Genomic DNA, 113,693 nt, shown 5'->3' with positions numbered 1-113,693 from the left:
GCGAGCGGGGCTTGGCGCTAAGCCAGCTGGCGGCTTCGAATTCCGTATCCGTGCCGCAGTAGGGCGACTTCAGGCTGTCGGCAAAGGTGCGGACGTCCTCGGAAACGGGTTCCCCGTAGCCGCTTTCCGGCAGGTCGGGCAGGCGCCACAGGCGCAGGCCGACTTCGTTCAGGTCGAACTCGCGCGCCAGGCCCAGCGCGATCTCCCCGGGTATGCGGTCCGTTTGCGTTTCCGCGAGCAGGCGCGCGCACCATTGCGTCAGGCGCGTGCTGATGCCTTCGTTGGCGTTGGCGTTGTGGATCAGTTCGTTCAGGCGCCATTCCTGTTCGCGATTGCGTTCCCGCAGCATCAGGATCTGCCGCTCGCCCAGCGATATCGCGCCGGCGCCGTGGGGATGCGGCACGTGCATCGTCGCGAATACATCGGCGTGCGCGGTGAAGAAATCCGGATGGTCCCGCAGGAAGTCGGCGACCTGTTGCGGGCTGAGAGCGGTGTCGGTCATGGGGTCGGTGGGATGCGCTTAGCGGTTCAGAGCCATGGAGAAGACCAGCTTGTCGATATCGACCGTGCCGGTGTAGACGGAGGTTGCCGGACCCGTCATGCGCAGCGCCTGGCCGTCCCAGTCCACCGTCAGCACGCCGCCGCGCGCCTGTACCCGGACCGGCGTATCCAGCAGGCCGCGGCGGATGCCGGCCGCCACGGCGGCGCAGGCGCCGGTACCGCAGGCCAGGGTTTCGCCCGCGCCGCGCTCATAGACGCGCAGGCGGATGTCATGGCGATCGACGATCTGCATGAAGCCGGCATTGACCCGGCGGGGGAAGCGCGGATGCGCTTCGACGGCGGGCCCGACCAGGTGTACCGGCGCGCGGTCGACGTCGGCCACCACCTGTACGGCATGGGGGTTGGAGATCGCCACCAGGGAGATCTCCACGCTGGCCGGCATGCCGGCGGCCCCGTCGGCCGGCGCCGGCAGGGGCAGGGTATAGAGGGTGTCCTGGCCTTCCTTGCGCGTGGCCAGCCCGGCGGCATCGAAGGGCAGGTCGATGGGCGAGAACCGCGTGCGGCCCATGTCCACCGTGACCTGTTCATCGTCGCCTTCGTCCAGGATCAGGATGCCGGTGGCGATCTGCGCGCGCAGCGGGTTGCGGTCGGACAGGCCGGTTTCGTGCACGAAGCGCACGAAGCAACGCGCGCCGTTGCCGCAGTGTTCGACCTCGCTGCCGTCGGAATTGAAGATGCGGTAGCGGAAGTCCGCGTCGGGCACCGTGGCGGGCTCGACCAGCAGGATCTGGTCGGCGCCGATGCCGAAATGGCGATCGCCCAGCGCCCGGGCGCGCTCGGGCGTCATGTCGATGGACTGCCGCACGCCGTCAAGAACGACGAAGTCATTGCCGGCGCCGTGCATTTTCGTGAAGTGCCAGATCATCGCGCCATTATCGCCGAAACGCGTACCGGGCGGGGCCGTGGCGGCCGGGGACGTCCGCGCGAGCGCCGCGGGCCGCCGCCGATCGCGGCATGGCCTTGCGGCACCGGGACGCGGCCGCGCCGTGCGCGCCGGCTTCAATACAGTTTGGGTTCGCCCGGCGGCCGCGTCTTGAAGCGGCGATGCACCCAGTAGTACTGGCTGGGGCAGCGCCGCACCCAGGATTCGAGTTCGCGGTTCAGGCGCTCGGTGGCCTGTTCCAGCGTGTCTTCGCCGGGGAAGTCCTTCAGCGCGGGCAGCACTTCCACGTGATAGCGGCCGGTCGCGGGATCCCAGAACTCGATCACCGGGAAGACCGGCGTATGCCATTTGCGCGCGATCTGCGCGGTGGCCGGGATGGTCGCCGCCTGCACGCCGAAGAAGGGCACAAAGATGGCGCCCTCGCGGCCGAAATCCATGTCGGGCAGATAGTAGACGGGGCGTGCCTCGCGCAGATGGCGGATCAGGCCGCGCACGCCTTCCTTGCGGCTGACCAGGTGGACCTCGTTGAACCGCTTGCGGCCGGCGCGGACGATGGCGTCGACGTCCGGATCCCGCTGCGGCGTATACATCGTGGCGCCGGTGGGCGATTCCATGGTCAGCCGGGTGGCCGCCACGTCCAGCCCGACGAAATGCGGGGCCAGCAGGATCAGGGGCTGCTTCTCCCGCCCGAGCCGCAGGAATTCCTCGTGGCCCGACACGGTGGCCATGTCGCGGATGGCCTGCGGCGTGCCGTACCACAGCACGCCCCGGTCGACGAGCGACTGGCACAGGGCCCGGAAATGCTGCCGCAGCCAGCGCTGGCGGGTTTCCGCGCTTTCGTCGGGAAAGCACAGATCCAGGTTGATGCGCACGATGCGCCGCCGCCGGCGGGCGAATACCAACGTGAACCAGGTCAGGATGGCGCCGGCCCGCAGGCGGGTCGCCGGGCTGACCCGGCCGAACCAGGAAAACAGGGCGACCAGCGCCCGATGCTTGAGGCTGCTCATCGGCCGCGTCCGTCCTCCGCGCCGCTCGCGCCGGCGCTATTGGTGCCCGCGGCCACGGCGGGCGGGTCGCCGTGCGCACCCGCGCCGGGCGGCCCTGCGTCGGGCGCCGTTGCGTGGGGCGCCGCCGGCGTGGCGTCCGGCGCGGGCGGCGCGCCCCGCGGCGTCTTGTAGCGGTTGTAGCTCCACAGGTATTGCTGCGGGAAGCGGCGGATCAGCGTTTCCATGGCGGCATTGAACAGCGCGGCTTGCGCCTCCGCCGAGTCGGGCAGGGGGCCGGGCACGCGGACATAGTGGATGCGCCAGCCACGGCCGCGCGGCAGGCGTTCGGCGGCCGTCAGGAGGACCGGCACATCGTTGGGAAAGGCCAGCCTGCCCGGCAGCGTGACGGTATAGGCCATGCGGCCGAAGAACGGCGCCCAGACGCCCTCGCCTTCCTTGGGAGCCTGGTCGGGCAGCATGCCCACGGCTTCGCCGCGGCGCAGGGCGCGCACGAACTCGCGCACGCCCTTTGTTGTGGCCGGCACGGCGCGGATGGCGGAAGTATTGCGGGCGGCCTCCAGCAGGGGTGCGAGGGCCGACTGCCGCGGCGGGCGGAACATCACCGTCAGCGGCAGCCACCGCGCCACGTGGCGCGCCGTGATCTCGAAGCAGCCCAGGTGCGGCGTCATGACGATGACGCCGCGCTTTTCCGCCACGGCGGCCTCCACGACGGCGTCGTCGTCGGAGTACAGGCGCGCCAGGCAGCGATCCGTCTGGAACCATACCTTGGGCATCTCCAGGATCATGGCGCCGGCCTGGGCCGCCGCTTCGCGGGCGAAACCGCTGTCGCGGTAGCCGGCTTGCGCGGCGTTGGCGCGCAGGCGCTGGCGGTATTTGCCCGGCCAGCAATAGGCCAGCGTGCCGAGGAAACGCCCCATGCCATGCAGCATGGATAGCGGCAGGCGGGCCAGCAGGTGGAACAGGGCGACGAGCAACATGCGACGGGGACGGATGAAAGCCGCCATTTTCGCTTAAAATGCCGGAGGTCGCCGAGTTAACCGACAACTTGCGGGGCGACGCGTGCCGGTTCCAGGGCTTTCCGTGCCCGGGCGCCGTGCCCGCAAAATCCGCTAAAGCGTCGCGCCATGGTCAATATCTTGCCGATTGAGAGCCCAGGTGCAACGCACCTTCGTCAATCCGGCCGAGTGCGGTGTACGCGCCCAGCCCAGCAAGGAAAGCAAACCGTGGCACACAGCGATTTCCTCTTTACTTCCGAATCCGTTTCCGAAGGCCATCCCGACAAGGTCGCGGACCAGATCTCCGACGCTGTCCTGGACGCCATCTTCACCCAGGATCCCAATGCCCGCGTAGCGGCCGAAACGCTGTGCAATACCGGCCTGGTCGTGCTTGCCGGCGAAATCAGCACGTCGGCTTCCGTGGACTACATCCAGGTGGCCCGCGACACCATCCGGCGCATCGGCTACGACAACACCGAATACGGCATCGACTACAAGGGCTGCGCGGTGCTGGTCGCATACGACAAGCAATCGCCCGATATCGCCCAGGGCGTGGACCGTACCTCGGAAGACTATCTGAACCAGGGCGCCGGCGACCAGGGCCTGATGTTCGGCTATGCCTGCGACGAAACCCCCGACCTGATGCCCGCGCCGATCTGGTATTCGCACCGCCTGGTGCAGCGCCAGAGCGAACTGCGCAAGGACGGCCGCCTGCCGTGGCTGCGTCCCGACGCCAAGTCGCAGGTCACCTTCCGCTATGTGGATGGCCGTCCGGTGGAAGTCGACACGGTGGTGCTGTCCACCCAGCACGCTCCGGAGGTCTCGCAGGAAACCATCCGCGAAGCGGTCATCGAAGACATCATCAAGCCCTGCTTCCCGGCCGGCCTGATCACGCCCAAGACGCGCTTCCTGGTCAACCCCACGGGCCGCTTCGTCATCGGCGGTCCGCAGGGCGATTGCGGCCTGACCGGCCGCAAGATCATCGTCGACACCTATGGCGGCGCCTGCCGCCACGGCGGCGGTGCGTTCTCCGGCAAGGATCCGTCCAAGGTGGACCGCTCGGCCGCCTACGGCGCCCGTTATGTGGCCAAGAACATCGTCGCGGCCGGCCTGGCGCGCAAGTGCGAAGTGCAGGTCAGCTACGCCATCGGCGTGGCCGAGCCCATCAACATCACGGTCTACACGGCCGGCACGGGCGTCATTCCCGACGAACAGCTGTCCAAGCTGGTGCGCGAACATTTCGACCTGCGTCCCAAGGGCATCGTGAACATGCTGGACCTGCTGCGCCCGATCTATTCCAAGACGGCCGCCTACGGCCACTTCGGCCGCTCGGAGCCGGAATTCACCTGGGAAGCCACCGACAAGGTCGCGGCGCTGAAAAAAGCCGCCTGACGATGCCGGCGCCGGCGCGACGATACGCGCGCCGGCAGCGTCATCCGATCGAAGGCCGCAACGGCAACGTTGCGGCCTTTTTCTTCCTGCATGGTTCCGCTAGGGGCTGAGCGGCCGTATCGTTCCGGCCTACCAGACCAGTTCGTTTCTTGCCGGCCGCCGCCGCTGGCCGGCGTAGCGATCGAGCAGGAAATCCACGAAGGCCGATACCTTGGCGGGCAGGTTCGCGCGCTCGGCGTACAAGGCGTGGATATCCGCCGGCGGCGCGGCCCAGCCCGGCAGCAGCGCCCGCAGGGTGCCGGCGCGCAGGCAGGCGGCGACTTCCCATTCCGAGCGCAGGACGATGCCGTGCCCGTCCAGCGCCCATTGCAGCACGCTTTCGCCGTCGTTGGAGCTGAGCGGGCCGCGCACCTTGACTGCTTCCGTGCGTCGCCCCGATTGCAGGTGCCAGGTGCCGTAGGCGGCATCGTTCTCCCGCACGACCAGGCAGGCATGCCCCTGCAGCTCGCGCGGCGACTGCGGCGTGCCGTGCGCCTTAAGGTATGCGGGCGCCGCGCATAGCAGCCGCCGGTTGGCGGCGATGCGGCGGGCGGTCAGGCGGGTGTCGGGAATATCGCCGAAGCGTATCCCGACATCGAATCCTTCGTCGCGCAGCGGCAGTGGGCGGTCCGTCAGGCGCATCTGCACTTCGACTTCGGGATACCGGCGCACGAAATCGGCCACGGCGGGCACGATGTGCCGGCGGCCGAAGCCGAAGGTGGCGTTCACCCGCAGCAGGCCGCGCGGCTGCGCGCGATTGCCGGCGATGCGGCGTTCCAGCGCGCCCAGGTCGCCCAGGATGCGGGCGCCCTCGGCCAGATAGAGTTCGCCTTCTTCGGTGACGGTGACGCGCCGGGTGGTCCGGTGCAGCAGGCGGGCGCCCAAGCGGCGCTCGAGCTTGGCCAGCCGGGCGCTGACCGCCGCCGGCGTCAAGCCGAGTTCCCGCGCGGTGGCCGCCAGGCTGCCGTGGCGCGCCAGCATGGCGAAGAAAGCGAGTTCGGATAAGGCGTCCATGGGCGGCGGCGCGGGGAAGTCGATGGATTATCAAATGCAATTTGATAAAGCTTCCAATCGAAGTTGATTATAGATGGCGCGCCCGCCCCTAAACTCGGACGTCGTACGCGAGCTGGATCGCCGCTGCCAGGCGCGGTAAGCTCGCCTGCCGCTTCGGCGGATACACACGCGTGCAGCATCGAGGGATACACACATGACATCGTTATTGGACTTGCCGGTGCGCCGGTTCGACGTCAATGGCACGCAGATCGCCGCCCGCGTGGCCGGCGACGGGCCGCCCTTGCTGATGCTGCATGGCCATCCGCAAAGCAGCGCGATGTGGCACCGGGTATGGCCCGCGCTGACCGCGCGCCACACCTGCATCGCGGCGGACTTGCGCGGCTACGGCGATAGCGGCAAGCCGGCCGCCGCGCCGGACCACTCGGCGCATTCCAAGCGGGCCATGGCCGCCGACATGGCGGCGCTGATGCGGCAACTGGGGCACGAGGAATTCAGCGTCCTGGCGCACGACCGCGGCGCGCGCGTCGCCCACCGCCTCGCGCTGGACCACGCCGACCGCGTGCGCCGCATGATGCTGCTGGATATCGCCCCCACGCTGGACATGTACGAGAACACGACGCGCGCGTTCGCGCAGGCTTACTACCATTGGTTCTGGCTGATCCAGCCGGCGCCCATGCCGGAAACCATGATAGGGCGTGATCCCGTTTTCTATGTGCGCTCGATCATGGGCGGCCGCCCCGGCGGCCTGGCGATCTTCGATCCGCGCGCCCTGGCGGAATACGAGCGCTGCGCGGCGTTGCCGGGCCTGCCCACCGGCATCTGCGAGGACTACCGCGCCTCCGCCACCATAGACCTGGAACACGACCGCCAGGACCGCGCCGCCGGGCGCCATGTGCGTTGCCCCTTGCTGGTGCTGTGGGGCGCGCGCGGCGCCGTGGGCCGCAACTTCGATGTCCTGGCCTTGTGGCGCAACGTCGCCCGCGACGTCCAGGGTCATTCCGTGGACGGCGCCCACTACCTGGCCGAAGAATTGCCCACGCAGATCGGTGAGGAAGCGCTGCGCTTCTTTGCCTGACATTGTTGGAAGGCCGGCCCAGGCTTACCCCGGCGGCCCGGCAGGGGTTCCTTGCCGGTGTATCCTTTCCGCATGTCCGACCCGATTCCCGATCTTTGCCCGCCGTCCGCCAAGGACGCCGACCGTGTGTTTTCCGCCACGGATTCCCCCTGCGTGGCGGTGTGCTCTACCTTGTTCGACGAAGTCTGCCGCGGCTGCGGCCGCACCGCCACGGAGGTCTCGAACTGGGTTTTCCTGAGCGACGAGGAAAAACAGATCGTGTGGCAACGCATCAAGGCGCAGGGATATCCGCGGCGCTGAACCGGGGCCGGCGCATCCCGGCGCCGCGCGCTTGCGGCATTGCATCGCGATTGCCACCGCCGCTCGCGGCTCCGCCCATCGCGGCTCCACCATCCCGGCTTACACGATTCATCGCGACAGCGGCCGCGCATCATGACTGTCGCCACGGTGTCATAAACCCGGTGCCAAATAGGGGCTTTCCTGGCCATCCCATGAAAACCCCATGCTCATCGCGCTGGTTACGGATGCCTGGCATCCGCAAGTGAACGGGGTTGTCCGTACCTGGACGACCATGCTGAAAATCCTCCGCGGCTGGGGCCACGAGGTCATTGTCGTCAGCCCGGAAGGCAGCCGTACGGTGCCGGCGCCGTCGGAGCCCGACCTGCGCTTGTGCATACAGCCGCGCAAGCAGCTGAAGCGGATCTTGGGCGATGTGGTGCCGGATGCCCTGCATATCGCCACGGAAGGCCCGCTGGGCCTGGCCGCGCGGCGCATGGCGCTGCGGCGCGGCTGGCGGTTCACCACTTCTTTCCACACCATGTTCCCCGATTACCTGCAGGCGCGGATGGGCATCCCGGCGTGGCTGCCCTGGCGCTACATGCAGTGGTTCCACAAGCCGTCGCAGCGGGTGCTGGTGCCCACGCCCACGGTGCGCGACACGGTGGCGCGCCATGGCTTGAAGAATCTGCAGGTGTGGTCGCGCGGCGTGGACGCGGAACGTTTCCAGCCGGGGCCGCGCGACGTGTTCGCCGACCTGCCGCGGCCGATATTCCTGAGCGTGGGGCGCGTCGCGCGCGAAAAAAACCTGGACGCCTTCCTGTCGCTGGATCTGCCGGGCAGCAAGGTAGTGGTGGGGGGCGGTCCGGATGAGGAACGGCTGCGCCGCAAGTATCCGGGGGTGCGCTTCACGGGCATGCAGGCCGACGATATGTTGCCCCGGTACTACGCGGCGGCGGATGTTTTTGTCTTCCCCAGCCTGACCGACACCTTCGGCCTGGTCATGCTGGAGGCACTGGCCTGCGGTACGCCGGTCGCGGCGTTCCGCACGGATGCGCCGCTGGCCGTGATCGAGGATGGTGTCACCGGTTTCCTGCGCGACGACCTGCGCCAGGCCTGCCTGGATGCCCGCGCGCTGGACCGGAACGCGGTGCGCCAGCATGCATTGACGCGCACCTGGGACGCCATCGCCATGGATTTGCTGGACGCCCTGGTTCCGCTGACTCCGGCGACCCGCTACAATATTGCCCACGCCTGAGGAGCGCTGCGACGGGGCAAGGCAACAGGCCAGGGCGGATGCCCGGCAGAATGTCCCCCGCCAGGCTCAGGCAACCAGCTGTCGCGCATCGCGTGGCGGCATGCAACGGCGCTCACCTTTGTCGCATGCGTGGCAGAGGCGGGCGCGCCAACCATCGGTGGGGTCCCGGCGGAATCGCCAGCCGGGTATTGCGCACGTTTCGGGCCGCGGTGTGGCGCCGTCCGTTTACACGTGGAGCCAAACCCATGAACACCGTTTCCGAAAAATCCGTTTCCGACTACATCGTTGCCGATATCGGCCTGGCCGGCTGGGGCCGCCGCGAAATCGCCATCGCGGAAACCGAAATGCCCGGCCTAATGGCCACGCGTGAAGAGTATGCCGCCGCGCAGCCGCTGAAGGGCGCGCGCATCGCCGGCAGCCTGCACATGACCATCCAGACCGCGGTGCTGATCGAAACCCTGAAGGCCCTGGGCGCGGAAGTGCGCTGGGCCTCCTGCAATATCTTCTCGACGCAGGACCATGCCGCCGCCGCCATCGCCGAAGGCGGCACGCCGGTGTTCGCCGTCAAGGGCGAGACGCTGACCGAGTACTGGGAATACACCCACAAGATCTTCGAATGGCCCAACGGCCAGCACGCCAACATGATCCTGGACGACGGCGGCGATGCCACGCTGTTGCTGCACCTGGGCGCCAAGGCGGAAAGCGATGCCTCCGTGCTGGCCAAGCCGGGCAGCGAGGAAGAGCGCGTGCTGTTCGCCGCCATCAAGGCCACCCTGGCCCGCGATCCCAAGTGGTATTCCACGCGCCTGGCCCAGATCCGCGGCGTCACGGAAGAAACCACCACCGGCGTGCATCGCCTGTACCAGATGTCCCAGCGCGGCGAACTGGCCTTTGCCGCCATCAATGTCAACGACTCGGTCACCAAGTCCAAGTTCGACAACCTGTACGGCTGCCGCGAATCGCTGGTGGACGGCATCAAGCGCGCCACCGACGTGATGGTCGCGGGCAAGATCGCCGTGGTGGCCGGCTACGGCGACGTGGGCAAGGGCTGCGCCCAGGCACTGCAGGCGCTGCGCGCACAGGTCTGGGTCACGGAAATCGATCCGATCTGCGCCCTGCAGGCGGCGATGGAAGGCTACAAGGTCGTGACCATGGAAGAAGCCGTGGACAAGGCCGATATCTTCGTCACCGCGACCGGCAACTACAACGTCATCACGCGCGACCACATGGATCGCATGAAGGACCAGGCCATCGTCTGCAACATCGGCCACTTCGACAACGAAATCGATGTCGCGTCGCTCGAAGACTGCAAGTGGGAAGAAATCAAGCCGCAGGTCGACCACGTGATCTTCCCCAACGGCAAGCGCATCATCCTGCTGGCCAAGGGCCGCCTGGTCAACCTGGGCTGCGCCACGGGCCATCCCTCTTTCGTGATGTCGTCGTCGTTCACCAACCAGACGATCGCGCAGATCGAGCTGTTCACGCGCAACGATGCCTACGAAAAAGGCCAGGTCTACGTGCTGCCCAAGCAACTGGACGAAAAGGTCGCCCGCCTGCACCTGAAGAAGCTGGGTGCCAACCTGACCACGCTGCGGCCCGACCAGGCGGCCTACATCGGCGTGTCGGTGGACGGCCCGTTCAAGAGCAATCACTACCGCTATTGATGGTGTAGTCTTTGGGGGACGGCGACGTCGCCGTCCCTTTTACACCCTTATGCGGGAGATTCGAACATGACCCTGATCCTTGTCTGGATCCTGAACGCGGTGGCCTTGCTGGTGGTGGCGTATCTGCTGCCCGGGATCTCGGTGGCCAGCTTCGGTTCGGCGCTGATCGCCGCCCTGGTGCTGGGACTGCTGAACATGCTGGTCAAGCCGGTGCTGGTGCTGTTGACGCTGCCCATCACCATCGTCACGCTCGGTCTCTTCCTGATCATCCTGAATGCATTGTTGTTCTGGTTCGCCGGCTCCATCCTCAAGGGCTTCCAGGTCAACGGCTTCTGGTGGGCGGTGATCGGTGCCATTCTGTACAGCATCATCTCCGGCCTGCTGTCCACGCTGCTCGTCTCATGACCGATACCAATACGCCGGCATATAGCCTGGAATTCTTTCCGCCGCGCGACATCGCCGCGCAGGAGCGCCTGTTGCGTGCGGCCAAGCAGATGCTGGCCATCCACCCGCGCTATGTCAGCGTGACATTTGGCGCGGGCGGCTCCACCCGCGAAGGCACGGCCGGTACGGTGCGCATGCTGCGCAACCTGGGCGTGGACGCCGCGCCGCACCTGTCCTGCGTGGGCGCCACGCGGGCGGACCTGCGCGCCATCCTGGCGTCGTACCGCGAAGAAGGCGTGCGCCAGGTCGTCGCCCTGCGCGGCGACCTGCCTTCGGGCATGGGCGGCGATGCCGGCGAACTGAAATACGCGCGCGACCTGGTCGCCTTCATCCGCGAGGAAACCGGCGACTGGTTCCACATCGAAGTGGCCGCCTATCCCGAAATGCATCCGCAGGCGGACAACCCCACCAGCGACCTGGACCATTTCGTGGAAAAGGTGCGCGCGGGCGCCAATAGCGCGATCACGCAGTATTTCTTCAATCCCGACGCGTACTTCGATTTCCTGGAGCGCGTCGCGGCCAAGGGCGTGTCCGTGCCTATCGTGCCGGGCATCATGCCCATCACCAACCACACGCAGCTGGCGCGGTTCTCCCAGATGTGCGGGGCCGAGATCCCGCGCTGGATCCGCCTGCGCCTGGCCGAATTCGGCGACGACAAGGCATCGATCCGCGCCTTCGGCGTGGACGTGGTCACGGACCTGTGCCGCAAGCTGCTGGACGGCGGCGCGCCGGGGCTGCACTTCTATACGCTGAACAGCGCCGAGGCGCCGATGGCGATCTGGAAGAATCTGACCGCCGTGTGACACGCGCGGCGCCCGGCGCCGTGCTGTTGCGGGCGTTGAACGGACGCGCGGACATCGCGCGCCGCATCGACGCAAGTGCTTGCCGGGCCGCTACGATATCCGCCGCCTCCATGGACCCATGGATGGCTGACCGATACCGAAAAGGCCCGCGGTGCAAGCGCGTAATCTTCCCATCGTTGCGATGTTCCTGCTGGCGGCCATGCTGCCCGCGCTGCCGGCCGGCGCCGCGCCCCAGGCTGCGGTAAGACCCGTTCCCGGCCCGGGCTGGACCGTGCAGGAGAGCCGCGGCGTATTGTGGCGGGTGGTCCGGCAATGCGTGCGGACCGCGCAACACCGTGGCGTACCCGCGCAGGACAAGGACGACGGCGCGCGGCCGGCAGGGGCCGCGGACGGCACGGAGGCACCGCCGGGCCCGTACGCCGCGCCAGACGTCTCCCGGCCCAACGCCTGCGCCAGGGTCGATGTCCCGGGCGGATACATGGTCTTGAAGGACCATAGCCCCGGCAAGCCCTATGCGTTCCTGCTCCTGCCCACGGACCCTGTCACCGGCATCGAGGACTCGCGCCTTTGGGTGACCGGCGGACCCAATTACTGGCGGGCGGCTTACGAGAACCGCGGCTACGTGGAAAAAGTCCTGAAGCGTCCGCTGCATCGCACGCAGTTCGGCTTCGCCGCCAATTCCATCTATGGCCGCAGCCAGGACCAGCTGCATATCCACATCACCTGCCTGCGTCTGGACGTCGCGGCCACCCTGGCGCGCAGCGTCGGCCGCCTGAGCGGCACGCACTGGACCCTGCTGCCGCCGATGGCAGGACGTGGGCATCGATATCGTGCCCTGTTGTCGGATGACGCCACGCTGGCGCGCACGGACCCGGCGCGCCTGCTGGCCAGCGACGTCTATCCCGATGGCTCCATGCTGCCCCACACCTTGTTCATGGCGCCCGTCACGCTGGCCGATGGCCGGCCGGGCTTCGTCTTCCTGGATGGCGAAGCGGACCAGGATGCGCGGCATGGGCGCGCCAGCGCCGCCAGCAACCGCGGCGCGTCAGAGGAACTGCTTGACAACAGCTGCGCCATCGCCAAGCCGGATTGATATGGATCGCGGCGGCCCGCTGTCGACAGGCACAGGACGGGCGCGGCAGGCTGTGGGGTGAGACAGGCCGCGGCGCAGGCCGCCTCCAGGCATCGGCGGCGCTTGCCGCCGTGGCGGGCGGGCAGCGCGGCTACGCGCCGTGGGCATCCATACTGCCGCTCAGCCGCATAGCCGCATAGCCGCTCAGCCGGGCTGCGAGGGCTCCCGGCCTTCGGCCAGCGCCTGGACCGGGGCGACTTCGGTGGGTTCGGCGCTGCCCGGCAGGACGCGTACCGGCTGATGGATGCGGCCGGGGGGTACCAGGCTGTCGGGCGAGCACGGATTGGTCCAGGCCGGGTCTTCGATTTCCGCGAAAACCTGGCGCAGTCTTTCGCCCCAGCTGTTGCGTATCATCTGGAAGTAGGCGTTGTGCTCGTCGATATTGGCGAAACGCGTGACGCGCAGCGAATTGGCCTCGTACACGAGCAGGTCCAGCGGCAGCCCTACCGAGATATTCGAACGCAGGGTGGAATCCATGGAGATCAGCGCGCACTTGGCGGCCTCGTCCAGCGTGGTGCCGGGTTCCAGCACGCGGTCCAGGATGGGCTTGCCGTATTTGGACTCGCCGATCTGGAAGTAGGGGCATTCCGCGTGGGCCTCGATGAAGTTGCCCGCCGAATAGATCTGGAACAGGCGGCAGCGCTCGCGCCCGATCTGCCCGCCGAAGATCAGCGTGATATTGAATTCCACGCCTTGCTCGTGCAGCGCTTCGGCGTCGCGGCGATGTACCTCTCGGATGGCATCGCCCACGATGCGCGTGGCCTCGAACATATTGGGGGCGTTCCAGATGGAACCGGGGTCGGCGCTGTCGTGCATGGCCAGCATATTGACGACCGACTGGCTGATGGCCAGGTTGCCGGACGTCATCAGCACCATGACGCGCTCGCCGGGACGCTCGAACACGTTCAGCTTGCGGAATACGCTGATCTGGTCCACGCCCGCGTTGGTGCGTGAATCCGCCAGGAAAACCAATCCCGCATGCAGGCGGGCCGCGACACAGTAAGTCATGGATGCTGGAGAAGAGGCAATCCAGGCATTTTATTAAACCCGGCGGAAAACGACAGCCGGGCGTCGGTGCCCCGCAACAGCGCGGCTACTGTTGCGCAGCCTGCACCTGCACGCTGACCATCATGGATTCGTTGCCGCCGCCATGGCGCACGCCCCGCACCGGGCTGGCCGAGTCGTAATCGCGCGCCACCGCCAGCCGGCAATGGCAGTCCGAGGCGAACTGACGATTGGTGATGTCGACGCTGCACCAGGCGCCGCCCGGCAGCCAGACGTCGGCCCAGGCATGGCTGGCGGCATGTTCGGCCACCGTGTACAGATAGCCGCTGACGTAGCGCGCCGGCACGCCCAGGGCGCGTGCGCAGGCCAGGAACAGGTGCGCATGGTCCTGGCAGACGCCGTGGCCCAATTCCAGGACCTGGGACGCCACCGTGGTGACGTCGGTGGTTCCGGGCTCGTAGGCGACGCGATCCGAGATGGCCTGGGCCAGCTTCAGGGCGTCGCCCGGTTCCTGCAGGCCGCGCGGCAATACCCGCGCGCAGAAGTCCGCGATGGTGGCGTCGGCCAGCGTCAGTGGCGTGGGCACGCGGAAGGCGTCCACCGGCAGGCGGGTTTCCTCGCTGGTCAGAAGGCCTTCCGTCAGCGGGTCGATCTCCACCTGGCCGGTGACCAGCAGCTCGATTTCGTTGTGCTGGCGGTTCAGTGTAAGGGTGTGGGTGGTGTTGCCGTAGGCGTCGACCTGTTCGGCCAGGTCGCCGGGCGCATGGATGTGCCAGCGCAGCGAGCGCTGGTGGTCCTCGCCGCGCGGGGTCAGCCTGAGGGTCTGGATGCTGTAGGCCACCGGCGCGGTATAGCGGTACTGGGTGACGTGTCGGATGGAGTGTCTCATGCCCGTTTTCCTGTGGCGGCGATGCGCGCCACGTCTATGCCGAAAGCTGCAGCAGAAAGTCCTGGCTGATGCGGTTGCCCAGGTCGTTGACGCGTGCCAGGAAGCGTTCGAGGAAGCCATGCAGGCCGCCCGCGATGATGTCCTCCACCTTGCCGTAGCGCAGTTCGGAACACAGCATGCCGGCGCGGCGTTCGGTTTCCGCGGACCGCTCGTTGGACACCAGCGCCAGGTTGTCGGTGACGGCCTGCATGGAGCTGAGCAGGGAACGCGGCATGTCGCCGTGCAGGATGAGCAGTTCGGCCACGCGGTCGGGCGTCACGACGTCGCGGTACACCTTGCGATAGACCTCCAGCCCCGACACGGAGCCCAGGATGGCGGCCCAGCGGTAGAACTCGTCGCGCACCGCCATGCCGCGCTGCATGTCCTGGCGGCCCGCGTCGACCGTGTCGTCATACTCGTGGAATTTGACGTCCAGCATGCGCGCGGTATTGTCCGCGCGTTCCAGGTGCATGCCCAGCCGCATGAAATACAGGGCCTCGTCTTCCAGCATGGTGCCCAGCGCGACGCCGCGCGCCACATGGGAGCGGAACTTGACCCACTCGAAGAACTCGCCGGGATTGCGTTCCGGCAGTTCCGAGCGCAGGTGCCGCAGCAGCTCCAGCCAGGTGCTGTTGTACGTCTCCCAGACTTCGGTGGTCAGGCTGCCGCGCACGGCGCGGGCGTTCTCGCGGGCCGCCCGCAGGCAGGCATAGATCGAAGACGGATTGTCGGGCTCGCGCACCATGAAGCGCAGCACGTCGCGCGCCGTGCCTTCGGGATGGCGCTGGTCGAACAGGGTTTGCAGCTCGGAGATGCGCATCAGCGCGCGCCAGGACCGTTCGCGCGAAGCGGGGTCCTGCGGCAGCAGGGACATCTGCAGGCTGACGTCCAGCATGCGCGCCATGTTTTCCGCGCGCTCCATGTAACGGCACATCCAGAACAGGCTGTCGGCGGTGCGGCTGAGCATGGTCATTCCTCCAGCACCCAGGTGTCCTTGGTGCCGCCGCCCTGGCTGCTGTTGACCACCAGCGAGCCCTCGGTCAGCGCGACGCGGCACAGCCCGCCGGGCACCGTGTGTATCTCCTTGCCGCACAGGACGTAGGGGCGCAGATCGACGTGGCGCGGCGCGACGCCGCTTTCCACGTAGGTGGGTACCGTGGACAGCGCCAGGGTGGGCTGGGCGATATAGGCCCCCGGGTTGGCGCGCACCCGGTCGCGAAAGGCATCCACCTGCGCCCGTGTCGACGAGGGCCCCACCAGCATGCCGTAGCCGCCGGCGCCGTGCACTTCCTTCACCACCAGTTCGTGCATATTGGCCAGCACGTGCGACAGCTCGTCCGGCCGCGCGCAACGCCAGGTGGGCACGTTCTGCAGGATGGGCTCCTCGCCCAGATAGAAGCGGATCATGTCCGGAACGTAGAGGTAGGTCGATTTGTCGTCGGCGATGCCGGTGCCGATGGCGTTGGCCAGCGTGATGCGGCCGGCGCGGTAGACCGACAGCAGGCCCGGCACGCCCAGCGCGGAATCGGCGCGGAAGGACAACGGGTCCAGGAAGTCGTCGTCCACGCGGCGGTAGATCACGTCCACGCGCCGCGGGCCGCGGGTGGTGCGCATATAGACGGTGTTGTGGTCGACGAACAGGTCGCGGCCCTCCACCAGTTCCACGCCCATCTGCTGCGCCAGGAAGGCATGCTCGAAGTAGGCCGAGTTGTACATGCCCGGGGTGAGCACCACCACGGTGGGATCGTCGTTGCCGCGCGGCGCGACCTCGCGCAGATTGTCCAGCAGCAGGTCGGGGTAGTGGGCGACCGGGCCGACCTTCAGGCGGCTGAAGGCGTCGGGCAGCAGCCGCATGGACATCTTGCGGTTTTCCAGCATGTAGGAGACGCCGGACGGCACGCGCAGGTTGTCCTCCAGGACGTAGAAGGTACCCGCGCCCGCGCGCACCACGTCCACGCCGGCGATGTGGCAGTAGATGTTCTCCGCCACGTCGATGTCCTGCATCTCCGGCCGGTACTGGGCATTCAGGAACACCTGCTCGGCCGGCACGATACCGGCGCGCACGATGTCGTGTCCGTGGTAGATGTCGTGCAGGAACATGTTCAGGGCGCGCACGCGCTGCTTCAGCCCCGCTTCCAGCTGGCGCCATTCATCCGCGGGGATGATGCGCGGGATGAGGTCGAAGGGAATCAGGCGTTCCGTGCCGGCGTCATCGCCCGCCACGGAAAACGTGATCCCCACGCGGCGGAAATTGAAGTCGGCTTCCAGCCGCCGTGCCGCCATGACCTCGTCGGTCTGCGTGGCGAGCCATTGCCCCAGGGCGCTGTAGTGCGGGCGCACGTCGCCCGTACCGTCGTACATCTCGTCATAGGCGCGGACGGGGCCGGACGGCTGGTCCATGGTGCGCTCCTCCCGGTCGGGGGCGGCCGGCTTCGCCCCTGTAGGTGGGCGATAGACGGGGGCGCCCGTTTACGACTGGAAAGAAAGCAACACCTGTGCCAATTTTGCGGCGCGGGAAAGCGTTGGCGATGCACGGGCCCGGTGCCTGGACGGCGCCCGATCGCGGGCGGTGGACGCACCATTGTGGTGCGAAAGCCAGCGTCTCCGGGAAGCGTGCGGCGCCGGCAGGCCGGCGGAGTCTCCCACCGGCGGGCGCCCGGCGGTTCAGGGCGCCTTGGGGACCCAGCCGTCGGGGGTCAGGATGGCGTCGAGGCGGACGTCGTGCGGTTCAGGCACGTGCGTATCGTCCAGGCGCCCGACGGTCCAGGCGATGCCGATGGCGGTGTAGCGATGGCCGGCGTCCTTCAGCGCGGACAGGGTGCGATCGTAGTAGCCGCCGCCGTAGCCGACGCGATCGGCCTGTCCCGTATAGCCCAGCGTCGGCACCAGGATGAGCTCGGGCGTGACCGTGGCGCCCGGCAGCGGCTGCGGGATGCCATAGGCGCCTTCCTGCATGGGGGCGTCGGGCGACCAGGGCCGGAACTCCAGCGGCTGGCCGGCGCCGGTCACGGCGGGCAGTGCCACGGTGATGCCCGCTTCCACCCATTGGTTCAGCAGCGGCCGCAAATCCGGTTCGTCCGCCAGCGGCCAGTAGGCGGCGATGACAGACAGTTCCGGCCGCCCGGCCTGGCGCGCGGCTTCGCGCGCCAGCGCGACCCACGTGAACAAGCGGCCCCGCATGAGCAGCCCGCCCCGTTGGCGCTGCGCATCGTTCAACGATGCACGGGCCTCCCGCAATCGCTTGCGCACCGGTACTGCGTTATCCTTCAGCGTATTTTTGGTAGTCATTCGGTCCAGGGGGGAACTGATGCGTAGGGGGGAATCGGGACGTTATCAGAAATCGCCAGGGGCCGACGCCGCGCGCTTGCTGCGCCGCGCGTTGCCGCTGCTGGGTTTGCTGGCGTCCGCTTGCGCGCCCGTGGATGCGCAGCAGCACGCTGTCCAGGCGCGCGAGGCCTCGGCCGTATCGGCCCCCGCCTCGAGCCAGGCTGGCGCCGCGCCCGCCACGGACGCCGCCACGGTGCCCGTTACCACCCTGGCCAACGATCCTTCCGCCGCCGCGCAGCCGGAAGCGGTTTCGCTGTTGTCCACCGAACCTCCCACCCCTGCCCGCCAGGCCGTCATCACGGCGCGCGACGCCATGACGCGCAAGCAATGGTCGGCCCTGGCCGTCGTGGTCCCCCAGGCGCGCGAGGACATCCTGGGCATGTATCCGGAATACTGGCTGCTGCGCTACCAGGTGTGGAACATGCCGCGCGCGCAATGGCCGGTGGACCAGCTGCGGCGCTTCATCGAGCGCAATCCCGACGCCTATCTGGCCGACAAGCTGCGCGCGGACTGGCTGCTGGCCGCCGCGCGTTCGGGCGACTACGACACCGTCAACCGGCTGGCGCCCGTCAAGAACGGCAATGCGCAGACCGAGTGCGCCGCCCTGGAAGCCCGCTACATGACCGGCAGGAAAGTCAGCGGCGCGGAGGCCATGCGGGCGTTCGCGCCGGGGGCATGGTGCTGGTCGCTGTACGACGATCTGGTCGCCAACCATGTGCTGGGCTGGAATGACCTGCAGCCCCGGCTGCGCGACGCGATAGAGGACAACAAGCTCGCCGATGCGCGCCGGTACGCCGGTTATCTGTTCGAGCCGCCGCAGCAGAAGGCCTATGACGCGATGATCAAAGACCCGATGAAGTGGCTGGTGCGCCAGCCGCGGGGTCCGCGCAGCCAGGCCGAGACCGAGCTCGTCACCATCGCCTTGGCGCGCCTGGCGCGCGGCAACCTGGATGTGGCCGACTCCTACATCCGGCGCGAGTGGGCCAAGGGCCTGCCGCGCCAGGACCTGGCATGGGTCAGGGCGCAACTGGCGCTGGTGGCGGTGTTGAACCAGGACCCCCGCGCCCACGACTGGTACGTAGAGGCCGGCCATATCCGGCTGACCCAGTACAACGAGGAATGGAAAGTCCGCGCCGCCTTGCGGCAGCCCCGCATCGACTGGAAATGGGTGATCGCGTCCATCGAGGCCATGTCGCCCGAAGCCCGCGAAGAGCCCGCCTGGATCTACTGGCACGCGCGCGGCCTGGCCGCGACGGGCCGCGGCGAGCAGGCGCGGCAGGAATACGAGCAGATCGCCGGCAAGTTCAATTTCTACGGGCAGCTGGCGGCGGAGGAACTCGGCCGCGCGATCACCGTGCCGCCGCGCGCCGCCCCGTTGACCGCCCAGGAGATGGCGCAGGCCCGCGCCAATCCCGGCTTGCAGCGGGCGATCGCGCTGTTTCGCCTGGGCTGGCGCGGCGACGCCGTGCCGGAATGGAACTTCGCGCTGCGTGGCATGGACGACCGCCAACTGCTGGCCGCGGCCGAGCTGGCGCGCCGCGAGAACATCTACGACCGGGTGGTGAACACCTCGGAGCGCACCGAAAAGCAGTTCGACTTTTCGCAGCGCTACATCGCGCCCTTCGAAGGCCGGGTGGCCGCCAAGGCCAGCCAGGTGGCGCTGGACCCGGCGTGGGTCTACGGGCTTATCCGCCAGGAGTCGCGCTTCATCATGGATGCGCGCTCTTCCGTCGGGGCCTCCGGGCTGATGCAGCTGATGCCGGGCACGGCCAAGTGGGTGGCCAGCAAGATCGGCCTGAGCAATTTCACGCCGGGCCAGGTCAACGACTTCGACACGAACACCTTGCTGGGGACCTCGTACCTGAGCATGGTGCTGCAGGACCTGGACGGTTCGCAGGTCCTGGCCAGCGCCGGCTATAACGCGGGTCCGCGCCGTCCCATCCGCTGGCGCGCGACGCTGACCCACCCCGTGGAAGGCGCCATCTTCGCGGAGACCATCCCCTTCACGGAAACGCGCACCTACGTGAAGAACGTCATGGCCAACGCCACGTATTACGCGGCGATGTTCACCGGCCAGCCGCAATCGCTCAAGCAGCGCCTGGGCCGCATCGCGCCCGAGCCGCCGGAACGGACGGACCTGCCGTGACCGCGCCGGCCGCCATGCAAGCCCGGGTGGCGCGATGACGGATCCGGCGCTGGAAGGCCTGCGGGCCTACATCGTGGGCGGCGCCGTGCGCGACGAACTGCTGGGCTTGCCGGCGGGCGACCGCGACTGGGTGGTGGTGGGCGCCACGCCCGAGGCCATGACACGCCGCGGCTTCGTGCCGGTGGGCGGCGATTTCCCGGTCTTCCTGCATCCGGAAACCCACGAGGAATACGCCCTGGCACGCACGGAGCGCAAGTCCGGACGCGGCTACAAGGGCTTTACCTTCTACACCGGCAGCGACGTCACGCTGGAAGACGACCTGGCGCGGCGCGACCTGACGGTCAACGCGATCGCCCGCGACGCCGACGGCACGTTGATCGATCCCCTGGGTGGCGTCCGCGACCTGCGCGACCGCGTCCTGCGCCACATCGGCGAGGCCTTCGCCGAAGACCCCGTGCGTATCCTGCGGCTGGCCCGCTTCGCCGCCCGCTTCGGCGACTTCAGCGTGGCGCCCGAAACGCTGGCGCTGTGCCGCGCCATGGTGGATGCGGGCGAGGCGGACGCCCTGGTGCCGGAACGCGTATGGAAGGAGCTGTCGCGCGGACTGATGGCGGCCCGGCCGTCCCGCATGCTGGATGTGCTGGACCAGGCGCAGGCCTTGCCGCGCGTGCTGCCCGGCTTGCGCGTGGACGATCAGGTCAAGGCCGATCTGGACGAGGCCGCGCGGCGCGATCTGCCGCTGGCCGGCCGCTATGCCTTGCTATGCCTGGCCTCTCCGCGGCGCGACGATGTGTCGGCCCGCCTGCGCGTGCCGACCGAATGCGCGGATCACGCGCGCCTGCTGCCCATCGTGCTGGACGGGCTCGAAGGGCGTGTAGAGCGGGCGGGCGCCGCGACCGCCGCCTGCGACGATGCCACCGCGCGGCTGGCGTTGATGGAGCGCTGCGATGCCTTGCGCAAGCCGCGGCGTTTCCTCGATTTGCTGCGCACGGCGGCGGTGCGCGTCACGGTCGACGAGGCGATGTGGCAGGCCGTGCTGCAGGCCATGCGCGCCGTCGATGCCGGCGCCATCGCGCGCCAGCATCCCGGGCAACCCGACCGCATAAAACAGGCCGTGCGCGAGGCCCGCGTCCGCGCGGTGCATGAAGTTCTGGATTCCATCGGTGCGGCGCGCGGCCCGGAACCGGCCGGCCGGCAAGCGTGACGTATCCGCGCGCCGCCATTCGGGCGGCGCGATTCAACGGAGTACGTCAATGACGATGCAAGTGACTTCACCCTCGTTGCCCGCCGGCATCGCTGCCTTGGATGCAAGCGTCCTTCAGGATCATCGCGGCCAGGAAGCGGACAAGGCTGCCAGCACCGACGCGGCGGTAAGCTTTACCGCGGTGCTTTCCACCTATGATGCCGGCGCCAGCGAGGAAACCCGCTAGGCTGTCCATCCTGTCGGCGCGCTACAGCATCGCGCGCCGATCGCCCCGCCGGAAACCTGTCAACGGCGGATCGACCCCGCGGCCGACGGCCAGCACCTTGAACAGTTCACCCATCTCCGCTTCGGAAAGCAGCTTCTGCACCGGCGCGATCGTGCGCGCGTAATTCGCGCTGTCGGCGGCGTCCAGCCGCCCGATGTGTTCCATCAGGCCCGCGTTCACCAGGAAGCGCGCCTGCGACAGATACCCCAGGACATCCAGTCCGCCGGCCAGCGCGGCGTCGGCCATCGCGGTGAAATCCACGTGCGCGGTAATGTCCTGCAGACCGGGAGCCAGGAAGGGATCGGCATGCGAATGATGGCGCAGGTGGCACATCAGCGTGCCGCCGGCGCGTTGCGGATGATAGTACTCGTGGCGGGGAAAGCCGTAATCGATCAATAGCGCGGCACCGCGCCGCAGCCACTGGCCCATGCCGCGCACCCAGGCTTCTCCCTGAAGGTTGACTTCGGACACGTAGCCTTCCAGCGGCGGCATGCGCTCGGCCATGACCTGTGCCAGGCGCGGCGGCGCGGGGCGATCCGACCACGCGAAGCCGCCTTCGGGATTCACGACCACGCCGCGCTCCAGCAAGGTGCCGGCGTCGTCCCAGCGGAAGACCTGCACCGGCATGGCGTCCAGTACTTCATTGGCCAGCACGCAGCCTTCGAAGGCATCGGGCAGGCGGTCCAGCCAGCTTACCCGCCGGCCATGCGCCGCCAGGCGGGCCTGCTGGCGCGCGCGCAGGTCCGCGGAGACCTCGACGATGTGGTAGCGCGCGTCCAGGCCCTGGGCATCCAGCGCCGCCAGGACGTGTCCGGCCAGCGCGCCGGTCCCCGCGCCGAACTCCAGGACGTCGCGTGTGCCGGTCTGGCGCAGCACCTGCGCGGCCTGCGCGGCCAGCGTCGCGCCGAACAGGGGCGTCAATTCGGGCGCGGTGACGAAATCGCCGGCGGCCTGGGCGGTACCGCCCTCGGCCAGTTTGACGCTGCCGGCCGCGTAATAGCCCAGGCCCGGGGCGTACAGGGCCTCGGCCATCCAGTGCTCGAAGGATAGCCATCCCCCGGCCTGGGCGATGGCCGCCCGCAAATGGGCGGCCATGCGTTCCGCATGGTCACGGGACGCGTCATCGAGGGGCGGGGGGAAAGTCTCTGGCATCGGTACGGCGGACAGCGAAGCGGCGCGAAACCGCCATTGTTTCAGGAAAACGGCCCGGCCGGAAATCCGTGCCCGGCATCGCCCATGCAACAGGGGTCCGTCCGACGCCGCCCGCAATCGGCCGGCGTCCATCGCGCATTCAGCCCGGCATCCGCCGCGCGCAACGCTACGGCGCCTTGGCGGGCTCCGCGCGAAAAACCACGGGCTGCTGTCCCGACGTGAATGCCGCCACCGACCTGCCCGGTATCGTCGTGTCGCGCCACGCGTAAGGGGTGTCGCGGAAGTTGGCCACCAGGCTGGTGCCGTCCTCGAACGCCGTGCGCTGCACGCGGCGATCGGGCGCCAGCCACTCGAACGCGGTCAGCGCCTGCGTCGCCAGGCGCTCGTGCAGGGGCCGGAAGAAGGCGTCGTGGCGGACGATCTCCGGCAGCCGCCGGGCCAGCGTGGCGCTGCTCAGGTGGAACAACGGCGGCACGTTGTAGAGCAGCTGGAGCAGGGCGTTCTCCGCGCGGACGTTGGCCAGTTTGAGGTTGTCGAAGAGCCAGTGATGAGTGGTGATGACCGAGCCGTGATAGACGGCCTGGTACAGCGGCAGCCGGGTGGCGGGATCGAAATGGATGGCCGCGTAAGGCGGCTTGAGCGGCGTGGCCTGGAAGAACTTCGCCGGCTCGTCGTCGGGGTACCAGGCGCCCAGGAACCAGGGGGAACGCCGGTCGCGATGCAGGTCCGGATCGGTCCAGCCGATCACGGGCGTCTGCATGCCGTGCGCGAACACGATGTCCTCGACGGCGGCATTGCCGCCCTCCGAGCCCACCGGCAGGCCCGGCACGTCGGCCATCCAGCGCAGGCTGGCCGCGCTTTCCGCGACATAGCGGCGCTGGGGCGTCGGCGCCTGGGCCGCGTGGTTGTCGAAGGCCATGCCGGTGGCGTACACGTCGATGAACCAGCTGTTGAACGGCACGGCCTGGCGCACGGCCTGCACGCGCGCCTGCAGCAAGGGCCGGACACAGGCCGGATCGGTGTAATGGCCGGCGCCCTGGAAGCCGGGCTGCAGGCGGCCGTCGGCGCGCCGGATGCCGCAGTCGCGATACGCCGCCAGGCCCAGCTGCGCGGACGCCCAGCCGGGCTGCTGGCCGGGCGGCAGCGCCGTCTCATAGGAATCATAGGGGGCCACCAGGTATCCGGCGCGCACGCCGTCCGCGATCGCCTCCGGGTGCCACAGGCCGCCTTCCCAGCCTTGGCCCAGGCCTATCCACAGGCGCGGCAGGCCGGCACCGGCCAGGGCCGCGATGGTGGCGACGGACACGCCCGCGCCCCAGCGCGCCGGGTCGGCGGACAGCGTGGCGCCGAAGGTCCGCGCCGCTTCGCGCCGCAGCTCGCCATAGCGGGTCGCCAGGGCGTGCATATCGGGCGTGGCCGTCTGCCAGGCGGCGCGGGCCACGGCGTCGAATGCCTCGTTGACGCCGCGGATCGTCCAGGCCCGGCGTGCGGCGTCGGGCGCGGCGCCGGCATCGGTGAGCGTGCGGAGCAGGTCCTTGTCCATATGGGCGCGCAGCGTCGTGGGCAGGGGATCGCCGCCGCGCAAGCGCGCCAGGAAACCCGGCCAGTCCCGCACGTCCCGGGGGGCCAGCAAGCCATTGCCCCACAGGTAGACATGGCTGGCGCCCAGCAGGCGCGATGCCGAGGGCATGCGGCGGATCTTGTCGGCCAGTCGGGCGTGGCCGTCCCGTGCCGCCAGGCCCGCGCGATAGCGCCGCGCGCCGGCCAGCGGATCCGGCCCGCCCAGGTGCAGCGTCAGGGCCATGGGCGAGTCCAGGTCCAGCGCCGTGTAGTCATGGTCCAGCGTCATCGACAGCCCGGCGCCGTCCCGCGCGAAGGCGGCCGTGTTGTTGTAGCGGTTCCCCAGGATCCAGGACAGCGTGTGGGTACCCTGGTCCAGGGTCCACAACGGCAGGCTGATGGATTCGGAGGTATCGAACTCCGCCATCTCCCGTAGCAGGAACTCGCGCCATCGCGCATCGCCCGCGGGTATGTAATGGCCCTCGGCCAAGGGCAGCGCCAGGCCGCGCCCCATGGCGGCGGCCGGCTGGCGCAACAGCGCGATGCGGCCGGGCTGCATGGCCACGATCGACAAGCTCAGGTCCGCGCCGTCCAGGCGGGCCGCCAGGCGGTAGCGAGGGCCCGCCGGTCCCGGGTCCCAGTGCCAGGCGGCTTCCGTGGGCGTCGCGCGCAGGTCGTGGACCGTATGGCCGGGGCCGCCGCGCGAGACCTCTATGGTTGGCGATGGTGGCGCCTCGCCTGGCGTAAGGCCGGTGTGGGGCGTTACCGCGATTGCCAGCGTGCCGGGCTGCAGCTCGATGGTCCAGAGTGCATTGCGCAGGACGACGGTGGCATGGACGGAGGTCGCGGCCAGCGCGATGGGCAGCAGTAAAGCCAGTGTGGAAAGACGTGAAAGGCGCAACAGGGTCTCCATGGTGGAGCCCCCGGGCGCCTGGCAGTGCCGCTGGCGATCAGTCCCGGCGGCCCGCGTACGCAGGCTTGAAGGGCTTGCCCGGACGGCCATCGCGTTTCTCGAAGGCCGGCCTGCCGGTGGGGCGGGCGTAGCCCTCAGTGGAACGGCCACTACCGCCGTTCCCTTCGCGGGCAGCCTTGTCGGCGCGCATCCCGCCTTCGGAACGGGCGGGCCGGAAGCCTGCGTCCTGGCGCTGCGGACGGAAACCGCCTTCCGGACGCGGGGCCCGGAAGCCGCCTTCCGCGCGTTGCGGGCGGTCGCCGTCACGCGGCGCGCGGTCGCCGCGGAAGCCGCGGTCGGCGGCCGGGCCACGATCGCCGCGGAAGCCCGCGGCGGGATCGAAGCCGCGCTCGGCCGGACGCGAGGCGCCTTCGCCGGCGTAGGGCCGGCCACCCTGGAAGCCGCGGTCGCCGTCGCGCCATCCGCGCTGCGGGCGATCGCCGGAGAATTCGCGTTGCTGCGGGGCCGCGCCATCGCGGCCGTCACGGCGCGGGCGATCTTCGAAACCCCGGGCGCCGAAGCCGCCGCGGCTGTCGCGGTTGAACGGCCGCTTGCCGAAGCCCGGCTTGCTGCCGCGCTCGAAGGGACGCGGCGTGCGCTTCGGCTCCAGGCCGGCGATGACCTGCGGGGTCAGCGTCTGGCCGATGAAGTGCTCGATGCGGCGGATCTTGTGGCGTTCGGCATGCGTGGCCAGCGTGAACGCCAGGCCGTCGCGGCCCGCGCGTCCGGTGCGGCCGATGCGGTGCACGTAGTCTTCGGCCTGCATGGGCAGATCGAAATTGACCGCGTGGCTGATGCCCTGCACGTCGATGCCGCGCGCGGCCACGTCGGTGGCCACCAGCACTTTGAGCTGGCGCCGCTGCAGCATGCTCAGGGTGCGGGTGCGCTGGCGCTGGTTCATGTCGCCATGCAGTGCCGCCGCCGCGAAGCCCTGGTCGGCCAGGCGGTCTGCCAGGTCGTCGGCGCCGCGCTTGGTGGCGGTGAAGACGATGGCCTGGTCCAGCGCCGCGTCGCGCAGCACGTGGTCCAGCAGCTGCATCTTGTGCGCGGCGTCGTCGGCGTAGAGCAGGCTTTGCGTGATGTTGGAATGCTTGTCCTTCTGGCCGGCGATCTCGATGCGCTGCGGTTCGCGCATCATCTTGGCGGCCAGCTTCGCCACCGTGCCGTCCAGCGTGGCCGAGAACAGCAGGGTCTGCCGTTCCTCGGGCAGGCGGCCGACGATGGTTTCGATGTCCTCGATGAAGCCCATGTCGAGCATGCGGTCGGCTTCATCCAGCACCAGCGTATGGACGGTGTTCAGCTTGACGCGGCCGGACTGCAGGTGGTCGATCAGGCGGCCGGGCGTGGCGACCAGCACGTCGACACGGCGCGACAGCGCCTTGAGCTGCACGCCATAGGGCATGCCGCCGACGACGGTGGCCGTGCGCAGGTCGCGCAGGTTCTTGCCGTACTGGCGCGTGGCGTCGTTGACCTGCAGGGCCAGTTCGCGGGTGGGCGTCAGCACCAGCACCTGCACGCCGGTGCCCTTGTTGGCCGGCATCTGCGCGACGCGGTGCAGGGCCGGCAGCATGAAGGCCGCGGTCTTGCCGCTGCCCGTCTGGGACGACACCATCAGGTCGTGGCCTGCCATGGCTTGCGGGATGGCGGCCGCCTGGACGGAAGTAGGCGTATCGAAGCCCGCTTCTTGCAACGCGGACAATAGAGTGGGCGCGAGTCCCAGGGATTCGAAAGACATGACTTACCCTTGCCGCTTTTGGCGGCGCGTATCAAGGCCGGGCCGGGGTGTGTGTGCCGGATCCAGCGCTGGTTGATGGAGCATCGACGCCGACCGGATCAACCATGCGCATGTCGCGTCACGAATTGGACGCTGGCGAAAGGAAAGGGGTCAGGAAGCGATGAAGACCGGCATGGGCCGGGGCTTGTTTACCCGGCAAAGCTGCGCACACCGTGACTTGTTTAGAGGCCGTCAGCGGGGCTGGCGGCGGACTAGCAATGCGGAAAAATGCCGTTCTTTTTGTGCAGCGCGAAAATCATAACCTGAATTCCTGCTGCGACGCCAGCGTTTTTTGGGGCAAACCCCAATCGACAATTTCCTGCCCATGCGTAAGAAGCCAGTCGTTGGCCAGACGGAAGTGGCCGCAGCCCAGGAAGGGCTGGGGCGGCCGCGAGGCCGACAGGGGCGAGGGATGGTTGGCCATCAGCACCAGGGTATTGCCGTCGTCCGGCAACAAGGGCCGCTTGGATTGCGCATGGGCGCCCCAGAGCATGAAGACCTTGGGCTGTGGCTGGCGCGCCACCAGGGCGATGAGCGCATCGGTGATCGCTTCCCAGCCGCGCCGCGCGTGCGAGCCGGGCTGGCCGTCCTCCACGGTAAGGGAGGTATTCAGCAGCAGCACGCCCTGCCGTACCCAGGGCGTCAGGTCGTTGCCGGCCGGTATGCCCTTGTCGGGGTATTCGGCGGCGATTTCCTTGAAGATATTGCGCAGGCTGGGCGGCCGCTTGCAGCTGTCGGGCACCGAGAACGCCAGGCCCTGCGCCTGGCCCGGGCCGTGGTAGGGGTCCTGGCCCAGGATCACCACCTTGACGTCGCGAGGCCGCAGCATTTCCAGGGCGCGAAAGGGCGTGCAGGGGTAGACCGTGGCGCCGGCATCCACGCGGCCGTCGACGTGCCCGCATAGTTCGGGCAGCGCGCGGGCCGCGGCCGGCGCGGCCAGGGCCGGAGCCCAGTCCTCCGGCAGTTGGGACACCAGGACGGAAAGCGGCGTGCGCAGGCGGTTTTGGTTTTCCATTCAGTAGCAGACCACTTCCACCGCGCCGCCGGGCCGGCGGCGGTCGGCCAGGTATTGCATCATGTCGCACTGGCTGATGTTGTCCGCCAGCTTGCGCACGGCCAGCAGATTCGTATCCGTATAGCTGCAGCCTATCCAGTAGCCCTGGTCGTCCGGCCGGAAATGCCAGCTGGAGGCATAACCGCGCGTGGACCGCTTCTCGGTATCCGGGGCCAGCGCCACCATATTCCGGGGGTCGCCGGAAAAGAAGGTGATGCCCTGCAGCCGGTGGTCGGGGTCGCGGCGGGGATCGGGCATGACGGACCAGCCGCCGGGCGTGTTGGTCGACGTCTGGGTGATCTGCAGCGTGCTGGGGCAGGGGGTGTTGACGGGCCGCGCGGCCAGGCAGGCCGGCGCCGCCGCCACCAGTCCCAGCGCGGCGGCCAGCCGCGGGAAAGAAATGGCCGGAAGGCGAGTGTTCATGGCAGTTGCGCGATCATGAAGACAAGTGGCGCGGGGTTCAATGGCGCGGCAAGGCGTTCAGGGTTTCGAGCAGGCGGTTGCGGTAGCGCTGCATGAGCTGCCGGACGGCCGCCATGCGCGGCGCCCAGTCGGGCGGCTCCTGGCCGGGCGGCACGCGCGGCGCCGCCCAGATGGCGTCGGGGAAATGGCGGTCGCCGCGCCAGCGCGGGATGATGTGCCAGTGCAGGTGGGGCACCATATTGCCCAGCGAGGCGACATTGATCTTGTCGGGGTGCAGGACTTCGCGCTGGGTTTCCTCGATGCGCCAGACCGCTTCCATCATCAGCTCGCGGCCGTGGCGCGACAGGCTGGTCATTTCCGGGATGTGGGAGTTCCAGATGACGCGGGTGTAGCCCGGGTAGTCGGCATCGTCGACTTCCACGACCCGCATGTGCGTGCCTTGCCACAACAGGGCCCCGCCAGGCTGCTGGCAGAGCGGACAGTCGGGAAGCAAAGTAGTCATGGGGGGTTCGCTCTTGTCGGCGCGATGGACGGAGGACCATGATAGTAGGCCGTTTTGGCGACTCTTTGTAGGGGTGGCGGCGCCCGCGGCATGGGGCCGGCCCTGCCCGGTGCTATGCTTTCCCGGCTTTCCTGGAGACCCTCATGACCCAAGACGCAAGCGCGGGCGCGGCGCCGCGCCTGACTTCGCTTTCGCACGGCGGCGGCTGCGGCTGCAAGATCGCCCCGGGAGTCCTGGCCGATCTGCTGGCCCGCTTCGCGCCGTCGCAGGCCTTTCCCGGCCTGATGGTGGGCACCGAGACCGCGGACGACGCGGCGGTGTACCGCCTGAACGACGAGCAGGCGCTGATCGCCACCACCGACTTCTTCATGCCCATCGTCGACGATCCCTACGATTTCGGCCGGATCGCCGCCACCAATGCGCTCTCGGACGTCTATGCCATGGGCGGCACGCCCATCATGGCGCTGGCCATCGTCGGCATGCCCATCAATGTGCTGCCACGCGAAACCATCGCCGAGATCCTGCGCGGCGGCCAGGAAGTCTGCGCGCAGGCCGGCATCCCGGTGGCCGGCGGCCACACCATCGATTCGGTCGAGCCCATCTACGGGCTGGCTGCCATGGGGCTGGTGCATCCGGCGCGCGTCAAGCGCAATGCCGATGCGCGCCCTGGCGACGCGCTGATCCTGAGCAAGCCGCTGGGCGTGGGCATCCTGTCGGCCGCGCTCAAGAAGAACCAGCTGGATGCCGCCGGCTACCAGGCCATGATCGCCAGCACCACGCGCCTGAACACGCCGGGACCGGCCCTGGCGGCCCTGCCCGGCGTACATGCCCTGACCGACGTCACCGGCTTCGGCCTGCTGGGTCACGCGCTGGAGATGAGCCGCGGCGCTGGCCTGCGCGCCCGCATCGATCTCGCCGCGCTGCCGTGGCTGCCCGGCGTGCGGCAGATGGCGCAAGCCGGCATGATCACCGGCGCCTCCGGCCGCAACTGGGCTTCCTATGGCGATGCCATCGCGCTGGCGCCCGGCGTGGACGAGGTCTCGCGTGCGCTGCTCACGGATCCGCAGACCTCCGGCGGCCTGCTGGTGGCCTGCGACCGCGATACCGCGCCGCGCGTGCTGGACGTCCTGCGCGAACAGGGATTCACGCAGGCGGCCGTGGTGGGCGAAATGGCCCTGGGCGAACCGGGGGTGGAGGTAGCCGGCTGAGCCGTGCGCGGCGATGCACGTATATAGGCGTGAAGGCGTGCCGCCGGCCTGGACGGCGGCACGGCCGCTCCGCGGGCGGCATCAAGTCTCTGCGGGGGCGGCGCGAGTCCTTATAAGAAGTGAACCGGCGCGTACGCTTCGGGCGGAACGCGCATTTGCATCGGAAAAGGAGACGACATGACGCAGGCGGACAGCAAGGCGGCGCCGGCAGCAACCCATGCGGCGGACGGCGCCGGGCAACTGCAGATCTGGTTCGATTTCGCCAGCCCCTACAGTTTTCTGGCGATGGAGCGTATCGAGCCCATCGCGGCATCGCATGGCGTCACCGTGGATTACCGGCCCTTCCTGTTGGGGCCGGTGTTCAAGGCGCGCGGCTGGGACGATTCCCCGTTCCGCCTGTTCCCGGACAAGGGCGAATACATGATGCGGGAGGTCGCGCGGCTGGCGGCCAAGTACGGCATCCGCTATCGCCGGCCCACCGTTTTCCCGCGCGTGGGGGTATTGCCCTCGCGCGTCGCCTACATCGGGCTGCAAGAGGCATGGGGCAGGGATTTCTGCATCGCCATGTTTCGCGCCAACTTCGTCGACGACCTGGACATCCAGCAGCAGGATGTGGTGCGCGAGCGCCTGCGGGCGCTGGGCGTGGACGCCGACGCCGTGCTGGCCCGCGCGGCCAGCGATGAAATCAAGCAGGCGTTCCGGGCGCAGGTCGACCGCGCCCAGGCCCTGGGCGTTTTCGGCGCCCCCATGATGTTCGCCGGCACGGAAATGTTCTGGGGCAACGACAGGGTGGAAGACGCGGTGCGCTGGGCGCGCGACGGCGGCGGGCCCGTGGCCTGAGCGGCCGGACGGGCGCGGGCCGCGCGCGCCGCTACATTGCGCTTTTGCGGCGTCGCTGTCCCGGCCGCCGTTCCAGCATCAGCGCCTGCAGCCGCTCGGCCGCGGGCGGCAGGCTCAGCCCGCGGCGCGTGACGAGATAGATGCGCCGGACCAGGCCCGGGATCTTCAGTGGGCGGCTGACCAGGTCCGGCCTTTCGAATTCATACAGCGTCAACGCCGGCACCACCGTGATGCCGATCCCGGCGGCGATCATGCCGGTCACCGTGGCCAGCTGTTCGACTTCCATCGCCGTCTTCATGGGATACGGGTGAAACGCCCGTTCCAGCTGCAGGCGCACGCTGTGCGAGCGGGCCAGGTGGATGAAGGGCGCCGCCGAGAGATCGGGCAGCCCGACTTCGCGCTGCCGGGCCAGCGGATGATCGGCGCGGCAGACCAGGTGGAAGCGGTCGTTGCACAGCAGCCGCGCGTCCAGGTCCTGCGCCGGCAGTCCCGACGACGCCAGCGCCAGGTCGGCGCGGCCGGCGCGCACGCGTTCCAGGCAGGGCGCGGAGAGCACGTCCGCCAGCTCCAGTTCGATGCCGGGATGTCGCTGGCGGAACTCGGCGAATACGCCCGGCAGCCAGCCCGAGGCGATGGAGGGCAGCGCGGCCACCGATACCCTGCCCTTGTCCAGCAGGGCGTGGCCGCGGAAGTCGTCGATCATGCCGTCGAAATCGTCCAGCACGCGGCGCGCGGAGGTCTCCAGCAGACGGCCCTGCGGCGTCAATTCCACATTGCGCGTGTCGCGGTCGAACAGCCGGTAGCCCAGCGTCTCTTCCATGCTGCGGATCAGCGAACTGAAGGCCGATTGCGACAAGTGGCACTGGCGCGCGGCGCGCGTAAAGCTGCGCTGTTCCACCAGGGCCAGGAAGGCACGCAGATCGCGCGTGGAGAGATTAATCTCTTTCATCGCTTAATCGATCCAAATTTTCGACTTCTCCGATTCTAGTCGCCACGGTACATTCCTGCTCCGTGGAAGCCCGCCCGTTCACGCGCATGCGCCGGCGCGGCGCCGCGCCCCGCCGTTCTCCCGACGCCGCATGAACGATGGCGGGGCCTGCGCCACACACACGACCGCCGCGCCATGCCGGGCGGCGAACACAATACGTACCGGCACACAGGATGTACCGGCGCCAAGGAGACAAGACCATGACAATGACCCGACGCAGCTTGTTGCGCGCCATGGCGGCCAGCCCGGCAATGGCCCTGGGTGTGCCCCGTTTGGCGCGCGCCGCCGAGTTTTCCTACAAGTACGCGCACAACCTGCCGATGACGCATCCGCTGCACCTGCGCGCGCAGGAAGCCGTCGAGCGCATCCGCAAGGAGTCCAACGGCCGGCTGGAGATCGCCATCTTCCCCAACAACCAACTGGGGGGCGACACCGACATGCTGTCCCAGGTGCGCAGCGGCGGCATCGAGTTGTTCACGCCCTCGGCCCTGGTCATCGCCACCGTGGTGCCGGTAGCGGCCATCAACGCCGTGGGTTTCGCGTTTTCCGATTACGGCCAGGTCTGGAAGGCCATGGACGGCGCGCTGGGCGCGCACGTGCGCGAAAAGATCGCCAAGGCCAATCTGTATGCCTTCGAGAAAATGTGGGACAACGGATTCCGGCAGGTCACCACCAGCAGCAAGCCCATCGACGGCGCGCGGGACCTGGACGGCACCAAGATCCGCGTGCCGGTCAGCCCCTTGTCCATCTCCATGTTCAAGGCGCTGTCGGCCGCGCCGGCCAGCCTGCAGTTCAGCGAGGTGTATTCGGCACTGCAGACGCGCATCGTGGACGCGCAGGAAAATCCCCTGCCCATCATCCAGGCGGCCAAGCTGTACGAAGTGCAGAAGTACTGCTCGCTGACCAACCATATCTGGGACGGCTATTGGTTCATCGCCAATGGCCGCGCGTATCGCCGCCTGCCGCCGGACCTGCAGAAGCTGTGGGAAACCGCCTTCAACGATGCCGGCATGCAGCAGCGCGAGGACCTGAAAAAAATGAACCAGTCCATCCGCAGCGACCTGGAATCCAAGGGCCTGAAATTCAACCAACCCTCGCCCGACAGTTTCCAGGCGCAATTGCGCAAGGCGGGCTTCTACGAGGAATGGCGCGGCAAGTTCGGGCCGGATGCCTGGGCACTGCTGGAAGCCGCGGTCGGCAAGCTGGCCTGAGTCCGCCGGCCGGCCCGCGCGGGGCAGCGCGCGAACGGGCGGCAACACACCAGGATCGACGGCCCCGGCCGGCGCGCATGCGGCGCGGCCGCGGCGGCCCACGGAGACCACTATGCATACACAGGCTGGTTACTACCCGAAAGACGCGCGGGCGACCGCGGCGTCCGGCGGCGCGGCCGCGCGTTTCCTGGACGGGCTGGAGCGCGCGCTGGGACTGGCCGTCGAAATTCCCGCCGCGCTGCTGGTGCTGGCGGAAATCGTCGTCCTGCTGGCCGGCGTGATCGCGCGCTATGTATTCCATGCACCGCTGGTATGGGGCGACGAGCTGGCGTCCATCCTGTTCCTCTGGCTGTCCATGCTGGGCGCGGCGGTGGCGCTGCGGCGCGGCGAACACATGCGCATGACGGCGCTGGTATCGCGTGCTTCGCCCGCCCGGCGCGCCTGGCTGGACGTGGTCGCCATCGCGGCATCGCTGTGCTTCATGCTGATGGTGCTGCCGCACGCCTGGGAATACGCCAGCGAGGAGGCCATCGTCACCACGCCCGCGCTGGAAATCTCCAATGCCTGGCGCGCCGCGGCCCTGCCGTCCGGCTTCATCCTGATGACGGTGTTCGCCCTGCTGCGCCTGGCCCGCGCGGGCTCCTGGCGCCATGTGGCCGGCGCGCTGGCCGCCGTCGCCGTCGTGGCGGGGTTGTTCATGCTGGCCCAGCCGCTGCTGGCGCCGCTGGGCAAGGGTAATCTGCTGGTCTTCTTCGTCGGCCTGGTGGCGGTCAATGTGTTCCTGGGCGTGCCCATCGCATTTTCCTTCGCCCTGGCCACCTTCGGCTATCTGGCGCTGACCACGCACACGCCGCTGATGGTCATGGTGGGCCGCATGGACGAAGGCATGTCGCACCTGATTCTGCTGGCGGTGCCCATGTTCATCCTGCTGGGCCTGCTGATAGAAATGACCGGCATGGCGCGCGCCATGATCGGCTTCCTGGCCAGCCTGCTGGGCCACGTGCGCGGCGGCTTGTCCTATGTGCTGATCGGCGCGATGTACCTGGTGTCCGGCATCTCCGGGTCCAAGGTGGCGGACATGGCCGCCGTCGCGCCGGCCCTGTTTCCGGAAATGAAGCAGCGCGGCGCGCGGCCGGGCAACCTGGCGGCGCTGCTGTCCTGCACCGGCGCGCAAACGGAAACCATACCGCCCAGCATCGTGCTGATCACCATCGGCTCCGTCACGGGGGTCTCCATCGCGGCGCTGTTCACTGGCGGCATGCTGCCCGGCGTAGCGCTGGGCCTGGCGCTGGCGGTCATTGTCTGGCGGCGCAGCCGGGCGGAGAACCTGTCCGGCGTGCGCCGCGTGCCGGCCCGCGAAATCGCCCGGCTGTTCTGCGTGGCGGTGCCGGCGCTGCTGCTGCCCTTCCTGATCCGCGCCGCGGTGGTGGAAGGCGTGGCCACCGCCACAGAGGTCTCCACCATCGGCATCGCCTACTCCGTGCTGGCCGGCCTGCTGCTGTACCGGCGTTTCGACTGGCGGCGCATACCGGGCATGCTGCTGGACACGGCGGCCCTGTCCGGCGCCATCATTTTCATCGTGGGCGCCGCCACGGCGATGGCGTGGGGCCTGACGCAATCCGGTTTCTCGCAGGACCTGGCGGAATTCATGCGCCGCATGCCCGGCGGCCCGGCCGGATTCCTGCTGGTCTCCATCGTCGCCTTCGTCATCCTGGGCAGCGTGCTGGAAGGCATTCCCGCCATCGTGCTGTTCGGCCCCTTGCTGTTTCCCATCGCCCGCGCCGTCGGCGTCAACGAAGTGCACTACGCCATGGTGGTCATCCTTTCCATGGGCCTGGGCCTGTTCGCACCGCCCTTCGGCGTGGGCTACTACGGCGCCTGCGCCATCGGCAAGGTCAGTCCGGACGAGGCCATGCCCTATATGTGGGGCTACCTGGCGGCGCTGGCGGTGGGCGTATTGGTGGTGGCATTCGTTCCGTGGATCTCCACGGGCTTTCTCTGATCGAGGTGTAGACCATGAGTCGTTTGTTCGGCGAGGTCCGGCAGGCAGGGTATGTCGTGCGCGACATCCATAAGGAAATGCGGCATTGGAGCGAGACACTGGGCATCGGCCCGTGGTTCTATGCCGACCGCGTGCCGGTCAGGAATTTCATGTATCGCGGCCAGCCCTCGCCCATCGAGGTGTCCGTGGCGCTGGCCAATTCCGGCCCGCTGCAGATCGAGCTGATCCAGCAGCGCAACGACGCGCCGTCCATGTACAAGGCCTTCCTGGATGCCGGCCATACCGGCCTGCAGCACCTGGCCTACTGGACGGAGAACTTCGACGAAGACGTGCGCCGCCTGGCGGAACAGGGCCTTAAGGTCGGCATGAGCGGCGAGGTCGGGGAACGCGGCCGCTACGTTTACTACGAAACCGAAACCCATCCCGGCACGGTGATCGAACTCTCCGAAATCGCGGGCCCCAAGGGCAAGCTGTTCCGCCTGATACGCGAGGCATCGCTAGGCTGGGATGGCCGCGATCCCGTGCGTCCTTTCCCCGATCTTTCCACGCTGTAGACCCGCCATGACGGACACCCAGCGGCGCGACTTCCGCGCCACGTATTTCATCGAGACTCCCTTCCCGCTGGAGCAGGCCGCCGAGGTCCTGGCCGGCGAACAGTCCAGCGGCACCTTCGTGCGGGTGGCCGGCGAAACCGACGACCTGCGCCGGCGATCGCGCGCCATCGTGCGATCGATCCGCCAGACCGGCGTGTCGGCTGTGCCCAGCCTGCCCAATGCCTTCCTGGAACGGCGCGGCGTGCCGGGCCCCTACCGGCAGGCCGTGATCACGGTGTCCTTTCCGGTCGACAATGTCGGCGCCAACCTGCCCACCCTGGCGGCCACGGTGGGCGGCAATATCTACGACCTGGGCGAAATGACCGGCGTCAAGCTCCTGTCGCTGGACCTGCCGCCCGAGTACGTCAGGCTGTTCGACGCGCCGCGCCACGGCGTGGCCGGCACGCGCGCCCTGGCCGGCCGCCGCGATGGCCCCATCCTGGGCACCATCATCAAGCCCAACGTCGGCATGACGCCGGAGCAGACCGCCGGCGTGGTGGCCGGCCTGTGCGACGCCGGCGTGGACTTCATCAAGGACGACGAATGCATGGCGAATCCGCCGCATTCGCCGCTGGCCCGGCGGGTCGAGGCCGTCATGCGCGTCATCAACGACCATGCGCAGCGTACCGGCCGCAAAGTCATGTACGCCTTCAATATTTCCGACGACCTGGACGCCATGCGCGGCCACGCCGCGCGGGTGGAAGCGGCCGGCGGCACCTGTGTCATGGCCAGCCTGAACTGGTGCGGCTTCAGCGCCATCCAGGCCCTGCGGCGCAGCACGCCCCTGGCCATACACGGCCACCGCAACGGCATGGCGGCCATGTCGCGCCATCCCGGGCTGGGCATCGCCTTTCCGGCCTACCAGGCGCTGTGGCGCCTGGCGGGCGTGGACCAGCTGCACGTCAACGGGCTGGGCGGCAAGTTCTACGAAAGCGACGAAAGCGTCATCGAATCCGCGCGGGCCTGCCTGGCGCCGCTGGCGGGCGACGATGCGGTGATGCCGGTGTTTTCCTCGGGGCAATGGGCCGGGACCGTGCCGTCCACCTTCGCGGGCCTGGGCACGGACGACCTGATTTTCCTGTCCGGGGGCGGTATCCTCGGGCACCCCGACGGCGCCGCCGCCGGGGTGCAGAGCATACGCGACGCCTGGGACGCCGCGCGGGCCGGCGTGCCGCTGCCGGACTTCGCGCGCGACCGGCCCGCGCTGGCGCATGCCCTGGCTTTCTATGGTTGATCGGCGGTCCGGAGACGCGGCCGGGCCGCGATGCGCGAAGGGGCGGCGCGTATGTCCATGAACACCACTACGCAAGCGGTGCCCTATGCCGGCACGCCGGCGCCGCGGCCGCGCCTGGCCTACTACGGCGACGACTTCACCGGTTCCACCGACACCCTGGCCACCGTGGTGTCGGCCGGCTGGCGCGCGGCGTTGTTCCTGGATGTTCCGACCGACGAAGACATGGCCTGCTTCGGCCCGCTCGATTGCGTCGGCGTGGCCGGGACGGCACGCGCCATGTCGCCGGCGGAAATGGACCGGGCGCTGCCGCGCGTTTTTCGCGGGCTGGCGGCAACGGGCGCGGATGTCCTGCACTACAAGACCTGCTCGACCTTCGACAGCGCGCCGCACATCGGCAGCATCGGCCACGCCGTCGCGCTGGCCTGGCGCGCGCTCGGGCAGCGGCCCGCCTATATCGTGGGCGGGCAGCCCAACCTGGGCCGCTACTGCGCCTTCGGCCACCTGTATGCGCGGGCGGGCCAGGGCGGTGCGGTGTACCGCCTGGACCGCCACCCCACCATGAGCCGGCATCCGGTCACGCCCATGGACGAGGCCGATCTGCGCGTGCACCTGGCGCGCCAGGGGCTGGCGGACATCGCCCTGTTCGACACGGCGATGCTGGAAGAAGACGAGCCTGCGCGCGTGGCGCGGCTGGATGCGATGATCCGCGCCGGCGTCCCGGCCGTGCTGTTCGACGTGATGCGACCGGCGGACCTGGCTCGCATCGGCGCATTGCTGCGGGACCGGCGCGATCCGGTGCACGGGCCGCTGCTGGCCGTGGGACCCACCGGCGCGGTGCAGGCCTTGCTGGCGGCGGACGGCGCGGGGGCTTCGGCGCCTGCCAGGGTGCCGCCATCCGCGATGCCGGCGCCGCCGCGCCGCGTCGCGCAGACGTTCATCATCGCCGGCAGCCGATCGCCCATTACGGCGGCCCAGATCGCCGCCGCCGAACACGCGGGATTCCTTTCCATGCCCCTGGACGCCGCCGCCATGGCGGAGGGCGGCCCGTCCACCATCCATGCGGTGGCGGGGCGCATCGCCCAGGCACTGGGGCAGGGCCGCAGCGTGGTCGCGCATAGCACGCTGGGCGACGACAGCGGCACCTCGCGCCCGGGCTTCACGCGGGCACTGGCCCAGGCCTGCGGCGGCTTGATGGCCGAGGTGCTCCGCCTTCATCCCCTGGCGCGCGCCGGGTTCGCGGGCGGCGATACTTCCAGCGTGGCGGTGCAGTCCTGGGGCGCACGCGCGCTGACCTTCGCCTATGCGCCCAGTCCCGGGGTGGCGGTGTGCCGCGTCCATGCGCCGGGGCATAGCGCCGATGGGCTGGAGCTGATGCTGAAGGGCGGCCAGATGGGCCCCACGACGCTGTTCCAGGACCTGCTGGCCGGACAGGATTGAGGACGGCCCGGGACGCTGGGCCCGCGGTGCTTCTTCTCTCCCTCCTTCCTCGTTCTCTCTCGTCCCTCGGGCATCGTCCGCGCGCTGGCACCGTAGGAAAACCCTGAAATCCACGGTCGGCCGCGCGCACGCGCGGGATGCTGGCCGGACAAGGCGCACTACACGGCTTTCGTTTCTTGCCGGTGTCGCCTCATGAGCCATTGCGTCGCTGCCTTGTCCCGCCACGATGTTTCCGCGCCGGTCGCGGTCGCCGCGGCCGATCCTGCCATCGCCGTCCCGCCGCCCGCGGCGCGGGACACAACGCAGGCCTTCGAGAACGTGCCCGGCAGGCCCTTGCCGGAACCGCCATCGCCACCCGCGCCGCGGCCGGGGCAGGATTCCGCGCCCGCTTCTCCACCGGCGCCAGGACCGGACTCCTTGCCCCGTCCTGCACCCCCGGCGGCGCAGGGCCAGGACCCCTTGTACCGGTACCAATGGCATCTGCGAAACACCGGCCGGCATCCGCTGGCCAAGGGCAAGCTTGTGCCTGGCGTGGACCTGAACATCGACGATCTGCACCGCATCGGCGTGACCGGGAAAGGCGTGGTGGTGCGCATCATCGAGAACGGTCCCGTCGATGCCTCGCACCCGGATCTGCAGGGGAGTATCGTGGGCGCGGCATCGTATCCACGCGGCGGCACGGCGCATGCCACGGCGATGGCCGGCATCATCGCGGCCCGCGGCTGGAACGGCGAAGGCGGCCGCGGCGTCGCGCCGGACGCCATGATCGTGGACCGCTACACGCCAGCGACCGCCGGCGTTGCGCGCGCTCGGGTCCTGAACCAGAGCGTGGGCGAGGAACCGCTCTCCCTGGACCCCTACAGCACGGCCGGGGTGCCGCACGATTTCAGCGGCGCGGCCTCGTTCACGCTCGCGGTGGTGGCGGCCGGCAACAGCTTCAGCGGCGATGACGACGACCCCCGGCTGACCAAGGCGCGCTGCCGGCAGGCCACCCGCGGGACCGGCCTCGCCTGCTATTCGGCCAATCTGTTGCCGGAAAGCGCGCGTCTGAACGCGATGCTGGTCGGCGCGGTGAATGCGATGGGCGTCAAGTCTTCCTATTCCAACACCGGTTCATCGCTGTGGGTGTCGGGCCCGGGCGGGGAAGTGGGCCCCGCCTCGCCCGCCCTGGTCGCTCCCGTGCCGCACGATTGCGCGGCGAACAAGATCGACCTTGCCCAGGCACTGCCGGCGGATGCACCGGCGTCCAATGCGACCTGCCACTACACCGCCGCCGCCAACGGTACATCGTCGGCCGCGGCGACCGTTACCGGCGTGGTTGCCTTGATGCTGCAGGTCAACCCGGGCCTGACCTGGCGCGACATCAAATACGTGCTGGCCATCACGGCGCGCAAAGTCGACCCCGGCCGCGCGACGATCGCCTGGGACGATGGCGGCAAGCGCGTCGTGCTGGAGGACGGCTGGGTGACGAACGCGGCGCGACGCTCCTTCAGCAACTGGTACGGCTTCGGCCTGGTGGATGCCAAGCGCGCCGTGGATGCCGCCCGCGCATTCCGCGGGCTGCCGCCGGCCGTCGATACCGGCTGGCTGGCCTATCGCGGGCAGCCGGTGCCCATTCCTTTTCGCGACGAAGCCGCTGGCCATGCCGGCATAGGCGTGGCGCGGGACATCGAGGTCGAAGCCGTGCGGATACGCCTGCGTACGACGCATCCCAAGCCGGAAAACCTGCGCGTGGCGCTGACATCTCCATCGGGTACGCGCAGCATCCTGCTTGCCGCGCCGAGCCGCATAGAAAGCACGGAACCCGGTTTCTCGGCGGACGTCATGGTCTCCAACGCCTTCCTGGACGAAAGCGCCAGGGGGCAATGGAAGTTGCAGGTGATGGACGTCGTGGATCCGCCGTCCGGCCGGCACACGCTGACTGCATGGGAGCTGTCCATCTTTGGCCATGCGCCGGCTTAGGCGATCGTCGCGCATCCCGGCGACGTATCGCCTTCACGTATCGCCTGCGTATATCCCTGCTCTGTCTGTCGGTCCGATATCGACGGCCGATATCCTGGCCGATGGGATGCTTGCGGTGGATCCTGTACCAACGCGGCTTTTGGCAGGTGGCTCCGATGCAAGCATCCCTACATTCGTCTCCTCATCCTGGCGGCCCATTGCTGGACCGGCCCGTGGGCACTACGCCCGGAAATGCACAGGGATCGGCGATGTCCACGGCTTCCGCCATTGAACGGGCGGCGCGCGAACTCGAAAACGTCCCGCACGCGAAGCCGGTCGACGCGGCCCCCATGCCCGCGCGGCGGCGGTCCGCCGTGCGTCGGACGGACGACGATCCCATCGCGTTCTTCAACAAGATCCGCGATCCGCTATATCGTTATCAATGGCATTTGAAGAATCGCGGCCAGTACGCGGTCGCCCGTGACCGGCCCACGCCCGGGGTGGACCTGCATATCGGCGACCTGCACCGCAACGGGATTACCGGGAAGGGCGTCGTTGTCGGGGTTCGCGAGCTGCCCGGCAAACTGATCGATGCGGCGCATGAAGACCTGGCCGACAACATGGTCCTGCCCGCGCACCCGGGCCTGCACGGGGACGGGGCGAAGGCCGGCGCCCACGCGACCCGAACGGCCGGGATCATCGCCGCCCGTCGCAACGGGCTGGGCGGCATCGGTGTCGCTCCGGACGCCAAAATCCTGGATCTTGGCCGGCCGGAAGCCCGGAACCAGCCGCGTCCCCCGGTGGTCAATGAAAGCCTGGGACGGAACCGCAACGCGTTCGAACCCTATCGCAAGGGCAAGGTGTTCCGCGATGGCCGCCAGGATGCGCAGTTGGTCGTGAAGGCGGCGGGCAACGAGTTTATCGGCGACGCCCGGAAGAAAGCCGCCGAGCTGGGAAAGTACCCGGACATCGATACGGGCGCCCAGGTGGGCCGGCTTTCCGCCAACCTGGATACCAAGGGCTCGCGCTGGAATGTCCTGAACGTCGGCGCGGTGAACGCGCAGGGGATAAAGGCTTCGTATTCCCGCGCCGGCTCCTCGATTTGGGTGTCCGGCCTGGGCGGCGAATCCGGGCTGGAGGAGGGCGGGTTCATCTCATGGGCAGACGAGAAAACTCCCCGCGAGGCGCTCTACGCGCCGGCGCTCATCACGACCGACGTGACGGATTGCAGCGCCGGCAAGTACTCCAACAACCCCGGCCCGGATACCTACTTCAATGCGCTGGAGACGGGAGGCAAGTCCGTGCTGGATCCGAACTGCCGCTATATGGCTCGCTTCAACGGCACATCGGCCGCCGCGCCGACCGTCAGCGGCGTGGCGGCGCTGATGCTGCAAGCCAACCCGGCCTTGACCTGGCGCGACATCAAATACCTGCTTGCCGTCACCGCGCGCAAGGTCGACGCGGATCGGGCGCCCATACGGTGGAACGGGATCACGCTGGACGACGGCTGGGTCGCCAATGCTGCCAGGCGCTCCTTCAGCAACTGGTACGGGTTCGGGCTGGTGGACGCAAAGCGCGCCGTGACGGCGGCACGGGGCTTCCGCGGGCTTCCACCGCCCGTCGATTCCGGCTGGCACCGTTCCATTGACCGGCCTGTGGCGATTCCCTACCGCGATGAAAATGCAGGTTATGCGCCGCTGCGTTTCGCTCGCGACATGCGCGTGGAGTCGGTGCAGATCCGTCTGCGTACCTCGCATCGCCAGCCGCACAATCTGCGTATCGCCCTGATCTCCCCGTCCGGGACCCGCAGCATCGTCATGCCCGCCTTGACCGAGATCGAGCCATGGGAAGGCAAGGACGGCGGGCAGCGGCCTTTCTCCATCAACCGCGTTGCGACCAATGCCTTCCTGGACGAAAACGCCAAGGGCGTGTGGAAGCTGCAGGTCCTCGATGTGCTGGACCCTAGCGCCGATGCAGGCAAGCTGCTGTCGTGGGAGATCCGCGTGCTCGGACACTGACGGCCGCCGCGAGCCGGTCAGGCCGGCAAAGTCACGGCCGTCGGCCTGCCTTCCGCGCATGCCTGCAGGGCTTGTCGCAAGCGCACGATGCCGGTACGGATCTGGGCCTCGTTCATCGTGGCGAAGGACAGCCGCATGGCCTGCATGTCGGCCTGGGCCGGATCGATATAAAAAGCCTTGCCGGGCACATAGACGACCTCGTGCTCGATGGCATGGGGCAGCAGCCGCGTGCTGTCGATATCGCCGTTCAGCCGCGCCCAGCAGAACATGCCGCCGCGCGGCTTGCGGAAACTGACGCGGTCGCCCATTTCCTCGGTCAGCGCGCGGGCCAGCGCGTCCGCGCGGGCGGCATAGGCGGCGCGTATGCGCGGCACGTGTTCGTGGTAGCGCCCGTCCTCGATGTACTGCGCCACGATCTCCTGGATCCAGGCCGACGACGCCATATCGTCGGCCGCCTTGGCGCTGACGCAGCGCCGGCGGATTTCCGCGGGCGCGATCAGCCAGCCGATGCGCAGCGCGGGCGCCATGGTCTTGGACATGCTGGCGATGTAGGCCACCCAGGCGCGTTGCTCGCCTTCGGCCAGCGCCAGCAGGGGTGGCAGGGCCTCGCCCTCGAAGCGCAGTTCGCCGTAAGGGTCGTCTTCCACCAGCAGGAAGCGGTGGCGCGCGGCCAGTTCCACCAGGCGACGGCGCCGCGCCAGGCTCAGGGTCGCGCCGCAGGGGTTGGAGAAGGTCGCCACCACGCTGACCAGCTTGGGCTTGAGCCGCTCCGCCAGTGCCGCCAGGGCTTCCACGTCCACGCCGTCGGGTCCGGAGGGCACCGTGTGCAGCGTGGCGCCGGTGTAGTGCAGGGCCTGGCGCGAATTGGGAAAACAGGGGCTCTCGATGATGGCCACATCGCCCGGCTGCAGCATGACGCGCCCCAGCAGCGCCAGCGACTGCTGCGACCCGCCCGTGACGGCCAGCTCGGTATCCGGATCGCAGTGCACGCCGCGCTCGGCGGACAGCCGCGCCAGCTGGGCCCGCAGCGCGGCCTGGCCGTCGATGTTGGAATACTGCAGGCAGTCCGCCAGCCGCTTGCCGACCTTGGCGGCGGCGGCGGTCAGGCCCTCGATGTCGAAAAGCTCGGTGGCCGGATAGCCGCCCGACATGCTGATGGTGCCCGGCCGGTTGGCGTAGGGAGCAAGCGAACGGATGGGAGAAACGGCGGGAATCTGGAAGGGTGCCGCGAAGGTATAGCCGGGCACGGGCTGGGAGGACATAGTAGGCGCCTGATGCAGGGACGATAGGCCGCGAAGAGGGCGGGGCCGGAACGCGCCGAAAATTCTAAACTACCCGTTTAACGAACATCAAAACCGGTTTGGCCGGACAATGCCGCCATGTCAGCCCCCGATTCCTTCGCCACCCGCCTCGCCGTCCTGCAAACCCGCCTCGCCGCGGCCTGCCTGCGGGCGGGCCGGGACCCGGCGGAAGTCGCCCTTTTGCCCGTCAGCAAGACCTTCGGCGCCGACCGCATCCGCGAAGCCGCGGCGCTGGGCCTGCGCCGCTTCGGCGAAAGCAAGATGCAGGAAGTCCGCGACAAGGCGGCCGTACTGGCGGACTGCCCCGTTGAATGGGTGGTCATCGGCCATTTGCAGACCAACAAGGCCAAGGATGCCGCCCGCCTGGCGTCGGAGGTCCAGTCCCTGGACCGGCTGGACCTGGCGCAGGCGCTGGACCGGCGCCTGCAGCAGGAAGGCCGCACGCTGGACGTGCTGGTGCAGGTCAAGACCTCCGATGAACCCGGCAAGTACGGCCTGGACCCGGCCGCGCTGCCGGCGTTCGTGCGCACCGTGGCGCGCGACTATCCCAGCCTGCGGGTGCGCGGCCTGATGACGCTGGCCGTCAATTCCGACGACACGGAAGCCGTGCGGGCATGCTTTCGCGCGCTGCGCGGCATGCGCGACCGCCTGCGGGACGAGGCGATCGAAGGGGTGGACATGCGCCGCCTGTCCATGGGCATGAGCGGCGATTTCGAGCTGGCCATCCAGGAAGGCTCGACCGAGGTGCGCATCGGCAGCGCGCTGTTCGGTGCCCGGGACTACGGCGCGCCGGACGGCTGAGATCTCCCGCCGGGCGAGCCAGGGGGTGGCCCGCGCCGTGCCGGCCGATCGCATCCAGGCGCCGCCCGCATCGGTGGCGTCCCCGCCTGCCTTGTCGGCATAATAGGCGCCAACCCGCGCGCTTCGACGCGGACGCCACGGAGACATCCCCCATGCACGCAATCCTCAGGCGCACGGCCATGATGGCCGCGCTGGGCGCCGCCGCCATCGCCGCTGCCCACGCGCAGACCTGGCCGTCGCAACCGATACGCTGGATCGTGCCCTATCCCGCCGGCGGCGGTTCCGACGTGGTGGCGCGCACCGTCGCCAGTTCGCTGGAAAAATCGCTGGGACAGACCATCGTCGTGGAAAACCGCCCCGGCGCCGCCACCATCATCGGCGCCACGGCCATCGCCCAGGCGGCCCCCAACGGCGATATGGTGGGCACGGCCGATTCCGGCACGCTGGCCTACAACCCCTCTCTGTACGCCAAGCTTTCCTACGATCCCGAAAAATTCACCTACATCGGCGGCCTGGCCAAACTGCCCTTGCTGCTGGCGGTGAACACGAATTCCCCGTACAAGACCGTCGCCGACGTGCTGGCCGCCGCCCGCGCCACGCCCGGCAAGCTGACCGTCGCGTCGGCCGGCTCGGGATCGCCGCATCACCTGGCGCTGGAGCTTTTCAAGCAGCGCGCCGGCGTCGATATGCTGCACGTCCCCTACAAGGGCGCGGCGCCGGCCATCCAGGACCTGCTGGGCGGGCAGGTGGACATGATGTTCATCGACCTGGCCGCCGGACTGCCCAATGTCAAGGCCGGCAAGCTGCGTGTGCTGGCGGCCGCCACCCCGCAGCGCTTGCCGGTGCTGCCCGACGTGCCCACCATGGCGGAGCAGGGCGTGGCGGACTTCACCGCCTACGCCTGGCAAGGCGTGGTGGGTCCGGCCGGCCTGCCCGACGCGGTGGTGAAGAAATTCAGCGCCGACCTGCAGACAACCCTGGCCCGGCCCGAGGTCGCCGGCAAGCTGCAGGACATGGGCGTGATCCCCATGCCCATGCCGCCCGCGGAATTCAAGGCCTACGCCGAGCAGGAGCGCGCCATGTGGGCCACCGTCATCAAGAAGGCCAATATCCGGCTCGAATAGGGGTGACGCGGCGCCCGCGCTACGCCATGATGTGCACGCCTCCGTCCACATAGACCGTTTCGCCGGTAAGCCGTCGGGCGTAGGGGGTGGCCAGGAAGGCGCAGGTATAGCCCACGTCCATGATGTCCACCAGTTCCCCCAGCGGCGCGCGCCGCTGGGCTTCGTTCAGCATGACATCGAAGTCCTTCAGGCCGGAGGCCGCCCGCGTCTTCAAGGGCCCCGGCGACACGGGATGCACTCGGATACCCTTGGGGCCCAGCTCGTAGGCCAGATAGCGCGCGCAGGCCTCCAGCGCCGCCTTGACCGGCCCCATGACGTTGTAGTTGGGCACGACCCGGTTGGCGCCGTAGTAGCTCATGGTGAACATCGTCCCGCCGTTCTCCATCAAGGGCGCCGCCAGGCGCGCCATCCGGATGAAGGAGTGGCAGGAAATGTCCATGGCCTGGGCGAAACCGTCGGCCGAGCAGGCCAGCAGCCCGCCTTGCAGGTCGGCCTTGGGCGCCCAGGCCGCCGAATGCACCAGCACGTCCAGGCGGCCCCATTCCTGGTGCACGCGGTCGAACAAGTCCTGCAGCTGCCGTGGCTGCGTGAAGTCCAGCGGCATGAAAATGTGCGCCTGCATCGCGCGGGCCAGCGGCTCCACGTGGGGCCTGGCCTTCTCGCCGGCGTAGGTAATGGCGAGCTCGGCGCCCAGCTCGTGGAAGGCCTTGGCGCAGCCATAGGCGATGGAATGTTCGTTGGCGATGCCGCACACCAGCGCCTTGGCGTCCTTCAGCACGGGGCGGAAAGCTTGTTCGGTCATGATGGCGCTCCTGCGATGTCCGGGCCGGCCCATTCGATTGCCTGCTCGCCGCAGGCTACCCGCAAGGTATGGCGCGCGATCATCGATTCCTCATTGGTGGGAATCACCCACACGGAGACCGGGCTGGACGACGCGCTGATGCGCGGGCCGTGCGCCGCATTCGCCGCATCGTCCAGCGTCACGCCCAGCCAGGCGGCCTCGCGGCAGACACGCTCGCGTATGGCGGGCGCGTGCTCGCCGATGCCGGCGGTAAAAACCAGGGTGTCGATGCCCTGCGCCGCCGCGGTCAGGGATCCGAGCTCCCTGCCGATGCGATACACATAGAGCGCGATCGCGAACTTCGCGCGCGGGTCGTCGCTGGCCAGCAGGGCCCGCATGTCGCTGGATATGCCGGATACGCCCAGCAAGCCGGAGCGCTTGTAGATCAGGTCTTCGATGGCACGCGGGTCCATGTGCAGCTCGTCCATCAGGTAGAGGATGACGCCGGGATCCAGATTGCCGCAACGCGTTCCCATGGGTAGCCCGTCCACCGCCGTGAAGCCCATGGTGCTGGCAACGCTGCGGCGGTTCACCATGGCGCACATGCTGCTGCCGTTGCCCAGGTGCGCGACGACGGTGCGCCCCCACGCGCCGCGTGCGTCGTATTGTTCCAGCGCGCCTGCGATGTATTCGTAGGACAAGCCATGGAAGCCGTAGCGGCGCACGCCGCGCCGTGTGATCGAGGACGGTAGCGCGAAGGCCTGGGCGACCTCGGGCTGGGCGCGGTGAAACGCCGTGTCGAAGCAGGCCACCTGGGGCAGATCCGGGCGTAGCCGGGAGATCGCCTCGATGGGTTTCAGGTTATGGGGCTGGTGCAACGGCGCCAGCGGGGTCAACTTGTCCAGGGCCGCGACGATCGCCGGCGTTACCTGCACCGCGTCCGTGAACCGCTCGCCGCCATGGACGACGCGATGGCCGACCGCCACGAGCCGGTGGCTGCCCTTGTGTTCGCGCAGGAAATCCACCAGCCAGGCGACGGCGCCGTCGTGCCCGATCGGGGCGTCCGTGCCCCATTCCCTGGTGGCGACCGGTTCGCCGTCGGCCGACTGCGCACTGAAGCGGGGGGATACGTACAGGCCCGCGATCTGTCCCCCCAGCAGCACCGGCAGGGTAGGGGCGGCGGCGTCGAAGGCGCAGAACTTCAGGCTGGACGAGCCGGCATTGAGCACGAGTATGACGTCGGCCATGGCTCAGCCCTCGACCTTGGCGCTTTCGCGGCGCGCCTGGGCGACCAGTACGGCCACCGCGCAGGAGGCAAGCCGCGTCATCACTTTATCGGCCCGGCTGGTCAGTATGACCGGTACGCGCGCGCCCAGGACGATACCGGCGGCGTCGGCGCCCGCCAGGAAGGAAAGGCTCTTGGCCAGCATGTTGCCGGCCTCCAGGTCGGGCGCCATGAGCACGTTGGCGCGCCCCGCCACGGCCGACTGGATTTTCTTGATGCGGGCCGCCTCCGGATCTATGGCGTTGTCCAGGGCGAGGGGGCCGTCGACCAGGGCGCCGGTGATCTGTCCGCGATCCACCATTTTGCACAGCGCCGCTGCCTCGACGGTGGAAGGTACCTTGGCGCTGACGGTTTCCATCGCGGAGAGCACCGCCACGCGGACTTCGCGTATCCGCAGCGCATGCGCGAAGTCGATGGCGTTTTGCAGGATATCGGCTTTTTCTTCCAGCGTCGGCGCGATGTTGACGGCCGCGTCGGTGATGATCAGGGCATCTTCGCGGCCCGGCACGTCCATCACGAAGCAGTGGCTGATGCGCCGCGCCGTGCGCAGGCCGGCGTCCCGGCTGACCACGGCGGCCATCAGTTCGTCGGTGTGCAGGCTGCCTTTCATCAAGGCTTCGGCCCTGCCTTCCTTGACCAGCGCCACCGCGGCGGCGGCGGCCGCCGCGCTGTGCGGTGCGTCGACGATCTCCACGCCGGAGATGTCTATCGCGTGCGTTTCCGCGATCTGCCGCAGGCGCTCGCGCGGCCCGACCAGGATGGGCGCGATCAGCCCCATCCTGGCGGCCTGCATCGCGCCCTCCAGCGACGACTCGTCGCAGGGGTGCGCCACGGCCGTGGGCGTGGGCGGGATGGTCTTGCAGTAGTCGATCAGGCGCTGGTACTTCTCGTGTTCGGCTTGCATATCGCCTCCACGGCGCGCGGCACGCGCCTTATCTGGGCCCGAGCGCGGCCTGGCGGGAGCGCGGCTTTGCCGCGCGGCCCGCTGCCGCCTTCCTTCCTGCCGGCCTGCGGTGCTCCGTTTTGTTGTCCAAGGTACGGCCATTGGCCGCCTTGCCATTTGCCGCCTTGCCGTTGGCGGCCTTGACGTTGGACAGCGCTTGGCGGATCCGTCCCAGCATCGCCCGCTGCTCCTCGCTGGATACCAGCCCGCGTACCCGCTCGTCGGCGGACAGTTTTGCGACCAGCGCCAGGAAGCGTTCCCGGTCGGTGGCGTCGCGCAACAGTTGCGGCAGCGTCTGGATGGCCCGTTCGGTCTCGTACCGCACGGCTATCTCCTGCTCGCCGCGGATGCGGCGCCAGTCGTGCAGGCTGATGCGCGGCAGGTATTCGGCGTATTCGGTGGCCAGCTCGTGGCGCAATTCCAGGCGCGACAAGGGCAGGGGCTGGTCCTGCCGCCTGAGCAAGGCGGATACACGCGCCAGCGCTTCCACGTAGCCGCCTTCCGCGATCGCGTCCAGGACGGCGCGCACGAAAGGCAGGCTGCGGGGATCCGGCTGGATTTTCTCCTTCAGGGCGCCATCCTTGCCTTCGGCCAGGTAGCGGGAATAGACATTGCCGTACACGGTGAAGAACGCCGCCTCGGTCAGGGCGTCGCGCGTATCCCGGAAATAGTCGAGGGCGGCGCTGACCAGCGATGCGCCGGCATGCTCGGCCCGCCGCAGGGGATGGTCGTCCGCCACGGTCTGGCGGTTGGTCCTGGCAACCTGCGCCGCCGGGCCCAGCCACGCCAGCCAGGGATTCAGGTCCGAGATCGCCCAGTTCTGTACCCGCAGCGGATGCAGTTCGCGCATGCGGCGGGCCGTGTACGCGTTGGACATGGCCTGTACCCAGGGCTGGGCGAACAGGGAATAGCCGTGCTGCAGGTAGTCCGACACCAGCGCGACCGCCTCGAAGGCTTTCTCGTCCACGCGCTGGAAGCGGTTCAGGCGCGCCGCGACGTCCTCCAGGCGGTACTCCTGGAACTCGACCTCGTACCGCGCGTCGCCGTTCTTGTCGCGGCCTTCGTCGATCGTCATGCCATACAGGCCCGGCGGCAGCGACTCGATGGTCTCCAGCACGGAGACGATCTGCGCGTGCTCTTTCTTCGCCACCTTGCCGGAGACGAATATTCCCAGGTGCCCGACGCTTTCGTGCAGCAGCCCCACGATGACCTGGCCGCGGGATTTGACTTCCTCCGTGCTGCCGTACACATCGACCACCCAATTGAACGCCTGCTGCGGCGGCGTGATGTTGTCGCCCATGGAGGCGAACAGCACGATGGGCGTCTTGATGGCGCGCAGGTCCAGCCGCTGGCTGTCCTGCGCCCCCACGTTGCCGCTCCAGAGCTTGTTGCCGACGAAAAGATTGCGGGTGATCCACTCGATTTCTTCGCGGTTCATCAGGTAGAAGCCGCCCCACCAGCGCTCGAACTCCAGGAAGCGGGGCGGCTCCGTGTCCACTTTGTCGTAGACGTGGTAGTACTTGTCCCACAGGCTATTGGCGGGATTCAGGTACTCGAAGTTCTGCACCAGCCAGGCGCCATCGAACTTGCCGTCGCCCAGATCGGCCAGCAGGGAAGCGGTCCAGGTCCCGCCCAGTATGCCGCCGGCATAGCGCATCGGGTTGTTGCCTTCGCCCTCGGTCCAGGCGCCGCCCCAGTAGGACATTGGCGCACCGTTGATGACGATGGGCCCGGTCTCGTCCGGTCCCGAGGCCGCCAGCATCATCGCCGCCCAGCCACCCTGGCAATTGCCCACAACGGCCGGCTTGGGCGCGTCGGGATGGAGTTCACGTACCTTCTTGACGAACAGGCGTTCGGCATCGCAGACGTCGAACAGTGTCTGGCCCGGCTCCGGGTCGCGATAGAAGACGACGAAGTACACCGGATGCCCCGCGCGCAGCGCCACGCCCACCTGGGAATCGTCCTTGAACCCCCCGATGCCCGGCCCGTGCCCGGCGCGGGGGTCGATGATGACGTAGGGACGCCGGTTGTCGTGGACGACCACGCCCGCCGGCGGCGCGATGCGCAGCAGGGCGTAGTTCACCGGACGATCGAAGGTCCGCCCGTCCGCCACGGTTTCGTAATCGAAATGCAGGACCGGCTTCAATCCCTGCGAGGCGTTCTCGACGAAGTTGTTGCCCCGCTGCCGCATGGCGTCCCAGAACAGAACGGACCGCTGCATCGCGTCGACCGCATAGCCGTACCAGTTCAGCGGATTGAGCGCCGCGGCGATGCCGGCGGCGTCCGGGCCGGCGCCATCGGCGCCATTGCCTGCGCTCGTGGCGACCTCCCGTGCCCGCGCGGTGTACTGTTCATTGGCCGCCTGCAGCCGCTTCTGCAGGATCAAGGCGACCTTGACGCCGATCTCGTGGCTGCGGGCGAACTGGTTTCCTGCGTCCATGGCCAGAACTCCTGTGCGGTTCGGCCCGGCCGCGTCGTGTCCGCGCAAAGCGCTGAGAGACAAGGGCGGGAAGGCGTCGGGTATACGTAATGGATGTTAGAGAGGCGGTTCTCGCGCCGCAAGACGCCGCCCCCGCGCGCCCCCGGGATTAAATAAAAACGGCCTATTGAAAGGGATGATGGGCCGGCGCCGGCCAGGCCCGTTTGGCGCCCCGCCTGTTCAAAACGGCGAGACGCGCCAACAATACCCGCGTGGCCGGGCCGCGTCCGGCGCGCCCGCCGCGAATGCCAGGGAGGTACCCGCCATGGCTGCTCTGCTGATCAACCATGTACAGGACACGACGTCGGACGAGGACGTGCGCAAATTCCTGATGAAGTACGGTTTCCCGTCGTACGACCGCATCCAGCGCGTCGCCGGGGACGGCTCGCGCCCGGCGGTCCTGCTTACCTTCGACGACTGCAGCGCGGCGGCCTTGCGCACTCTGCTGCCGCGGATCCACCAGATATTCTGGAACAACCACACGATTACCGCGCTGGTGCTGAGCGAGCCGCGCGAATGAAGCCTGGGGAGCGTGGCGCGCGGCTTCCCGGTTATTGCTTTTCTACTTCGATTGGCCATGCATCGTGTGCCCGCCCATGCCGCCCGTATTGCCCATGGCGCCATGGTCCATGTGGCCGCTCATGGCCGGCGCCTTGTAGGTCAGCGGCTTGACCTTGAACTTGATTTCCACCTCGCCCGCCTGGCGGAAGGTCAGGGTGGCGGGAATCTCCATGCCTTCCTTGAAGGGCGCTTTCAGCTTTTCGAACATGACGTGATAGCCGCCGGGGGTGAACTTCACTTCGCCCTTGGCGGGGACGGTGACGCCGCCCTCGACTTCCCGCATCGTCGACACGCCGTTGCTGGTGACCGTCTGGTGGATGCTGACGTTCGCCGCGGCGTCGGAGCGGATGCCGATCAGCTGGTCCGGCGCGTTGCCGTCGTTCTCGATTTCCATATAGCCGCCGCCCGCGCTCTGGCCGGGCGCCGTGGCACGTACCCACGCGTCGTCGATCTCGATGTCGCGGATCTTGTAGTCGTGCGCCAGCGCGGCGCCATGGAAGGCCATGGCGGCGACGGCGGCGGCAAGGCTCAGGCGTGAAAACGGCATAGGGGGTCTCCAGGAAACGTTGGGGGCCGGCAGGCCCCGTGCGCCTAGTTTACCGAGCCGCGCGGGGCCGCCGTTCCACGCCTGGCGGCCGCCCGCCGGCCTACCGGCGTTCGGCCCGCTGCACGCGCAGGCCCGCGCCGCGGGCGGCCGCCAGGACCGCTTCCGTGAGCGCGGACATGGCGTCGGACGCCACCCGCCAATGCTGCCAGTACAGCGGCGTGTCCTCGAAGGCCCGGGCCCGCAGCAGCACCAGCCGCCCGGCGTCCAGGTCGGCCTGGACCAGCTGCAGCGGATTCATGGTCCACCCCAGGCCGGCCAGCGAGGCCCGCACGAAAGCGCGTGTCGAGGGCAGCCACCACACCGGCGGCTGCCACGGCGCGCCGCGCAGAATGCGGCGCGCGAAGCGGCCCTGCAATGCGTCCTTGCGGTTGTAGACCAGTACGGGGGCCTGGCCCAGCGAGCGCGCATCCACGCCATGGGCGAAATAGCGGCGATGGAAATCCGGGCTGCAGGTCGCGGCGTAGCGCATGCTGCCCAGCGCATGCAAGCGGCAGCCCTGCACCGGTTCGGCCAGCGTGGTGACCGCGCCCATCACGGCGCCGCCACGCAGCAGTTCGGCGGTGTGGTCCTGGTCCTCCGCGCGCAGGTCCAGCGTTGCGTTGGTGCGCGCGGCGAAGTCCACGGCGGCATCCATGAACCAGGTTTCCAGGCTGTCGTGATTGACCGCGATCGGCAGGGTGGCATGCGGGGCGTCCTCCGCCACGCCCAGGCGATTTAGCGCGTCGTGCTCCAGCAGCGCCGCCTGTTCCGCCAATTGCACGAGTACCCGGCCGTCCGGGGTGGCCGCGGCCGGTGTGGTGCGCTGTACCAGCAGGCGTCCCACGCGGTCCTCCAGCGCCTTGATCCGTTGGGATACGGCCGAGGGCGTGACGTGCAGGGCGGCCGCGGCGCGCTCGAAGCTGCCTTCCCGCACGACGGCGGCCAGCGCGCGCAGCTGGGCATGGTCGAGATTCATTGGATTAGCCACGCTAAATATGGGTTAGCAACATTAGCTGTTCTTTACGTGGCCGGCAAGCCAGAATACCCGCCATCATGAATGCCGCTTTTGCCTTGTCCTCTGTTCTGCTGCCCTGGGCCTCGGGCCTGGGCACCGGCCTGGGCCTGTTCGCCGCGGTGGGCGCGCAAAGCGCGTTCATCCTGCGCCAGGGCCTGCAGCGTGCGCACGTCGGCAGCGTGATCGCCGTATGCGCCGCCGCCGACGCCGTCTGCATCGTGGCCAGCGTGCTGGCGTGGCGCACGCTGTCGGCGCGTGCGGCCTGGATCGTGCCCGCCATGGCCTGGGCCGGCGCCGTCTTCCTGGCGGTCTATGCCCTGCGTGCCGCCCGCCGCGCGTGGTCGCCCGGCGGTGCGCTCGCGCCGGCGGGGCAGGCCATGGCAAGCCGCGGCGCCGCCATGCTGGCGGCGCTGGGCTTCACCGTGCTCAATCCGCACTTCTGGCTGGACATCGTCCTGGTGGGCTCGCTCGCGCAGGCCTTCGACCGCAACGCCGCGGCCTATGCGGCCGGCGCCATCACCGCCAGCGTGCTGTGGCTGCTGGTACTGGGCGGCGGCGCGCGGCTGCTGCGGCCCGTGTTCCGCGATCCGCGCGCATGGCGGGTCCTGGACGGCGGCATCGCCCTGGTCATGGCCTTGCTGGCCTGCCGGCTGCTGGCGCGGGTGCTCTAGGTCGCATCGCGCGATGCGGACGGCGCTCATCGCCGCAACGATGCGATGGCGAGACATGCCCGCGATCCGGCTGTCCTTGTCGACATTTTTTTCTCGCCCCACGACATAAGCCAGCGCGCATTCCATGACGTGTATCGCCTTGCATGCATGGAACTTACGCGAAACTTGCGGCTCGCGGGCAATCCCTAATGCGTGCGGCATTGACGCATGGCGCGCGCTCACTATCATTGGACCCGGAGGGATCGCGCGCCGCACCGGCGCACCGAAAACAATACGCACGGCCCGCAGGGAGCCGCGCGATTACAAGAAGACCAAGGGAGAAGGCATGCTCTCGGGCAGAGCGCGAAACGAGCACACGGGCATCGCGGTCATCGCGATGCCGGCGCCGCATGGCTGCATGGCGTCCTTCATCTCCCATCGCCCCGGTAATTCCTTTCATCGCCTACACGCCTCGCATGCCGGCGGCGGTCGCGCGCGTCCTTGCCGGGAGCATTGTCCCCGCATCTGATCGCCCCGCCGGTATTCCAACGCAGCATCGATATTCGATAACGGAGACAACGATGACGCATCGCCTGAAACTGCTGGTAGGAACCCTTGCTTTCGCATTGGCCGGCGGCGCCCACGCCGCGGACCCCATCAAGATCGGTGTATCGGGCCCGTATACCGGCGGCTCTTCGTCCATGGGCGTCAGCATGCGCGACGGCGTGCGGCTGGCGGCGGAGGAAATCAACAAGAATGGCGGAGTGCTGGGACGGCAGCTGGTGCTGATCGAGCGGGACGACGAAGCCAAGAACGAACGCGGCGTGCAGATCGCCCAGGAGCTGATCAACAAGGAACAGGTCGTCGCCACGGTGGGGTTCATCAATACCGGCGTGGCGCTGGCGTCCCAGCGCTTCTACCAGGATGCCAAGATCCCGGTCTTCAATAACGTCGCCACGGGCAGCGTCATCACGCACCAGTTCAATGCGCCGGAATACCCGGACAACTACGTGTTCCGCAATGCCGCCCACGACAGCATCCAGGCGCCCATGATCGTCGAGGAAGCCGTGGTGCGCGACGGCTACAAGAAGGTGGCCATTCTGGCGGACTCCACCAATTACGGGCAGCTGGGCCGCGAAGACCTGGAGAAGGCGCTGGCCGCCAAGGGCGTCAAGGCCGTCGCGGTGGAGAAGTTCAATATCAAGGATGTCGACATGACGGCGCAGCTGCTGAAATCCAAGCAGGCGGGCGCCGAGGCCATCCTGACCTACGGCATCGGCCCCGAGCTGGCGCAGATCGCCAACGGCATGGCCAAGCTGGGCTGGAAAGTGCCCATGGTAGGCAGCTGGACCTTGTCCATGGCGAACTACATCGACAACGCGGGGGCCAACGGCGCGGGCGCGCGCATGCCGCAAACCTTCATCCAGGAGCCCAACACCCCCAAGCGCAAGGCCTTCATCGATGCCTACCTGGCAAAGTTCAAGCCCAAGAACAACCGCATCGATTCGCCGGTATCGGCGGCGCAGGGCTACGACTCCATCTATCTGCTCGCGGCGGCGATCAAGCAGGCCAACTCGACGGAGGGACCCAAGATCCGGGAGGCCCTGGAAAACCTGCAGTCGCCGGTGGAGGGCGTGGTCATGACCTACGACCATCCCTTCACGCATGACGACCATGACGCCATCACCCCGAACCTGGTGGTGTTCGGCGAGGTCAAGGATGGCCGCGTGGTCTACGCCTATCCCGACGACATCAAGGCTACCGCGCAGCCGCGCAAGAAGGACGCCAGCGCCAAGGTCGCCTCGCTGCCGGCCAAATAAGCCGTCGCCCACGTGGAAGCCCCCCGAATGATTCTTCTGCAACTCGTCTACAGCGGCATCGCGCTGGGCATGATCTACGCCGTGATCGCCTTCGGCTACCAGCTGACCTTCGCCACGTCCGGCACGCTGAACTTCGGGCAGGGCGAAGCGCTGATGCTGGGGGCGCTGGTCGGCCTGTCCCTGGTGGGACTGGGCGTGAACTACTGGGTCATGATTCCCCTGGTATGCCTGTTCGGCTTCGTGCAGGGGGCACTGGTCGAACGGGTGGGGGTGCGGCCCGCCATCAAGACCCGGTCGGAGTTCGGCTGGATCATGGCGACCATCGCGCTGGGCATTATTTTCCGCAACGTCGCGGAAAACGTCTGGGGCCGCGATGACCTGCCGTTCCCGGCGCCGCTGCCGATGTCGCCGATCCAGCTGGCCGGTGCCAACGTGCTGCCCATGGAGCTGCTGGTGGTGATCGGCGCCTTGGCGATGATGTTCGTGGTGGAAGTCTTCAACCGCCGCTCCATCTACGGCAAGGCCTTCGTCGCCACCTCGGCCGACCGCGACGCCGCGGGGCTGATGGGCATCAACACCAACCTGGTCATCACGCTGTCCTATGCCCTGTCGTCCCTGACCGCGGCCTTCGCCGGCGTGCTGATCGCGCCGTTGACCCTGACCGGCGCCACCATGGGGGCGGTGCTGGGGCTGAAGGCCTTCGCCGTCGCGATCATCGGCGGGCTGTCCAGCGGCGCGGGGGTGATCGTCGGCGGCCTGATCCTGGGCATCGCCGAGACCACCACCGGCTTTTACCTGTCCACCGGCTACAAGGACGTTCCGGGACTGGTGCTGCTGTTGCTCGTGCTGGCCGTCAAACCCGCCGGCCTGTTCGGCAAGACCGCGATCCGCAAGGTCTGAAGATGAAATCGCTGACTTTCATAGCCTCGATCGTGGGCATCGCCGTGCTGGCCGGGCTGCCCGTGGCGGTGTCCAATCCGTATTACCTGCACCTGGTCGAAACCATCATGATCTACGCCATCCTGCTGTTCGGGCTGGACATCGTGGTGGGATATACCGGGCAGGTCTCCCTGGGCCATGCCGGGCTGTTCGGCATCGGCTCCTATGTGGCAGGGGTGATGGTGTTCCACCTGCATATGCCCATCGGCGTCATCCTGCCCGCGGCCATCCTGATCGCGGCGCTGTTCGGCGCGGTGCTGGCCCTGCCGGCGCTGCGCGTGACCGGCCCCTACCTGGCCATGGTGACGCTGGCCTTCGGCACCATCATCCAGATCCTGATCAACGAGATGACCTTCCTGACCGAAGGTCCGTTGGGCATCAAGATCAACAAGCCCTCTTTCAATGGCCACGTCCTGACCAAGCAGGAGTACTTCTGGCTCGTGGCGGTGCTGCTGGTGCTCGCCCTGGTTGTCGTGCATCGCATCCTGAAGTCGCATATCGGCCGCACCTTCGAGGCCCTGCGCGACAGCCCCATCGCGGCCGATTGCATGGGGGTGTCGGTGTATCGCTACAAGGTCGTGGCCTTCGTGATCAGCGCCGGCTTCGCCGGGCTGGCCGGCGCGCTGTATTCGTATTCGGAGCAGTACATCTCGCCGAACACCTACAACTTCGAGCTGACCATCCTGTTCCTGCTGGCCATCATCATGGGCGGGCGCAAGTCGCGCGTGGGCGCGCTGCTGGGCGCCGCCATCGTGGTGCTGCTGCCCAAGATGCTGGACGACATCGGCACCTTCCGCGTCATCGCGCTGACCCTGGCCATCCTGATGGTGCTGGGGGCCGGGATCGCGGTGGCCAAGGGCCGCGCCACGCCGCGGGGGCTGGCCATTCCCGTGGCGGGCACCGTGTTGCTGGCCGCCTTCTCGTTCTGGGTAGAGGCCCTGACGGATTGGCGCCTGACCATCTTCGGCGCCATGATCCTGTTCGTCGTGTATTACCTGCCGGATGGCATCGTCGGCTTCGTGCGCAATATGTTCTTCCATGCCGGGCGCAAGGCGCTGGCGGTCAATCGGGAGCTCGCGCACCAGGTCCAGGCGGTGCCGCCGGCCGCGCCGGGCGCCGCGGGCGCCGATGGCGTGCTCCTGGACGCCAGGGGCGTGGTCATGCAGTTCGGCGGGCTGAAGGCGCTGAACCAGGTGGACCTGCTGGTCCGCCGCGGCACCATCCATGGGCTGATCGGCCCCAACGGATCGGGCAAGAGCACCATGATGAACGTGCTGACGGGCATCTATGTGCCCACCGGCGGCACGGTGGAGTTCAATGGCCGCCCGCTGGCCGGCATGGTCCCCGCGGAAATCGCCGCCGCTGGCATTGCCCGCACCTTCCAGAACGTGGCGCTGTTCGGCGAAATGACGGCCCTGGAAAACGTCCTGGTGGGCCTGCACCACAGCTTCCGTACCGGCCTGGCCAATATCGCCCTGCGCACCGCGCGCTGGCGGCAGGAGGAAAGCGGCGCGCGGGCCCGGGCCCTGGCGCTGCTGGAATTCGTCGGCCTGGATACCTACGCCGCCGAAGAGGCGCGCAACCTGCCGTACGGCAAGCAGCGGCTGCTGGAAATCGCCCGCGCGCTGGCCCTGGATCCGCAGCTGTTGCTGCTGGACGAGCCGGCGGCGGGCCTGACGGCGCCCGATATCGCCGAACTGCTGCAGATCATCCGCAAAGTGCGCGACCACGGCATCACCCTGATCCTGATCGAGCATCACATGGATGTGGTCATGGGCGTGTGCGACACCGTGTCGGTGCTGGATTTCGGGCAGAAGATATCCGAAGGCCAGCCGGCGCAGGTGCAGGCGGACAGCCGCGTGGTAGAGGCCTATCTGGGCGGCGCGGTGACGGCCTAGGCCCGCGCGCAAGGAGCTTCGCATGAGCAAGAACACCGCCGAACCGGCCATGGCCGGGCGCTAGGGAGAAGACCGGCATGCTATCGATCGAGAACCTGGAGGCCGGCTACGGCAAGGTCAAGGTGCTGCACGGCATCAGCATGGAAGTGCCGCAGGCCAAGGTCGTGACGCTGATCGGCTCCAATGGCGCCGGCAAGACCACCACCATGCGCGCGCTGTCCGGCATGATCCGGCCCAGCGCGGGGCGGATCACCCTGGCGGGCCACCGTATCGACGGCCTGGAATCCCACCGCATCGCGCGCCTGGGCCTGGCCCATTCGCCGGAAGGCCGGCGCGTATTTCCCACGCTCTCGGTCACGGACAACCTGCTGCTGGGCGCCTATCCGCGCCTGACCGGCAGCCGGCCGCGCGGCGACGTCCAGGCCGACCTGGACCGCGCGATGGAGCTGTTCCCCCGGCTGAAGGAAAGGCGCGGCCAGCTGGCCGGCACGCTGTCGGGCGGCGAGCAGCAGATGCTGGCGATGGCGCGGGCGGTCATGCTGAGCCCGCAGCTCGTGCTGCTGGACGAGCCGTCCATGGGGCTGGCGCCCATCCTGGTGGAAGAAGTGTTCCGCATCATCGGGCGCCTGAAGTCGCAGGGCGTGACCATGCTGCTGGTCGAGCAATTCGCCTCGGCCGCGCTGAACGTGGCCGACTACGGCTACGTGCTCGAGAACGGCCGGATATCCGTGCACGGCACCCCCGAAAAGCTGAAGGACGATCCCGCCGTCGTCGCCGCCTACCTGGGCAGCAGCCACTAGCAGCCACTAGCAACCATTAGCGGCCATCCGCCGGGTCGGCCCCGGGCGCGCGATCGGGCGGGGGCGGCATGGCTGGCGGCGCCAGGTGGGGCAGGATGTCCGGATCGGCGCGTATGGCTTCGAAGGCCGCGGCCGCGGCCACATGGCCTCTTTCCCGCGCCAGGACGATGCCCGGCTTGCCCCATCCGTCCTTCGGGTCCAGCATGCCGGGAAGGTGCTTGCAAAGCCACGGCGCCGTCACTGCGCTACGCATCATGTCGACCAAGGTGGCGTGGAAGGCCTGGATGACCGCGCTGTGGCCGTTGGCCAGGGCGTATGCCAATCCGGAGTCCAGGCCGGCGGACGCCGCCACCAGCAGGTGCGGCAGTGCCGCCAGCAGCGGCGGCCGTATCGCCGCGGCCGACCATGGCTCCGCCAGCAGCGCGGTCAGTCCGCTGTAGAAGGCCTGGACCACGGGCGCGTGGCCGCTGGCCATGGCGAACGCCAGCGCCGGCGCGCCCAGGAAGTCCTTGGCGCACAGCACCTCCGGCAAGCTGTCCTTGATGCCCGCTTGCATCGGCGGGTCCTTGAGCAGCTCCTTCAGCAACTGGAAGAACGCCTGGACGGGCGCCGCGCGCCCGGCGCGCAGCGCGGAAGCGAATGCCGCCGAACCCATATACGCCGAACCCAGCAGCAGGCCGATCCTGGGCGCGACGAAGCTGAACAGGCGCGCGTCGCGCCATGGCGCATACCATGCCATGACCGCGGCCGGCGCATCGCGGTCGAGCAGGGCCCGGTGCAGCATCGGTATGGCCTGGTCGCGCAACAGGCGGAAGACCATGCCCATGTGTTGCCCGGGGTCGGACGACCATTGCCGCACCACGGCCAGGATGGACGTGCCCATGCCGGCGCGCAGCATGCAGCAGAGCAGCTTGTGGCGCTTGCCGGCCGCGAATGCAGCGATCGCGGGGGCGTGGGCGGCCAGGTAGGCCACGGCGGGGGCCTGGCCCAGGCGCCGCAGGAATGCTTCGGCGCAGGCGGTGTCGTTCAGCCAGCTTATCGGCATCTCGCCCAATCGGGCCGGCTCCTCGACGCGTATGACCTGGCCGATCGCCGTCGAGGGCGGAACCCGGCTTTTGTCCAGGCGGGCGTCCTGCCATCGCCGCAGGTCCGCCAGGGTGGCCAGTTCGATTTCCAGGCCTTTGCCTTGCCAGAGCGGGGCCTGGAACGCTTCCTTCGCGCGGGCGCGCGCGACCCAGCACAGCTCGCCGTAAACGAAGAGGGCGGCGCGGGTGCCGTTTTCGGCCATCCATGCGCCCTGGTTCCGGGGGTAGTCTCCTTCCTGCAGCAGTCCCAGGTCCGCCATGGTCCGCAATAGGTCCATGGCGATCAGCGACGGATCGGGGCGCAGCCTGCAGGCGCAGGTATCGCCATCCTGGTCCATTGCAAGAAAACTGCCCAGGCGCAGATCGCTTTCCCGGCGCGACCATTGCTGCGTGCCGGCGTCCAGGCGGTCCTCGTCTTCCCATGTGAGTCCGAAGGCCTGGGCGATGTCGCGCAGGGTCTCCAGCATGGCGTCCTGCAGGGCCGGCGTCCACGCCAGGACGCGCGAACCGGCATCCGGCGCCATGGCGGCGTTGAACCGCGCCTGGCAGGTCTCCGCCAACGACAGCGCGATCCGGTCCGGGACCAGCGCGGCCCTGAGCCGTTCGGCGCACAGCGCGAGAAAGCCGAACTCCTGTGCTTCGGGCATCGTGATGCCGTCGGGATCGCTTTCGAAGCCATACCACCCGGCAAGACTGTTCCATGCCGTCGTCACATAGTGGATTTCATTGCCCGGGTGGTAGTCGGGCCGGCATGCGAAGCTTTCCTGCGTCACGGCAAGCAAGGTATCGCGGGCGGTTTCCTCTTTGATGTTCCACAGGGTGCCGCGGATGCCGCCAACCGCCAGCGCCAGTTTGCGCGCCGCCGACACAAGATTGGACACCGCGCCGTCCGCGCATTCCGTCACGCCCAGGGCAAGATTGCGGATCGCCGCCAATTTGGTGTTCAGGCCGATCGCATCGTGGCGGATCATCCAGCAGAATTCGTCCAGCGATTGCTTGCCGCGGGAATCGACGATGCTGGACCGCGTACTGAAATAGTGCGCCTCGTCGAAGCGATGACGGAAGAAGGTATCCAGGCTGGAGGCGATCGTTTCCGCCTCCGGCACCTGGTGCTGCCGGCAGAACGCCGCAAGGAAGGACAACTGCGCCCGCATTTCTTCCTTGTAGGCCGCGAAACGCGGGCCGTTGCAGAACTCGGCATGCGTGCCATGGGCCGCTTCCGAATACCTGACCGGCGATGTGGCGTCCCCCTGCAGGCCGCGCGCGTAATCGTCCGCGCGGATCGCGGGTGTGTAGGGATTCCAGAAGGCCGGGCCGAAGATCGGCCGGATGGCCGGTTGGGAAGGGAACATCGCGTGGGGACCGTGGGCTGAAGGCGGTTGCCGGGAAATGCTGCGGCCGGTGTGTCCTGGCCGCCCGGACAGAGTTCCATGCCCGGGCTAGCGCCGCCTGGCGGCCTCGTAGCCCTTGAGGCCTTCCAGGTCCAGCACCCGCACGCCCCGGTATTCCACCCTCAGCAGCCCCGCGTGCTGCAGATTGCACAGCGCGCGGTTGGCGCGTTGCCGCGATACGCGGGCCAGGTAGCCGACCTCTTCCTGCGTGATGCTCAGCCGCAAACCCATGCCGGGATACAGGATGGGATTGAACAGCTCCGCCAGGCAGCGCGCCACACGCGCGTCGGCGTCCAGCAGCCGGTCGTTTTCCGCCTTGCCGATGAACTGGGCCACGCGCTCGTTCAGCAGATGCAGCAGGTAGCGGTTGAACGGGATGCTGCTGTCCAGCAGGGACTCGAAGGTGGCGGCGGGCAGCCGCGCGATGACGGAGTCGCGCAGCGCCACCACATCGTATTTGCGCGCCTCGTGCTTAAGCAGGGATCCTTCGCCGAACCATCCGCCCGCCGGCACGCCGGTCAACGACGCCATCCGGCCTTCGGCATTGCCCACGGAAACCTTGACCAGGCCGGCCAGCACGCCTATCCAGGCCTGCGCCATCTGCCCCTTGCGTTCGATGATGACGCCGGCCGGCACTTGCTGCACCGTCAGGTCTTTTTCGACGCGCGCCTGCTCGCCCGGCGTGAGCAAGCGGAACCATGCAGCGGCCAATTGCAAGGAGTCGGTTACTTGCATCGGGATATACCCTAGCTCGTCGCTGAATCGCCCTGAATTGTCGCGAATGCGACAGTTGGGTCCGATGCAAGCTTATACCTTAAAGCACCTTGCAGCGCAGCTCGCAACCGAAAAAAACCGTGGTCCACGGTGTTCGGCAAGGCCGGATGATGTGCATGCCCGGCCCGCCGGAAACAGGTGGAACCCGACAGGAGACAACGTGGCGCAATCCCAGCCCGCACCCCAGTTGGGGCCGGCGGCGGACACCTTCCCCGCCCTGCTGCTTATGCATGCCCGCGTGCGCGGCGACCGTCCCGCCATACGCGAGAAAGACCTGGGCATCTGGCAGACGCTGACCTGGGGCCAGGTCGCGGCGCTGGCCGACCGCGTGGCCCACGGCTTGACGGCCCTGGGCGTGCGGGCCGGCCAGCATGTGGCCGTGATCGGCGAAAACCGCCCGCGACTGTACGTGGCCATGATGGCGGCGCAGGCGCTGGGCGCCATTCCCGTCCCGCTGTACCAGGATGCCGTGGCGCAGGAGATGGCCTTCGTGCTGCGCGATGCCGAGATCGCCGTGGCGGTGGCCGAAGACCAGGAACAGGTCGACAAGATGCTGGAGGCGCGCGAGCTCTGCCCGGCCCTGCGCCATGTCATCTACGACGATCCGCGCGGATTGCGCCATTACGACGATGCGCTGCTCATGTCCTTCGACGAGCTGCTGCGCATGGGCGCGGAGCGCGCCGCCGGCGATCCGGGGTTCTTCCAACGCAGCGCGCAGGCCGTGCAGCCGGGCCAGACCGCCGCCATGTTCTATACCTCCGGCACCACCGGCAAGCCCAAGGGCGTCGTGCTGACCCACGCGGCGCTGATAGACCGCGCGCGCGCCATCGAGGCCATGGAAAACCTGACGGACCGCGAGGACGTGCTGGCCTACCTGCCGCCGGCCTGGATAGGCCAGAACATGTTCTCGTACACGCAACTGCTGGTGACCGGGTTTACCGTCAACCATCCGGAGTCGCCCGCCACCGTCGCCATCGACATGCGCGATATCGGCCCCACCTATTACTTCGCGCCGCCCCGCATCCTGGAAGACCTGCTGACCCACGTCCTGATCCGCATGGAGGACGCCGGCTTCCTGAAGCGCCGGCTGTTCCACTCCTGCATGGCGCTGGCGCGCCGGGTCGGCGTGAGCCTGCTGGACGGCCAGCGGGTAGGCCTGGGCGACCGCCTGCGCTATGCCCTTGGCGACCTGCTGGTCTACGGCCCGCTGCGCAATGCGCTGGGCATGAGCCGGGTCCGCGTGGCCTACACCGCGGGCGAGGCCATCGGGCCGGACCTGTTCACGTTCTACCGCTCCATCGGCATCAACCTGAAGCAGCTGTACGGATCGACGGAGACCTCGGTGTTCGTGTGCGTGCAGCCCGACGGCCAGGTGCGCGCCGATACGGTGGGTCCGCCGGTGCGAGGCGTGCGCATCCAGGTCGCCGACAACGGCGAGATCCTGGTGCACAGCCCCGGCCTGTTCAAGGAGTACTACCGCAATCCGGAGGCCACGCAGGCGGCGCGCGATGCCGAGGGCTGGTTCCATACCGGCGACGCCGGTTTCCTGGACCGCGACGGCCACCTGAAGATCATCGACCGCGCCAAGGACGTGGGCAAGCTCGCCGACGGCAGCCTGTTCGCGCCCAAGTACATCGAGAACAAGCTGAAGTTCTTCCCCTATGTGAAGGAAGCCGTGGCGTTCGGCGCGGGCCGCGACGCCGTGTGCGCCTTCATCAACATCGACCTGGAGGCGGTGGGCAACTGGGCCGAACGGCGCGGGCTGCCCTATGCCGGCTATACCGACCTGGCGGGCAAGGGCGAGGTCTATGACCTGATCGCCGGCTGCGTGGAACAGGCCAATGCCGAGCTGGCGCGCGATGCCCGCCTGGCGGCCTGCCAGGTAAGCCGCTTCCTGATCCTGCACAAGGAGCTGGATCCGGACGACGACGAACTGACGCGCACGCGCAAGGTGCGGCGCGCCTACATCGCGCAGAAGTACGCGCCCCTGGTGGAAGCGCTGTACGACGGCAGCCCGTCGCGCTATATCGAGACCGAAGTCAAGTTCGAGGACGGGCGCGTGGGCCGCATCGCCGCGGATCTCGTCATCCGCGATGCGCGCCGCTATCCCGCCGTGGCGGGGGAGGCTGCCTGATATGGGATACAGCGCCGCCATCCCCGTGCACGCGGCCGACCCGGCCGTGCTGGATGCGCCGCCGCGGGCCGAGGCGGCCCGCACCGGCCATCCCGAGCGCGCGCGCCGCATCGGCGGCGTGATCCTGGACATGCAGAATATCTCGCTGCGCTTCGGCGGCGTGAAGGCGCTGACGGATATCTCGCTGGACGTGCGCGAGCATGAGATCCGCGCCATCATCGGGCCGAACGGCGCGGGCAAGAGCTCCATGCTCAATGTGATCAATGGGGTATACACGCCGCAGCAGGGCGCCATCGTGTTCCAGGGCCAGCGCTATGCCCGCATGACGCCCCGCCGCGCCGCCGAGATGGGCATCGCCCGCACCTTCCAGAACCTCGCGCTGTTCAAGGGCATGAGCGTGCTCGACAACATCATGACGGGCCGCAATCTGCGCATGAAATGCGGCCTGCTGGCGCAGGCCCTGCGCATCGGCCCGGCCGCGCGCGAGGAAGTGCGCCATCGCGAGTTCGTCGAGAACATCATCGATTTCCTGGAGATCCAGGCCTATCGCAAGGTACCCGTCGGGCGGCTGCCCTATGGCCTGCAGAAGCGCGTCGACCTGGGCCGGGCGCTGGCGATGGAGCCGCGCATGCTGCTGCTGGACGAGCCCATGGCGGGCATGAACGTCGAGGAAAAGCAGGACATGTGCCGCTTCATCCTGGACGTGAACGAGGAGTTCGGCACCACCATCGTGCTGATCGAGCACGACATGGGCGTGGTCATGGATATCTCCGACCGGGTGGTGGTGCTGGACTACGGACGCAAGATCGGCGACGGCGACCCGGAGCAGGTCCGCGCCAACCAGGAAGTGGTGCGCGCCTATCTGGGCGTGTCCGCGTAGGGACAAGGAGAGCACGGTGGGATTCTTCCTGGAGACACTGTTCGGCGGCCTGATGAGCGGCATGCTGTACGCCCTGATCGGCCTGGGCTTCGTCCTGATCTTCAAGGCCTCCGGCGTTTTCAACTTCGCCCAGGGCGCGATGGTGCTGGTGGCCGCGCTGGCCATGGCGCGCTTCTCGGAATGGATACCGCGCTGGCTGGGCCTGGAAAGCGGGCTGCTGGGCAATGTGCTGGCTTTCATCGCCGCGGGCGCGCTGATGGTGGCGCTGGCGCGCGCGGTGGAAGCCCTGGTCCTGCGCCACCTGGTCAACCAGGAGGCGACCACGCTGCTCATGGCCACCCTGGGCATCAGCTATTTCCTGGACGGCGCCGGGCAGATCGCCTTCGGCAGTTCGGTGTACTCCATCAACGTCGGCATGCCCAAGGATCCGGCGCTGATCCTGGACCAGATGTTCGAGGGCGGCCTGCTGCTCAATCTGGAGGACCTGACGGCCGCGGTGATCGCGGCGCTGCTGGTGGCCGCGCTGGCGCTTTTCTTCCAGTACACCGGCACGGGCCGCGCGCTGCGCGCCGTGGCGGACGATCACCAGGCGGCGCAGTCCATCGGCATTCCGCTGAACCGCATCTGGGTGGTGGTGTGGAGCGTCGCGGGCATGGTCGCGCTGGTGGCCGGCGTGATATGGGGGTCGAAGTTCGGCGTGCAGTTCACGCTGTCGACGGCGGCGCTGCGCGCCTTGCCGGTGGTCATCCTGGGCGGGCTGACGTCCATACCGGGCGCCATCCTGGGCGGCCTGATCATCGGTGTGGGCGAAAAATTATCGGAGGTCTACCTGGGGCCGCTGGTGGGTGGGGGGATCGAGATCTGGTTCGCCTATGTGCTGGCCCTGGTCTTCCTGCTGTTCCGGCCGCAGGGCCTGTTCGGCGAACGGATCATCGACCGGGTCTAGTGGCACGCGGCCGCGGTGCCGGCCCCGCGGCGGTAGGTAGCAAAGGAAAGCGTCATGCTTTATCGCGAGAACGGACAATTCAAGACCACTTATCTGGCGGACCAGCAGATCTTCCCGATCCGCCAGGACCGGATATTCGTCGCCGTCCTGCTGGCCGTGGCCTTCATCGCCGTGCCGCTGCTGGCCAGCGATTATTTCCTGCGCGCCATCCTGATCCCCTTCCTGATCCTGTCGCTGGCCGCCGTGGGCCTGAATGTGCTGGTGGGCTATTGCGGCCAGATCTCGCTGGGCACCGGCGCCTTCATGGCGGTGGGCGCCTACGCCGCCTGGAACTTCGGTGTCCGCATCCCGCAACTGCCCTTGCTGCTGCAGCTCGTGCTGGGCGGCCTGTGCGCCACCGCGGTGGGCGTGGTGTTCGGCATTCCCAGCCTGCGTATCCGCGGCCTGTACCTGGCGGTAGCGACGCTGGCGGCGCAGTTCTTCGTCGACTGGGCCTTCCTGCGCATACCGTTTTTCACCAATTACTCGCCATCCGGCAGCGTATCCGTGCCGCCGCTGGAAGTCTTCGGCATCCCCTTGCAGTCCTCGGCGCAACGCTACCTGTTCGTGCTGTCCGTGGTGGCCGTGTTCACGCTGCTGGCCAAGAACCTGGTGCGCGGCGCCGTGGGCAGGGAATGGATGGCGATCCGCGACATGGACGTGGCCGCGGCGGTCATCGGCATCCGGCCCATGTACGCCAAGCTGACGGCCTTTGCCGTCAGTTCCTTCATCGTCGGGGTGGCGGGCGTGCTATGGGGCTTCATCCACCTGGGCGCCTGGGAGCCGCTGGCGTTCGACCTGACCCGTTCCTTCCAGCTGCTCTTCATGGTCATCATCGGCGGGCTGGGCTCCATATTGGGCAGCTTCTTCGGCGCCGCCTTCATCGTGCTGCTGCCGGTGCTGCTGACCAACATCCCCGGCATGTTCGGCCTGCCGCTGGCGGTCGATACGGCCTCGCATATCGAACACATGGTGTTCGGCGCGCTCATTGTCTTCTTCCTGATCGCCGAGCCCCATGGGCTGGCGCGGCTGTGGAGCATAGGCAAGGAGAAGCTGCGCATCTGGCCATTCCCGCATTGAACCGATACGCATAACGTTCCGGCGCCAGACCGGGCATAACCGGTGTTCCAACACCACCCAGAGGAGATGGAGATGAAGCGCATGAATACTCGACTCGCGGCGGTCGCGGCGGCCACCGCCGCCGTGCTGGCTTCGGCCAGCCTGCCGGCGTGGGCGGACGAGCAGTTCGTCCCCCTGCTGGTCTACCGCACGGGCTCCTTCGCCCCGCTGGGCATCCCTTGGGCCGACGGCAAGCTCGATTACCTGAAACTGGTCAACGCGCGCGACGGCGGCGTCAACGGCGTGAAGATCACCTACGAGGAATGCGAAACCGCCTACGCCACGGACCGCGGCGTGGAATGCTACGAACGCCTGAAGACGCATGGCCCCACGGGCGCGTCCGGCTTCGACACGCAGTCCACCGGCATTACGTTCGCGGTCAGCGACAAGGCGCCGCTGGACAAGGTGCCGGTGGAAACCGTCGGCTACGGCCTGTCGCAGGCGGTCGACGGCTCGGTCTTTCCCTGGAATTTCCCGCTGCTGGGGACCTACTGGACCGCCGCCGACGTCATGATCCAGGACATCGCCAAGAAAGAGGGCGGCAGCCTGAAGGGCAAGAAGATCGCGCTGGTCTATCACGACTCGCCCTACGGCAAGGAACCCATCCCCCTGCTGCAGCGGCGCGCCGCCAAGGACGGCTTCGAGCTGCTGCTGTACCCGGTCACCGCGCCGGGCGTGGAGCAGAAGTCCACCTGGCTGCAGATCCGCCAGTCGCGGCCCAGCTACGTCCTGCTGTGGAGCGCCGGCATCATGACGCCCACCGCCATCCGCGAGGCCCAGGCCAGCGGCTATCCGCGCGACAAGATGTATGCCATCTGGTGGGCCGGGTCCGAAGGCGACGTCAAGGACCTGGGCGCGGTGGCCAAGGGCTATAACGCCATCACCATCCACAACAGCGGCGAGCCCGGCAAGGTGTCGCAGGACCTGAAGAAGTTCGTCTACGACAAGGGCGAGGGCAGCGACAAGACGGGCAATTCGGTGGGGACCATCGCGCATATGCGGGGCATGATCATCTCCATGCTGCAGGTGGAGGCGATCCGCACCGCGCAGGAGAAATACGGCAAGGGCAAGTCCATGACGCCGGAGCAGGTGCGCTGGGGGTTCGAGAACCTGAACCTGACGCAGGACAGGCTGAACCAGCTGGGTTTCGGCGAGATCATGCGGCCGGTCAAGACGTCCTGCGCCAATCACATGGGGGCGGACTGGGCGCGCATCGTGCAATGGGACGGCGCCAAGTTCAAGGTGGTGTCGGACTGGTACCAATCCGACAAGAGCATGGTGGACCCGCTGGTCAAGGAAGCCGCCGCCAAGTACGCCAAGGACAAAAACATCACGCCGGTCAATTGCGAGTCGCAAGGCTAGGGCGCATCCGCATGGAGGTACCGCGCGGCACCCCGTGCCGCGCGGCCACGGGAGGGAATTCATGACAGCACAGCCCGCCGGCGCGATGCCCGGCGACCTGGCAGGATCGCCGGAGCGCGCGGGCGATGCCCGCGGCGTGCTCCTGGACGTCAACGGCATCGAAGTCATCTACAACCACGTCATCCTGGTCCTGAAGGGCGTATCGCTGTGCGTGCCGGAAGGCCGCATCGTGGCCTTGCTGGGCGCCAATGGCGCGGGCAAGACCACGACGCTGCGCGCCGTGTCCAACCTGCTGCGCGGCGAGCGCGGCGAGGTCACCAAAGGCAGCATCCGCTACCGCGACGAGCGGGTCGACCGCCTGTCGCCCGCCGACCTGGTGCGGCGCGGGGTGGTGCAGGTGATGGAAGGCCGCCACTGCTTCGCCCACCTGACCGTGGAGGAAAACCTATTGACCGGCGCCTACACGCGGCGGCTGGGCAGGGCCGAGACCGCCGCGGCGCTGGAGCGCGTGTACGAGTACTTTCCGCGCCTGAAGCAGCGGCGCGGCAGCCAGGCCGGCTATACCTCCGGCGGCGAACAGCAGATGACGGCCATCGGCCGCGCCCTGATGGCCAGTCCGGCCATGATCCTGCTGGACGAACCGTCCATGGGCCTGGCGCCGCAGATCGTCGAGGAAATCTTCCAGATCGTGCGCGACCTGAACCAGCGCGAGGGCGTCAGCTTCCTGCTGGCGGAGCAGAACACCAATATCGCGCTGCGCTATGCCGACTACGGCTACATCCTGGAGAACGGCCGCGTGGTGATGGACGGCGACGCCGCCGCGCTGGCCAGCAACGAAGACGTCAAGGAGTTCTACCTGGGCATTTCCAGTGGCGCCCGGCGCAGCTTCCGCGATACCAAGTTCTATCGCCGGCGCAAGCGTTGGCTGGCCTAGCCCGCCGCCGTCCGGCGCCCGTGCCGGCGGCCACATCCCCGCTCACGTTCCCGCCGAGATCAAGACATGCCGGATTCCCCCTACTTCGACACGCTGGAAACGCGGCCGCCGCAGGCGCGCGAGGACGCCCTGATGGCGGCGCTGCCGGGCGCCATCGCCCACGCCATGGCCCACGCGCCGGCGATGGCCGCGCAATTGGCCGGCGTGGACCCGGCGCGCATCGTGTCGCGGCAGGCGCTGGCCGCCTTGCCGGTGCTGCGCAAGTCCGAGCTGCTGGCGCGCCAGCAGTCCAGCCGCGCGGGACCGGAGCCGCAGGGCGCCGCCAAAGCCATGGGCGGCTTTTCCGCGCTGGGGTGGGGCCAGGCGCCGCGGGTCTTCGCTTCGCCCGGTCCCATCTACGAACCGGAAAGCGCGCGTCCCGACTATTGGCGCTTCGGCCGCGCGCTGTATGCGGCCGGCATCCGCCGCGGCCAGCTGGTCCACAACTGCTTCTCCTATCATTTCACCCCCGCGGGCTCCATGATGGAGACCGCCGCGCACGCCATCGGCTGCACGGTGTTCCCCGGGGGCACGGGCCAGAGCGAGCAGCAGGTGCGCGCGATCGCGGATCTGGCGCCGGCGGCCTATACGGGCACGCCCAGCTTCCTGAAGATCATCCTGGACAAGGCCGATGAGCTCGGCATTCCCTTGCCATCGCTGCGCCACGCCCTGCTGTCGGGCGAGGCCTTTCCCGCCGCCTTGCGGGATAGCTTCTCGTCGCGCGGCATCGAAGGCTACCAGGCCTACGGCAGCGCGGACCTGGGCCTGATCGCCTACGAGACGCCGGCACGCGAAGGCCTGGTGCTGGGCGAGGACATCATCGTGGAGATCGTCCGTCCCGGTACCGGCGATCCGGTGCGCGACGGCGAGGTGGGCGAAGTCGTGGTCACCACCTTGAACCCGGACTATCCGCTGGTGCGCTTCGGCACGGGAGACCTGTCCGCGGTATTGCCGGGGCCCTCGCCTTGCGGCCGCACCAACACGCGCATCCGCGGATGGCTGGGCAGGGCGGACCAGGCGACCAAGGTGCGCGGGCTCTTCGTGCACCCGTCGCAGATCGCCGATATCCTGCGCCGCCATCCCGAGGCGCTGCGCGCCCGGCTGGTCGTGGGCGGCGAGATAGGCGCCGACACGATGACCCTGCACGTCGAGGCCGCCGGCCCACCGCCGGCATTGGGCGAGGCCATCGCCCGATCCGCGCGCGATGTCACCAAGCTGCGCGCCGACGTCGTCCTGTGCCTGCCGGGCAGCCTGCCCAACGACGGCAAGGTCATCGAGGACACCCGCAGCCTTGCCTGAACCGGGGCGGCCGTTTCCGCGATCGATGCCAGCGCGTTAAGCTTGCGGGTCCGGGGCCCGGCAGGGACGCCCGCACGCATCGACTCGAAGAAGGAAACACCCCATGCGTATCGGATACAGGTCAGGATTTTTCAAGGCTCTCATCGGCGGCGCGCTGATCGCGGCGGCCGCGCAATCGGCGCACGGCGCCACCTTGGACACCGTGCGCCAGCGCGGCGTGGTCCTGTGCGGCACGACGACCGGTTTCGCCGGATTTTCCGCGCCGGACGCCAAGGGCGTATGGCGCGGCCTGGACGTGGACCTGTGCCGCGCCGTGGCCGCCGCCGTGCTGGGCGACGCCAACAAGACCAAGATCGTGCCGCTGGATGCCCAGCAGCGTTTCACCGCGCTGCAATCGGGCGAAATCGACTTGCTGGCGCGCAATACCACGGTCACGCAGCAGCGCGACACCGCCCTGGGCATCATCCACGCGGGCGTCAATTTCTATGACGGCCAGGGCTTCATGGTGCCCAAGTCGCTGGGCGTGAAAAGCGCCAAGGAACTGAACGGCGCGACGGTCTGCCTGCAGGCCGGCACCTCCAACGAAAACACGCTGGCCGACTGGGCCAGGGCCAATCACATCGAATACAAGCCGGTGGTGATCGAGCAGTTCAACGAGGTGGTCAATGCCTTCGCCGCCGGCCGCTGCGACGTCTTCAGCACGGACGCCTCCGGCCTGGCGTCGATCCGCATCTCCAAGCTGCACAACCCCGACGACTACGTCGTGCTGCCGGAAATCATTTCCAAGGAGCCGCTGGGCCCCTTCGTCCGCAAGGGTGACGATAACTGGCTGAACATCGTGTCGTGGTCGCTCTCGGCCATGATAGAGGCCGAGGAATACGGCATTACGTCCGCCAATGTGGACGACCTCAAGGCCAACAGCGCCAACCCCAACATCAAGCGCATCCTGGGCGTGACGGCGGGCGCCGGCAACAACATGGGCGTGGGCGACAACTGGGCCTATAACATCGTCAAGCAGGTCGGCAACTACGGCGAAAGCTTCGAGCGCAACGTCGGCCAGGGCAGCCCCCTGAAATTGCAGCGGGGCTTGAACGCGCAGTGGAACAAGGGCGGCCTGATGTACGCGCTGCCGATACGCTGAAGCCGCGCCGCCGCGATCGCCGGCTCAGCCCGCCGTCGGCGGCGGCCTGCCCTGGTAGGTCGCGGCGATATGCATGAAGGCGCGCTCCAGTTCGCGCGTGCCGCCCTGGAACACCATGGGCCGGCCGGCGCGCGTGATGACCAGCAGGCGCTTGGAGAAGATCAGCGGCACGAAGCGCGCGCTCTGGATGTCGTCCCAGGCGATTTCGCGCCGCGTCAGCCAGGTCTGGCGCAGCCCCTGGGTATCGATGGTGGTGATCGAGGTCTGCATGAACCAGGCGATGACCGCCAGGGCCAGGAAGCACACCAGCACGCCTCCCAGCAACAGGGGATTCAGCTTGCCGCCGTATAGCCGGATGATGGTCGTGACGATTTCCCAGCCCAGGGCGGCCAGCAGCACCCAGGCCAGGATCTTGACCCAGTCGGGCCAGGCCTGGCCGCTGAGCGGCAGCGGACCGATTTCCTGCAGCAGCGCGGCAAGAGGGATGTAGGTAGGCGGCTCGGCGGGGCGGTTCATGGAAATGCGCGTGGCGCCTTCTGTTCAGTGTTGGACGGCACCGGGGCCCGGGCGAACGGCCGTGCTAGGCAGCCCGCTTGGCCGCCACGGCATTGCCGGCGCGGCTCGAGGACTTGCGGTGCAGGTGGCCGGACATCCATTGCCCGATATCGACGACGGCGTCGAAGTCGATGCCGGTTTCGATGTCCAGCCCGCGCAGCAGGTACAGCACGTCTTCGGTGGCCACATTGCCCGTGGCCCCCTTGGCATAGGGACATCCGCCCAGCCCGGCCACCGAGGTATGGAAAATCGCGATGCCGCTTTCCAGCGCCGCCAGGATGTTGGCCAGGGCCTGGCCATAGGTGTCATGGAAATGGCCGGACACCCGCGCCGGATCCACCACGGCGGTAACCGCGTCCATGACCTGCCGCACCCGGCGCGGCGTGCCCACGCCGATGGTGTCGGCCACGTCGATCTCGTCGCAGCCCAGCGCCAGGTAGCGTTGGGCGACATCCACGACCGACTCCACCGGCACTTCGCCCTGGTAAGGGCAGCCCAGCGCGCAGCTGATGGAGCCGCGCAGCCGCAGGCCTGCCGCCTTGGTGGCGGCGGCCACGGGTTCGAAGCGGGCGATGGATTCGGCGATCGAGCAATTGATGTTTTTGCGGGAGAAGGCTTCGCTGGCGGCGCCGAAGATGACGATCTCGTCGGCGCCGGCGGCCCGCGCCGCCTCGAATCCCTGCATGTTGGGCGTGAGCACCGAGTAGATCGTGCCCGGACGGCGTTCGATGCCCGCCATGACGGCGGCCGCATCGGCCATCTGCGGTACCCATTTGGGGGACACGAAAGACGTCGACTCGATATTCGGAAAGCCGGCCGCCGCCAGGCGGTTCACCAGTTCGATTTTGACGTCGGTCGGGATGAACTCTTTTTCGTTCTGCAGGCCGTCGCGGGGGGAAACCTCGACGATTTTCACGCGGGTGGGCGTAGACATGGTGCTTTCCTGGACTGGTGCGGCGAAATCGTTGCTGCGATATGAAGGCTGCGATATGAGTGTGGCGATATAGCGGGATATTAGCCCCTGGCGGCGCGGCGCGCTCCGGCCAAACGCTGGAAACGGCCTCCATCCAGCCGGGCGATCGTGCCGGCCAGCTCCAGTTCCAGCAGCCGGGTCGCCAACGTGGCCGTATCCAGTCCGGTACGGGCAAGAAGCGTATCCAGATGGACGGGATCGTGGCCCAGGGCCGCGAGTACGGCGTCCTCGCCGTCGGGCTCGCCGGGCTCGCCGTCCGCCACGGTCCGGGCCGGGGTTCCGCTCTCCGCGGCGGGGTCGCTGGCGCCATCCGGGGCATGACGGGGGCGCCCCGCCCCGGGACCGCCGGCCCCCGGGAGGCCGCGCCCCGGATGGCCGGCGCCGAGCTCGTCCGTGATATCGCGCGCGGTTTCCACCAGCTTGGCGCCCTGGCGGATCAGCGCATGGCAGCCCCGCGACAGGGGGGAATGAATGGACCCCGGAATGGCGAAGACCTCGCGGCCGTTTTCCGCCGCCAGGCGCGCCGTGATCAGCGAGCCGCTCTGGCGCGCGGCCTCCACGACCAGCACCCCGCGCGCCAGCCCGGCCACCAGCCGGTTGCGCTGGGGGAAGTGATGCGCCAGCGCGGGGCTGCCCAGCGGCAATTCGGAGACCAGGGCGCCTTGCGCGGCGATGCGTTCGGCCAGGCCGGCGTGGCGCGGCGGATAGATGCGGTCGATCCCGGTGCCCATGACGGCCACGGTGCCGGCACCCTGCGGGCCGGCATCCAGCGCGCCTTCATGGGCGGCCGCGTCGATGCCCTGCGCCAGCCCGCTGACGATGCACCATCCGTGCCGCGCCAGGTGGCGGGCGAAGGCGCGGGCGTTTTCCATGCCGCCCGCCGTCGCGCTGCGCGCGCCGACCACCGCCAGCGCGGGCCCCGCCAGGCGGGCCGGATCGCCGCGCACGTAGAGCAGCAGCGGCGGATCCGCCATGGTCAGCAGCGATGGGGGGTAGCGCGGGTCGGCCAGGGTCAGGACATGGCAGTCGCCGGCCTGCGCCCAGCGCAGGGTGTCCTCGATCAGCGCCGCGAGCGCCGGCGGGGGCGGCGCCGCCAGCTGGCGGGCAAGGTCGGCGGGCAGGTGGCGCGCCAACGCGCCGGCGCGCATGGCGTAGATGTCTTCCGGCACGCCGGCCGCCTGCAGCAGCCCGATGGCGCCCATCACGCCCAGGCCGGGTTCCAGGGAGAGCCGCAGCCAGGCGGCCAGTTCATCGCGGTTGGGATCCAAAGGCATGCGCGCAGTGTCGCACGTTCCCCGGCCGGCGCGCAGCGGACCAGTGACAGGAATGCGCGCATCCGTCCCGCTATACCCGCCTTAGCGGGAAACTATTAGAAATCAAAGCCTTGATGAATTATCATGACGCTTATCCCAACCTCCGAATTTGCCTCCCGCCCGCGGTTGCGCGGTCGCGGGATGCCACGCTTTCCATGGCTTTGCTCAACATCCTTCACTACCCCAACCCGCGTTTGCACATCAAGGCCAAGCCGGTGGCGGAAGTGGACGACCGTATCCGCCGCCTGGTGCGCGACATGGCCGACACCATGTACGACGCGCCCGGGGTCGGCCTGGCCGCCACCCAGGTGGACGTGCATGAACGCGTGGTCGTCATCGATGTTTCGGAAGAAGGCAACCAATTGCTGGCGCTGATCAATCCCGAGATCACCTGGAAGAGCGAAGAAAAACAGACCTATGAGGAAGGTTGCCTGTCCGTGCCCGGCATCTACGACGAAGTCGAGCGCGCCGCCCGCATCCGCTTCAAGGCGCTGGATGTCGAAGGCAAGCCCTACGAGATGGAAGCCGAAGGCCTGCTGGCCGTGTGCGTGCAGCACGAGCTGGATCACCTGGACGGCAAGGTCTTCGTGGAATATCTCTCGCCGCTCAAGCAGAACCGCATCAAGACCAAGCTGCGCAAGGCCGAGCGCGAAGCGCTGCGGGCCTGACACGATGCGCGTCGTCTTCGCCGGCACGCCGGATTTCGCCCGCCTGGCCCTGGAAGCCATCCTGGCCGCCGGCCATGCCGTGCCCCTGGTCCTGACACAGCCCGATCGCCCCGCCGGACGCGGGCTCAAGCTCACGCCCAGCCCCGTGAAGCAGGCCGCCCTGGCGGCCGGCATCCCCGTGGACCAGCCGCGCAGCCTGCGCCTGGACGGGCGCTATCCGGAAGACGCCGCCAAGGCGCGCGACCAATTGCATGCCGCCGCCCCGGACGTCATGGTGGTCGCGGCCTACGGGCTCATCCTGCCGCAGTGGGTGCTGGACCTTCCGCCTCACGGCTGCCTGAATATCCATGCCAGCCTGCTGCCCCGCTGGCGCGGCGCCGCCCCCATCCAGCGCGCCATCGAGGCCGGCGACACCGAAACCGGCGTCACCATCATGCAGATGGATGCCGGCCTGGACACGGGCGATATGCTGCTGGTGCGCCGTGTTCCCATCGGACCGGAGCAGAATGCGTCGTCCCTGCACGACGAACTGGCCGCCGCCGGCGCGTCCGCCATCGTCGAAGCCCTGGCCGCGCTGCAGGCCGGCGGCCTGTCCCGCGCGCCCCAGCCGGCCGAAGGCGTGACCTATGCGGCCAAGCTGGACAAGGCAGAGGCGGCGCTCGATTTTTCCCTGGCCGCCGATGTACTCGCCCGCCGCGTGCGCGCCTTCGACCCGGTGCCCGGCGCTACGGTGCGCCTGCCGGGTCTGGACGACCCCGTCAAGGTCTGGCGCGCCCAGGCCTTGCCAGGGTCGTCCGCCATGGTGCCCGGCACGGTGCTGCGGGCATTGCCCGCCGGTATCGACATCGCCACCGCCGACGGCATCCTGCGCTTGCTGGAACTGCAGAAGGCCGGCGGCAAGCGGCAATCCGTGGACGTGTTCGTGCGCGGCTGGCAACCCAGGGACTGACCCGGTCCCGCCCGTCCAGTCCGCCGGGCCACGCTCAATACAGCGTCTTGTCCACCCGCTCGGGCAATTCGCGATCGTATCGATCCCCATCGAAACTGCTGCCGATCAGGTCTTGCAGGATGCGGCCCGTGCTGGGCAGCGCGTCGCGCGTCAGCTGCGTGGCGGGATCCCACAGGCGCGAGCGCACGATGGCGCGGGAACACTGGAAGAACACGGTCTCAACGTGGACGACCAGCACCGACCGCGGCGGTTTGCCGTCCACGGCCAGCCGCTCCAGCAAGGCGGGCTCGACGGAGATCGCCGCGCTGCCGTTCACCCGCAGTGTTTCCCCGATGCCGGGTATCAGGAACAACAGCGCCACGCGCGGGTCGGCGATGACGTTGCGCAGGCTGTCGACGCGGTTGTTGCCGCGGCGGTCCGGAAGCAGCAGCGTTTGGTCGTCGTGGATTTCGACGAAACCGGCAGCGTCGCCGCGTGGCGAAACGTCCAGTCCGCCAGGCCCGCTGGTGGCCAGGGCCACGAAAGGCGCGGCGCGGATGAAGGCGCGGTAATTGGGATGCAGGGTGGCGCTTTCCTTGAGCAGGGAAGCTTCCTTGGGCTGGCCGTACAGGGCGCTCAGCGCGTCCAGGTCGGCGATGCGGTGCGCGGAGTCGATCTTCATCGCGTGCGTGTTCCGGGAAACGACAGGCGCGGCCAGGCGCCGCGCCGCGGCTATCGTAGCCCAGATGCGCGGGGCGGCGCCGCACCCCTCGGATTTTTCCCAGCCTCTTTTCCGACAAGACCCTGCCGCGACGACGTGCGCAGTCGTGGTGGACCGTCGATGTCTTTCCTACGATGGCCGGTTTGCGCGCGGCGGCGAGGCGCGCGGCGTGGGGGACTATGCCGGTTTGTGCGTCCTCCGCCGGTAACCAGGAGAGCATGATGGCGTTGGACGGTTTGGGCTCGATGGGCGGCATGTCCGGCATCGCGGGAATCGCGGCGTGGGATCCAGCCGGGGCAGCGCCGTTCCGGGCACGGCCCGGCATGGGAAAGCGGCTGGCGCGCCTGGCCCGGGATATCCGGGACGTGCATAGCGTCCGCGGCAAGATGTCGCTGGTGCATGCCGAACTGCGGGGTGGGAGCCGGGTGCGCGGGCTGCGCCAGTGGTTCGATGCCGCGCGCGGCGCGGCCATCGGCCCGGCCGACATGCGGCACCTGCTGGGCCGGCTGGTGCCTGGCGCGAGCCTGCCGGTACAAGCGCGGGTCTTCGCCCGGATCGCCCAGGCCTACTGCGCAAGCGCCGGCATCGAACACTTGGCCGCGCTGCGGCGCAGGCTGCCGGGCGCCGCGCCGGATGCCGATGGCCGTGCCGGCTGGACGCCGGCCAGCGACGCCGCCCGCGCCGCATGCGCGACCTTCCGCGCGATGGTGGACGCCAGGCTGGCGCGCGATACGCTGGTCATGCCGCTGAAGCAGATCGTGCAGGCCTTGCCCGCCACGGCGGATGCGCGCGCGGTGGCGTTCCGCGACGGCACGGCGCTGGACATCGCCTGCGCGCGCCTGGCGGCCAGCCTGCATCGCGCGGCCTATGACGGAGTCGCGCCCGCCCTGCTGGCCGCCGCCCTGGACCAACTGAGCCACGCCGAACGCCGCATGCTGGCGCAACACTTGACGCCGAGCCGGCCCGACGCCCGACGGGCGCTGGATCCCGCCGATTGCACCATGAGCCGGGCGCTGCGCCGGATGCAGCCCTCGTCCGATCTGTGGCAGCGGCGCCTGCACCTTATCGGAGAGCTGCAAACCGCCATGCAACGGGTGGCCGGCCAGCGCCTGGACTATTTCGTCCACACGACCGCGCGCCTGATCGATTTCCGGCTGGCCCAGGGCGACCGCTGCCAGACGGTCTATGAACTGGCCTTCGCGTCCTTGTCCAGGACGCTGGAAACGGTGGGCGATGCCGGCCTGCTGGAACGCGGCGGCCCCGCCACGCTGGCGCCCAGGCTGATCGCCGCGGCCCTCCTGGGCAAGCCGCTGAAGGACGTGCTGGCCTTCGTGTCCCGTCTCGATATCCCGGCCCTGGGTACGCTCCTGCTCGCCATGGAAGGCGCCGCCCCGGAATACGCCGGCGCGGCCGCGCTGATCCGCGGCGTGCGCGACGACAAGATACGCGGCTACCGCGACCCGCTGGCCGGACGCTTGCGCGATGTCCAGGACGCCCTGGCCGCCGGCCGACGGTGGCCGATCGCGCGTCGGCTGCACGCACTGGCCCGGGCGGTGGACGCCTGGCAACAGAACTGCGCGCCGGGCGGGCAGGAAATTCCCCACTCCATCGCGCGAGACCTGCACGCTACCGTGCGCAAAGCCATGGACGCGCTATCCCTCGACCCGGCCGGACCGGTGTCGGTGCTGGGCCGCGCAAGCATCGAAGTCCTGTGCGGCAGCGAGGCCGAATGCCTGCGGCTGGCGGAACCGGCCTTGCAGCCATACGGCCTGCGGCTGGACAGGGCCGCGCTGGAAGCCGTCGCCGCCGACCGCGCCGGCCCCCACATCGCGATGACGCTGGAGCACCTGCACGCGCTGGTGGACCTGCTGGCGCAAGAAAACGCGGAGCCCGCCCGCATCGTGCAGGCCTTGCGCGATGGCACCGAATGCCTGGCCGCCGCGTGCGCGCGGTATGCCAGTTTCATCGACATGAGCGCGGACGATACGTTGCGACTGTGTACCCGCATCGCGGGCGAGGCCTGGCGCGGCTTTGCCGATCGCCAGCCGGACCGGGGCGCCGTGGCGCGGGCGGCATTGCGGTCCGCCTGCCCGGCGCTGGACCAGGCCTTGAACGACGCGGCCGCACCGCTTATCCAGGACCTGGATGAAGATCGTCCCCGCGACGGCGACTGGGGGCGCGATCCGGCTACGCATGCGGTCCGGCGGCTGCGGCTGGCGTCGCACTTGATGGCGGCGTTCGGAGCGGTATGCCGCCTGGACGGCGAGGAAGCAGTCGGTGGCGCCGATGCACGCCCTTTCGATTGGTCGCCTCCCTGGTGCGAGGCGATCGCCGGCCAGTTCGGGGTGTACCACGATCCGCGCGGGGGCCAGGCCGGGCTGGTGATGAGCCCCGCGCAGCAGGATGTCTTCGCCCGCCTGCTGCTGGACGACGAGCTGGCGCCCGACCGCATCGTCGACTATTCCGTCTCCACGGCCGCGGGAACCGTCATCGTGCCGATCGATGCGCAGCTGCTCATGGATGGCATACAGCGCACGGGATCGCGCTTCTCGGTTAGCGGTGTCGACCGCGATGGCCGCTATGTTGCCTATACGGATTGCACGCCGCTGGCGGGCGAGACCAGCCATGTCCCCGGCGTGGAGCGCGCGCTGCTGGCGCTGCATCGGCTGGCCGGCCCCGATACGCCGATGCTTACGACCTACCTGACGCAGACGGCCTCCGCCGGCTTCATGTTCGGCCTGTCCGCCTTGGGCGAGCAAGGCCCCATCCGCATGGACGACGGCCTGGCGGTGATGCCGGGCGGCCTGGCCCGGACGCATGCGGATATCCGCCGCATGGCCGACGGCTCGTATGTCCTGCGTATCAACCCCGTCTGGTATCGGCTGGACACCGCCACGGCCAGCGACGGCTCCAGCGCCGTCAAGCTGGATCCGCGGCGCAGCTTCGCTTCCCTGGCGTGCGACGTGCGCCTGTCGCGCGGGCCGGATAGCCGCTGGCGCCCGGACGTCGTCAGCCCGCTCATGATCCGTTGCCATATGGTGCCGGCGGACACGTGATCGACCCGGCCTGTTCCACGCCGGGTCGCCGTGCAGACGACGGCCCAGGCGGTGCGATCAGCGCAAAAGCCAGCGCAGCTTGTCCAGGCCGGGCAGGGCTGGCATGCCGGCCAGCGCCGTGCGGTCCAGCCAGGGATAGGGCAGCGCCGTGATCCATCCGAACACCGCCGGCATGGTCTCCGGGGGCAGCGTCTCCATCGTTTCGATGGTGATCGTCAGGTGGCTGACCCGATGGGGATCGGCCTGGAAGCGCCAGTCGTAGCGGCCGCAGCCCACGCGCACCTTGCCGCCCGCCTTCTCCGTCATCGCGACCATCCAGTCGCAGCTGAACGCGTCCAGCACCGCGCCGGCCGCGGGACGGTCCAGGTAGAAGGTGTAGACGTTGTCGTAGGTCTGGCCGAAATTGCGCGACAGCGTATCCGCGATGGCGGACACGCCCACCACTTCCGATGGAAAGGCGATGGCCTGGGTTTTCAGCACCATGTCCAGCCGGGCATCCGGCGCAAAGGCCCTGGCCATATACCAGGGGCGGTTCTCGTCCTTGGCATGGAAGTAATCGCGCAACAGCTGTTCGGTGGTGATCGTCATCTTCGCCTGGCGCCTATTTCGCCGGTTCTATCCATTTCGATACGGTGGGCGGCACATAGCTGGCGAAACGCTCCAGCAGCCGGCCCGGATCGCTTTCCACGGCCAGCATCGCGCGATGCTGCGGCCGCATGAAGGCTTCTTCCACCGTATGGTCCAGGAAGGCGGTCAGCTTGTCGAAATAGCCCGCGATATTCAGCAGCCCGCAGGGCTTGGCGTGGAAACCCAATTGCGCCCAGGTCCAGGTCTCGAAGATCTCTTCCAGCGTGCCGACGCCGCCGGGCAGGGCGACGAAGCCGTCGGCTTTCTCCGCCATCATGGTCTTGCGCTCGTGCATGGACGCGACGATGTGCTGCTCGGTCAGGTTGCGGTGGGCCAGCTCCTTCTTCACCAGGGCTTCCGGGATGACGCCGATGACACGCCCGCCGTGCTCCAGCACGGCATTGGCCAGGATGCCCATGATGCCGGCGCTGGAACCGCCATACACCAGGCCCAGTCCGCGTTGCGCCAATTCGCGGCCGAAGCCGCGCGCCGCTTCGGCATAGACGGGCTGCCGGCCCGCATTGGAGCCGCAGTACACACAGATGTTCTCGAGTTTCATCGTTGCATCGCTTGTAAACATGGCGGGCCGGCCGCCCGGGAGAGTCCCCAAGGCCCGTTGTGTCCGGGCTGCTTCGGTTTACCTGGGACGCCGGCGGGGCCGCGCCCCGTCCGCCACGGTCCCGGGAGCGAAACTTGCTTGAGCATCGGACCGACTGAAGCCCGGTAGTTTACGCACATTTTCAGGCGGCAGGCCGTGGCGGGTCCGCGCGCCCCGCCGCGCGCCATTGCGCGGCGATGCCGTCGCCACGATGGCGCCAGCAGGGCGGGGCGGGCAGGCCGTCGGGACGGTAGTCCCCGGTGCCGCGCCGTGACCGTCAGGCGCCTCTACATAAGGAGAGTACAGATATGGATATGCCCAGCCAAAAGAAGGATTTCCACGTCGACATCCAGGCCATGCGCCAGCGCGCGCGGCAAGGCCTGGAAGACGGCGCGGTGACCGAGAGCTATCGCGCCGACCGCGAGACCGTCCTGCGCCTGCTGAACGAGGCGCTGGCCACCGAACTGGTCTGTGTGCTGCGCTACAAGCGCCACTTCTTCATGGCCCGCGGCATGAACGCCGAGCCGGTCGCGGCCGAGTTCCAGGAACACGCCACGGAAGAGCAGGACCACGCCGACCGCATCGCCGAACGCATAGTCCAGCTTGGCGGCGAGCCCGACATGAATCCCGCCAATCTGGCCAAGCGCAGCCATTCGGAATACGTCGAGGCTTCCACCCTGGAAGACATGATCAAGGAAAACCTGGTCGCCGAGCGCATCGCCATCGACAGCTATCGCCAGATCGTCGAATACATCGGCGACGACGACCCCACGACCCGCCGCCTGATGGAAGAGATCCTGGCCGTGGAGGAAGAACACGCCGACGATCTGTCGGACTTCCTGGCCTGACGGGGAGCCGGGCGGGGCGACGGCGAGGACTGGCGCGGATTATCGAAGTCGTTCGCCGCGCCGGGCTACCCTCGCCCGGCGCGTCTGCCGGGGCTGGCGCAGCCCGGCCATGCCGCGCATCGCTTGGCCGGCGCGGCGTGGATCCGCGCCATCCGGCCCTTGCAGGACATCAGCGCTCGATGGCGTCCGCCCACAGGTCGTATTCGTCGGAATCCGTCACCGTGGCCCGGATCAGATCCCCCGGCTTGAGCGGCTTCTCCGATGCGACATAAACGCTGCCGTCGATTTCCGGCGCGTCCGCGCTGCTGCGCCCGATGGCGCCGTCTTCATCGACTTCGTCGATCAGCACTTCGATTTCGCGTCCCACGCGGGCCTGCAGGCGCGCCGCGGAAATGGCCTGCTGGTGTTCCATGAAGCGTTCCCAGCGTTCCTGCTTGACCTCGTCCGGGACGGCATTCCCCAGCGCGTTCGCGGGCGCGCCTTCCACCGGCGAATACTGGAAACAGCCCACGCGGTCCAGCTGCGCTTCGCTCATCCAGTCCAGCAGGTACTGGAAGTCCTCTTCCGTCTCGCCGGGGAAGCCGACGATGAAGGTGGAGCGCAGCGTCAGGTCCGGACAGGTCTCGCGCCACTTCTTGATGCGCGCCAAGGTCTTGTCCTCGAACGCCGGGCGCTTCATGGCCTTCAGGATGCGCGGGCTGGCGTGCTGGAAAGGGATGTCCAGGTAGGGCAGGATTTTGCCCTCCGCCATCAGCGGGATGACTTCATCGACGTGCGGGTAGGGGTAGACGTAATGCAGACGCGTCCACACGCCCAATTCCGACAGCGCCGCGCACAGCTCGGTCATCCGCGTCTTGACGGGACGGCCGTTCCAGAACCCGCTGCGGTACTTCAGGTCCACGCCATAGGCGCTGGTGTCCTGCGAAATCACCAGCAGCTCCTTGACGCCCGCCTTGACCAGGCGCTCGGCCTCGTTCAGCACATCGCCCACCGGCCGGCTGACCAGGTCGCCGCGCATGGACGGGATGATGCAGAAACTGCAGCGGTGATTGCAGCCCTCGGAGATCTTCAGGTACGCGTAGTGGCGCGGCGTCAGCTTGACGCCTTGCGGCGGCACCAGGTCCACATAGGGATTGTGGTCCACGCTGGGCGGCGCGGCATCGTGCACGGCGCGCACCACTTGTTCGTACTGCTGCGGCCCCGTTACGGCGAGCACACTGGGATGCACGCTGCGTATGGCGGATTCCTCCACGCCCATACAGCCGGTGACGATCACTTTGCCGTTCTCGGCCAGGGCTTCGCCGATCGCTTCCAGCGATTCCGCCTTGGCGCTGTCGATGAAACCACAGGTGTTGACCACCACGACGTCGGCATCATCGTACGAGGGCGTGACCTCGTAGCCTTCGGTACGCAGCTGGGTCAGGATGCGCTCGGAGTCCACCAGGGCCTTGGGGCAGCCCAGGCTGACGAAGCCCACGCGCGGCGCACGGTCGCCGCCGGAGCCGCCGCGCGGCGCGTCGCCGGCCTTGCCGGGACCGCCAGGGCCAGCGGCATGGCCGCCGGGCTGCCGTCCGCCGCTGGCGCCATGGTTGCTGCCATCGACGTTGACGGCGCCGCCGTCGGTCGCATCGCGGGGCCCTTTGCCGGCGCGGGATTTTTCAAGGATTTCCAATCTGGTTCACCGTAGGTTCGCGCGGGGCTGGCGCCCCGCGCAAGGATTCATTCCGTTTCGTCCGCATGCCAGGGCGGCAGGTCGCGCAGGGTTTGCGGATGCAGCACGGCCAGCCGCAGCAGGGTCTTGGCCGCCCCCGACGGATTACGCCGGCCTTGCTCCCAATCCTGCAGGGTCCGCACGCTGACGCCCAGCAAGGCCGCGAACTCCGCCTGGGGCAGGCCGACGCGGCTGCGTGCTTCGCCGATGCGCGACGCCTGCCAGCGGGCGGCGGGCGGGGCGGGTTTATTCATGAGTTGCCTGGATCCGGACGCAGGCCCGGGATCGATACCATATGCGCGCGCCGCCGGACGTGCGGCGCTTGAAGACGCGGGATTATACGGCAATGCCGTACGCGGCTGGTTTGCGGAGGTCCGGACGAGGCGCAGTCGGCGTGGGCTTCATCTGACGACCGAAGGTCCCGTCAGCAGCATGCAGGGGGCACCTCCCGCTGTGGATTTCGCCGGCGCCCTTTTTGGTACAGGCGAGCAGGCCAATCTTGGTGCTTTCCTTCGATTGACCCACGGCGCATGCTTTCTTTTTCTTCCAGCGTCGCCTGTGGTTCTCATAGCGGTGGAGGGGTATCCGGCGGTGCCACGCGACCGCATTCGCCGGATCGCGATCCCGCGACTTCACGCGGCCCGGGAGGAGACCTGATTGAAGAGGACGACGTCGTGGACCATACCGACATCTCAGGCATCAAGATCCCGGACAGCGCCCTCGCGCGGGAGATCACGCAGCTGATACGCGACACGGAAAGCGATCTGCTGTTCCATCATTCCGCGCGGGTGTACTTCTGGGGCGCGCTGGCAGGCAAGCGCAAGGGGCTGGCCTACGATCCGGAGCTGCTTTACGCGGCGGCGATGTTCCACGACCTGGGTATCACCCATCGCTACCGCGACAGCCCATTGCGCTTCGAAGTCGACGGCGCGAACGCCGCCCGGGATTTCCTGCGCGGCCATGGCATCTCCACCGCCGACATCGAGAAAGTCTGGCTTGCCATCGCGCTGCACACCACGCCGGGCATCCCGGAGCATATGCATCCGGAGGTCTTCCTGGTGCAGGAGGGCGCGGGCATGGATATGGCCGGGCGCAATTACGACGACTACACGGATGAGGAGCGCCAGGCGGTGATCGCCGCCCATCCGCGCGGCCATGATTTCGGGCATCGGGTCATCGACACTTTCTACGAGGGCCTGAAGCATCGGCCTGCCTCCACCTTCGGCACCTTCAACGACGATTTCCTCGCCTTCAATGACCCGGCGTTCCAGCGCGGCAATCTTTGCAGCATCATCCTGGGTTCGCGCTGGCAGCGGTGACGTGCAGGGCCGGCTTGTCCCGGCAGGCCGTTCAGACCGCGAGCAGGTACGGCGGCATGGCCGACGGCTTCAGCGCCGCCGCGCCCTGGAAGCGTTTCAGCCACCGGTCGTCGGCATGCCGAAGGTGGTCGTACAGCGCCTTGGCGGCCTGGGCGGGACGCCGCGTCAGCAGCAGATCATAGATGTGCACGTGCTCCCGCAGGGCGTCCTCGATCAGGTCCAAGGGGATATGCAGCACGGGGTCGAACAAGTACCGGGTCGGCACGAATAGCACGCGCGTGCGCGCCAGCGCATGCAGGATGTCCTCGTTGGGGCAGTGCGACAGCAGCGTGACGTGCAGGTCATGTTCCACGACGTCGGTATCGAAGCCTTCCCGGGGGAATCCGTCCAGGGCGTCGACCGCCGTGGCGCGCGCGCGCTCTACATACCCGGCGGGGACATGCGGTGCGGCCTGCCGCAGGGCCTCCGGTTCCAGCAGCCAGCGCAACTCGTACAGGTGATGCGTCTTGGCAGGCGTGACCTGCGGCGCCACCCAATGTCCCAGGGCGTCCTTGCTTACCAGTCCCACGCTGTGCATGCGCGCCAGCACATCGCGCACGACGGTCCGGCTGACCGCGAAATGCTCGGCCACCCGTTCTTCCACGATGCGGACGCCGGAAAAAATCATATGCGTACAGAGCTCGCGCTCCAGTTCGCCGTACATGCGTTCCCACTGCGGCACCGAGAGGATCTGCATGGGTTCCAGCACGGCGCGCCGCGCGGGCCGGATGGCTTGCACGCGGCTGCCCGCCCGGGCCCGCCCCACGACTTCATAGCCGCGTCCTGCCGATTCGCGGATGAGTTTGTCCTCGCATAAAAGACGCAGCGCGTGCCGCGCGGGGGAGCGGCTGATGCCGAAGGCCTTGGCGACTTCGGCTTCCAGCAGGCGCTCGCCCGCCTGTAGCCGCCCTTCATCGATCATCCCCTTGAGCAGTTCGTAGGCGCGGCCCTGGATGGACCGTGCGTCCATCGGGGCGGAAACATCGTTCATAGGTGTGGACATGCTGGTCGGTTTTCTCCGGAAGGGCCATGCGCCGTGCAAGGGTTCCGCCCCGCGACGGCGCGCCGGCCGCGCTCCCGCGGGCAATGGTATCGCGACTTGGACCTGGGGCGGCCCTGGTCGCGGCGACCGCCCCTAGGGCTAACCCCAATAAAACGTACTTTGCACACAAAGTACATTAATACACGTCGGCCCACTTCGGCGGCCGGCGTGACGGCAGGAGACGAAGGAATGAAACTGGTGCGGTGGGGACGGGCGGATGCCGAGCGTCCCGGTATGCTGGACGCGGCCGGCAGGGTGCGCGATCTGTCCGGCGCGATCCCGGACATCGATGGCAAGGCGCTGGCCGATGACGTGCTGGCGCGCATCGCGGCCATCGATCCGGCGACCTTGCCGCTGGTGCCCGCGGATGAACGCCTGGGTCCCTGCGTGGCCGGCATAGGCAAGATCGTCTGCATCGGCCTGAACTACCGCGACCACGCCCGCGAGGCCAATCTGCCGCAGCCCAAGGAACCCATCGTTTTCCTGAAGCCCGCCAGCGCCGTGACCGGACCGACCGATCCCATCCGTATCCCGCCGGGCGCGCGGAAAGTGGACTGGGAAGTCGAGCTGGGCGTGGTCATCGGCAAGACCGCCATCAATGTGGCGCGCGAGGACGCCCTTTCCTTCGTCGCCGGCTATTGCGTCGTCAACGATGTGTCCGAGCGCGCATGGCAGATGGAGCGCGGCGGCCAGTGGGACAAGGGCAAGGCCGCCGATACCTTCTGCCCGGTCGGCCCGTGGCTGGTCACGCGCGATGAAATTCCCGATCCGCAGCGCCTGGCGATGTGGCTGGAGGTCGATGGCGTGCGGCGCCAGAACGGTACGAGCGCCGACATGATCTTCGGCGTGGCCGAGCTCGTCGCCTATGTCAGCGGCTTCATGAGCCTGCGGCCCGGGGACATTATCGCCACCGGTACGCCGGCCGGCGTCGGCATGGGCTGCCAGCCGCCGGTATTCCTGCGGGCCGGACAGTCGCTGCGCCTGGGCGTGGAGGGCCTGGGCGTGCAGCATAGCCCCGTGCGCGCGGCGGAATGAGCGATATGTCCGCCGTCATCACTTGTGTCGAAGACCTGCGGGCGGTCGCGCGCAAGCGCGTGCCGCGGCTGTTCTACGACTATGTCGACAGCGGTTCCTGGAGCGAATCCACGTATCGCGCCAACGCCAGCGACCTGGCGCGGCTGAACTTCTGCCAGCGCGTGGGATGCAATGTCGCGGACATCCGCATGGATACGCGCATATTGGGCCAACCCGTGTCGATGCCGGTGGGCCTGGCGCCGGCCGGCCTGGCCGGCATGGTGCATCCGGATGGCGAGATCCTGGCGGCCCGCGCGGCGGCGGCGTTCGGCGTGCCCTATGTGTTGTCCACGGTAAGCATCTGCTCCATCGAGGACCTGGCCCGCCATGCCGCCGCGCCGTTCTGGTTCCAGCTGTATGTGATGAAGGACCGCGATTTCATCGAGCGCCTGGTGGAGCGGGCGCGCGCGGCCGGCTGCCCCGCCCTGGTGCTGACGATGGACCTGCCTATCCAGGGCCAGCGGCACAAGGACATTCGCAACGGCCTCTCGGTGCCGCCCCGCATGACGCTGCGCGGCCTGTCCGCGCTGCTGGCCCGGCCGCGCTGGTGCGCCGGCATGCTGCGCACGTCGCGCCGCACCTTCGGCAATATCGTCGGCCATGCCAAGGGCGTGGGCGACACCCTGGGTTTCTCGGAATGGGTCAGCCGGCAGTTCGATCGCACCGTGTCGTGGGACGACGTGCAGTGGCTCAAGCAACGCTGGGGCGGAAAGCTGGTGGTCAAGGGCGTGATGGATGCGCGCGATGCGCGCCGCGCCGTGGATGCCGGCGCCGACGCCATCATCGTGTCCAACCATGGCGGACGGCAGCTCGACGGCGCGCCGTCGTCCATACGCGCCTTGCCCGCGGTGGCGCAGGCCGTGGGCGGCCGTGCCGAGATCTACCTGGACGGCGGCGTGCGCAGCGGCCAGGATGTCCTGCGCGCCCTGGCGCTGGGCGCCAACGCGGCGTTCATCGGCCGCGCCTATATGTACGGGCTGGGCGCCTATGGCCAGGCGGGCGTGGCGCGCTGCCTGGACATCCTGCGGCGGGAACTGGAATCCACCATGACCCTGTGCGGATTGACCCGCGTCCAGGACGCCAGTCCCGACCTGATCGTGAATCCCTATACCGCATTCAAGCAACAAGGAGACCACGCATGACCCCGATGTTCGGAAACTACAAGATGCACGAAGGCAGCGGCGTCAACCCGCCGTACTCGCCGGCCTATCCGGTGGAATGGGAATGCCCGCTGCGCACGCTGGAGGTAGTGACCCGCGTCGACCGCCGCAAGGTGGAAAAGCTGCTGGCCGACACACCGTTCGAGGTCGTCAACGACCGCGTGGCGTTCCGCTTCATGCTCTCGCCGGGCCACACCCTTGCAATCCATGCCGGCCAGATGTTCGACCTGATGGTGACCGTGCCCGTGCGTTTCCAGGATCTGTTCACACAGACCCATATCTTCATGTATTGCAGCGATCCCATGGGCATTTGTGCCGGCCGCGAACTGTTCGGCTATACCAAGAAGGACACGCACTACGCTTTCGATGAAACGCCGGACGGCAAGGTCAGCGGCTGGGTGCGCCGCCGCAATGTGCCGCTGGTCGACTACCGCTTCACGCCGGATCCCGATGCGCCGCTGGTCATGCTGACCGACGAGGCCGAACAGCCCGGCGGCGAAATCCATGTGCGGCGCCTGCCGGATCCGGAAAAGGTCGGCACCGCCTACGCGGATGTGGTGTATCGCCGCACGCCCCTGCGCTACACCCGGCCGCTGCCCGGCCGCATCGACTGGACCCTGCATCCCAGCCAGTACGACCCCATCGCGGATCTGGAGCCGGAGGTACTGGGCGCGCACTTCATGACCTCGGACGTGTATGGCGGGGGGTTCGCCGTGGAAGACCGGCGCCTGCTGAAGCGGCTGATCCCCTGACATGGCGCAGCGGGAGCAAGGCCATCGCGTCGTCCTGCTGACGGGGGCGGGCGGCGGTATCGGCAGCGCCATCGCGCTTGCCCTGGCCGGCCAGGGATGGCGCGTGGTGCTCACCGACCGCGATCCGGCGATGCTGGATGGCCTGCGGCGACAGTGCGACGCATCGATGCTGGGCGCCGAGACCTTGCGGCTGGATGTCACGCGGGAACAGGAGGTGGCCGACGCCGTGCGGCATGTGGTGGAGCGGCACGGGCGATTGGACGGCGTGGTCAGCAACGCGGGCGTTCCCGGCGCGGTCCTGCCCATCGCGGACTATCCCCTGGACATGTACACGCGGACGATGGCGGTCAACGCGACGGGGACCTTTCTTGTCCTGAAGCACGGCCTGCCGGCCTTGCGGCGGGGCGGAGACGGCAGCTTCGTCGCGGTGGCGTCCACGTCGTCCATACGTGGACGCGCGCGGCTGGCGGCCTACGTCGCCAGCAAGCATGCCGTGCTGGGGCTGGTGCGCAGCGCCGCATTGGAGACGGTGGGCAGCGGCGTGCGCGTCAACGCCGTGCTGCCGGGCCCCACGCGCACCGCGATGATCGATGCCATCGACGCCATGGCGCAAGGGAGGGCGGGTCCGCCCGGCGCCGGCCCGCCCGCCGCCAACGCGCGGGGAGCCATCCAGCGCGCCGTGGCGGCGCCGTACGGGGAGCCGGCCGACGTGGCGCAAGCGGTGGCGTTTCTGTTGTCGCCGGCGTCGCGCCATATGAACGGCGCGGAGCTGGTGGTGGACGGCGGCAGCACGCTGGCATAGGCGGGCCCGCCATATCGCGGCGCCTTGCCGCCGCAACCGTATCCCGCCGAGGCCGATCCGGTGCCGGCGGAAGACCACATTATTCGAAAACATCCCAGGGAGACTTTATGCAAACCGCAGCCAGCGCCTTATCGCCCGGCCGACCCGTCACCGCGCAGCACAAGCGGGCACTGGTGGCCGCCTGCATCGGCAACTTCATCGAATACTTCGATTTCGTTATCTACGGGTATTTCGCGCCCGTGATCGCGCAGCTGTTCTTTCCGGCGGACGATCCCGCGGCCAGCCTGCTGCTGACCTTCGCCGTCTTCGCCATCAGCTATGCGTCCCGGCCCATCGGCGGCATCGTGTTCGGCCACCTGGGCGACCGCTACGGCCGCAAGACCCCCCTGGCGGCCGCCATCATCCTGATCGCCGCGGCCACGACCGTCATCGGCCTGATGCCGACCTACGCCTCCATCGGCATCGCCGCGCCCATCCTGCTGACGGTGGCCAGGTTGATCCAGGGCATATCCGTGGGCGGCGAGTACGGGGGCGCCACGTCTTTCATCTCCGAATACGCGCCCGCCAACCGGCGCGGCTTCTATACGGGCTGGCAGACCTTCACCATCGGCCTGGCCCTGCTGGTGGGCGGCGGCGTGGCATCGCTGATTACCGGTACGCTGACCACCGAGCAGCTGCATGCCTGGGGCTGGCGACTACCCTTCCTGGCGGGCGTACCGCTGGGGCTGGTGGGCCTGTACCTGCGCCTGAAGCTGGAAGAGACGCCGCACTTTACCTCCGTCCAGGAACATCACGCGGTGGAGAAGGCCCCCTTGCTGACAGGGCTGAAGAAGGAGTGGAAGGCCATACTGATCGGCATGGGTTTGATCTCCGCGCCGTCGGCGTGCATCTACATTTACTACATCTATACGCCCACCTATCTGGCCAAGGTGCTGGGCTTTACGCTGGCCGACGCGCAGCGCGCGAATCTGTACAGCATGGTTTTCTACTGCGCGCTGCTGCCTTTCTTCGCGCTGCTCAGCGACATCGTGGGCCGCAAGCCCCTGATGTTGATCAGCGCGCTGGCGGTCGCGCTGGTCACCTACCCCGCCTTTCACCTGCTGGATCCGCGGGATTTCAACCAGACGGTATTCGCACTGTGCCTGATGGGCCTGGCCTTCGCGCCGCATTCGGCCACCGCGCTATGCGCCATGTCGGAGATCATGCCCACCAAGCTGCGCTATACCGGCCTGTCGGTCAGCCTGAACATACCGGTTACGCTGCTCGGCGGCACGGCACCCTTCCTGGCGACGTACTTCGTGGCGCGTACGGGCAATCTGTATTCGCCTTCCTGGATCGTCATCGGTGCCGCCATACTGACCTTGCTGGCGGTGCTGGCATACCGTGAAACGCTGAAGACGGGGCTGCGCTGAAAAAACAGGCCGCGGGGTGGCGCGCATCGCGGCCCCGCGCCGAGGCTTGGATATCGCCGCGCGCCGGCTAGTACCCTGGCCGCGACCCGTGCAGTCCCGGCAGCCGCGGATACTCCAGCGCCAGCGGATTTCGCTCGATCAGCGCGGCCAGTTCCCGTGCGGCCCGGCTCAGTTCGCCCTGGCGCCGCACCAATACGAACTCCAATGGCGGCAGTTGCGGCAAGCCGTACTCCGCGGCATCCAGGGTGCTCAGGGTATGCGGCACGAAGCCGCGGCCACAGGCGGTAATGCCCAGGCCGGCCATGACGCCCGCGTGGATGCCCGCCATGCTCCAGCTGGCGTGGACGACGCTATACGGGATGCCCGAGTCCTTCAGTTTTTCCAGGACCAGCCGCCGCGTCACGCTGGGGTCGAAGTACAGGGCCAGGGGCAGGGGCCGCCGCCGGGCGATGCCTTCCGCGCCGGTCGCGCCCACCCATACCAGCGGCTCGGAGTGGATGGGCGACAGGGAAGGATGATGCCGCTCGCTCAGGCGCTTGGCGAGCACCAGGTCGAACTCGCGCTTTTCCGCGCGATCGAGCAGCTTCAGGCTCATGTCCACCTCGACGTGCAGCACGACATTGGCGTGGGCACGGCGATATGTCTGCAGGATCCGCGGCAGCCTGGACAGGGCGATGTCTTCCGCGATGCCAAGCCGCACGTTGCCGGACAGCGACGAGTCGCGCACGCGCAGTTCCGCTTCTTCCAGGGTGCCGAGCAGCGAGCGGGCGTATTCCAGCAGGGTGGCGCCCGCTGCCGTCAATTCGACGCGGTGGGTGTCGCGCAGGAAGAGCGTCGTGCCCAGGCCGTCTTCCAGGCGCCGCACGCGTTGGCTGACGGACGATTGGCTGAGCCCCGTGCGCGCCGCCGCCTGCGTGAAGCTGCCGGTTTCCGCGACGGCGATGAAAGCGGGAAGCAACTGGGTGTCTATCATGGCGTGCGCGCGCCCCACGGACGATGACGGATTATCGCCCAGAATCCCGGTACACGCGGTCCAGCCATTCCCGCAGGCCTTGCGGATGGCGGAAGTGATCGACGGCGCGGGCGGCGCGCTCCGGGCAGCGGCCTTCCCACATGCGGCACAAGGCGTCGCCAGGCCCCAGCTCCAGCGCCGCCACCGCGCCGGCGTCGATGCAACTGTCCAGGCAGGCGGACCAGTCCAGCGATTGCGAGATCTGCGCCGCCAGCTTGTCCAGGCCGGGGCCGATGGCGCGGACTGGCTCGCCGTCGATGCCGGAAAGCAGGCGTGCCTGCGGCGTGGGCAGCCGCGCCTGCACGGTCGCCAGCCGTTCGGCGTAGCGGTCGCGCGCCACGGCCAACAGGGGCGAATGCGAAGGGACCCCCACGTGCAGCATGGCGACGCGGCGGGCGCCGGCGCGCCTGGCGTCATCCTCTATGGCCGACAGCGCGCCGGCATCGCCGGCCAGGACGAAGTGGTCGACATCGTTCACGATAGCGATCCAGGCGCCACCGCGCGCCAGCCACGGCGCCAGGGTGGCGCGGTCCAGGCCGACGACGGCCAGCATGCCGCTGTCCGGCGGCGCGGCGGCATCCATGGCCTGCGCGCGCGCCGCGGCCAGTTCCAGCACCGTGGCCACGGGCAAGGCCCCGGCGCAACCCCACGCCGCCAGTTCGCCGATGCTGTAGCCGGCGATGATGGCGCGGGCGGGCCGCATCGGCTCCAGCGCGGCCCAGGCCGCCAGCGCCTGCACACAGCAAAGCAGCTGGCCCGCGCGGTTGCTGTACAAGCTGTCCGGCGGCGCCGTGCGTACGAAATCCCGTGGATCCATGCCATCGAACCAGGGCGCCGCCTGCTGGAAGATGGCTTGCGCTTCCTCGGCCTGGCCGCTGACCGCGAACATGTCGCGGTGCTGCCCGCCCTGGCCCGAGCACAGAATGGCGATCAGGGGCGGCCGCATTTCAATCTCCCACGCTATCGACGAACAGGGCCATCGCCAGCAGGTCCGCGCATCCGCCCGGGGAAAGGCGGCGCGCCACGAATTCCCGATGGATGGCAGCCGCCGATTCGCGCCAGTCGGGCCGCGCAATGCCGCCACGCACCAGGAAGGACCGCGCGGCCGCGCGCGCCCACGAACCGCCAAGCGGGCCGCCGCGATGCAGGAGATTGGTGTCTTCGACTTCGGCCACCAGGGCGAACAAGGCCTGCACCCGCTGCGCCTCGGAATCCCTTGGCCGCAGCAGGCGCGCCTGGCGCAGGGCGGGCAGCGCGATGCGGTACAGGCTGGGAAACCCCGCGGCGGCTTCGGCGCGGGCCCCGCCGGCGCCATAGCGGCGCAACACCGATATCCCATTGCTATCCGCGGGCCGCGGACCGCCCAGGATACTGGCGCCCCAACGCCAGGCGACGATGTCGCCCAGCGTATCCGATACGCCCATGCGTTCGCGATAGCCTGCCGCCGCGCACAGCAGCCCCACGCCGAAAATCGCGCCGCGGTGCGTGTTGACGCCGCCCGTCGCCGCCATCATGGCGTGTTCCGCCTGGATGCCCAGCGCGCGCAGGCCGTGCATCGCCATGCCGGCGGCGCCGGCGGCGGCGATGTCGCGGAAGTAGGGGAGCAGGCTCTCCGCGCTGGCTTCGAAAGTCGAGCAGTCCATGTCGTCGTGGCTGCCGGCGTCGATATGCGAAACCAGTCCGGGCTTGGGCCAGGTGTGCACCTCCGACAGCAGGGCATCCTGGGCCAGCACGGCGATGTCCTCGACATCGCGGAAGGTGCCGTTGCACGCGCCCGGGAGGAAGGCGGCCGCCGCCGGCGCCGCGAGGGCTTGAACGCAGGGCGTCACGATGCCGCCCCTGCATGGTGCCAGCGCTCGCGCGCCCACAGGCGCGAGCCGTCCAGCGTCTTGACCAGCAGCGGTGTATCGGCCTGTGCCCGCGCCAGTTCCGCCCACTGCACGGCCGCGCCCTGCCGGACGATTTCTCCGTCGATGCGTGGCAAGCCCCGCGCGCCGATACGGGTCAATGCCCGCAGCAGCCTGTCCAGATCGGCGGGAGTGGCCGGGCAGGGCCACAGCAGATCGACATCCGAAGCGCCGCCGACATAGGGCATGGATGTCAGGAACTGCCATAGCAGGCTGCCGAACACCCGTGTGCGTACGCCCGATGCCTGCGCGGCCTCGCATACGGCATCCAAGGTCGGACGCCAGCCCGGCGGGACGGCTTCGCAGGCCAGGATGACGTCCAGCGCCACCGGGGGCCGCACCGCCACGATGGCGCTGGCCGGGACCTGGAAGGCAATCCGCTGCTTGCCATGCGCCGGGGGCGTGGGCAGGCCGACGGCTACCAGCTCGTCCGCGTGCCGGCCATCGAATTCGCCCGCCAAGGGCCGCCGGCGCATCACCGGGTGCCCGGCGGCCGCCCAGTCGCGCACGAAGGCATTGCGCGCCAGCGACGGGGCCTGCCGGAAGACGTCGTGCCATGCCTGCGGCGATAACTCGATCAGCGCATGCCTTGCCGGGGATTCAGGCATGATGGGCCGCCTCGTCCTGGACCTTGGCCGCGATGGCTGCGGCCTTCAGCCGGCCGCCGCGCGACGCGCCCAGCGCGTCGCGGTCGTCGGCATCGCCGGCCTTGCCGGAAAGCAAGGCCAGCAGGCGGGCGGCGTATTCCGCGGGTTCGTCCCACTGCTGGGCGATGCCGCCCATTTCCATCATCGGCGCCACGCCCGGCGCGAACACGGGCGTGCGTTCGGCCATGGCCCGCAGTTGCGCCACGGGCAGCTTGGTCACGCGCGACATGGCGCGCAGGTTCATCACGCTGGGATCGGCGCCCGGCACCACGACCAGGTGGTCCACCGCCATCGCGGTCGCGATCATCGCGCCGGCCGACGCGGCGCCGTACAGGATCCCCACCGTCCTGCTGCCGGTGGCCGAGGCCAGGTACAGGGACTTGGCCAGGTGCGCCAGGTATTCATTGAGCCCGAGCAATTCGTCGCGGCGGGCCATCAGCTGGCTGCCGGCGTCGACCAGCAGGACGAGCGGCCTGCCGGCATGGGTGGCCACGTGGCGCAGGATACGGCCGGACAGGTCGATGGCCAGATCGGTCCCCACCGGGCGGGCACCGGTCAAGCCGATCACCGTGACGTCGCGGCCGTCGGCCAGGCGCGCCATGCCATCGAGAATGCCGGCGGCATCGGGCGCCATCGCGGCCGTTGTGGGAAACAGGGCTTGAAGCAGTTCATCGTGCGACATGTGCGTCTCCCAGCGATTGCCGTACCAGGTGCAGGAAGTCCTCGTCGCCGAGATCGGCGATGGACTCGGGTGTGTCCAGGGCAAGTTCGCGCCAGATCTCCGGCGCATCGCGGCAGTCGCCGTGACGGGCCAGACGCTGCTGCAAGCGCGCCTGCTCGGTTTGCAGGGTGTCCAGGTCGAAGGCGGCGGCCCGGTCCAGGAAATCGCCGGCCAGGCGGCGGAAGTCGTCGATGTCGTCGCGGGCATAGCGATCGGCGCCGCCGGTCAGGACGCGGGTGCGGCCACCCGTCACGCGCCACACCAGGGCGCGGTCCTTGGCGTCGAACTCTTCGACGCCCCGGTTGGTTTCGATGACTTCGGGACCCGACACGCCGATGCGGCCGGACTCCGAAACGATGATGTCCGAGCAGCAGGCCGTGACCAGTCCCGCGCCGCCGAACGCGCCCGCCTTGCCGCCGATCAGCGCCACCGCGCGCAATCCCGCGCGGCGGGCCTGCAACAGGGCGCGGATGACTTCCGACACGGCCAGTTCGCCCGCGTTGGCTTCCTGCAGGCGGACGCCACCGCTATCGAGCAGCAGCAGGATAGGCCAGCGCCTGCCTTGATCGGCAGCGGCGCGGGCGGCGCGCAGCAGGCCCACCAGCTTCGCCCCCGAGACCTCGCCGAACGTACCGCCCATGAATCGGCCTTCCTGCGCGGCCACCCATACCGGCCGGTCGTGCAATAGGCCGCGGCCGACGATCATGCCGTCGTCGAAGGCGCAGGGCAGGTCGAAAAGCGCAAGGTGCGGACTGGTTTCGCGCTGCGCCGGACCGACGAATTCCACGAAGGTTCCGGCATCCAGCAGGCCCTGCAGGCGTTCGCGCGCGCTGGCTTCCATCCAGGAGCGGGTGGGAATAAGGCTGTTCATTTGTCTTCCTTCAAGGCCTGGCAGGCCTGGGCCAGGCGCAGCAGCACCGTGTCGGGCCGCGCGCCGCCATCGTTGATCGAGAATGCCACGCCGCCGGGCGCATAGCGCTGGGCGAAATCGCTCAGCACCGCGTCCCATACGGGCTCGAAGCCGGACACGGCGGTCGATACGTGAAAACTGCATGACTGGTCGTCGACGGTGCGCTCGGCCAGCACTTCAAGATTGCCGGAGGCCACCACGCCCACCAGGGTGCTGGGGCGATGGCCGGGCAGCCGTTGCGGGGCCGCATGGCGGCGGATGATCGTTTCCATGTCCAGGTCCTTACCAGTTGCGGAACCGTGCGGGCGGCGCATACAGGCCGCCCGACCACGTCACCAGGTCCTTGATCGAGCGCGCCGCCAGCATCTGGCGCGTGGCATCCAGGGGATTGATGTCCAGGTCCTGCGGGCGCCGGATGACGCCGCGCTGGCGCAGCGCCTCTACCGCCTTGGGGTCGCGGCCGCGGCCGACTTCGGTGTAGCCGGCGACGCCGCGTATGGCCTGCTCGCGTTCGTCCAGGTCGCGGCACATCAGCAGATTGGCGATGCCTTCCTCCGTCACGATGTGCGTGACGTCGTCGCCGTAGACCATGATGGGTGGCAGGTCCAGCTTGAGCTTGCGTGCCAGTGCGACGCTGTCGAGCTGTTCGACGAAGGTAGGAGCCTGCTTCTCGCCGAAAGTTTCAACGATTTGCACGACCAGCTTGCGGCCGCGCGGCATGCGGCCGTCCGTGCCCGCCTGCTCCCGGCCGGCTTTCAGCCAGCTGTCGGAGGGATGCCGCCGTCCGCGCGCGTCGGAGCCCAGGTTGGGCGCGCCGCCGAAGCCCGCGATGCGGTCGGTGCGCACGGTGGAGGAGTTGCCTTCCAGGTCCATCTGCAAGGTGGAGCCGATGAACATGTCGCAAGCGTAGAGTCCCGCGTTGTGGGCCAGCATGCGATTGGAGCGCTGGCTGCCGTCGTGGCCGACGAAGAACACATCGGGACGCGCGCTGACGTAGTCGTCCATGCCGACTTCCGCCCCGGGGGAGAACACCTGCCGCACCCAGCCGCTTTCGACGGCGGGTATCAGCGTGGGATGCGGATTCAGCATCCAATGCGTCACGATCTTGCCCTTCAGGCCCAGCCGCTCTCCATAGGTGGGCAGCAGCAGTTCGATGGCCGCGGTGGGAAACCCCACGCCGTGGTTCAGCGTGCGCACGCCGTAGGGCGCGTAGATGCCCTTGATGGCCATCATGCCCATCAGGATCTGGGTTTCGGTGATGCTGGCCGGGTCACGCGTGAACAGCGGTTCGATGTAGAAGGGTTCGGGCGATTCGACGATGAAGTCCACCTGGTCCGCCACCAGATCCACGCGCGGCAGGGTGTCGACCACTTCGTTGACCTGCGCCACCACGATGCCGTCCTTGAAGGCCGTCGCCTCGACAATGGTGGAGGTGTCTTCGGTGTTCGGCCCCATGTACAGGTTGCCCTGGCGATCCGCCTGGCGCGCGACAATCAGCGCCACCTTGGGCGTCAGGTCGATGAAGTAGCGCGCGAACAATTCGGGATAGGTATGGATGGCGCCGACTTCCACGCGGCCTTTTTCCAGGGCGCGGGCGATGGCGCCTCCCTGGGGGCCGGAATAGCAGAAGTCGAGCTTGCGCGCGATGCCGGCTTCGAACAGTTCCAGGTGCTCGGGCAAGGTGATGCCCGACTGCACGATGTGCAGATCGTGGACCTTTTCGGGATCCACCTGCACGAGCGCGCGCGCCAGGAAATCGGCCTGCTTCTGGTTGTCGCCTTCCAGGCACAGCCTGTCGCCGGGGCGCAGCACGGCCTGCAATAGGGCGACGGTGTCGGCGGCGGCCACGTACTTGCCGCGTGCGTAGGGCCGGGCCGCTTCCAGCCGGGCCGCGCGGTCGCGGGCTTGTTGGTTCCATTGCGTCATTGCTTTCGATCCTGCGGAGTCGTTGTCCACGGGGATCACTCTAGGCGCCTGTATCGCGCCCGGCAATAACCCAACCCCCTGTTATCCGCGGTGCCAATAAGCAAATCGTTGAACGCGATGACGTCCCGGCGCGGGACATCCACGGGCGCAAGGGCGCGCCCGGCGAAGCTTCAGCGCGACGCGCGGTCCCCGCCGCCTGCGCCAAACGCAGTACCGCACCGCCCCCGGCGTTCAGAACCCATTCAGCGGAAGCTTCAGATACCGCACGCCGTTGGATTCCGGTTCGGGCAGGTGTCCCGCGCGCATGTTGACCTGCACCGAAGGCAGTATCAGCCTGGGCATGGGCAGTTTGGCGTCGCGCGCCTGGCGCATGGAGACGAAGTCCTGTTCGTCCACGCCTTCATGTACGTGGATGTTCCGCTCGCGCTCCGCGCCGATGGTGGTTTCCCACGCATAGTTGTCGCGCCCCGGTGCCTTGTAGTCGTGGCAAAGAAAGACCCGCGTTTCATCGGGCAGCGCCATCAGGCGGCGGATCGACCGGTACAGCATGCCGGCATCCCCGCCGGGAAAGTCGCAACGGGCCGTGCCGTAGTCGGGCATGAACAGCGTGTCGCCCGTGAACACCGTGTCGCCGATCACATAGGCCATGCAGGCCGGTGTATGGCCCGGGACGTGCAGGGCGATGCCTTGCAGGCCGCCGATGCTGAAATGTTCGCCGTCCTGGAACAGGTGGTCGAACTGCCGGCCGTCGCGGGCGAACTCGGTGCCTGCATTGAAGATCTTGCCGAAGACTTCCTGCACGGTGGTGATGTGTCGCCCGATGGCGAGACGTCCGCCCAGCCGCGCCTGCAGCCAGGGCGCGGCCGAGAGATGGTCGGCATGGGCGTGGGTTTCCAGCAGCCATTGCGTTTCCAGTCCGTGGTCGCGCACGTGCTCGAGCAGCTTCGACGCGGACCTTTCCGCCGTGCGGCCGCTGGCGGGGTCGAAGTCGAGCACGCTGTCGATGACGGCGCAGGCCGGCGATGCCGGGTCGCGGACGATGTGGCTGGCCGTGAAGGTGGCTTCGTCGAAGAACGAATCCACCCGTGGCCTGGGATGGCCGCCATCGCGGGCGGCCCGGACGATGGCAATGGCATCGCGCAAGGCGCTGTCGGTACGCGGTGATATCATCGTGACCTCCATGGAGAAGCGGATCTCCGGTGCGGCAAACCGGGGCGGTTCGACCTTCGTCCCCCGGTTGCCTTCATGCCGCGGGCGGACGCCATGCCGTGACGGCTCCGCGTGCGGACCGGGCGGCGCCGTCACGGCGTGGCGTCGCGCGCCGGCCTCGCGCCGGCGGGGCATGGGCGCCGAGCAATTGCCGGTTGATCTCGGGGCCGTATCGCGAACGCCGTAGTCGTGGTACAGCTGCGCGCTTTGGCCGTCTTATATATTACTAATAATAATAAGCTAACTTCTACAGGAAATGGAACGCTGGCAATGCGGGTCGCGGCAGGCTTAGCGCCTGGCTACCGGCATCTGCTGATCCATAGGCGTTCTCTCCGCGGTACTCGGTCCCGCGAGCAGCCGGCTCCCCGGTATTACGTGCATCGTGATGCATGGGAACAGGGAATACGACCGTGTCGCTGGTCTGCGGGTGCGCTGGTTCGAATAGGTGCCGGGTCCAGTTTCACCCTTGGTGCAAATAGCCGGCAGCGCCGTCAGGGATCGTCGCGATGTAAGAAAACTCGGGATCTCGCGTGGGAACTGTATGTTGGCACGCGTTACCGAGTCGCCTCGGCAAACCATTCGAGGGATTCAGCATGAGTGAAAAGCTCGAAGCGACACAGCCGGAACACCAAACCCCGGACCATGCGGTTACTGCAGTAGACGTGGGGCAAGATCTTAAGGCGCTTCACAGTATCCGATTTCGACGATCAAGCATTCAGCGATACCCGGCGTTGTTAAGGCTTAACCCGGGCCTGGTCCAAGTGTGAGTTGTCTGTCCTGTCGATGCTCTGCTCTTCGATGTTTTTCTGGAACCCGCCATGTAAAGTGTCCTCGTCCGCTGATTACGAGGCCGTGGTCCATTTTGCTTTGACAAAGCCCGCGATGGCCGCCACAAGCGGATACAGGAACGCAAAAGGCGCGGCATAAATCGCATGGCTTTGTCTTCACTGCTTATAAACCGTCTTTTCACACGCCTGCTCGCGTCGGAGACATTGAACACCACGTCCAGCGCCATGCTGGCGCTATCGGCGCCGCTCCTTGCCATCGCGCTGATGGACGCAGACGCATTCGATGTCGGTCTGCTGGCCGCATCGTCGACGGCGGCACCCCTGCTATTCGGCCTCTCGGCGGGCGCGCTTGCCGATCGCCTGGACCGACAGCGGACACTGCTGTGCTGCGGTCTCGTGCGCCTGGGTCTGGTGGCCGCCGTCGCGGTGCTTTTCGCCTTCGGGCACATGAGTATTCCCCTGCTTGCAGTGGCCGGCTTCGTCCTCTCCGCCGTGAAGCTGCTGTTCGACGCGGTCATCGTGGCGGCGATCCCCACGGTCGTGCCTCGCGCCGCGCGGTGCGGGCGAACAGCTGGTATGAAGCTTCCAATTCGGCGGCCTGCGCAGGGGGGCCGATGGCCGCCGGGTGGCGTTGCAATTGCTTCCGGCCGCCGTGGTGTATTGGTTGGTCACGGTCCTCTATCTGGCAAGCGCCTGGCTGGCGGCCGGCCTGGCGGCATGGGATTTCCTGATCGTCCTGCACCTTATCGTCGAGCACACCGTCCGCCAGGCAACGGTACCGGGCCACCAGTTGGGGCGGATAAGCGCCGTCACCCGCTTCGTCAGCTGGGGCGCGGACCCCGTCGGCGCCGTCATGGGCGGCCTGCTTGTGACCACTGCGCTGGGCACGTTCGGCACGCTGCTGGTCTGCCTGGCCGGCTTTCTCCTGGCCGGTCTGGTCCTGCTTGCGTCAACCGGCATCAGGACGCTCGACATCGAACTGTGAGCGGGACAGCCGCATCGCGGCCCGGGAAACGTACCGTCAGGTGAAAGCCCCGGGCCGCCGGCGCGTCCACGAGCCGCGCGCCATGCAGGCGGGCGATGCGCGCCACCAGGGACAGGCCGATGCCGGTGCCGCGTTCATTCGCGCCAGGCACCCGGAAGAAGCGGTCGTAGATGCGGTCCCGGTACGCCGCGGGTATGCCGGGGCCGTCATCCGAGATCGACAGCACGGGGACGCCGCCTTCCATTCCGCAGGCCATGGCGATGTGCCCGCCGTCGGGCGTATAGCGGATCGCGTTATCCACCAGATTGCCCAGCAGAATGCCCAGCGCGTCGATGTTGCCGTGTACCGGGCAGGGTTGCGCGGCGATGGATACCTTCTGAGATTTGCGCGCCGCTTTGCCTTCGAAATCGCGCACGACCAGGTCGACGATATCGGACAGGTCCAGCGGCTCCATGGGCAGCGTTTCGTCGGTGTCCAGCCTTGCCTGGTCCAGCAGCTGTTCGACGATGCGCGCCGCCCGCGCGGCAACGGCCTGCAGTTTCCCGGCCTCCGCGCGCGCGGCCAGCGCGTCTTCGGCCGCGATCGCGCGCTGGGCCTGGGCCTGGATGGCGGCCAGCGGTGTGCGCAACTCGTGCGCGGCGTCCGCGATCAACTGCCGCTCGCGCGCCAGCGCCGCGTCCTGGCGTTGCAGCAGGTGGTTGATGGCCAGCACGAAGGGGCGGATTTCCCTGGGCAGGCTGCGTTCCAGCACCGGCGAATTGTCGAAGGGCGAGCGGCGCGAGATGGTTTCCCGCGCCTGGTCCAGCGGCCGCAGGCTCAGGCGGATCGCGGCCCACATGACGATGGCCAGAAGCAGGAATATGCCGATGGCGGCGAAGGTGCCTTCCCTGGCCCACTCGCGGTAGGTCTTCTCCAATGCGGTCTCGCCGATGGCGGTCTGGACCTGGATAGTGCCCGTGCGGTCCGAGGCCGCGTATACCCGCCATTCCTCGCCGGCCACGATGCGGTTTCCATAGCCGGGCGTGAAGTCCGGCTTGAACGGCGTGTCCGGCGCGATCGGGGCGCGCAGGATCAGCTTTCCGGACGGCATGTGCCAGACCTGGAAGATCGTGTCCGATGTGGGATCGCCGGACCCGTCCTCCACGCTGCGGTACGCCGCGACGGAGCCATCGGGCGACAGCGTGCGCGGGATGGACTCGATGATCAGGCGCGCGATATCGCGCAGCTTTTCGTCCGAGCGCCCGGTTTCGGGGATCTTGAGTTCCCAGGCACGCAGCGCATACCAGGCCCCGCCGAAGGCCACGATGCCGATCAGCATGGCGCACAGCAGCCGGATGCGCAGGCTGTTGCAGCGCGCGGCAAGATCGCGCCATCCCCTCATGGCGGCGCCGCGCCGATGCGGTAGCCGAAGCCATGCACCGTGGCGATCAGGTCGTTGCCCAGTTTGCGGCGCAGCTGGTGTACATAGACGGCAACGGTGTTGCTTTCTATGGTGCCATGCCGTCCGTAGACGGCGTCCTCCAATTGTTCGCGCGTGACGATATGGCCCTGGCGTTCCAGCAGGGCCACCAGGGTGCGGTATTCATGGATACTGAGCTTCACCGGCTGGTCGGCCAGCAGGACATGGCGGCGCGCCGGGTCTACCTGGACATCGCCGATGCGCATTACGGGGACCACGCGATGGCTGGCGCGCCGCGTGACCGCGCGCAGCCGCGCCAGCAATTCCTCGATGGGAAAGGGCTTGACCAGGTAGTCGTCGGCGCCGGCGTCCAGGCCCTTGATGCGGTCGCTCAGGCGGTCGCGCGCGGAAAGGATGATCACCGGCGTGGCGTCGTAGCGCTCGCGCACGGACTTCAGCAGGCCCAGGCCGGAGCCATGCGGCAGCTGCAGGTCCAGCAGGACGGCGTCGTAGCCGTGGTCGGTCAGCGCCGCGCGGCCCTGGGCGGCATCGGTCAGCCAGTCCACCGCATGGCCCGACTGCCGCAGGCCGCCGCACAGGGCATCGCCCAGCATGGGGTCGTCCTCGATAAGCAACAGGTGCAAGGCCAGGGGTCTCCGGATGGAATGACGGGCAGATTATCGGGCCAAATTTAAAAAACTTTTAAAACCGCCTCTCGAGAATCCCGATCCCGAAGGCCGCCCGATCGGGTGGCCGTGCTTAAGGGTGAACCGGATGGCGATCGATACGAAGGCATCGCAATGGGGCGATGCATGCCGCGCGCGGCGGGCGGGCACCGCGGGATGGATAGTAGGCCTGGTGTGTTGGCTGGCGAGCGGCCACGCGGCGTTGGCGCAGAACAGCGTGGGCCTGGGCGTGGGCGTGGTGCCGGAATACCCCGGCGCCAAGGATTACCACGCGGTGCCGGTGCTGCAGCTGTCGTATGAACGCGGCGCGTTCTTCGTCGACACGCGCGACGGCCTGCCGGCCCTGGGACTCAAGACCCAGCTGGCCCCCGACTGGCAGGCGGGTGTCTTTGCCGGACTGCGCATGGGCCGCGATGCCGACGACCACGATAGGCTGGACGGCCTGGACGATATCGACGCGCATGCCACCGCCGGCGCCTTCCTGCGCTGGCAGCCTGGCCGGTGGCGGCTTACCACGACGGTGACCCAGGCCTTGCACGCGGGCTACGGCACGCGCGTGGAACTGAACGGTTCCTATGCCGTCTGGCAGGACAGCCGCAATACCGTGCGGCTGGGGGCGGAAACCACCTGGGGCAGCCATGACGATATGTCGCGCTGGTTCGGCGTGACCAGCGCCGAGGCCGCCCGCAGCGATGCCGGGCTGGGGCGTTATTCCGCCGGCGCGGGCTTCCGCTCCGCCGGCCTGTACGCGAACTGGCGCTATGCCATCGACCAGAAATGGTCGGTGTTCGGCACCGTGGGCGTGCGCGCGCTGCTGGGCGACGCGCGCGACAGCCCCATCGTGGAGCGCCGCACGTCTCCCTACGGCGCCGTGGGCGTCGGCTACCGCTTCTGACGCGTTCCGCCGGGCGTAGGCCCGCTGTCCGAGCCCGCGGTCCCGGGCCTTGCGGGCCGGGGCTCCACGGTCCGCAGGCTCGCGGTCCGCCGGTCCGACGGCCGTGCGTGTCGGCCATGAGCACTTGCCGTGGCGTCCGAAGGGGCCGCCCGGGCGAAAAGGTACCATTACGGCATTGCCGACCGTCCTTTTCGCTTCCCATGCCCGATCTTCCGTCCTCCCCGGCGCCCAGCGCGGCGCCGTTGCGCGATCTGCTCGCGGAAAGCGCGGAAATCGTGCGTTCGGTGCTGGCGGGGCGTTCCATGACCGATGCCATCGCCCTGGCGCCGGCGCCCTTGCGGGCCGGGTCGCAGGCGCTTTCCTTCCATGCGATGCGCCGGCTGGGCGAAGCGCGCGCGCTGCGGCGCATCCTGGTGCCGCGTACGCCCCCCGAACCCTTGGCCGAGGCGCTGCTGCTGGTCAGCCTGGCGCTGCTGCTTCCGCCGGCCACGCCCGCGGCGCAGGCCGCGTCCGGCCCCGCCGTGCCCGCGGATGGCGCGCCCACCTACGCCCCCCATACCGTGGTGGACCAGGCTGTGCAGGCGGCCGCCCGCATGCCGCGGGTCGCGCCGCTGAAGGGGCTGGTCAACGGCGCGCTGCGCTCCTTCCTGCGCGACCGGGATGCCTTGCTGCCCCAGCTCGCCCGGCAGATCGAGGCGCGCTGGAACCACCCGCAGTGGTGGGTGGACAAGCTGCGCTCGGCCTACCCGCAGGCCTGGGAATCCGTATTGACGGCGGCCAATGTGCCGGCTCCGCTCACCTTGCGCGTGAATCGCCGGCGCGCCTCCCGCGAGCAGGTGCTGGCGGCTTTCGAGGCGGCCGGGATCGCCGCGCGGCCGCAGGGCGACGCCGGCCTCGTCCTGTCCCAGCCGCGTCCGGTGCAGCGGCTGCCCGGGTTCGACGACGGTTGGTGGTCCGTACAGGATGCGGGCGCGCAATTGGCCGCGCCCCTGCTGGGCGTGAAGGACGGCATGCGGGTGCTGGACGCCTGCGCCGCCCCCGGAGGCAAGACGGCGCATCTGCTGGAATTGGCCGACCTGGACCTGCTTGCCCTGGACGCGGATGGCGCGCGGCTGCGGCGCGTGCAGGACAACCTGCGCCGCCTGGGGCTGGATACGCCCCGGGTGTCGCTGCGCGCGGCCGATGCGGCCGATACCGGCGCGTGGTGGGATGGCCGGCCCTTCGATGCGGTGCTGGCCGATGTGCCGTGTACCGCCTCCGGCATCGTCCGCCGGCATCCGGACATCCGCTGGTTGCGGCGTCCGGACGACGTCCCGCGCACCGCCAAGCTGCAGGCGCGCATCGTGGATGCGCTGTGGCGCACCGTGGCGCCGGGCGGGCGCCTGCTGTATGTGACCTGCTCCGTCTTTCCCGATGAAGGCGAGCGCCAGGCCGCCGGCTTCGCCGCCCGCCATGCCGATGCCCGCCGCCTGGATGCGCCCGGACAACTGCTGCCGGAGGCCTCCCGCGCAACAGAGGCCGCCCAGCATGACGGCTTTTTCTACGCCTTGTTTGCCAAGGCCCGCTGAATCGCCAAGAATAATGGAGTCGCAGCGCTGATACATCGTATGCCCATTTCCACGCGCCTGTTTCTTTTGTTGCTGGCCACCGTGCTTACGCTGCCGTGGGCAGGGGCCGCGCATGCGGCCGATCCCAAGGTCGTCAATGTCGATCCCGTCATCCGCAATGGCCGGGTGGAAATCGACGCGGACATCCGCTTCGAGCTCAACGACCAGCTGCGCGAAGCCGCCGAACGCGGCGTTCCGCTGTATTTCACGGCGGACGTGGTCATCACCCGTTCGCGCTGGTGGTGGCTGGACAGTACGGTGGCCGATACCAGCATGACCTGGCGCATCGTCTACAACGCGTTGACGCGCCAATGGCGCGCCGGCGTCGGGGAACTGAACCTGCCGGTGCAGTCCCTGGACGCGGCGATGGACATGGTGCGGCACATCCGCGGCTGGGGGGTGGCCGATGCCAGCGACCTGTCCACGGGCGTCCGTTACGACGGGCGTTTGCGGCTGCGGCTGGATACCTCCATGCTGGCGCGGCCTTTCCAGGTGAATGCCCTGAACAGCAGTTCGTGGTCCGTGGCCACACCGTGGAAGGAATTCGATTTCGCCATCGCCGATCCGGCCGGAGACAAGCGATGAGACTGCTCTTGCGCATCGCGCTGGTGGCGGGCGCCCTGGCGGGCCTGCTGCTGCTGGGCCTGCTGGCCTGGTCCACCGGGAATGCCTCGCGCCTGGCGCGCTACTACGACGCGCTGCTGCTGCTGAACGGCGTGGTGGCGCTGGCCCTGTTCGCCTGGGTGCTGGCGCTGACCGTCAAGCTGGTGCGGCAGATACGGCGCCGCCAGTTCGGCGCGCGGCTCACGGCCCGCTTCGCGCTGGCCTTCACGCTGATCGGCGTGGTGCCCGGCGCCTTGATCTACACCTTGTCGGTGCAGTTCATGTCGCGCTCCATCGAATCCTGGTTCAACGTGCGCGTCGACAGCGCGCTGGAGTCCGGCCTGAACCTGGGCCGCGCGGCGCTGGACTCGCTACTGGCGGACCTGGACGCGCGCGGACGGTCCATGGCCACCGAATTGAACCGCGCCAGCGATTCCAATATCGCGCTGGCCCTGACCCGCCTGCGCGAGGCCAACGGCGTGCAGGAAGCGATGGTCTTCACCGGCGGCGGCCGCATGATCGCGTTTTCCACCAGCCAGTACGGCCAGCTGCTGCCCGAGCTGCCGCCGGCCACGGTGCTGAACCAATTGAGGCTGTCGCGCGGCTATTCGGCGGCGGAAGCCGACGACCCGCTGGACCGGGGCCAGGGCGGCCTGCACCTGCGCGTGGTGATCCCGCTGATCGCCCCGGATCGCTTCGATACCCTGGGCAGTTCGGCCGGCGAACCGCGCTGGCTGCAACTGATCCAGCCCGTGCCGGACCAGATCGCCCACAATGCCAACCGCGTGCAGCAGGGCTTCCGCGATTACCAGGAGTTGGCGCTGTCGCGGCTGGGGCTGCGCAAGCTCTACGGCATCACGCTGACGCTGGCGCTGCTGGTATCGGTGTTCACCGCCATCGCCGTGGCGCTGTCGCTGTCCAAGCGGCTGGTGCGCCCGCTGCTGCGGCTGGCGGCCGGCACGCAGGCGGTGGGCGTGGGCGATTACCGGCCCTTGCCCGAACCGCCCGAGCGCGACGAAGTCGGGCAACTGACGCGCTCGTTCAACGCCATGACGCGGCAGCTCGACGAAGCGCGCCGCATGGTGGAAAGCAACCGGCAGCAACTGGAGCGCTCCAACGTCTACCTGGAAAGCGTGCTGTCCAATCTGTCCTCGGGTGTGCTGGTCTTCGACGAGGGCTTTCGTGTCACCACGGTCAACCAGGGCGCGCAAACCATCCTGCAGGCCGATCTGCGGTCCGTCATCGGCCGGCCCCTGGAAACCGTCGAGGGCATGCTGCCCTTCGCCCAGATCGTGCGGCAGGCCTTCGCCGCCCACACCGCGGTGGGATCCGAACGCCTGCACTGGCAACAGCAATTCGAGATCGAGCTGACGCCCTCGGACCAGGCCTCGCCGGGCGCGTCGCCCACCGTGACGCTGCTCGCGCGGGGCACGCACCTGCGTGTCGACGGCCGCGGCAACGGGTATCTGGTGGTGTTCGACGATATCACCGAGCTGATGTCCGCCAACCGCGCCGTGGCCTGGGGCGAGGTCGCGCGCCGCCTGGCGCACGAGATCAAGAACCCGCTCACGCCCATCCAGCTGTCGGCCGAGCGCCTGGCGATGAAGCTGGCCGACCGGCTGGAGCCCAACGACCGGCGCATGCTGGAGCGCTCCACCAATACCATCGTCAACCAGGTGGCCTCGCTCAAGCATATGGTCGACGATTTCCGGGAATTCGCCCGCACCCCGCCGGCCGTCATGAAGCGCATCGACTTCAACGAATTGGTCGCGGACGTGCTGTCCCTGTACGGCTGGGACCCCGTCGAAGGGCTGTTGCGCGATCACGTGAATTCGCTCAACCTTGAAGTCGCGCTGGAACCGGGGCTGCCGCCTATCGAAGGCGACCCCACGCAATTGCGGCAGGTGATACACAATCTGCTGGCGAATGCGCGCGATGCCATCGCGGACCAGAAAGAAGGCAAGGTGCGCGTTTCCACGCAGCTGACGCGGGCACGCCATGGCGACGGCGACGAGCAACTGGCCCTGCGGTTCACGGTCGCGGACACGGGGCCCGGCTTCTCCGCGCAGGTGATGCAGCGGGCCTTCGAACCCTATGTGACCACCAAGCCGCACGGGACTGGGTTAGGATTGGCGATCGTTCGCAAGATCGTTGAAGAGCATGGCGGGCGCATCGATCTCGCCAATCGGCGCGAGGGTGGGGCGCGCATTTCGATACTGTTGACCCGCCTGGCGGGCGGGGTCGATACTCTGGACGCAACCGCACAACAACAGGATAATGCGGCTACGCAATAGGTGGACGGGTTTATGGCCAGAATTCTGGTGGTTGATGACGAAGTTGGCATCCGCGAGCTTCTGTCAGAAATCTTGTACGACGAAGGACACACGGTCGAACTGGCCGAAAATGCGGCCCAGGCCCGAGCCGCCCGTCTGCGGTCGCGCCCCGACCTCGTTCTGCTGGACATCTGGATGCCCGATACCGACGGCGTCAGCCTGCTCAAGGAGTGGGGCTCCCAGGGTCTGCTGGACATGCCGGTCATCATGATGAGCGGCCATGCCACCATCGACACCGCCGTCGAAGCCACGCGCATCGGCGCCCTGGACTTCCTGGAAAAGCCCATCACGCTCCAGCGGTTGTTAAAAACTATTTCGGCTGCCCTGTCGCGCGGGCGCGCCCCGCAGCCTGTCGCGGCCGCCACCGCCGCGGCCGCCGTGCCCCTGGAAGACGAGCTCGATGCCGCGCCGCTGGCCGCCAATGCGGTAGAGGCGCCCGCGGGTTCCAATGGCCTGTTGGGCAGCATCTCGCTGGACCAGCCCTTGCGCGAAGCGCGCGACGCCTTCGAGCGCATCTACTTCGAATACCATCTGGTGCGCGAAAGCCATAGCATGACCCGGGTATCGGAAAAGACCGGCCTGGAACGCACCCATTTGTACCGCAAGCTCAAGCAGCTGGGCATCGAGTCGGCGCGCAAGCGCAGTACATGAAAATCCTCATCGTCGGGGCGGGGCGGGTCGGCACCAGCGTGGCCGAAAACCTGGTCTCCGAACAGAACGACATCACCGTCATCGATACCGACGCGCGCAACCTGCTGTCCCTGCAGGAACGCTGCGACCTGCGCGGCCTGCATGGCGATGGCGCGCAGGTGTCGGTATTGCGCGAAGCCGGCGCCGAGGACGCCGATCTGTTCATCGCCTGCGCCGCGTCGGATGCCGTCAACCTGGTGGCCTGCCGCATCGCGCGCCAGGTGTTCAATATTCCGCGGCGCATCGCCCGCATACGATCGTCCGATGTCGCCGAGCATCCGGAACTGCTGGGCGACGACGGGTTCTGCATCGATGCATTGATCAGCCCGGAACGCAGCGTCACCACCTACCTGCATAGCCTGATCGAATTCCCCGAGGCCCTGCAGGTCGTCGAGTTCGCCGGTGGCCGCATCAGCGTGGTGGCCGCCCGCGTGGACCGCGGCAGCGCCATGGCCAACCGGCCCCTGGAGGCACTGCCGGAAGTCTGGCCCGACGTGTCGGCGCGCATCATCGATATCGTGCGCAATGGCCGTCCCTTGCAGGCGGGACGCGGCACGGTCATCCTGCCGGGCGACGAGGTCGTCGTGGTCGCCGATACCCGGCATGCGCGCCGCGCGGTGCGCCAGCTGCGCGCGGCGGAAAAGACCGCGCGTCGCATCATGATCGCCGGCGGCGGGAATATCGGTTTGCGGCTGGCGCGCGAACTGGCCGAGGAAAACTACAGCGTACGCCTCATCGAACACGGCGCGGCGCGCTGCCAGTACCTGGCCGAGAAACTGCCGTCCAATGTCCTGGTGCTGCATGGCAACGCCACCGACGAGGCCCTGCTCGAACGCGAGAACATCGACGACATGGACACCTGGCTGGCGCTGACCAGCGACGACGAGGACAACATCATGTCTTCGCTGCTGGCCAAGCGCCTGGGCGCGCGCCGCGTCATCGCGCTGATCAACCGGCAGGCCTATGGGGAACTGATGCAGGGCAGCCATATCGATGTGGCGGTTTCGCCGTCCCATGCCACCATGAGCGAACTGTTGCGCCATGTCCGGCGCGGCGACGTGGTCGCCGTGCACCGCCTGCGGCAAGGGGTCATCGAGGCGCTCGAAGCCGTGGCCCACGGCGACCAGCGCACGTCGCGGGTGGTGGGCCGGCAGGTCTGCCAGGTGCGCCTGCCCAAGGGCGCGGTCATCGGGGCGCTGGCGCGCGAGGACGAGATCATCATGCCGGAGCCCGATACGGTCATTCAGCAGGGCGACCACGTGATCGTATTCGTGCCCGGGCGCAACCAGATGGCCCGGGTGGAGAAACTTTTCCAGGTTTCCGCGTCCTTCTTCTGATCGCCGCGCCCATGCTCCCTTTCCGAGTCCATCCGAATGCCGGTCGGAATGTCGAGCCGAATGTCCGTGCGCACGCCGTCCTGGACGCCGGTCCGGTCCCGGCGCCTGTCATGGACTCCGCCATGGCGGGAGGCGCGGCGTGAACCGGATCGCCTCGATCTTCAACCTGTTGGGCCTGATCATGGCGCTGTTTTCGCTGGCCATGATCCTGCCCCTGGGGCTGGCGATCTACACCGGCGATGCGGCACTGGACGCCTTCGTCGACGGCGCGCTGGCCTGCATGGCCGCCGGCGGCCTGCTTTGGGTGGCGACGCGCCGGAACCGCGCGGAACTGCGCCCTCGCGACGGCTTCCTGCTGGTCTCCATGGTCTGGACGGTCCTGCCCGCCCTGGCCGCCATCCCGCTGTTCATCTATTTCCACCGGGCCGGAACGCCGCTGTCCTTCACCGACGGCTATTTCGAGGCCATGTCGGGCCTGACCACCACCGGCGCCACCGTGCTGACCGGCCTGGACCGCCTGCCGCCCTCAATCAACCTCTGGCGGGCGACCCTGGTCTGGCTGGGGGGCATGGGCATCCTGGTGCTGGCCGTGGCGGTGCTGCCGCTGCTGGGGGTCGGCGGGCACCAGGTATTCCGCGCGGAAACGCCGGGTCCGATCAAGGACGAAAAGCTGACGCCGCGCATCGCCAGCACGGCCAAGGCCCTGTATGCCGTTTATTTCGGGTTCTCGCTGCTATGCCTGTTGGCGTACCGGCTGGCGGGCCTGCCCTGGTTCGAGGCCTGGTGCCACATGGCCACCACCATGGGCCTGGGCGGTTTTTCCACCTGGGATGACGGCTTCGCGCATTTCGACTCCCCGGCCGTCGAACTCGTCGCGATCGTCTTCATGCTGATCGCGGGCATCAACTTCGCCACCCACTTCACCGCCTGGCAGACACGCAGCGCGCGCCCATACTGGACCTGTCCGCAGACCATACCCTACCTGGCCGTGACCCTGGGCGCCGCGCTGGCCATCTCGGTATTCCTGTACGCCGACGGCATTTACAACACACCGGGCCAGGCGCTGCGCTACGGGGTCTTCAACGCCGTGTCGGTGATTACCACCACCGGATACGCCAATGTGGACTACACCCAATGGCCGCTGTCCGTGACGCTGTTGATGCTGCTGCTGTCGGGCGTGGCGACATCGGCCGGTTCGACCGGCGGAGGCATCAAGATGATCCGCGCCATCCTGCTCGCCAAGCAGGCCCGCACGGAACTGGTCGTCATGCTGCATCCGCACGCGGTCAGCCCGGTGCGGCTGCGGGGCCGGGTGGTCGACAACCGCGTGATGGCATCGGTGCTGGCCTTCATGTTGATGTACGGCATGTCCATCGCGGTATTGACCATCCTGATGCTCGTTTCAGGGCTGGACCCGGTGGTCGCCTTCAGCGCGGTCGTGGCCAGCGTCAACAATACCGGCCCAGGGCTGGGCCCTGTCGGGCCCATGGGCAGCTTCGCGGTGTTGACCGATTTCCAGACCTGGCTGTGCACCTTCGGCATGCTTATCGGCAGGCTGGAGCTTTTCACCGTGCTACTTCTGTTTACGCCGGCTTTCTGGCGCCGCTGATCTTCCTCCGGATATTCCCTAGCATGTAAGTGCTTGCTTACCCCAGACCTGGGAGAAGTAGGAGGGTTACGCGCTGTTGCTCATTAATGTCACGATTTTCACCGTTTCTGATGCCATCCGGCGGCTAAACTGCGGCTTCGCGTGACTCACCAGGCCCCCGGGACCTTTGCCGGGGCGCAGTATCGCCTGACGCACTCCACGACCATAAGATACATAGGAGCAGGAAATGGAACAGATTCCGTTCGTCCCTTCCGCCCCCAACACGCTGGGCATCGAACTCGAACTGCAATTGATCGATCCGCGGACGTTTGACCTGACTGCTGCTTCCGACGAATTGCTGGCCCAAATGGCCGACCACCCCATCGCCGACCGGGTAAAGCCGGAGATCACCCGGTCGA

The 113,693-nt window shown here is 68.3% G+C and carries 101 protein-coding genes and 1 riboswitch (2 of these 102 cut by a window edge); of the genes, 55 read left to right on the top strand and 46 right to left on the bottom strand.

The genetic code is table 11. The annotated features are described in order from the left end of the window. The 4 genes from BAU06_RS24530 to BAU06_RS24515 form a co-directional block, all read right to left on the bottom strand. On the bottom strand, positions 1-502 hold the 5' portion of the coding sequence (locus tag BAU06_RS24530; RefSeq protein WP_066356836.1) for a DUF484 family protein. The gene continues 158 nt to the left of window position 1, outside the view; only the first 502 of its 660 coding nucleotides appear in the window; the start codon lies at positions 500-502; its stop codon lies off the left edge, out of view. Between the two features lie 18 nt (positions 503-520). Beyond that, positions 521-1,426: a diaminopimelate epimerase gene (gene dapF / locus BAU06_RS24525; RefSeq protein ID WP_066356834.1), complete on the bottom strand. Its 906-nt coding sequence runs from the start codon at positions 1,424-1,426 to the stop codon at positions 521-523. Positions 1,427-1,560: 134 nt separating this feature from the next. Continuing rightward, on the bottom strand, positions 1,561-2,451 hold the full coding sequence (locus BAU06_RS24520; protein WP_066356832.1) for a lysophospholipid acyltransferase family protein: 891 nt from the start codon (positions 2,449-2,451) through the stop codon (positions 1,561-1,563). Beyond that, the gene (locus BAU06_RS24515; RefSeq protein WP_082993896.1) at positions 2,448-3,425 is read right to left on the bottom strand and encodes a lysophospholipid acyltransferase family protein; all 978 of its coding nucleotides are present in this window, start codon (positions 3,423-3,425) and stop codon (positions 2,448-2,450) included. Before BAU06_RS24515 ends, BAU06_RS24520 begins: the two co-directional genes overlap by 4 nt. Before the next feature lie 249 nt (positions 3,426-3,674). Here BAU06_RS24515 and metK point away from each other — a divergent pair, with 249 nt between their 5' ends. Continuing rightward, on the top strand, positions 3,675-4,838 hold the full coding sequence (metK, locus tag BAU06_RS24510) for a methionine adenosyltransferase (RefSeq protein WP_066356830.1): 1,164 nt from the start codon (positions 3,675-3,677) through the stop codon (positions 4,836-4,838). Positions 4,839-4,967: 129 nt separating this feature from the next. On the opposite strand, the gene BAU06_RS24505 is transcribed toward metK, so the two are convergent. Next, complete coding sequence (locus BAU06_RS24505; protein ID WP_066356827.1) at positions 4,968-5,891, bottom strand: LysR family transcriptional regulator; 924 nt, start codon at positions 5,889-5,891, stop codon at positions 4,968-4,970. Positions 5,892-6,084: 193 nt separating this feature from the next. On the opposite strand from BAU06_RS24505, the gene BAU06_RS24500 reads away from it, so the two are divergent. From BAU06_RS24500 to BAU06_RS24470, 7 genes are all read left to right on the top strand, one after another. Continuing rightward, positions 6,085-6,966: an alpha/beta fold hydrolase gene (locus tag BAU06_RS24500; RefSeq protein WP_066356825.1), complete on the top strand. Its 882-nt coding sequence runs from the start codon at positions 6,085-6,087 to the stop codon at positions 6,964-6,966. Between the two features lie 72 nt (positions 6,967-7,038). Beyond that, complete coding sequence (locus BAU06_RS24495) at positions 7,039-7,266, top strand: DUF1289 domain-containing protein (protein ID WP_066359725.1); 228 nt, start codon at positions 7,039-7,041, stop codon at positions 7,264-7,266. Positions 7,267-7,468: 202 nt separating this feature from the next. Continuing rightward, positions 7,469-8,500, top strand: a complete 1,032-nt coding sequence (locus BAU06_RS24490; protein WP_066356822.1) for a glycosyltransferase family 4 protein — start codon at positions 7,469-7,471, stop codon at positions 8,498-8,500. Next, positions 8,493-8,621: riboswitch (S-adenosyl-L-homocysteine riboswitch) on the top strand. (Overlaps the previous gene by 8 nt.) 124 nt (positions 8,622-8,745) lie before the next feature. Next, positions 8,746-10,164, top strand: a complete 1,419-nt coding sequence (gene ahcY / locus BAU06_RS24485; protein ID WP_066356821.1) for an adenosylhomocysteinase — start codon at positions 8,746-8,748, stop codon at positions 10,162-10,164. A gap of 66 nt (positions 10,165-10,230) precedes the next feature. Beyond that, complete coding sequence (locus tag BAU06_RS24480; RefSeq protein WP_066356819.1) at positions 10,231-10,569, top strand: phage holin family protein; 339 nt, start codon at positions 10,231-10,233, stop codon at positions 10,567-10,569. Then, entirely contained in the window at positions 10,566-11,411 is an 846-nt protein-coding gene (gene metF / locus BAU06_RS24475; RefSeq protein WP_066356816.1) for a methylenetetrahydrofolate reductase [NAD(P)H], read from the top strand. Before BAU06_RS24480 ends, metF begins: the two co-directional genes overlap by 4 nt. 151 nt (positions 11,412-11,562) lie before the next feature. After that, entirely contained in the window at positions 11,563-12,504 is a 942-nt protein-coding gene (locus BAU06_RS24470) for a CDP-diacylglycerol diphosphatase (RefSeq protein ID WP_156770327.1), read from the top strand. A gap of 183 nt (positions 12,505-12,687) precedes the next feature. Here the strand turns inward: BAU06_RS24470 and BAU06_RS24465 are convergent, their stop codons facing one another. The 5 genes from BAU06_RS24465 to BAU06_RS24445 all read right to left on the bottom strand — a co-directional run bounded on the left by BAU06_RS24465 (position 12,688) and on the right by BAU06_RS24445 (position 17,764). Next, positions 12,688-13,551, bottom strand: coding sequence for a proteasome-type protease (locus BAU06_RS24465; RefSeq protein WP_066356812.1), 864 nt, complete (start codon positions 13,549-13,551; stop codon positions 12,688-12,690). Between the two features lie 85 nt (positions 13,552-13,636). Continuing rightward, the gene (locus tag BAU06_RS24460) at positions 13,637-14,437 is read right to left on the bottom strand and encodes a transglutaminase family protein (protein ID WP_066356810.1); all 801 of its coding nucleotides are present in this window, start codon (positions 14,435-14,437) and stop codon (positions 13,637-13,639) included. A 34-nt stretch (positions 14,438-14,471) separates the two neighbouring features. Next, the gene (locus tag BAU06_RS24455) at positions 14,472-15,443 is read right to left on the bottom strand and encodes an alpha-E domain-containing protein (protein WP_066356808.1); all 972 of its coding nucleotides are present in this window, start codon (positions 15,441-15,443) and stop codon (positions 14,472-14,474) included. 2 nt (positions 15,444-15,445) lie between these two features. Then, positions 15,446-16,876 carry a circularly permuted type 2 ATP-grasp protein gene (locus BAU06_RS24450; RefSeq protein WP_066356805.1) on the bottom strand — a complete coding sequence of 477 codons (1,431 nt, stop codon included), beginning with the start codon at positions 16,874-16,876 and terminating at the stop codon, positions 15,446-15,448. 264 nt (positions 16,877-17,140) lie between these two features. Further along, on the bottom strand, positions 17,141-17,764 hold the full coding sequence (locus BAU06_RS24445) for a 5-formyltetrahydrofolate cyclo-ligase (protein ID WP_066359721.1): 624 nt from the start codon (positions 17,762-17,764) through the stop codon (positions 17,141-17,143). 19 nt (positions 17,765-17,783) lie between these two features. Here BAU06_RS24445 and BAU06_RS24440 point away from each other — a divergent pair, with 19 nt between their 5' ends. From BAU06_RS24440 to BAU06_RS26795, 3 genes are read left to right on the top strand one after another with little or no spacing between them, the layout of a single operon-like run. After that, positions 17,784-19,949: a lytic transglycosylase domain-containing protein gene (locus tag BAU06_RS24440; RefSeq protein ID WP_082993809.1), complete on the top strand. Its 2,166-nt coding sequence runs from the start codon at positions 17,784-17,786 to the stop codon at positions 19,947-19,949. A gap of 34 nt (positions 19,950-19,983) precedes the next feature. Next, positions 19,984-21,153 carry a tRNA nucleotidyltransferase/poly(A) polymerase-related protein gene (locus BAU06_RS24435; protein ID WP_066356800.1) on the top strand — a complete coding sequence of 390 codons (1,170 nt, stop codon included), beginning with the start codon at positions 19,984-19,986 and terminating at the stop codon, positions 21,151-21,153. A gap of 49 nt (positions 21,154-21,202) precedes the next feature. Beyond that, complete coding sequence (locus tag BAU06_RS26795) at positions 21,203-21,379, top strand: hypothetical protein (RefSeq protein ID WP_156770326.1); 177 nt, start codon at positions 21,203-21,205, stop codon at positions 21,377-21,379. A gap of 21 nt (positions 21,380-21,400) precedes the next feature. On the opposite strand, the gene BAU06_RS24430 is transcribed toward BAU06_RS26795, so the two are convergent. The 6 genes from BAU06_RS24430 to BAU06_RS24405 all read right to left on the bottom strand — a co-directional run bounded on the left by BAU06_RS24430 (position 21,401) and on the right by BAU06_RS24405 (position 28,835). Next, positions 21,401-22,570 (bottom strand): class I SAM-dependent methyltransferase, encoded by a 1,170-nt coding sequence (locus tag BAU06_RS24430; RefSeq protein ID WP_066359715.1) that lies wholly within the window; start codon positions 22,568-22,570, stop codon positions 21,401-21,403. 166 nt (positions 22,571-22,736) lie between these two features. After that, positions 22,737-25,043: a glycoside hydrolase gene (locus tag BAU06_RS24425; protein WP_066356797.1), complete on the bottom strand. Its 2,307-nt coding sequence runs from the start codon at positions 25,041-25,043 to the stop codon at positions 22,737-22,739. A gap of 37 nt (positions 25,044-25,080) precedes the next feature. Further along, positions 25,081-26,817: a DEAD/DEAH box helicase gene (locus tag BAU06_RS24420; RefSeq protein ID WP_066356794.1), complete on the bottom strand. Its 1,737-nt coding sequence runs from the start codon at positions 26,815-26,817 to the stop codon at positions 25,081-25,083. Positions 26,818-27,112: 295 nt separating this feature from the next. Next, a complete protein-coding gene (locus tag BAU06_RS24415) occupies positions 27,113-27,871 on the bottom strand; it encodes a uracil-DNA glycosylase (RefSeq protein WP_066356792.1) in 759 nt (252 codons plus the stop codon). Beyond that, positions 27,872-28,333: an STY0301 family protein gene (locus BAU06_RS24410; RefSeq protein ID WP_066356790.1), complete on the bottom strand. Its 462-nt coding sequence runs from the start codon at positions 28,331-28,333 to the stop codon at positions 27,872-27,874. Positions 28,334-28,370: 37 nt separating this feature from the next. After that, positions 28,371-28,835 (bottom strand): HIT family protein, encoded by a 465-nt coding sequence (locus BAU06_RS24405; protein ID WP_066356788.1) that lies wholly within the window; start codon positions 28,833-28,835, stop codon positions 28,371-28,373. Positions 28,836-28,978: 143 nt separating this feature from the next. On the opposite strand from BAU06_RS24405, the gene selD reads away from it, so the two are divergent. After that, entirely contained in the window at positions 28,979-30,043 is a 1,065-nt protein-coding gene (selD, locus tag BAU06_RS24400; RefSeq protein WP_066356787.1) for a selenide, water dikinase SelD, read from the top strand. A gap of 177 nt (positions 30,044-30,220) precedes the next feature. Further along, on the top strand, positions 30,221-30,883 hold the full coding sequence (locus BAU06_RS24395) for a 2-hydroxychromene-2-carboxylate isomerase (protein ID WP_066356784.1): 663 nt from the start codon (positions 30,221-30,223) through the stop codon (positions 30,881-30,883). A 31-nt stretch (positions 30,884-30,914) separates the two neighbouring features. On the opposite strand, the gene BAU06_RS24390 is transcribed toward BAU06_RS24395, so the two are convergent. Further along, a complete protein-coding gene (locus BAU06_RS24390) occupies positions 30,915-31,832 on the bottom strand; it encodes a LysR family transcriptional regulator (protein ID WP_066356780.1) in 918 nt (305 codons plus the stop codon). 239 nt (positions 31,833-32,071) lie between these two features. Here BAU06_RS24390 and BAU06_RS24385 point away from each other — a divergent pair, with 239 nt between their 5' ends. From BAU06_RS24385 to BAU06_RS24355, 7 genes are all read left to right on the top strand, one after another. Continuing rightward, positions 32,072-33,082 carry a TRAP transporter substrate-binding protein gene (locus tag BAU06_RS24385; protein ID WP_066356778.1) on the top strand — a complete coding sequence of 337 codons (1,011 nt, stop codon included), beginning with the start codon at positions 32,072-32,074 and terminating at the stop codon, positions 33,080-33,082. Positions 33,083-33,194: 112 nt separating this feature from the next. Next, a complete protein-coding gene (locus tag BAU06_RS24380) occupies positions 33,195-35,084 on the top strand; it encodes a TRAP transporter large permease (protein WP_066356777.1) in 1,890 nt (629 codons plus the stop codon). A 14-nt stretch (positions 35,085-35,098) separates the two neighbouring features. Next, positions 35,099-35,638 (top strand): VOC family protein, encoded by a 540-nt coding sequence (locus BAU06_RS24375; RefSeq protein WP_066356773.1) that lies wholly within the window; start codon positions 35,099-35,101, stop codon positions 35,636-35,638. Positions 35,639-35,645: 7 nt separating this feature from the next. Continuing rightward, positions 35,646-36,911: a ribulose-bisphosphate carboxylase large subunit family protein gene (locus BAU06_RS24370; RefSeq protein ID WP_066356768.1), complete on the top strand. Its 1,266-nt coding sequence runs from the start codon at positions 35,646-35,648 to the stop codon at positions 36,909-36,911. Positions 36,912-36,968: 57 nt separating this feature from the next. Beyond that, positions 36,969-38,348, top strand: a complete 1,380-nt coding sequence (locus BAU06_RS24365; protein WP_066359713.1) for a four-carbon acid sugar kinase family protein — start codon at positions 36,969-36,971, stop codon at positions 38,346-38,348. A gap of 417 nt (positions 38,349-38,765) precedes the next feature. Next, on the top strand, positions 38,766-40,310 hold the full coding sequence (locus BAU06_RS24360) for a S8 family serine peptidase (RefSeq protein ID WP_156770325.1): 1,545 nt from the start codon (positions 38,766-38,768) through the stop codon (positions 40,308-40,310). Between the two features lie 248 nt (positions 40,311-40,558). Then, positions 40,559-42,307, top strand: coding sequence for a S8 family serine peptidase (locus BAU06_RS24355; RefSeq protein ID WP_066356760.1), 1,749 nt, complete (start codon positions 40,559-40,561; stop codon positions 42,305-42,307). 17 nt (positions 42,308-42,324) lie between these two features. Here the strand turns inward: BAU06_RS24355 and BAU06_RS24350 are convergent, their stop codons facing one another. Further along, on the bottom strand, positions 42,325-43,569 hold the full coding sequence (locus tag BAU06_RS24350; protein ID WP_066356758.1) for an aminotransferase-like domain-containing protein: 1,245 nt from the start codon (positions 43,567-43,569) through the stop codon (positions 42,325-42,327). Positions 43,570-43,686: 117 nt separating this feature from the next. On the opposite strand from BAU06_RS24350, the gene BAU06_RS24345 reads away from it, so the two are divergent. Continuing rightward, the gene (locus BAU06_RS24345; protein ID WP_066356756.1) at positions 43,687-44,409 is read left to right on the top strand and encodes a YggS family pyridoxal phosphate-dependent enzyme; all 723 of its coding nucleotides are present in this window, start codon (positions 43,687-43,689) and stop codon (positions 44,407-44,409) included. A gap of 152 nt (positions 44,410-44,561) precedes the next feature. After that, positions 44,562-45,533, top strand: coding sequence for a Bug family tripartite tricarboxylate transporter substrate binding protein (locus tag BAU06_RS24340; RefSeq protein ID WP_066356749.1), 972 nt, complete (start codon positions 44,562-44,564; stop codon positions 45,531-45,533). Positions 45,534-45,552: 19 nt separating this feature from the next. On the opposite strand, the gene fabI is transcribed toward BAU06_RS24340, so the two are convergent. From fabI to BAU06_RS24320, 4 genes are read right to left on the bottom strand one after another with little or no spacing between them, the layout of a single operon-like run. Continuing rightward, entirely contained in the window at positions 45,553-46,335 is a 783-nt protein-coding gene (gene fabI, locus BAU06_RS24335; protein ID WP_066356743.1) for an enoyl-ACP reductase FabI, read from the bottom strand. Continuing rightward, positions 46,332-47,561, bottom strand: a complete 1,230-nt coding sequence (locus tag BAU06_RS24330; protein WP_066356741.1) for an acetate/propionate family kinase — start codon at positions 47,559-47,561, stop codon at positions 46,332-46,334. The genes fabI and BAU06_RS24330 overlap by 4 nt, the downstream gene beginning before the upstream one ends. A 3-nt stretch (positions 47,562-47,564) precedes the next feature. Then, positions 47,565-48,503: a phosphate acetyltransferase gene (locus BAU06_RS24325; RefSeq protein ID WP_066356739.1), complete on the bottom strand. Its 939-nt coding sequence runs from the start codon at positions 48,501-48,503 to the stop codon at positions 47,565-47,567. Positions 48,504-48,531: 28 nt separating this feature from the next. Beyond that, the gene (locus BAU06_RS24320; RefSeq protein WP_066356736.1) at positions 48,532-50,982 is read right to left on the bottom strand and encodes a DUF3141 domain-containing protein; all 2,451 of its coding nucleotides are present in this window, start codon (positions 50,980-50,982) and stop codon (positions 48,532-48,534) included. A gap of 304 nt (positions 50,983-51,286) precedes the next feature. On the opposite strand from BAU06_RS24320, the gene BAU06_RS24315 reads away from it, so the two are divergent. After that, positions 51,287-51,541 carry an RNA-binding protein gene (locus tag BAU06_RS24315; RefSeq protein ID WP_066356727.1) on the top strand — a complete coding sequence of 85 codons (255 nt, stop codon included), beginning with the start codon at positions 51,287-51,289 and terminating at the stop codon, positions 51,539-51,541. A 42-nt stretch (positions 51,542-51,583) separates the two neighbouring features. Here BAU06_RS24315 and BAU06_RS24310 read toward each other — a convergent pair whose 3' ends face one another. Both BAU06_RS24310 and BAU06_RS24305 read right to left on the bottom strand, forming a co-directional pair. Continuing rightward, complete coding sequence (locus BAU06_RS24310) at positions 51,584-52,129, bottom strand: copper chaperone PCu(A)C (RefSeq protein WP_066356716.1); 546 nt, start codon at positions 52,127-52,129, stop codon at positions 51,584-51,586. 100 nt (positions 52,130-52,229) lie between these two features. Continuing rightward, positions 52,230-53,144 (bottom strand): LysR family transcriptional regulator ArgP, encoded by a 915-nt coding sequence (locus BAU06_RS24305; RefSeq protein WP_066356709.1) that lies wholly within the window; start codon positions 53,142-53,144, stop codon positions 52,230-52,232. Positions 53,145-53,221: 77 nt separating this feature from the next. Here BAU06_RS24305 and BAU06_RS24300 point away from each other — a divergent pair, with 77 nt between their 5' ends. The 5 genes from BAU06_RS24300 (at position 53,222) to BAU06_RS24280 (ending at position 59,290) form a co-directional block, all read left to right on the top strand. After that, positions 53,222-53,854: a LysE/ArgO family amino acid transporter gene (locus BAU06_RS24300; RefSeq protein ID WP_066356705.1), complete on the top strand. Its 633-nt coding sequence runs from the start codon at positions 53,222-53,224 to the stop codon at positions 53,852-53,854. Between the two features lie 560 nt (positions 53,855-54,414). Further along, positions 54,415-55,653, top strand: coding sequence for an ABC transporter substrate-binding protein (locus BAU06_RS24295; RefSeq protein WP_066356701.1), 1,239 nt, complete (start codon positions 54,415-54,417; stop codon positions 55,651-55,653). A gap of 27 nt (positions 55,654-55,680) precedes the next feature. Next, complete coding sequence (locus BAU06_RS24290; RefSeq protein WP_066356697.1) at positions 55,681-56,553, top strand: branched-chain amino acid ABC transporter permease; 873 nt, start codon at positions 55,681-55,683, stop codon at positions 56,551-56,553. Between the two features lie 2 nt (positions 56,554-56,555). Further along, a complete protein-coding gene (locus BAU06_RS24285) occupies positions 56,556-58,490 on the top strand; it encodes a branched-chain amino acid ABC transporter ATP-binding protein/permease (protein ID WP_066356685.1) in 1,935 nt (644 codons plus the stop codon). 77 nt (positions 58,491-58,567) lie between these two features. Then, positions 58,568-59,290, top strand: a complete 723-nt coding sequence (locus BAU06_RS24280; protein WP_066356676.1) for an ABC transporter ATP-binding protein — start codon at positions 58,568-58,570, stop codon at positions 59,288-59,290. Positions 59,291-59,306: 16 nt separating this feature from the next. Here the strand turns inward: BAU06_RS24280 and BAU06_RS24275 are convergent, their stop codons facing one another. After that, complete coding sequence (locus BAU06_RS24275; protein ID WP_066356671.1) at positions 59,307-61,727, bottom strand: hypothetical protein; 2,421 nt, start codon at positions 61,725-61,727, stop codon at positions 59,307-59,309. A gap of 87 nt (positions 61,728-61,814) precedes the next feature. After that, positions 61,815-62,501, bottom strand: a complete 687-nt coding sequence (locus tag BAU06_RS24270) for a Crp/Fnr family transcriptional regulator (protein WP_066356669.1) — start codon at positions 62,499-62,501, stop codon at positions 61,815-61,817. A 199-nt stretch (positions 62,502-62,700) separates the two neighbouring features. On the opposite strand from BAU06_RS24270, the gene BAU06_RS24265 reads away from it, so the two are divergent. From BAU06_RS24265 to BAU06_RS24230, 8 genes are all read left to right on the top strand, one after another. Further along, entirely contained in the window at positions 62,701-64,674 is a 1,974-nt protein-coding gene (locus BAU06_RS24265; RefSeq protein WP_066356666.1) for an AMP-dependent synthetase/ligase, read from the top strand. 130 nt (positions 64,675-64,804) lie between these two features. Then, entirely contained in the window at positions 64,805-65,554 is a 750-nt protein-coding gene (locus BAU06_RS24260) for an ABC transporter ATP-binding protein (protein WP_066359710.1), read from the top strand. A 16-nt stretch (positions 65,555-65,570) separates the two neighbouring features. Beyond that, positions 65,571-66,500, top strand: coding sequence for a branched-chain amino acid ABC transporter permease (locus tag BAU06_RS24255; RefSeq protein ID WP_066356663.1), 930 nt, complete (start codon positions 65,571-65,573; stop codon positions 66,498-66,500). A 54-nt stretch (positions 66,501-66,554) separates the two neighbouring features. Next, positions 66,555-67,619, top strand: a complete 1,065-nt coding sequence (locus tag BAU06_RS24250; protein WP_066356660.1) for a branched-chain amino acid ABC transporter permease — start codon at positions 66,555-66,557, stop codon at positions 67,617-67,619. A gap of 66 nt (positions 67,620-67,685) precedes the next feature. Continuing rightward, complete coding sequence (locus tag BAU06_RS24245; RefSeq protein WP_156770324.1) at positions 67,686-69,020, top strand: ABC transporter substrate-binding protein; 1,335 nt, start codon at positions 67,686-67,688, stop codon at positions 69,018-69,020. An 85-nt stretch (positions 69,021-69,105) separates the two neighbouring features. Next, positions 69,106-69,954 (top strand): ABC transporter ATP-binding protein, encoded by an 849-nt coding sequence (locus BAU06_RS24240; protein ID WP_066356658.1) that lies wholly within the window; start codon positions 69,106-69,108, stop codon positions 69,952-69,954. Positions 69,955-70,020: 66 nt separating this feature from the next. Further along, a complete protein-coding gene (locus BAU06_RS24235; RefSeq protein WP_066356651.1) occupies positions 70,021-71,292 on the top strand; it encodes a phenylacetate--CoA ligase family protein in 1,272 nt (423 codons plus the stop codon). A 103-nt stretch (positions 71,293-71,395) separates the two neighbouring features. Further along, on the top strand, positions 71,396-72,433 hold the full coding sequence (locus BAU06_RS24230; RefSeq protein ID WP_066356646.1) for an amino acid ABC transporter substrate-binding protein: 1,038 nt from the start codon (positions 71,396-71,398) through the stop codon (positions 72,431-72,433). 24 nt (positions 72,434-72,457) lie between these two features. Here BAU06_RS24230 and BAU06_RS24225 read toward each other — a convergent pair whose 3' ends face one another. From BAU06_RS24225 to dprA, 3 genes are all read right to left on the bottom strand, one after another. Beyond that, positions 72,458-72,949 carry a hypothetical protein gene (locus tag BAU06_RS24225; RefSeq protein ID WP_066356644.1) on the bottom strand — a complete coding sequence of 164 codons (492 nt, stop codon included), beginning with the start codon at positions 72,947-72,949 and terminating at the stop codon, positions 72,458-72,460. Between the two features lie 64 nt (positions 72,950-73,013). Further along, positions 73,014-73,922: a hydroxymethylglutaryl-CoA lyase gene (locus BAU06_RS24220; protein WP_066356638.1), complete on the bottom strand. Its 909-nt coding sequence runs from the start codon at positions 73,920-73,922 to the stop codon at positions 73,014-73,016. A gap of 80 nt (positions 73,923-74,002) precedes the next feature. After that, positions 74,003-75,235: a DNA-processing protein DprA gene (gene dprA / locus BAU06_RS24215; RefSeq protein ID WP_066356636.1), complete on the bottom strand. Its 1,233-nt coding sequence runs from the start codon at positions 75,233-75,235 to the stop codon at positions 74,003-74,005. A gap of 194 nt (positions 75,236-75,429) precedes the next feature. On the opposite strand from dprA, the gene def reads away from it, so the two are divergent. Both def and fmt read left to right on the top strand, forming a co-directional pair. Continuing rightward, on the top strand, positions 75,430-75,942 hold the full coding sequence (gene def, locus BAU06_RS24210) for a peptide deformylase (protein ID WP_066356634.1): 513 nt from the start codon (positions 75,430-75,432) through the stop codon (positions 75,940-75,942). A 4-nt stretch (positions 75,943-75,946) separates the two neighbouring features. Continuing rightward, positions 75,947-76,891, top strand: coding sequence for a methionyl-tRNA formyltransferase (gene fmt / locus BAU06_RS24205; RefSeq protein WP_066356632.1), 945 nt, complete (start codon positions 75,947-75,949; stop codon positions 76,889-76,891). A gap of 34 nt (positions 76,892-76,925) precedes the next feature. On the opposite strand, the gene BAU06_RS24200 is transcribed toward fmt, so the two are convergent. Next, positions 76,926-77,552, bottom strand: coding sequence for a pyridoxamine 5'-phosphate oxidase family protein (locus tag BAU06_RS24200; protein WP_066356631.1), 627 nt, complete (start codon positions 77,550-77,552; stop codon positions 76,926-76,928). Between the two features lie 257 nt (positions 77,553-77,809). Here BAU06_RS24200 and BAU06_RS24195 point away from each other — a divergent pair, with 257 nt between their 5' ends. After that, the gene (locus BAU06_RS24195; RefSeq protein WP_156770323.1) at positions 77,810-80,647 is read left to right on the top strand and encodes a hypothetical protein; all 2,838 of its coding nucleotides are present in this window, start codon (positions 77,810-77,812) and stop codon (positions 80,645-80,647) included. Positions 80,648-80,704: 57 nt separating this feature from the next. Here BAU06_RS24195 and BAU06_RS24190 read toward each other — a convergent pair whose 3' ends face one another. Continuing rightward, positions 80,705-81,235, bottom strand: coding sequence for a hypothetical protein (locus BAU06_RS24190; RefSeq protein ID WP_066356623.1), 531 nt, complete (start codon positions 81,233-81,235; stop codon positions 80,705-80,707). Positions 81,236-81,248: 13 nt separating this feature from the next. Then, the gene (locus tag BAU06_RS24185) at positions 81,249-81,833 is read right to left on the bottom strand and encodes an LOG family protein (RefSeq protein ID WP_066356622.1); all 585 of its coding nucleotides are present in this window, start codon (positions 81,831-81,833) and stop codon (positions 81,249-81,251) included. Positions 81,834-82,180: 347 nt separating this feature from the next. Here BAU06_RS24185 and BAU06_RS24180 point away from each other — a divergent pair, with 347 nt between their 5' ends. Then, positions 82,181-82,720, top strand: coding sequence for a ferritin-like domain-containing protein (locus BAU06_RS24180; protein WP_066356620.1), 540 nt, complete (start codon positions 82,181-82,183; stop codon positions 82,718-82,720). Between the two features lie 169 nt (positions 82,721-82,889). Here BAU06_RS24180 and rimO read toward each other — a convergent pair whose 3' ends face one another. Further along, the gene (rimO, locus tag BAU06_RS24175; RefSeq protein ID WP_066359709.1) at positions 82,890-84,197 is read right to left on the bottom strand and encodes a 30S ribosomal protein S12 methylthiotransferase RimO; all 1,308 of its coding nucleotides are present in this window, start codon (positions 84,195-84,197) and stop codon (positions 82,890-82,892) included. A 242-nt stretch (positions 84,198-84,439) separates the two neighbouring features. Next, positions 84,440-84,685 carry a helix-turn-helix domain-containing protein gene (locus tag BAU06_RS24170; RefSeq protein ID WP_066356618.1) on the bottom strand — a complete coding sequence of 82 codons (246 nt, stop codon included), beginning with the start codon at positions 84,683-84,685 and terminating at the stop codon, positions 84,440-84,442. Between the two features lie 420 nt (positions 84,686-85,105). Between BAU06_RS24170 and BAU06_RS24165 the strand changes: the two genes are divergently transcribed. Continuing rightward, complete coding sequence (locus BAU06_RS24165; RefSeq protein ID WP_066356617.1) at positions 85,106-85,750, top strand: HD domain-containing protein; 645 nt, start codon at positions 85,106-85,108, stop codon at positions 85,748-85,750. A 31-nt stretch (positions 85,751-85,781) separates the two neighbouring features. Here BAU06_RS24165 and BAU06_RS24160 read toward each other — a convergent pair whose 3' ends face one another. Beyond that, positions 85,782-86,792 carry a GntR family transcriptional regulator gene (locus BAU06_RS24160; RefSeq protein WP_231933956.1) on the bottom strand — a complete coding sequence of 337 codons (1,011 nt, stop codon included), beginning with the start codon at positions 86,790-86,792 and terminating at the stop codon, positions 85,782-85,784. Between the two features lie 228 nt (positions 86,793-87,020). On the opposite strand from BAU06_RS24160, the gene BAU06_RS24155 reads away from it, so the two are divergent. From BAU06_RS24155 to BAU06_RS24135, 5 genes are all read left to right on the top strand, one after another. Then, complete coding sequence (locus BAU06_RS24155; protein WP_066356614.1) at positions 87,021-87,866, top strand: fumarylacetoacetate hydrolase family protein; 846 nt, start codon at positions 87,021-87,023, stop codon at positions 87,864-87,866. Next, positions 87,863-89,047, top strand: a complete 1,185-nt coding sequence (locus tag BAU06_RS24150; protein WP_197509374.1) for an alpha-hydroxy acid oxidase — start codon at positions 87,863-87,865, stop codon at positions 89,045-89,047. Before BAU06_RS24155 ends, BAU06_RS24150 begins: the two co-directional genes overlap by 4 nt. After that, positions 89,044-89,817, top strand: coding sequence for an acetoacetate decarboxylase family protein (locus tag BAU06_RS24145; RefSeq protein WP_231933955.1), 774 nt, complete (start codon positions 89,044-89,046; stop codon positions 89,815-89,817). Before BAU06_RS24150 ends, BAU06_RS24145 begins: the two co-directional genes overlap by 4 nt. Position 89,818: 1 nt before the next feature. Next, on the top strand, positions 89,819-90,619 hold the full coding sequence (locus BAU06_RS24140) for an SDR family NAD(P)-dependent oxidoreductase (RefSeq protein WP_066356611.1): 801 nt from the start codon (positions 89,819-89,821) through the stop codon (positions 90,617-90,619). A gap of 107 nt (positions 90,620-90,726) precedes the next feature. Next, positions 90,727-92,031: an MFS transporter gene (locus BAU06_RS24135; RefSeq protein ID WP_066356608.1), complete on the top strand. Its 1,305-nt coding sequence runs from the start codon at positions 90,727-90,729 to the stop codon at positions 92,029-92,031. Between the two features lie 67 nt (positions 92,032-92,098). Here the strand turns inward: BAU06_RS24135 and BAU06_RS24130 are convergent, their stop codons facing one another. The 9 genes from BAU06_RS24130 to BAU06_RS24090 form a co-directional block, all read right to left on the bottom strand. Then, positions 92,099-93,004, bottom strand: a complete 906-nt coding sequence (locus tag BAU06_RS24130; RefSeq protein WP_066356605.1) for a LysR family transcriptional regulator — start codon at positions 93,002-93,004, stop codon at positions 92,099-92,101. A 31-nt stretch (positions 93,005-93,035) separates the two neighbouring features. Beyond that, complete coding sequence (locus tag BAU06_RS24125) at positions 93,036-93,989, bottom strand: acyltransferase domain-containing protein (protein ID WP_066356603.1); 954 nt, start codon at positions 93,987-93,989, stop codon at positions 93,036-93,038. 1 nt (position 93,990) lies between these two features. After that, positions 93,991-94,782, bottom strand: a complete 792-nt coding sequence (mdcB, locus tag BAU06_RS24120) for a triphosphoribosyl-dephospho-CoA synthase MdcB (RefSeq protein WP_066359707.1) — start codon at positions 94,780-94,782, stop codon at positions 93,991-93,993. An 86-nt stretch (positions 94,783-94,868) separates the two neighbouring features. Continuing rightward, on the bottom strand, positions 94,869-95,558 hold the full coding sequence (mdcG, locus tag BAU06_RS24115) for a malonate decarboxylase holo-[acyl-carrier-protein] synthase (RefSeq protein WP_066356600.1): 690 nt from the start codon (positions 95,556-95,558) through the stop codon (positions 94,869-94,871). After that, positions 95,551-96,279: a biotin-independent malonate decarboxylase subunit gamma gene (locus BAU06_RS24110; protein ID WP_066356597.1), complete on the bottom strand. Its 729-nt coding sequence runs from the start codon at positions 96,277-96,279 to the stop codon at positions 95,551-95,553. Before BAU06_RS24110 ends, mdcG begins: the two co-directional genes overlap by 8 nt. Then, on the bottom strand, positions 96,266-97,189 hold the full coding sequence (locus BAU06_RS24105; RefSeq protein ID WP_066356596.1) for a biotin-independent malonate decarboxylase subunit beta: 924 nt from the start codon (positions 97,187-97,189) through the stop codon (positions 96,266-96,268). The genes BAU06_RS24110 and BAU06_RS24105 overlap by 14 nt, the downstream gene beginning before the upstream one ends. Continuing rightward, the gene (mdcC, locus tag BAU06_RS24100) at positions 97,186-97,500 is read right to left on the bottom strand and encodes a malonate decarboxylase acyl carrier protein (RefSeq protein ID WP_066356594.1); all 315 of its coding nucleotides are present in this window, start codon (positions 97,498-97,500) and stop codon (positions 97,186-97,188) included. The genes BAU06_RS24105 and mdcC overlap by 4 nt, the downstream gene beginning before the upstream one ends. Positions 97,501-97,510: 10 nt before the next feature. Then, entirely contained in the window at positions 97,511-99,154 is a 1,644-nt protein-coding gene (gene mdcA / locus BAU06_RS24095) for a malonate decarboxylase subunit alpha (RefSeq protein WP_066356592.1), read from the bottom strand. 231 nt (positions 99,155-99,385) lie between these two features. Beyond that, a complete protein-coding gene (locus BAU06_RS24090; protein WP_066359701.1) occupies positions 99,386-100,324 on the bottom strand; it encodes an MBL fold metallo-hydrolase in 939 nt (312 codons plus the stop codon). Positions 100,325-101,788: 1,464 nt separating this feature from the next. Here BAU06_RS24090 and BAU06_RS24085 point away from each other — a divergent pair. Then, positions 101,789-102,136 (top strand): hypothetical protein, encoded by a 348-nt coding sequence (locus BAU06_RS24085; protein WP_066356588.1) that lies wholly within the window; start codon positions 101,789-101,791, stop codon positions 102,134-102,136. Here BAU06_RS24085 and BAU06_RS24080 read toward each other — a convergent pair. Next, the gene (locus BAU06_RS24080) at positions 102,111-103,517 is read right to left on the bottom strand and encodes a sensor histidine kinase (protein ID WP_066356579.1); all 1,407 of its coding nucleotides are present in this window, start codon (positions 103,515-103,517) and stop codon (positions 102,111-102,113) included. The genes BAU06_RS24085 and BAU06_RS24080 overlap by 26 nt on opposite strands. Then, the gene (locus BAU06_RS24075; protein ID WP_082988450.1) at positions 103,514-104,179 is read right to left on the bottom strand and encodes a response regulator transcription factor; all 666 of its coding nucleotides are present in this window, start codon (positions 104,177-104,179) and stop codon (positions 103,514-103,516) included. Before BAU06_RS24075 ends, BAU06_RS24080 begins: the two co-directional genes overlap by 4 nt. A gap of 130 nt (positions 104,180-104,309) precedes the next feature. On the opposite strand from BAU06_RS24075, the gene BAU06_RS24070 reads away from it, so the two are divergent. From BAU06_RS24070 to BAU06_RS24035, 8 genes are all read left to right on the top strand, one after another. Continuing rightward, positions 104,310-105,116 carry a MipA/OmpV family protein gene (locus BAU06_RS24070; protein WP_082988449.1) on the top strand — a complete coding sequence of 269 codons (807 nt, stop codon included), beginning with the start codon at positions 104,310-104,312 and terminating at the stop codon, positions 105,114-105,116. A gap of 200 nt (positions 105,117-105,316) precedes the next feature. Then, the gene (rsmB, locus tag BAU06_RS24065; RefSeq protein ID WP_066356577.1) at positions 105,317-106,684 is read left to right on the top strand and encodes a 16S rRNA (cytosine(967)-C(5))-methyltransferase RsmB; all 1,368 of its coding nucleotides are present in this window, start codon (positions 105,317-105,319) and stop codon (positions 106,682-106,684) included. A gap of 39 nt (positions 106,685-106,723) precedes the next feature. Further along, on the top strand, positions 106,724-107,308 hold the full coding sequence (locus BAU06_RS24060; protein WP_066356576.1) for a DUF4390 domain-containing protein: 585 nt from the start codon (positions 106,724-106,726) through the stop codon (positions 107,306-107,308). After that, on the top strand, positions 107,305-109,620 hold the full coding sequence (locus BAU06_RS24055; protein ID WP_066356574.1) for a sensor histidine kinase: 2,316 nt from the start codon (positions 107,305-107,307) through the stop codon (positions 109,618-109,620). The genes BAU06_RS24060 and BAU06_RS24055 overlap by 4 nt, the downstream gene beginning before the upstream one ends. 12 nt (positions 109,621-109,632) lie before the next feature. Then, complete coding sequence (locus BAU06_RS24050; protein WP_066356568.1) at positions 109,633-110,310, top strand: response regulator; 678 nt, start codon at positions 109,633-109,635, stop codon at positions 110,308-110,310. Then, positions 110,307-111,686 (top strand): Trk system potassium transporter TrkA, encoded by a 1,380-nt coding sequence (gene trkA, locus BAU06_RS24045; RefSeq protein WP_066356563.1) that lies wholly within the window; start codon positions 110,307-110,309, stop codon positions 111,684-111,686. Before BAU06_RS24050 ends, trkA begins: the two co-directional genes overlap by 4 nt. A gap of 139 nt (positions 111,687-111,825) precedes the next feature. Continuing rightward, positions 111,826-113,295, top strand: coding sequence for a TrkH family potassium uptake protein (locus BAU06_RS24040; protein WP_156770322.1), 1,470 nt, complete (start codon positions 111,826-111,828; stop codon positions 113,293-113,295). Positions 113,296-113,521: 226 nt separating this feature from the next. Beyond that, positions 113,522-113,693: the beginning of a YbdK family carboxylate-amine ligase gene (locus BAU06_RS24035; RefSeq protein ID WP_066356561.1), read on the top strand. It continues 1,076 nt past the right edge of the window; 172 of the gene's 1,248 nt are visible here — the first part of the coding sequence; it begins with the start codon at positions 113,522-113,524; the stop codon falls past the right edge of the window.

It is taken from the genome of Bordetella bronchialis (assembly GCF_001676705.1).
Taxonomy (GTDB): Bacteria; Pseudomonadota; Gammaproteobacteria; order Burkholderiales; family Burkholderiaceae_B; genus Bordetella_C; species Bordetella_C bronchialis.
This window is presented reverse-complemented; position numbering and strand designations above follow the sequence as displayed.

What these genes read in the sequence shown, in the direction of transcription:
- dapF (WP_066356834.1), bottom strand. Translation starts at nt 1,426, where the DNA reads ATGATCTGGCACTTCACGAAAATGCACGGCGCCGGCAATGACTTCGTC.
- BAU06_RS24520 (WP_066356832.1), bottom strand. Translation starts at nt 2,451, where the DNA reads ATGAGCAGCCTCAAGCATCGGGCGCTGGTCGCCCTGTTTTCCTGGTTC.
- BAU06_RS24505 (WP_066356827.1), bottom strand. Translation starts at nt 5,891, where the DNA reads ATGGACGCCTTATCCGAACTCGCTTTCTTCGCCATGCTGGCGCGCCAC.
- BAU06_RS24500 (WP_066356825.1), top strand. Translation starts at nt 6,085, where the DNA reads ATGACATCGTTATTGGACTTGCCGGTGCGCCGGTTCGACGTCAATGGC.
- BAU06_RS24495 (WP_066359725.1), top strand. Translation starts at nt 7,039, where the DNA reads ATGTCCGACCCGATTCCCGATCTTTGCCCGCCGTCCGCCAAGGACGCC.
- BAU06_RS24490 (WP_066356822.1), top strand. Translation starts at nt 7,469, where the DNA reads ATGCTCATCGCGCTGGTTACGGATGCCTGGCATCCGCAAGTGAACGGG.
- ahcY (WP_066356821.1), top strand. Translation starts at nt 8,746, where the DNA reads ATGAACACCGTTTCCGAAAAATCCGTTTCCGACTACATCGTTGCCGAT.
- BAU06_RS24480 (WP_066356819.1), top strand. Translation starts at nt 10,231, where the DNA reads ATGACCCTGATCCTTGTCTGGATCCTGAACGCGGTGGCCTTGCTGGTG.
- metF (WP_066356816.1), top strand. Translation starts at nt 10,566, where the DNA reads ATGACCGATACCAATACGCCGGCATATAGCCTGGAATTCTTTCCGCCG.
- BAU06_RS24465 (WP_066356812.1), bottom strand. Translation starts at nt 13,551, where the DNA reads ATGACTTACTGTGTCGCGGCCCGCCTGCATGCGGGATTGGTTTTCCTG.
- BAU06_RS24460 (WP_066356810.1), bottom strand. Translation starts at nt 14,437, where the DNA reads ATGAGACACTCCATCCGACACGTCACCCAGTACCGCTATACCGCGCCG.
- BAU06_RS24455 (WP_066356808.1), bottom strand. Translation starts at nt 15,443, where the DNA reads ATGCTCAGCCGCACCGCCGACAGCCTGTTCTGGATGTGCCGTTACATG.
- BAU06_RS24450 (WP_066356805.1), bottom strand. Translation starts at nt 16,876, where the DNA reads ATGGACCAGCCGTCCGGCCCCGTCCGCGCCTATGACGAGATGTACGAC.
- BAU06_RS24445 (WP_066359721.1), bottom strand. Translation starts at nt 17,764, where the DNA reads ATGACTACCAAAAATACGCTGAAGGATAACGCAGTACCGGTGCGCAAG.
- BAU06_RS24440 (WP_082993809.1), top strand. Translation starts at nt 17,784, where the DNA reads ATGCGTAGGGGGGAATCGGGACGTTATCAGAAATCGCCAGGGGCCGAC.
- BAU06_RS24435 (WP_066356800.1), top strand. Translation starts at nt 19,984, where the DNA reads ATGACGGATCCGGCGCTGGAAGGCCTGCGGGCCTACATCGTGGGCGGC.
- BAU06_RS26795 (WP_156770326.1), top strand. Translation starts at nt 21,203, where the DNA reads ATGACGATGCAAGTGACTTCACCCTCGTTGCCCGCCGGCATCGCTGCC.
- BAU06_RS24430 (WP_066359715.1), bottom strand. Translation starts at nt 22,570, where the DNA reads ATGCCAGAGACTTTCCCCCCGCCCCTCGATGACGCGTCCCGTGACCAT.
- BAU06_RS24425 (WP_066356797.1), bottom strand. Translation starts at nt 25,043, where the DNA reads ATGGAGACCCTGTTGCGCCTTTCACGTCTTTCCACACTGGCTTTACTG.
- BAU06_RS24420 (WP_066356794.1), bottom strand. Translation starts at nt 26,817, where the DNA reads ATGTCTTTCGAATCCCTGGGACTCGCGCCCACTCTATTGTCCGCGTTG.
- BAU06_RS24415 (WP_066356792.1), bottom strand. Translation starts at nt 27,871, where the DNA reads ATGGAAAACCAAAACCGCCTGCGCACGCCGCTTTCCGTCCTGGTGTCC.
- BAU06_RS24410 (WP_066356790.1), bottom strand. Translation starts at nt 28,333, where the DNA reads ATGAACACTCGCCTTCCGGCCATTTCTTTCCCGCGGCTGGCCGCCGCG.
- BAU06_RS24405 (WP_066356788.1), bottom strand. Translation starts at nt 28,835, where the DNA reads ATGACTACTTTGCTTCCCGACTGTCCGCTCTGCCAGCAGCCTGGCGGG.
- selD (WP_066356787.1), top strand. Translation starts at nt 28,979, where the DNA reads ATGACCCAAGACGCAAGCGCGGGCGCGGCGCCGCGCCTGACTTCGCTT.
- BAU06_RS24395 (WP_066356784.1), top strand. Translation starts at nt 30,221, where the DNA reads ATGACGCAGGCGGACAGCAAGGCGGCGCCGGCAGCAACCCATGCGGCG.
- BAU06_RS24390 (WP_066356780.1), bottom strand. Translation starts at nt 31,832, where the DNA reads ATGAAAGAGATTAATCTCTCCACGCGCGATCTGCGTGCCTTCCTGGCC.
- BAU06_RS24385 (WP_066356778.1), top strand. Translation starts at nt 32,072, where the DNA reads ATGACAATGACCCGACGCAGCTTGTTGCGCGCCATGGCGGCCAGCCCG.
- BAU06_RS24380 (WP_066356777.1), top strand. Translation starts at nt 33,195, where the DNA reads ATGCATACACAGGCTGGTTACTACCCGAAAGACGCGCGGGCGACCGCG.
- BAU06_RS24375 (WP_066356773.1), top strand. Translation starts at nt 35,099, where the DNA reads ATGAGTCGTTTGTTCGGCGAGGTCCGGCAGGCAGGGTATGTCGTGCGC.
- BAU06_RS24370 (WP_066356768.1), top strand. Translation starts at nt 35,646, where the DNA reads ATGACGGACACCCAGCGGCGCGACTTCCGCGCCACGTATTTCATCGAG.
- BAU06_RS24365 (WP_066359713.1), top strand. Translation starts at nt 36,969, where the DNA reads ATGAACACCACTACGCAAGCGGTGCCCTATGCCGGCACGCCGGCGCCG.
- BAU06_RS24355 (WP_066356760.1), top strand. Translation starts at nt 40,559, where the DNA reads ATGTCCACGGCTTCCGCCATTGAACGGGCGGCGCGCGAACTCGAAAAC.
- BAU06_RS24350 (WP_066356758.1), bottom strand. Translation starts at nt 43,569, where the DNA reads ATGTCCTCCCAGCCCGTGCCCGGCTATACCTTCGCGGCACCCTTCCAG.
- BAU06_RS24345 (WP_066356756.1), top strand. Translation starts at nt 43,687, where the DNA reads ATGTCAGCCCCCGATTCCTTCGCCACCCGCCTCGCCGTCCTGCAAACC.
- BAU06_RS24340 (WP_066356749.1), top strand. Translation starts at nt 44,562, where the DNA reads ATGCACGCAATCCTCAGGCGCACGGCCATGATGGCCGCGCTGGGCGCC.
- fabI (WP_066356743.1), bottom strand. Translation starts at nt 46,335, where the DNA reads ATGACCGAACAAGCTTTCCGCCCCGTGCTGAAGGACGCCAAGGCGCTG.
- BAU06_RS24330 (WP_066356741.1), bottom strand. Translation starts at nt 47,561, where the DNA reads ATGGCCGACGTCATACTCGTGCTCAATGCCGGCTCGTCCAGCCTGAAG.
- BAU06_RS24325 (WP_066356739.1), bottom strand. Translation starts at nt 48,503, where the DNA reads ATGCAAGCCGAACACGAGAAGTACCAGCGCCTGATCGACTACTGCAAG.
- BAU06_RS24320 (WP_066356736.1), bottom strand. Translation starts at nt 50,982, where the DNA reads ATGGACGCAGGAAACCAGTTCGCCCGCAGCCACGAGATCGGCGTCAAG.
- BAU06_RS24315 (WP_066356727.1), top strand. Translation starts at nt 51,287, where the DNA reads ATGGCTGCTCTGCTGATCAACCATGTACAGGACACGACGTCGGACGAG.
- BAU06_RS24310 (WP_066356716.1), bottom strand. Translation starts at nt 52,129, where the DNA reads ATGCCGTTTTCACGCCTGAGCCTTGCCGCCGCCGTCGCCGCCATGGCC.
- BAU06_RS24305 (WP_066356709.1), bottom strand. Translation starts at nt 53,144, where the DNA reads ATGAATCTCGACCATGCCCAGCTGCGCGCGCTGGCCGCCGTCGTGCGG.
- BAU06_RS24300 (WP_066356705.1), top strand. Translation starts at nt 53,222, where the DNA reads ATGAATGCCGCTTTTGCCTTGTCCTCTGTTCTGCTGCCCTGGGCCTCG.
- BAU06_RS24295 (WP_066356701.1), top strand. Translation starts at nt 54,415, where the DNA reads ATGACGCATCGCCTGAAACTGCTGGTAGGAACCCTTGCTTTCGCATTG.
- BAU06_RS24290 (WP_066356697.1), top strand. Translation starts at nt 55,681, where the DNA reads ATGATTCTTCTGCAACTCGTCTACAGCGGCATCGCGCTGGGCATGATC.
- BAU06_RS24285 (WP_066356685.1), top strand. Translation starts at nt 56,556, where the DNA reads ATGAAATCGCTGACTTTCATAGCCTCGATCGTGGGCATCGCCGTGCTG.
- BAU06_RS24280 (WP_066356676.1), top strand. Translation starts at nt 58,568, where the DNA reads ATGCTATCGATCGAGAACCTGGAGGCCGGCTACGGCAAGGTCAAGGTG.
- BAU06_RS24275 (WP_066356671.1), bottom strand. Translation starts at nt 61,727, where the DNA reads ATGTTCCCTTCCCAACCGGCCATCCGGCCGATCTTCGGCCCGGCCTTC.
- BAU06_RS24270 (WP_066356669.1), bottom strand. Translation starts at nt 62,501, where the DNA reads ATGCAAGTAACCGACTCCTTGCAATTGGCCGCTGCATGGTTCCGCTTG.
- BAU06_RS24260 (WP_066359710.1), top strand. Translation starts at nt 64,805, where the DNA reads ATGCAGAATATCTCGCTGCGCTTCGGCGGCGTGAAGGCGCTGACGGAT.
- BAU06_RS24250 (WP_066356660.1), top strand. Translation starts at nt 66,555, where the DNA reads ATGCTTTATCGCGAGAACGGACAATTCAAGACCACTTATCTGGCGGAC.
- BAU06_RS24245 (WP_156770324.1), top strand. Translation starts at nt 67,686, where the DNA reads ATGGAGATGAAGCGCATGAATACTCGACTCGCGGCGGTCGCGGCGGCC.
- BAU06_RS24240 (WP_066356658.1), top strand. Translation starts at nt 69,106, where the DNA reads ATGCCCGGCGACCTGGCAGGATCGCCGGAGCGCGCGGGCGATGCCCGC.
- BAU06_RS24235 (WP_066356651.1), top strand. Translation starts at nt 70,021, where the DNA reads ATGCCGGATTCCCCCTACTTCGACACGCTGGAAACGCGGCCGCCGCAG.
- BAU06_RS24230 (WP_066356646.1), top strand. Translation starts at nt 71,396, where the DNA reads ATGCGTATCGGATACAGGTCAGGATTTTTCAAGGCTCTCATCGGCGGC.
- BAU06_RS24225 (WP_066356644.1), bottom strand. Translation starts at nt 72,949, where the DNA reads ATGAACCGCCCCGCCGAGCCGCCTACCTACATCCCTCTTGCCGCGCTG.
- BAU06_RS24220 (WP_066356638.1), bottom strand. Translation starts at nt 73,922, where the DNA reads ATGTCTACGCCCACCCGCGTGAAAATCGTCGAGGTTTCCCCCCGCGAC.
- dprA (WP_066356636.1), bottom strand. Translation starts at nt 75,235, where the DNA reads ATGCCTTTGGATCCCAACCGCGATGAACTGGCCGCCTGGCTGCGGCTC.
- def (WP_066356634.1), top strand. Translation starts at nt 75,430, where the DNA reads ATGGCTTTGCTCAACATCCTTCACTACCCCAACCCGCGTTTGCACATC.
- fmt (WP_066356632.1), top strand. Translation starts at nt 75,947, where the DNA reads ATGCGCGTCGTCTTCGCCGGCACGCCGGATTTCGCCCGCCTGGCCCTG.
- BAU06_RS24200 (WP_066356631.1), bottom strand. Translation starts at nt 77,552, where the DNA reads ATGAAGATCGACTCCGCGCACCGCATCGCCGACCTGGACGCGCTGAGC.
- BAU06_RS24195 (WP_156770323.1), top strand. Translation starts at nt 77,810, where the DNA reads ATGATGGCGTTGGACGGTTTGGGCTCGATGGGCGGCATGTCCGGCATC.
- BAU06_RS24190 (WP_066356623.1), bottom strand. Translation starts at nt 81,235, where the DNA reads ATGACGATCACCACCGAACAGCTGTTGCGCGATTACTTCCATGCCAAG.
- BAU06_RS24185 (WP_066356622.1), bottom strand. Translation starts at nt 81,833, where the DNA reads ATGAAACTCGAGAACATCTGTGTGTACTGCGGCTCCAATGCGGGCCGG.
- BAU06_RS24180 (WP_066356620.1), top strand. Translation starts at nt 82,181, where the DNA reads ATGGATATGCCCAGCCAAAAGAAGGATTTCCACGTCGACATCCAGGCC.
- BAU06_RS24170 (WP_066356618.1), bottom strand. Translation starts at nt 84,685, where the DNA reads ATGAATAAACCCGCCCCGCCCGCCGCCCGCTGGCAGGCGTCGCGCATC.
- BAU06_RS24160 (WP_231933956.1), bottom strand. Translation starts at nt 86,792, where the DNA reads ATGTCCACACCTATGAACGATGTTTCCGCCCCGATGGACGCACGGTCC.
- BAU06_RS24155 (WP_066356614.1), top strand. Translation starts at nt 87,021, where the DNA reads ATGAAACTGGTGCGGTGGGGACGGGCGGATGCCGAGCGTCCCGGTATG.
- BAU06_RS24150 (WP_197509374.1), top strand. Translation starts at nt 87,863, where the DNA reads ATGAGCGATATGTCCGCCGTCATCACTTGTGTCGAAGACCTGCGGGCG.
- BAU06_RS24145 (WP_231933955.1), top strand. Translation starts at nt 89,044, where the DNA reads ATGACCCCGATGTTCGGAAACTACAAGATGCACGAAGGCAGCGGCGTC.
- BAU06_RS24140 (WP_066356611.1), top strand. Translation starts at nt 89,819, where the DNA reads ATGGCGCAGCGGGAGCAAGGCCATCGCGTCGTCCTGCTGACGGGGGCG.
- BAU06_RS24135 (WP_066356608.1), top strand. Translation starts at nt 90,727, where the DNA reads ATGCAAACCGCAGCCAGCGCCTTATCGCCCGGCCGACCCGTCACCGCG.
- BAU06_RS24130 (WP_066356605.1), bottom strand. Translation starts at nt 93,004, where the DNA reads ATGATAGACACCCAGTTGCTTCCCGCTTTCATCGCCGTCGCGGAAACC.
- BAU06_RS24125 (WP_066356603.1), bottom strand. Translation starts at nt 93,989, where the DNA reads ATGCGGCCGCCCCTGATCGCCATTCTGTGCTCGGGCCAGGGCGGGCAG.
- mdcG (WP_066356600.1), bottom strand. Translation starts at nt 95,558, where the DNA reads ATGCCTGAATCCCCGGCAAGGCATGCGCTGATCGAGTTATCGCCGCAG.
- BAU06_RS24110 (WP_066356597.1), bottom strand. Translation starts at nt 96,279, where the DNA reads ATGTCGCACGATGAACTGCTTCAAGCCCTGTTTCCCACAACGGCCGCG.
- BAU06_RS24105 (WP_066356596.1), bottom strand. Translation starts at nt 97,189, where the DNA reads ATGAACAGCCTTATTCCCACCCGCTCCTGGATGGAAGCCAGCGCGCGC.
- mdcC (WP_066356594.1), bottom strand. Translation starts at nt 97,500, where the DNA reads ATGGAAACGATCATCCGCCGCCATGCGGCCCCGCAACGGCTGCCCGGC.
- mdcA (WP_066356592.1), bottom strand. Translation starts at nt 99,154, where the DNA reads ATGACGCAATGGAACCAACAAGCCCGCGACCGCGCGGCCCGGCTGGAA.
- BAU06_RS24090 (WP_066359701.1), bottom strand. Translation starts at nt 100,324, where the DNA reads ATGATATCACCGCGTACCGACAGCGCCTTGCGCGATGCCATTGCCATC.
- BAU06_RS24080 (WP_066356579.1), bottom strand. Translation starts at nt 103,517, where the DNA reads ATGAGGGGATGGCGCGATCTTGCCGCGCGCTGCAACAGCCTGCGCATC.
- BAU06_RS24070 (WP_082988449.1), top strand. Translation starts at nt 104,310, where the DNA reads ATGGCGATCGATACGAAGGCATCGCAATGGGGCGATGCATGCCGCGCG.
- rsmB (WP_066356577.1), top strand. Translation starts at nt 105,317, where the DNA reads ATGCCCGATCTTCCGTCCTCCCCGGCGCCCAGCGCGGCGCCGTTGCGC.
- BAU06_RS24060 (WP_066356576.1), top strand. Translation starts at nt 106,724, where the DNA reads ATGCCCATTTCCACGCGCCTGTTTCTTTTGTTGCTGGCCACCGTGCTT.
- BAU06_RS24055 (WP_066356574.1), top strand. Translation starts at nt 107,305, where the DNA reads ATGAGACTGCTCTTGCGCATCGCGCTGGTGGCGGGCGCCCTGGCGGGC.
- BAU06_RS24050 (WP_066356568.1), top strand. Translation starts at nt 109,633, where the DNA reads ATGGCCAGAATTCTGGTGGTTGATGACGAAGTTGGCATCCGCGAGCTT.
- trkA (WP_066356563.1), top strand. Translation starts at nt 110,307, where the DNA reads ATGAAAATCCTCATCGTCGGGGCGGGGCGGGTCGGCACCAGCGTGGCC.